The sequence below is a fragment of the Breoghania sp. JC706 genome (genome assembly GCF_037026715.1).
Taxonomy (GTDB): domain Bacteria; phylum Pseudomonadota; class Alphaproteobacteria; order Rhizobiales; family Stappiaceae; genus Breoghania.
Map to the genome: position 1 here is coordinate 230,687 of NZ_JBANCG010000003.1, position 114,313 is coordinate 344,999.

At 65.2% G+C, this 114,313-nt stretch carries 103 protein-coding genes, 1 tRNA gene and 1 other RNA gene (2 of these 105 cut by a window edge); 60 read left to right on the plus strand and 45 right to left on the minus strand.

Annotation, left to right across the window (positions count from 1 at the left end; genetic code table 11):
• From V2L18_RS06945 to V2L18_RS06980, 8 genes are all read left to right on the plus strand, one after another.
• Window positions 1-1,403 carry the 3' portion of an AMP-binding protein gene (locus tag V2L18_RS06945; protein WP_336177263.1) on the plus strand. Its footprint begins 646 nt before the window's first position, so 1,403 of the gene's 2,049 nt are visible here — the last part of the coding sequence; the start codon falls outside the window, past its left edge; its stop codon occupies window positions 1,401-1,403.
• A complete protein-coding gene (locus tag V2L18_RS06950; protein WP_336177265.1) occupies window positions 1,400-2,215 on the plus strand; it encodes an ABC transporter ATP-binding protein in 816 nt (271 codons plus the stop codon). Before V2L18_RS06945 ends, V2L18_RS06950 begins: the two co-directional genes overlap by 4 nt.
• Window positions 2,216-2,497: 282 nt before the next feature.
• Window positions 2,498-3,451 carry a branched-chain amino acid ABC transporter permease gene (locus V2L18_RS06955; RefSeq protein WP_336177266.1) on the plus strand — a complete coding sequence of 318 codons (954 nt, stop codon included), beginning with the start codon at window positions 2,498-2,500 and terminating at the stop codon, window positions 3,449-3,451.
• 3 nt (window positions 3,452-3,454) lie between these two features.
• The gene (locus V2L18_RS06960) at window positions 3,455-4,534 is read left to right on the plus strand and encodes a branched-chain amino acid ABC transporter permease (RefSeq protein WP_336177267.1); all 1,080 of its coding nucleotides are present in this window, start codon (window positions 3,455-3,457) and stop codon (window positions 4,532-4,534) included.
• Window positions 4,535-4,637: 103 nt separating this feature from the next.
• Entirely contained in the window at window positions 4,638-5,960 is a 1,323-nt protein-coding gene (locus V2L18_RS06965; RefSeq protein WP_336177268.1) for an ABC transporter substrate-binding protein, read from the plus strand.
• 233 nt (window positions 5,961-6,193) lie between these two features.
• Window positions 6,194-7,060: an ABC transporter ATP-binding protein gene (locus tag V2L18_RS06970; protein WP_336177269.1), complete on the plus strand. Its 867-nt coding sequence runs from the start codon at window positions 6,194-6,196 to the stop codon at window positions 7,058-7,060.
• Between the two features lie 283 nt (window positions 7,061-7,343).
• Window positions 7,344-8,351, plus strand: a complete 1,008-nt coding sequence (locus V2L18_RS06975) for a ribonuclease T2 (protein WP_336177270.1) — start codon at window positions 7,344-7,346, stop codon at window positions 8,349-8,351.
• A gap of 122 nt (window positions 8,352-8,473) precedes the next feature.
• Window positions 8,474-9,715, plus strand: a complete 1,242-nt coding sequence (locus V2L18_RS06980; RefSeq protein ID WP_336177271.1) for an AMP-binding protein — start codon at window positions 8,474-8,476, stop codon at window positions 9,713-9,715.
• Here the strand turns inward: V2L18_RS06980 and V2L18_RS06985 are convergent.
• Together V2L18_RS06985 and V2L18_RS06990 are read right to left on the minus strand one after the other, a co-directional pair.
• Window positions 9,706-11,688 (minus strand): PAS domain S-box protein, encoded by a 1,983-nt coding sequence (locus V2L18_RS06985; RefSeq protein WP_336177273.1) that lies wholly within the window; start codon window positions 11,686-11,688, stop codon window positions 9,706-9,708. The genes V2L18_RS06980 and V2L18_RS06985 overlap by 10 nt on opposite strands.
• 32 nt (window positions 11,689-11,720) lie before the next feature.
• Window positions 11,721-13,667, minus strand: coding sequence for an ATP-binding protein (locus V2L18_RS06990; RefSeq protein WP_336177275.1), 1,947 nt, complete (start codon window positions 13,665-13,667; stop codon window positions 11,721-11,723).
• Window positions 13,668-13,848: 181 nt separating this feature from the next.
• Between V2L18_RS06990 and V2L18_RS06995 the strand changes: the two genes are divergently transcribed.
• Entirely contained in the window at window positions 13,849-14,316 is a 468-nt protein-coding gene (locus tag V2L18_RS06995; RefSeq protein ID WP_336177277.1) for a response regulator, read from the plus strand.
• 54 nt (window positions 14,317-14,370) lie between these two features.
• Here V2L18_RS06995 and V2L18_RS07000 read toward each other — a convergent pair whose 3' ends face one another.
• Entirely contained in the window at window positions 14,371-14,886 is a 516-nt protein-coding gene (locus V2L18_RS07000; RefSeq protein WP_336177279.1) for a response regulator, read from the minus strand.
• Window positions 14,887-15,351: 465 nt separating this feature from the next.
• Here V2L18_RS07000 and hemH point away from each other — a divergent pair, with 465 nt between their 5' ends.
• From hemH to V2L18_RS07015, 3 genes are all read left to right on the plus strand, one after another.
• A complete protein-coding gene (gene hemH / locus V2L18_RS07005; protein ID WP_336177716.1) occupies window positions 15,352-16,338 on the plus strand; it encodes a ferrochelatase in 987 nt (328 codons plus the stop codon).
• Window positions 16,339-16,482: 144 nt separating this feature from the next.
• Window positions 16,483-17,466, plus strand: coding sequence for an SPFH domain-containing protein (locus tag V2L18_RS07010; protein ID WP_336177281.1), 984 nt, complete (start codon window positions 16,483-16,485; stop codon window positions 17,464-17,466).
• Window positions 17,467-17,471: 5 nt separating this feature from the next.
• On the plus strand, window positions 17,472-17,936 hold the full coding sequence (locus V2L18_RS07015) for an NfeD family protein (protein ID WP_336177282.1): 465 nt from the start codon (window positions 17,472-17,474) through the stop codon (window positions 17,934-17,936).
• Between the two features lie 27 nt (window positions 17,937-17,963).
• On the opposite strand, the gene V2L18_RS07020 is transcribed toward V2L18_RS07015, so the two are convergent.
• The 7 genes from V2L18_RS07020 to V2L18_RS07050 all read right to left on the minus strand — a co-directional run bounded on the left by V2L18_RS07020 (window position 17,964) and on the right by V2L18_RS07050 (window position 25,608).
• A complete protein-coding gene (locus V2L18_RS07020) occupies window positions 17,964-18,623 on the minus strand; it encodes a TetR family transcriptional regulator (protein ID WP_336177283.1) in 660 nt (219 codons plus the stop codon).
• A gap of 274 nt (window positions 18,624-18,897) precedes the next feature.
• On the minus strand, window positions 18,898-19,722 hold the full coding sequence (locus V2L18_RS07025; protein ID WP_336177284.1) for a 3-keto-5-aminohexanoate cleavage protein: 825 nt from the start codon (window positions 19,720-19,722) through the stop codon (window positions 18,898-18,900).
• 105 nt (window positions 19,723-19,827) lie between these two features.
• A complete protein-coding gene (locus V2L18_RS07030; RefSeq protein ID WP_336177286.1) occupies window positions 19,828-20,598 on the minus strand; it encodes a cyclase family protein in 771 nt (256 codons plus the stop codon).
• A 38-nt stretch (window positions 20,599-20,636) separates the two neighbouring features.
• A complete protein-coding gene (locus tag V2L18_RS07035) occupies window positions 20,637-21,890 on the minus strand; it encodes an MFS transporter (RefSeq protein ID WP_336177288.1) in 1,254 nt (417 codons plus the stop codon).
• Window positions 21,891-22,604: 714 nt separating this feature from the next.
• Window positions 22,605-23,456, minus strand: coding sequence for a flagellar motor protein MotB (locus tag V2L18_RS07040; RefSeq protein ID WP_336177289.1), 852 nt, complete (start codon window positions 23,454-23,456; stop codon window positions 22,605-22,607).
• 17 nt (window positions 23,457-23,473) lie between these two features.
• Window positions 23,474-24,241, minus strand: a complete 768-nt coding sequence (locus V2L18_RS07045; protein WP_336177291.1) for a MotA/TolQ/ExbB proton channel family protein — start codon at window positions 24,239-24,241, stop codon at window positions 23,474-23,476.
• A gap of 374 nt (window positions 24,242-24,615) precedes the next feature.
• Window positions 24,616-25,608, minus strand: coding sequence for a KpsF/GutQ family sugar-phosphate isomerase (locus tag V2L18_RS07050; RefSeq protein ID WP_336177717.1), 993 nt, complete (start codon window positions 25,606-25,608; stop codon window positions 24,616-24,618).
• Window positions 25,609-25,934: 326 nt separating this feature from the next.
• On the opposite strand from V2L18_RS07050, the gene V2L18_RS07055 reads away from it, so the two are divergent.
• From V2L18_RS07055 to V2L18_RS07070, 4 genes are all read left to right on the plus strand, one after another.
• Window positions 25,935-27,440, plus strand: coding sequence for an outer membrane beta-barrel protein (locus V2L18_RS07055; RefSeq protein WP_336177292.1), 1,506 nt, complete (start codon window positions 25,935-25,937; stop codon window positions 27,438-27,440).
• Between the two features lie 90 nt (window positions 27,441-27,530).
• Complete coding sequence (locus V2L18_RS07060; RefSeq protein ID WP_336177294.1) at window positions 27,531-28,850, plus strand: lytic murein transglycosylase; 1,320 nt, start codon at window positions 27,531-27,533, stop codon at window positions 28,848-28,850.
• A gap of 100 nt (window positions 28,851-28,950) precedes the next feature.
• Window positions 28,951-30,093 (plus strand): GDSL-type esterase/lipase family protein, encoded by a 1,143-nt coding sequence (locus V2L18_RS07065; RefSeq protein WP_336177296.1) that lies wholly within the window; start codon window positions 28,951-28,953, stop codon window positions 30,091-30,093.
• Between the two features lie 140 nt (window positions 30,094-30,233).
• Window positions 30,234-31,577, plus strand: coding sequence for a HAMP domain-containing methyl-accepting chemotaxis protein (locus tag V2L18_RS07070; protein WP_336177298.1), 1,344 nt, complete (start codon window positions 30,234-30,236; stop codon window positions 31,575-31,577).
• Between the two features lie 475 nt (window positions 31,578-32,052).
• Here the strand turns inward: V2L18_RS07070 and V2L18_RS07075 are convergent, their stop codons facing one another.
• Both V2L18_RS07075 and gltB read right to left on the minus strand, forming a co-directional pair.
• The gene (locus tag V2L18_RS07075; RefSeq protein WP_336177300.1) at window positions 32,053-33,483 is read right to left on the minus strand and encodes a glutamate synthase subunit beta; all 1,431 of its coding nucleotides are present in this window, start codon (window positions 33,481-33,483) and stop codon (window positions 32,053-32,055) included.
• A gap of 14 nt (window positions 33,484-33,497) precedes the next feature.
• On the minus strand, window positions 33,498-38,246 hold the full coding sequence (gene gltB / locus V2L18_RS07080; RefSeq protein WP_336177719.1) for a glutamate synthase large subunit: 4,749 nt from the start codon (window positions 38,244-38,246) through the stop codon (window positions 33,498-33,500).
• A gap of 864 nt (window positions 38,247-39,110) precedes the next feature.
• Here gltB and V2L18_RS07085 point away from each other — a divergent pair.
• The 5 genes from V2L18_RS07085 to modD all read left to right on the plus strand — a co-directional run bounded on the left by V2L18_RS07085 (window position 39,111) and on the right by modD (window position 44,595).
• Entirely contained in the window at window positions 39,111-39,686 is a 576-nt protein-coding gene (locus V2L18_RS07085) for a DoxX family protein (RefSeq protein WP_336177301.1), read from the plus strand.
• A gap of 62 nt (window positions 39,687-39,748) precedes the next feature.
• The gene (locus tag V2L18_RS07090) at window positions 39,749-40,798 is read left to right on the plus strand and encodes a low specificity L-threonine aldolase (RefSeq protein ID WP_336177303.1); all 1,050 of its coding nucleotides are present in this window, start codon (window positions 39,749-39,751) and stop codon (window positions 40,796-40,798) included.
• A gap of 515 nt (window positions 40,799-41,313) precedes the next feature.
• Window positions 41,314-42,087 (plus strand): molybdate ABC transporter substrate-binding protein, encoded by a 774-nt coding sequence (gene modA / locus V2L18_RS07095; RefSeq protein WP_336177305.1) that lies wholly within the window; start codon window positions 41,314-41,316, stop codon window positions 42,085-42,087.
• Between the two features lie 16 nt (window positions 42,088-42,103).
• The gene (locus tag V2L18_RS07100) at window positions 42,104-42,994 is read left to right on the plus strand and encodes an ABC transporter permease (protein WP_336177306.1); all 891 of its coding nucleotides are present in this window, start codon (window positions 42,104-42,106) and stop codon (window positions 42,992-42,994) included.
• The gene (gene modD, locus V2L18_RS07105) at window positions 42,991-44,595 is read left to right on the plus strand and encodes a ModD protein (protein ID WP_336177307.1); all 1,605 of its coding nucleotides are present in this window, start codon (window positions 42,991-42,993) and stop codon (window positions 44,593-44,595) included. Before V2L18_RS07100 ends, modD begins: the two co-directional genes overlap by 4 nt.
• A 90-nt stretch (window positions 44,596-44,685) precedes the next feature.
• Here modD and V2L18_RS07110 read toward each other — a convergent pair whose 3' ends face one another.
• Window positions 44,686-45,144 (minus strand): Hsp20 family protein, encoded by a 459-nt coding sequence (locus V2L18_RS07110; RefSeq protein ID WP_336177309.1) that lies wholly within the window; start codon window positions 45,142-45,144, stop codon window positions 44,686-44,688.
• 389 nt (window positions 45,145-45,533) lie between these two features.
• Here V2L18_RS07110 and V2L18_RS07115 point away from each other — a divergent pair, with 389 nt between their 5' ends.
• Window positions 45,534-46,010: a hypothetical protein gene (locus V2L18_RS07115; protein ID WP_336177310.1), complete on the plus strand. Its 477-nt coding sequence runs from the start codon at window positions 45,534-45,536 to the stop codon at window positions 46,008-46,010.
• 125 nt (window positions 46,011-46,135) lie between these two features.
• A complete protein-coding gene (locus V2L18_RS07120; protein WP_336177311.1) occupies window positions 46,136-47,188 on the plus strand; it encodes an alpha/beta hydrolase in 1,053 nt (350 codons plus the stop codon).
• Here the strand turns inward: V2L18_RS07120 and hisN are convergent.
• Both hisN and V2L18_RS07130 read right to left on the minus strand, forming a co-directional pair.
• Entirely contained in the window at window positions 47,185-48,000 is an 816-nt protein-coding gene (gene hisN / locus V2L18_RS07125) for a histidinol-phosphatase (RefSeq protein ID WP_336177720.1), read from the minus strand. The genes V2L18_RS07120 and hisN overlap by 4 nt on opposite strands.
• Before the next feature lie 395 nt (window positions 48,001-48,395).
• Window positions 48,396-49,244 (minus strand): N-formylglutamate amidohydrolase, encoded by an 849-nt coding sequence (locus V2L18_RS07130; protein WP_336177721.1) that lies wholly within the window; start codon window positions 49,242-49,244, stop codon window positions 48,396-48,398.
• A 409-nt stretch (window positions 49,245-49,653) separates the two neighbouring features.
• Between V2L18_RS07130 and V2L18_RS07135 the strand changes: the two genes are divergently transcribed.
• The 4 genes from V2L18_RS07135 to V2L18_RS07150 all read left to right on the plus strand — a co-directional run bounded on the left by V2L18_RS07135 (window position 49,654) and on the right by V2L18_RS07150 (window position 51,625).
• Window positions 49,654-50,013 (plus strand): response regulator, encoded by a 360-nt coding sequence (locus tag V2L18_RS07135; protein ID WP_107991001.1) that lies wholly within the window; start codon window positions 49,654-49,656, stop codon window positions 50,011-50,013.
• 258 nt (window positions 50,014-50,271) lie between these two features.
• Window positions 50,272-50,346, plus strand: a tRNA-Val gene (locus V2L18_RS07140).
• A 136-nt stretch (window positions 50,347-50,482) separates the two neighbouring features.
• Complete coding sequence (gene ykgO, locus V2L18_RS07145) at window positions 50,483-50,608, plus strand: type B 50S ribosomal protein L36 (RefSeq protein WP_107991002.1); 126 nt, start codon at window positions 50,483-50,485, stop codon at window positions 50,606-50,608.
• A gap of 213 nt (window positions 50,609-50,821) precedes the next feature.
• Window positions 50,822-51,625, plus strand: coding sequence for a tetratricopeptide repeat protein (locus tag V2L18_RS07150; protein ID WP_336177316.1), 804 nt, complete (start codon window positions 50,822-50,824; stop codon window positions 51,623-51,625).
• Between the two features lie 152 nt (window positions 51,626-51,777).
• Here V2L18_RS07150 and pyk read toward each other — a convergent pair whose 3' ends face one another.
• The 3 genes from pyk to V2L18_RS07165 form a co-directional block, all read right to left on the minus strand.
• The gene (gene pyk / locus V2L18_RS07155) at window positions 51,778-53,214 is read right to left on the minus strand and encodes a pyruvate kinase (RefSeq protein ID WP_336177318.1); all 1,437 of its coding nucleotides are present in this window, start codon (window positions 53,212-53,214) and stop codon (window positions 51,778-51,780) included.
• Window positions 53,211-53,699, minus strand: coding sequence for a DUF1036 domain-containing protein (locus tag V2L18_RS07160; RefSeq protein ID WP_336177319.1), 489 nt, complete (start codon window positions 53,697-53,699; stop codon window positions 53,211-53,213). Before V2L18_RS07160 ends, pyk begins: the two co-directional genes overlap by 4 nt.
• A gap of 317 nt (window positions 53,700-54,016) precedes the next feature.
• Complete coding sequence (locus V2L18_RS07165; RefSeq protein ID WP_336177320.1) at window positions 54,017-54,970, minus strand: DMT family transporter; 954 nt, start codon at window positions 54,968-54,970, stop codon at window positions 54,017-54,019.
• A 153-nt stretch (window positions 54,971-55,123) separates the two neighbouring features.
• On the opposite strand from V2L18_RS07165, the gene V2L18_RS07170 reads away from it, so the two are divergent.
• Window positions 55,124-55,966, plus strand: a complete 843-nt coding sequence (locus tag V2L18_RS07170; protein WP_336177321.1) for an N-formylglutamate amidohydrolase — start codon at window positions 55,124-55,126, stop codon at window positions 55,964-55,966.
• A 171-nt stretch (window positions 55,967-56,137) separates the two neighbouring features.
• A complete protein-coding gene (locus V2L18_RS07175; RefSeq protein WP_336177323.1) occupies window positions 56,138-56,407 on the plus strand; it encodes a DUF2312 domain-containing protein in 270 nt (89 codons plus the stop codon).
• 92 nt (window positions 56,408-56,499) lie between these two features.
• Here V2L18_RS07175 and V2L18_RS07180 read toward each other — a convergent pair whose 3' ends face one another.
• Both V2L18_RS07180 and V2L18_RS07185 read right to left on the minus strand, forming a co-directional pair.
• Complete coding sequence (locus V2L18_RS07180; RefSeq protein ID WP_336177325.1) at window positions 56,500-57,408, minus strand: DUF3445 domain-containing protein; 909 nt, start codon at window positions 57,406-57,408, stop codon at window positions 56,500-56,502.
• Between the two features lie 245 nt (window positions 57,409-57,653).
• Window positions 57,654-59,498: a M3 family oligoendopeptidase gene (locus V2L18_RS07185; RefSeq protein WP_336177326.1), complete on the minus strand. Its 1,845-nt coding sequence runs from the start codon at window positions 59,496-59,498 to the stop codon at window positions 57,654-57,656.
• A gap of 289 nt (window positions 59,499-59,787) precedes the next feature.
• On the opposite strand from V2L18_RS07185, the gene V2L18_RS07190 reads away from it, so the two are divergent.
• The 8 genes from V2L18_RS07190 (at window position 59,788) to V2L18_RS07225 (ending at window position 69,148) form a co-directional block, all read left to right on the plus strand.
• Window positions 59,788-61,365 (plus strand): sigma-54 dependent transcriptional regulator, encoded by a 1,578-nt coding sequence (locus tag V2L18_RS07190; protein ID WP_336177328.1) that lies wholly within the window; start codon window positions 59,788-59,790, stop codon window positions 61,363-61,365.
• 378 nt (window positions 61,366-61,743) lie between these two features.
• Window positions 61,744-63,477 (plus strand): DUF882 domain-containing protein, encoded by a 1,734-nt coding sequence (locus V2L18_RS07195; RefSeq protein ID WP_336177722.1) that lies wholly within the window; start codon window positions 61,744-61,746, stop codon window positions 63,475-63,477.
• A 104-nt stretch (window positions 63,478-63,581) separates the two neighbouring features.
• Entirely contained in the window at window positions 63,582-64,964 is a 1,383-nt protein-coding gene (locus tag V2L18_RS07200; protein WP_336177330.1) for an AarF/ABC1/UbiB kinase family protein, read from the plus strand.
• A 122-nt stretch (window positions 64,965-65,086) separates the two neighbouring features.
• A complete protein-coding gene (locus V2L18_RS07205; protein ID WP_336177331.1) occupies window positions 65,087-65,371 on the plus strand; it encodes an aa3-type cytochrome c oxidase subunit IV in 285 nt (94 codons plus the stop codon).
• Window positions 65,372-65,610: 239 nt separating this feature from the next.
• Window positions 65,611-66,753, plus strand: coding sequence for a Re/Si-specific NAD(P)(+) transhydrogenase subunit alpha (locus V2L18_RS07210; RefSeq protein WP_336177332.1), 1,143 nt, complete (start codon window positions 65,611-65,613; stop codon window positions 66,751-66,753).
• The gene (locus V2L18_RS07215; protein WP_107990591.1) at window positions 66,754-67,227 is read left to right on the plus strand and encodes a proton-translocating transhydrogenase family protein; all 474 of its coding nucleotides are present in this window, start codon (window positions 66,754-66,756) and stop codon (window positions 67,225-67,227) included. It abuts the gene before it with no gap.
• Between the two features lie 13 nt (window positions 67,228-67,240).
• Window positions 67,241-68,635, plus strand: coding sequence for an NAD(P)(+) transhydrogenase (Re/Si-specific) subunit beta (locus tag V2L18_RS07220; RefSeq protein ID WP_336177334.1), 1,395 nt, complete (start codon window positions 67,241-67,243; stop codon window positions 68,633-68,635).
• 126 nt (window positions 68,636-68,761) lie between these two features.
• Complete coding sequence (locus tag V2L18_RS07225; RefSeq protein ID WP_336177335.1) at window positions 68,762-69,148, plus strand: hypothetical protein; 387 nt, start codon at window positions 68,762-68,764, stop codon at window positions 69,146-69,148.
• Here the strand turns inward: V2L18_RS07225 and V2L18_RS07230 are convergent.
• Together V2L18_RS07230 and rpsU are read right to left on the minus strand one after the other, a co-directional pair.
• A complete protein-coding gene (locus V2L18_RS07230; protein WP_336177337.1) occupies window positions 69,145-69,732 on the minus strand; it encodes an NAD(P)H-dependent oxidoreductase in 588 nt (195 codons plus the stop codon). The two genes, V2L18_RS07225 and V2L18_RS07230, sit on opposite strands and share 4 nt — an antisense overlap.
• Window positions 69,733-69,971: 239 nt before the next feature.
• Entirely contained in the window at window positions 69,972-70,199 is a 228-nt protein-coding gene (gene rpsU, locus V2L18_RS07235; RefSeq protein WP_336177338.1) for a 30S ribosomal protein S21, read from the minus strand.
• A gap of 398 nt (window positions 70,200-70,597) precedes the next feature.
• Here rpsU and V2L18_RS07240 point away from each other — a divergent pair, with 398 nt between their 5' ends.
• Window positions 70,598-71,986: an MATE family efflux transporter gene (locus V2L18_RS07240; RefSeq protein WP_336177339.1), complete on the plus strand. Its 1,389-nt coding sequence runs from the start codon at window positions 70,598-70,600 to the stop codon at window positions 71,984-71,986.
• A gap of 59 nt (window positions 71,987-72,045) precedes the next feature.
• Here the strand turns inward: V2L18_RS07240 and rpmE are convergent, their stop codons facing one another.
• On the minus strand, window positions 72,046-72,270 hold the full coding sequence (gene rpmE, locus V2L18_RS07245; RefSeq protein ID WP_336177342.1) for a 50S ribosomal protein L31: 225 nt from the start codon (window positions 72,268-72,270) through the stop codon (window positions 72,046-72,048).
• A gap of 400 nt (window positions 72,271-72,670) precedes the next feature.
• Between rpmE and V2L18_RS07250 the strand changes: the two genes are divergently transcribed.
• Window positions 72,671-74,419, plus strand: a complete 1,749-nt coding sequence (locus V2L18_RS07250) for an ABC transporter transmembrane domain-containing protein (RefSeq protein ID WP_336177724.1) — start codon at window positions 72,671-72,673, stop codon at window positions 74,417-74,419.
• A 280-nt stretch (window positions 74,420-74,699) separates the two neighbouring features.
• On the opposite strand, the gene V2L18_RS07255 is transcribed toward V2L18_RS07250, so the two are convergent.
• Entirely contained in the window at window positions 74,700-75,488 is a 789-nt protein-coding gene (locus tag V2L18_RS07255; protein WP_336177344.1) for an SDR family oxidoreductase, read from the minus strand.
• A 138-nt stretch (window positions 75,489-75,626) separates the two neighbouring features.
• Window positions 75,627-77,540 (minus strand): propionyl-CoA synthetase, encoded by a 1,914-nt coding sequence (locus tag V2L18_RS07260; protein WP_336177346.1) that lies wholly within the window; start codon window positions 77,538-77,540, stop codon window positions 75,627-75,629.
• A gap of 398 nt (window positions 77,541-77,938) precedes the next feature.
• On the opposite strand from V2L18_RS07260, the gene V2L18_RS07265 reads away from it, so the two are divergent.
• The gene (locus V2L18_RS07265; RefSeq protein ID WP_336177348.1) at window positions 77,939-78,697 is read left to right on the plus strand and encodes a sulfite exporter TauE/SafE family protein; all 759 of its coding nucleotides are present in this window, start codon (window positions 77,939-77,941) and stop codon (window positions 78,695-78,697) included.
• Window positions 78,698-78,760: 63 nt separating this feature from the next.
• A complete protein-coding gene (locus V2L18_RS07270) occupies window positions 78,761-80,437 on the plus strand; it encodes an acyl-CoA synthetase (protein WP_336177350.1) in 1,677 nt (558 codons plus the stop codon).
• Window positions 80,438-80,479: 42 nt separating this feature from the next.
• Here V2L18_RS07270 and V2L18_RS07275 read toward each other — a convergent pair whose 3' ends face one another.
• Both V2L18_RS07275 and V2L18_RS07280 read right to left on the minus strand, forming a co-directional pair.
• The gene (locus V2L18_RS07275) at window positions 80,480-81,109 is read right to left on the minus strand and encodes a MarC family protein (RefSeq protein ID WP_336177351.1); all 630 of its coding nucleotides are present in this window, start codon (window positions 81,107-81,109) and stop codon (window positions 80,480-80,482) included.
• Between the two features lie 172 nt (window positions 81,110-81,281).
• Entirely contained in the window at window positions 81,282-81,458 is a 177-nt protein-coding gene (locus V2L18_RS07280; RefSeq protein WP_336177352.1) for a DUF465 domain-containing protein, read from the minus strand.
• A gap of 560 nt (window positions 81,459-82,018) precedes the next feature.
• Here V2L18_RS07280 and V2L18_RS07285 point away from each other — a divergent pair.
• Window positions 82,019-82,225: a DUF465 domain-containing protein gene (locus V2L18_RS07285; RefSeq protein ID WP_336177354.1), complete on the plus strand. Its 207-nt coding sequence runs from the start codon at window positions 82,019-82,021 to the stop codon at window positions 82,223-82,225.
• Between the two features lie 109 nt (window positions 82,226-82,334).
• On the opposite strand, the gene V2L18_RS07290 is transcribed toward V2L18_RS07285, so the two are convergent.
• Window positions 82,335-82,985 carry a GGDEF domain-containing protein gene (locus V2L18_RS07290; protein WP_336177356.1) on the minus strand — a complete coding sequence of 217 codons (651 nt, stop codon included), beginning with the start codon at window positions 82,983-82,985 and terminating at the stop codon, window positions 82,335-82,337.
• Between the two features lie 198 nt (window positions 82,986-83,183).
• Between V2L18_RS07290 and purE the strand changes: the two genes are divergently transcribed.
• On the plus strand, window positions 83,184-83,681 hold the full coding sequence (gene purE / locus V2L18_RS07295; RefSeq protein WP_336177358.1) for a 5-(carboxyamino)imidazole ribonucleotide mutase: 498 nt from the start codon (window positions 83,184-83,186) through the stop codon (window positions 83,679-83,681).
• A gap of 3 nt (window positions 83,682-83,684) precedes the next feature.
• Complete coding sequence (locus V2L18_RS07300) at window positions 83,685-84,764, plus strand: 5-(carboxyamino)imidazole ribonucleotide synthase (protein WP_336177360.1); 1,080 nt, start codon at window positions 83,685-83,687, stop codon at window positions 84,762-84,764.
• Window positions 84,765-84,839: 75 nt separating this feature from the next.
• Here the strand turns inward: V2L18_RS07300 and V2L18_RS07305 are convergent, their stop codons facing one another.
• On the minus strand, window positions 84,840-85,361 hold the full coding sequence (locus tag V2L18_RS07305) for a DUF1465 family protein (protein WP_336177362.1): 522 nt from the start codon (window positions 85,359-85,361) through the stop codon (window positions 84,840-84,842).
• Window positions 85,362-86,004: 643 nt separating this feature from the next.
• Entirely contained in the window at window positions 86,005-86,199 is a 195-nt protein-coding gene (locus V2L18_RS07310; protein WP_336177363.1) for a DUF1192 domain-containing protein, read from the minus strand.
• Between the two features lie 151 nt (window positions 86,200-86,350).
• Here V2L18_RS07310 and V2L18_RS07315 point away from each other — a divergent pair, with 151 nt between their 5' ends.
• Together V2L18_RS07315 and V2L18_RS07320 are read left to right on the plus strand one after the other, a co-directional pair.
• Window positions 86,351-87,349, plus strand: coding sequence for an NAD(P)H-quinone oxidoreductase (locus tag V2L18_RS07315; RefSeq protein ID WP_336177365.1), 999 nt, complete (start codon window positions 86,351-86,353; stop codon window positions 87,347-87,349).
• 148 nt (window positions 87,350-87,497) lie between these two features.
• Window positions 87,498-88,217: a cell cycle transcriptional regulator TrcR gene (locus V2L18_RS07320; RefSeq protein ID WP_336177366.1), complete on the plus strand. Its 720-nt coding sequence runs from the start codon at window positions 87,498-87,500 to the stop codon at window positions 88,215-88,217.
• A 297-nt stretch (window positions 88,218-88,514) separates the two neighbouring features.
• Here V2L18_RS07320 and V2L18_RS07325 read toward each other — a convergent pair whose 3' ends face one another.
• The 11 genes from V2L18_RS07325 to tkt form a co-directional block, all read right to left on the minus strand.
• Window positions 88,515-89,546, minus strand: coding sequence for a peptidoglycan -binding protein (locus V2L18_RS07325; protein WP_336177368.1), 1,032 nt, complete (start codon window positions 89,544-89,546; stop codon window positions 88,515-88,517).
• 1 nt (window position 89,547) lies between these two features.
• Window positions 89,548-90,558, minus strand: a complete 1,011-nt coding sequence (locus V2L18_RS07330; protein WP_336177369.1) for a flagellar motor protein MotA — start codon at window positions 90,556-90,558, stop codon at window positions 89,548-89,550.
• A gap of 158 nt (window positions 90,559-90,716) precedes the next feature.
• Entirely contained in the window at window positions 90,717-91,517 is an 801-nt protein-coding gene (locus V2L18_RS07335) for an inositol monophosphatase family protein (RefSeq protein WP_336177370.1), read from the minus strand.
• Window positions 91,518-91,622: 105 nt separating this feature from the next.
• Complete coding sequence (gene efp / locus V2L18_RS07340; protein WP_336177372.1) at window positions 91,623-92,186, minus strand: elongation factor P; 564 nt, start codon at window positions 92,184-92,186, stop codon at window positions 91,623-91,625.
• Window positions 92,187-92,332: 146 nt separating this feature from the next.
• Window positions 92,333-93,577 (minus strand): tetratricopeptide repeat protein, encoded by a 1,245-nt coding sequence (locus V2L18_RS07345; protein WP_336177374.1) that lies wholly within the window; start codon window positions 93,575-93,577, stop codon window positions 92,333-92,335.
• Window positions 93,574-94,233 (minus strand): thiamine phosphate synthase, encoded by a 660-nt coding sequence (locus V2L18_RS07350; protein ID WP_336177376.1) that lies wholly within the window; start codon window positions 94,231-94,233, stop codon window positions 93,574-93,576. Before V2L18_RS07350 ends, V2L18_RS07345 begins: the two co-directional genes overlap by 4 nt.
• 475 nt (window positions 94,234-94,708) lie before the next feature.
• On the minus strand, window positions 94,709-95,734 hold the full coding sequence (locus tag V2L18_RS07355; protein ID WP_336177378.1) for a class I fructose-bisphosphate aldolase: 1,026 nt from the start codon (window positions 95,732-95,734) through the stop codon (window positions 94,709-94,711).
• Window positions 95,735-95,783: 49 nt separating this feature from the next.
• Entirely contained in the window at window positions 95,784-96,980 is a 1,197-nt protein-coding gene (locus V2L18_RS07360; RefSeq protein WP_336177380.1) for a phosphoglycerate kinase, read from the minus strand.
• A 45-nt stretch (window positions 96,981-97,025) separates the two neighbouring features.
• Window positions 97,026-97,619: a GNAT family N-acetyltransferase gene (locus tag V2L18_RS07365; RefSeq protein WP_336177382.1), complete on the minus strand. Its 594-nt coding sequence runs from the start codon at window positions 97,617-97,619 to the stop codon at window positions 97,026-97,028.
• Window positions 97,620-97,868: 249 nt separating this feature from the next.
• The gene (gene gap, locus V2L18_RS07370; protein ID WP_336177383.1) at window positions 97,869-98,879 is read right to left on the minus strand and encodes a type I glyceraldehyde-3-phosphate dehydrogenase; all 1,011 of its coding nucleotides are present in this window, start codon (window positions 98,877-98,879) and stop codon (window positions 97,869-97,871) included.
• Between the two features lie 81 nt (window positions 98,880-98,960).
• Complete coding sequence (tkt, locus tag V2L18_RS07375) at window positions 98,961-100,970, minus strand: transketolase (RefSeq protein ID WP_336177385.1); 2,010 nt, start codon at window positions 100,968-100,970, stop codon at window positions 98,961-98,963.
• A gap of 606 nt (window positions 100,971-101,576) precedes the next feature.
• Between tkt and V2L18_RS07380 the strand changes: the two genes are divergently transcribed.
• The 8 genes from V2L18_RS07380 to V2L18_RS07415 all read left to right on the plus strand — a co-directional run bounded on the left by V2L18_RS07380 (window position 101,577) and on the right by V2L18_RS07415 (window position 105,952).
• Window positions 101,577-101,858, plus strand: a complete 282-nt coding sequence (locus V2L18_RS07380) for a DUF4164 domain-containing protein (RefSeq protein WP_107990622.1) — start codon at window positions 101,577-101,579, stop codon at window positions 101,856-101,858.
• A 4-nt stretch (window positions 101,859-101,862) separates the two neighbouring features.
• On the plus strand, window positions 101,863-102,240 hold the full coding sequence (zapA, locus tag V2L18_RS07385; RefSeq protein ID WP_336177387.1) for a cell division protein ZapA: 378 nt from the start codon (window positions 101,863-101,865) through the stop codon (window positions 102,238-102,240).
• An 82-nt stretch (window positions 102,241-102,322) separates the two neighbouring features.
• Window positions 102,323-103,009: a YafY family protein gene (locus tag V2L18_RS07390; RefSeq protein ID WP_336177389.1), complete on the plus strand. Its 687-nt coding sequence runs from the start codon at window positions 102,323-102,325 to the stop codon at window positions 103,007-103,009.
• A gap of 99 nt (window positions 103,010-103,108) precedes the next feature.
• Entirely contained in the window at window positions 103,109-103,492 is a 384-nt protein-coding gene (locus V2L18_RS07395; protein ID WP_336177390.1) for a VOC family protein, read from the plus strand.
• Window positions 103,493-103,619: 127 nt separating this feature from the next.
• Window positions 103,620-103,776, plus strand: a non-coding RNA gene (gene ssrS / locus V2L18_RS07400) — 6S RNA.
• A gap of 121 nt (window positions 103,777-103,897) precedes the next feature.
• Window positions 103,898-104,392 carry a hypothetical protein gene (locus V2L18_RS07405; protein ID WP_336177392.1) on the plus strand — a complete coding sequence of 165 codons (495 nt, stop codon included), beginning with the start codon at window positions 103,898-103,900 and terminating at the stop codon, window positions 104,390-104,392.
• A gap of 134 nt (window positions 104,393-104,526) precedes the next feature.
• Window positions 104,527-105,105: a 5-formyltetrahydrofolate cyclo-ligase gene (locus V2L18_RS07410; protein WP_336177394.1), complete on the plus strand. Its 579-nt coding sequence runs from the start codon at window positions 104,527-104,529 to the stop codon at window positions 105,103-105,105.
• Between the two features lie 28 nt (window positions 105,106-105,133).
• Complete coding sequence (locus V2L18_RS07415; protein WP_336177395.1) at window positions 105,134-105,952, plus strand: TIGR00282 family metallophosphoesterase; 819 nt, start codon at window positions 105,134-105,136, stop codon at window positions 105,950-105,952.
• A 49-nt stretch (window positions 105,953-106,001) separates the two neighbouring features.
• Here the strand turns inward: V2L18_RS07415 and V2L18_RS07420 are convergent, their stop codons facing one another.
• Window positions 106,002-107,504: an aldehyde dehydrogenase gene (locus V2L18_RS07420; protein ID WP_336177396.1), complete on the minus strand. Its 1,503-nt coding sequence runs from the start codon at window positions 107,502-107,504 to the stop codon at window positions 106,002-106,004.
• 264 nt (window positions 107,505-107,768) lie between these two features.
• On the opposite strand from V2L18_RS07420, the gene V2L18_RS07425 reads away from it, so the two are divergent.
• Complete coding sequence (locus tag V2L18_RS07425) at window positions 107,769-108,518, plus strand: YebC/PmpR family DNA-binding transcriptional regulator (RefSeq protein WP_336177397.1); 750 nt, start codon at window positions 107,769-107,771, stop codon at window positions 108,516-108,518.
• A gap of 101 nt (window positions 108,519-108,619) precedes the next feature.
• Here V2L18_RS07425 and V2L18_RS07430 read toward each other — a convergent pair whose 3' ends face one another.
• From V2L18_RS07430 to V2L18_RS07440, 3 genes are read right to left on the minus strand one after another with little or no spacing between them, the layout of a single operon-like run.
• Window positions 108,620-109,084 carry a hypothetical protein gene (locus V2L18_RS07430; protein ID WP_336177398.1) on the minus strand — a complete coding sequence of 155 codons (465 nt, stop codon included), beginning with the start codon at window positions 109,082-109,084 and terminating at the stop codon, window positions 108,620-108,622.
• Window positions 109,059-109,559: a GNAT family N-acetyltransferase gene (locus V2L18_RS07435; protein WP_336177399.1), complete on the minus strand. Its 501-nt coding sequence runs from the start codon at window positions 109,557-109,559 to the stop codon at window positions 109,059-109,061. The genes V2L18_RS07430 and V2L18_RS07435 overlap by 26 nt, the downstream gene beginning before the upstream one ends.
• A gap of 41 nt (window positions 109,560-109,600) precedes the next feature.
• Window positions 109,601-110,365, minus strand: coding sequence for a sulfite exporter TauE/SafE family protein (locus V2L18_RS07440; protein WP_336177401.1), 765 nt, complete (start codon window positions 110,363-110,365; stop codon window positions 109,601-109,603).
• A 386-nt stretch (window positions 110,366-110,751) separates the two neighbouring features.
• Between V2L18_RS07440 and ruvC the strand changes: the two genes are divergently transcribed.
• From ruvC to V2L18_RS07465, 5 genes are all read left to right on the plus strand, one after another.
• Window positions 110,752-111,273, plus strand: coding sequence for a crossover junction endodeoxyribonuclease RuvC (gene ruvC, locus V2L18_RS07445; protein WP_336177403.1), 522 nt, complete (start codon window positions 110,752-110,754; stop codon window positions 111,271-111,273).
• 13 nt (window positions 111,274-111,286) lie between these two features.
• Window positions 111,287-111,904: a Holliday junction branch migration protein RuvA gene (ruvA, locus tag V2L18_RS07450; protein WP_336177404.1), complete on the plus strand. Its 618-nt coding sequence runs from the start codon at window positions 111,287-111,289 to the stop codon at window positions 111,902-111,904.
• A gap of 397 nt (window positions 111,905-112,301) precedes the next feature.
• Complete coding sequence (ruvB, locus tag V2L18_RS07455) at window positions 112,302-113,339, plus strand: Holliday junction branch migration DNA helicase RuvB (RefSeq protein ID WP_336177405.1); 1,038 nt, start codon at window positions 112,302-112,304, stop codon at window positions 113,337-113,339.
• A gap of 113 nt (window positions 113,340-113,452) precedes the next feature.
• Window positions 113,453-113,611: a DUF3096 domain-containing protein gene (locus tag V2L18_RS07460; protein ID WP_336177407.1), complete on the plus strand. Its 159-nt coding sequence runs from the start codon at window positions 113,453-113,455 to the stop codon at window positions 113,609-113,611.
• A 148-nt stretch (window positions 113,612-113,759) separates the two neighbouring features.
• A protein-coding gene (locus tag V2L18_RS07465; protein WP_336177408.1) for a helix-turn-helix domain-containing protein crosses the window boundary here: on the plus strand, window positions 113,760-114,313 show its 5' portion. It continues 58 nt past the right edge of the window; 554 of the gene's 612 nt are visible here — the first part of the coding sequence; its start codon is at window positions 113,760-113,762; the stop codon falls past the right edge of the window.

Here is a 114,313-nt window from a genome sequence, read left to right on the forward strand (position 1 = left end):
TCATCCTCTACACCTCCGGCACGACCGGCCGGCCGAAGGGGGTGATGCTCTCCTACGACAACGTCATCGTGTCGTCGGAAAACGCCAATGCCTTCGACCGGCTGGATGAGCACGAGGAAACGCTCGCCTACCTGCCGATGGCGTGGATCGGCGACTACATCTTCTCCATCGCCCAGTCCTACACGGCCGGCTATTGCGTGAACTGTCCCGAAAGCCCGGAAACGGTGCTCGATGACCGGCGCGAGATCGGGCCGACCTACTTCTTCGCTCCGCCGCGCGTCTTCGAGGGCCTGCTGACGCTGATCATGGTCAGGATGGAGGACGCGGGCCGCGTCAAGAAGAAGATGTTCGATTTCTTCATGGAGGTCGCGCGGCGCTCCGGCGAGAAGATCCTGAACGGTGAGGCGGCTTCGCTCACGGACCGGCTGCTCTACCGGCTCGGCGAGATCCTGGTCTACGGGCCGATGAAGAACCGCATGGGCTTTTCGCGCCTCAAGGTCGGCTACACGGCCGGCGAGGCGATCGGGCCGGAGATCTTCCGCTTCTACCGTTCGCTCGGCGTGAACCTGAAGCAGCTCTACGGGCAGACCGAGGCGAGCGTCTACATCGCCATGCAGCCGGACGGCGAGATCTACGGCGACACCGTCGGCAAGCCGGCGCCCGACGTGGAGATCAAGATCGCCGACAACGGCGAGATCCTCTACCGCAGCCCCGGCACCTTCCTTGGCTACTTCAAGGACGACAAGGCCACCGCCGAGACCAAGACGGCGGACGGCTGGGTCAGGGCGGGCGATGCCGGCTTCTTCGCAGACAATGGTCACATCAAGATCATCGACCGCGCCAAGGATGTGGGACGCCTGTCGGACGGCGCGCTGTTTGCGCCGAAATATCTGGAGAACAAGCTGAAGTTCTTCCCCAACATCAAGGAAGTGGTGGCCTTCGGCGACGGCCGCGAGATGGCCTGCGCCTTCATCAACATCGACCTGACGGCGGTGGGCTCCTGGGCGGAGCGCAACAACGTCAACTATGCGAGCTACCAGGAGCTTGCCGCCCACCCGCACGTCTACGAGATGATCGAGGCGAACGTCGACCAGGTGAACCGGGATCTCGCCGGCGAGCCACTGATGGCGGGCGCCCAGATCCACCGCTTCCTGATCCTGCACAAGGAGCTTGATGCCGACGACGGCGAGCTGACCCGCACCCAGAAGGTGCGACGCTCCTTCATCGCGGAGCGCTACGCGCCGCTGATCGAGGCGCTTTACGATGGCACGGCGCGCAAGCACGTGGTGACCGAGGTCACCTTCGAGGACGGGCGCAAGGGCAAGATCGAGGCGGACGTGGAGATCCGCGACATGACGATCTACCCCGCCCGCGGCGAAGGCGTCAGGGAGGCGGCGGAATGAATGTTCATGTGACCCCTCAAGGGGCCGCGCCGGACCGCGTGCGCGACGAGGTGCTCCTGAAGATCGACAACGTCTCGCTCTATTTCGGCGGCGTGAAGGCGATCACCAACATCTCGTTCGATATCCTCAAGGGCGAGATCCGCGCGATCATCGGGCCGAACGGCGCGGGCAAGACGTCGATGCTCAACGTCATCAACGGCTTCTATCACCCGCAGGTCGGCACCATCACCTGGCGCGGCGAGGTCCGGCGCAAGATGAAGCCGTTCGAGGCGGCAAGCCAGGGCATCGCCCGCACCTTCCAGAACGTGGCGCTGTTCAAGGGCATGACCACGCTCGACAACATCATGTCGGGCCGCACGCTCGCCATGCGCCGGAACTTCTTCTGGCAGCTCATCCGCCATGGGCCCGCGCTTGAGGAAGAAATCGCCCACCGCCGCCGGGTGGAGGAGATCATCGATTTCCTGGAGATCGAGCACATCCGGAAAGTCCCCGTCGGCCGTCTGCCCTATGGGCTTCAAAAGCGGGTGGAGCTTGGCCGGGCGCTCGCCATGGAGCCGGAGCTGCTGCTGCTCGACGAACCGATGGCCGGCATGAATCTCGAAGAAAAAGAGGACATGAGCCGCTTCATCGTCGACGTGAACGAACAGTTCGGCACGACGATCGCGCTCATCGAGCACGACATGGGCGTGGTCATGGATCTCTCCGACCGCGTCGTGGTGCTCGACTACGGCAAGAAGATCGCCGACGGCCCGCCGGACGAGGTGAAGTCCAACCAGGACGTCATCGACGCCTATCTGGGCGTGGCGCATTGAAGGGCGGGGAGATGCACGACATCGTTCTGCCGATTGCTCAAGGTGCGGGCGACTTGCTCCTCTCTCCCCCCTTGTGGGGGAGATGCCCCGTAGGGGCAGAGGGGGGTGAGCGGCAGGCTCGGCATTTGCCGCTCGCCCCCCTCTGTCGCGCGGAGCGCGACATCTCCCCCGCCAGGGGGGAGAGGGGCGCCCTTGGCAGGCGCTCGCGCACTCGCCGGCCGGCCCAGATCCATCCCGCCGTCCTCGCCAATACATCCGCCCGTGCCAAAGGGACCGCCCCCTATGCTCTATGACATCTTCATCGATCCCTTCGCGCAGATGGCGGCCCAGCCGGACTTCTTCCTGCAGGTCTTATGGGAAGGCTTCGTCGCCGGCATCCTCTATGCGCTGATCGCGCTCGGCTTCGTGCTCATCTTCAAGGCCTCGGGCGTCTTCAATTTCGCGCAAGGCATCATGGTCGTGTTCGCGGCGCTCACCCTCGTCGGCCTGCACGAGAACGGCGTGCCCGCCTATCTGGCGCTGATCCTCGCCATCGCCGTCATGGGACTGCTCGCCTACACGGTGGAGCGGGTCGTCATGCGGCCGCTCGTCAACCAGCCGGAAATCATCCTGCTGATGGCGACCATCGGCATGACCTATTTCCTCGTCGGCTTCGGCGAGTTCGTCTTCGGCGGCGAGCCGAAATCGATGATCACCGAGGAACTGGGCCTGCCCACCGGCTCCACCGCCTTCCAGATCGGCGAGAACGGCCTCCTGATCCTCCAGCACATCGACATCGCCGCCGCCGTGATCGCGATTCTGATGGTCGCCGCACTTGGCATCTTCTTCAACAAGACCCGCATCGGCCGGGCGCTGAGAGCGGTCGCCGACGACCACCAGGCAGCGCTGTCGGTCGGCATCTCGCTCAACCAGATCTGGGCGATCGTGTGGTTCGCCGCCGGCATCGTGGCGCTTGCAACCGGCATCATGTGGGGCGCGCGATCGGATGTGTCCTTCGCGCTGGAGATCATCGCCTTCAAGGCGCTCCCCGTTCTCATCCTCGGCGGCTTCACCTCCATCCCCGGCGCCATCGTCGGCGGGCTCGTCATCGGCTTCGGCGAGAAGATCGGCGAGATCTACTGGGGTCCGCTGGTGGGCGGCGGCATCGAGAGCTGGCTCGCCTACATCATCGCGCTCATTTTCCTGCTGTTCCGCCCGCAGGGCATGTTCGGCGAACGCATCATCGAGAGGGTGTAGGCCATGCTCTACCGCGAAGCCGGCCAGTTCAAGACGTCCTACGAGGCCGATCAGGCGATCTTCCCGCTCCGGGAAGATCGCATCGGCATCGCCATCATCGCCGCGCTGGCCTTCGTCGTCGTGCCGCTGCTGGCGACCGACTTCTTCCTCACCTCCATCATGACGCCGTTCCTGATCTTCGCGCTGGCCGCCATCGGGCTCAACGTGCTGACGGGCTATGCCGGGCAATTGTCGCTCGGCACCGGCGCCTTCATGGGGGTGGGCGCCTATTCCGCCTACAAGCTCACCTCGATCTTTCCCGATGCCAACATCATCGTGGTGCTGCTCGCCTCCGGCCTCTTTTCCGCCGGCATCGGCATCGCTTTCGGCCTGCCTTCCTTGCGCATCAAGGGGCTCTATCTGGCGGTCACCACGCTTGCCGCCCAGTTCTTTCTGGAATGGTGCTTCATCCGCATTCCGTGGCTCTACAATTACAACGCGTCGGGCGCGATCGAGATCTCGCAGCGCGAAATGGCCGGCCTCGTCGTCACCGGGCCTGCGGCCGCGCCGCTGACGCAGTATTTCATCGTGCTCTGCGTCACCGTCGGGCTCACCTGGTTCGTCTCCAATCTCATCCGCGGGCGCATCGGCCGGCAGTGGATGATGATCCGCGACATGGACATCGCCGCCGAACTGATCGGCGTGCGCCCGCTCACCGCCAAGCTCTCGGCCTTTGCCGTCTCGTCCTATCTGTGCGGGGTTGCGGGCGCGATGATGGTGTTCTTCTGGCTGGGCGCGGCCGAGCCCTCGGCCTTCGCCATCTCGCTGTCCTTCCAGGTGCTGTTCATGACGATCCTGGGCGGGCTCGGTAGCCTGATCGGCTCCTACATGGGGGCGGCGTTCATCTGGATCCTGCCGGTGGCCTTGCGCATCGTTCTGCCCTCGCTGGGCTTCGACGTGGCGGCGGAGACGGTGGAACACCTGACCTTCATGATCGTCGGCGCGCTGATCATCTTCTTTCTCATCGCCGAGCCGCACGGCCTCGCCCGGCTGTGGCAGCTCACCAAGGAAAAGCTCAAGGTCTGGCCATTTCCCTATGGTTGAGGGCTGGCCTTTCGCGTGACATCGAACCCGGGCGCGGAGCCGGCCCGGGCGTCTGGCTGACAGGCTTCATTTCCGGAGCGATCCGGAGCAGAGGGAGGAAACAATGAAGACCACATTACTGGCCACGGGTCTTGCCGCCGCGGTCGTTGCCGGCAGCTTCGCCGTCGCCCCGGCGCAGGCCGAAGACAGCATCTACGTTCCGCTCTTCACCTACCGCACCGGCCCCTATGCCGGGTCCGGCATCCCGATCGCCAATGGCATGGAAGACTATTTCGCCATGCTGAACGAGCGCGACGGCGGCATCAACGGGGTGAAGATCGAGTACGACGAGTGCGAGACGGGCTACAACACGCAGAAGGGCGTGGAGTGCTACGAGACGGTGAAGGCCAAGAACCCGGTGGTGCTCACGCCGTACTCCACCGGCATCACGCTGCAGGTGATCCCGAAGGCGTCCGTTGATCGCATTCCGGTTCTCTCCATGGCCTACGGCCTGTCGGCCGCCGCCATCGGCAAGACCTTCCCGTGGATCTTCAACGCCCCCGACACCTACTGGGACGGCGCGTCGGCCATCATCAAGGACATCGCGCGGCGCGAGGGCGGTCTCGACAAGCTGAAGGGCAAGAAGATCGGCTACATCTTCCTCGATGCCGGCTACGGCCGCGAGCCGATCCCGCTTCTTGAGGATCTTGCCAAGCAGTACGGTTTCGAGATGACCCAGTACCCGGTCGCCGGCAAGGAGATGCAGAACCAGTCCTCGCAATGGCTGAACGTGCGCCGCGACCGGCCGGACTACATGATCATGTGGGGCTGGGGCGCGATGAACCCGACGGCTGTCAAGGAAGCGACCAAGATCCGCTATCCCATGGACAAGTTCTACGGCGTGTGGTGGGCCGGCGGCAACGATGACGCGGCAGCCGGCGGCATGGCCGCCAAAGGGTATCGCACGCTCAATTTCAACGGCGTGGGCAAGGACTTCCCGGTCATCCAGGACATCAAGAAATATGTCGTCGATGCCGGCAAGAGCCAGGTGGAGCCGGCGAAGTTCGCCGACAATCTCTACAACCGCGGCGTCTACAACGCGATGCTGATCGCCGAGGGCATCCGCTCCGCTCAAGAATATTCCGGCAAGAAGGTCGTCACGGCGGAAGACGTGCGCAACGGGCTTGAGGTTCTGAACCTCGACGAGAAGCGCATCGAGGAAATGGGCATGAAGGACTTCATGGCCCCGCTCAAGATGAGCTGCGAGGACCACAACGGCCACGGCCCGCTCTACATCGTGGAATGGGACGGCAAGGACTGGCAGAAGTCGGGCGAGTGGTTCGCGCCAATGACCGACGTCGTCCAGCCGCTGCTGGAGGCGGCCGCCAAGGAATACGTCGAAGCCAACGCCCCCTGGCCGGAGCGCGACGTTCCCTGCGCCAAGTAGGGCGTTTGTAGCCGAATGGTAACCGGGATCGCGGTGTTGGCACTGCCGTCCCGGTTTTCACGGGCTGTCATCCCCGCGGAGGCGGGGATCCAGTACCCACAGGATCAGGCGACGAGGTCTCTAGCAGGAGCCTCTGGAATGCTGGATCCCCGCCTTCGCGGGGATGACAGCATCACCCCAGATGGCCGTTTTCGCCCCCACTGCATGTCACGAGCCGATAGGACCGACGCAAGATGACCAGCCAGACGACAGAGACGCTCCGCGATGCCCAGGCAGGCGCTTCGGCCGGCACTTTGCCCGAAACCATCCTCGCGCTCAACAACATCGAGGTGATCTACGACCGGGTCATCCTCGTTCTGAAGGGCGTGTCGCTCACCGTGCCGAAGGGCGGCATCGTGGCGCTGCTGGGGGCGAACGGGGCCGGCAAGACGACCACGCTGAAGGCAATCTCCAATCTCCTTCGCGCCGAGCGCGGCGATGTCACCAAGGGCAACATCCGCTTTCACGGGCAGGAGGTGCAGGCGCTTTCGCCCAACGAGCTGGTGAAGCGCGGCTGCATTCAGGTGATGGAGGGCCGGCACTGCTTCGGCCATCTCACCATCGAGGAGAACCTGCTGACCGGCGCCTATACCCGAAAGGACGGGGCCGGCGCCATCCGCGCCGATCTCGACATGGTCTATTCGTACTTTCCGCGTCTGAAGGAACGGCGCGGGTCACAGGCGGGCTACACCTCGGGCGGCGAGCAGCAGATGTGTGCCATCGGCCGCGCGATGATGTCGCGCCCCGACATGATCCTGCTGGACGAGCCCTCCATGGGGCTGGCGCCGCAGCTTGTGGAAGAGATCTTCGAGATCGTCCGGCATCTGAATCAGGAACAGGGCGTGTCATTCCTACTGGCTGAACAGAACACCAACGTGGCGCTGAAATACGCCACCTACGGCTACATTCTGGAAGCCGGCCGCATCGTGCTCGACGGTGCGGCCTCCGCACTTCGCGAAAACGAGGACGTGAAGGAATTCTACCTCGGCGTCGGCGGCGAGGGACGGCGCTCGTTCAAGGCGGTCAAGCACTACAAGCGGCGCAAGCGCTGGCTGGCGTGAGGGAGGCGAAGGGAAACGGAGCGGCTTCGCCGCACACGGTCGCTGGATCCCGGGTCTGGCCATGCGGCTTTCGCCGCAGACCGCCCGGGATGAGGGCGCTTGTGGCAGGCTTGAAGCCCCCACATACGCCCTCATCCCGGACAAGCGAGGCAAAGCCGAGCGCCGATCCGGGATCCAGAAATCAGTGCGGCGAAGCCGCGCAATTCCTCTTCCTTCCCCGACATGCTCCTGCAACGCCGCATCCCGTAGTATGCTCCCGCCATTCCAGGGGGAGGGAATTTCCATGACGATCCGCATTTCCGCAGTTTTTGCCGCCGTGCTCGTGCTTTTGCCGTTCTCCGCCCGGGCCGAAATCCCGCTGGTCGGCTCCTTCATCGCCCGCAAGGCCTGTCCGGCGACGCAGAACATCAAGGCCGGCGACAATCCCGGCAAGGTCATGACCGAGGTTGGCCGCGCCTATCCGATCCTTGCCAAGAACCGCGAGAAGGCGACCCACTACTGGATCGTCACCAAGGGCCCGGAACCCGTCCGCCGCTGGGTCGCGGTCTCCTGCGGCGACCACATGGTGCTGGCCGATACAACTGCCGCCGGCAACGACAACGGGCCTGTCAATGCCGGTCCCGCCGCAGCGCCGCCCGACGACCAGCTCGAATTCTTGCTGGCGGCAAGCTGGGAACCTGCCTTCTGCCAGACCCACCAGCAAAAACCGGAATGCGTCAGCCAGAGCGAAGACCGCTTCGACGCCACCCACCTTTCGCTGCACGGGCTCTGGCCGCAGCCCTACGGCAACTTCTATTGCGGCGTTCCGGCCGGCCAGAAGGCGCTCGACGAGGCCAAGCGGTATGATGATCTGGCCGCGCTCGACCTGTCGCCCGAAACCCGCGCCGCGCTGGAGCGCGTCATGCCGGGCACGCAGTCCCAGTTGCAGCGCCACGAATGGACCAAGCACGGAAGCTGCTTCGCCAATTCCGATCAGGACGGCTATTTCAGGGCCTCGCTCGCCCTGATGGAGGCCCTGAACGCCTCGCAGGTGCGTGACCTGCTCGCCGCCAATATCGGCAAGCGGATTTCCGGCAAGGCGATCCGGGCCGCCTTCGACGAGGCTTTCGGCCAGGGGGCCGGCTCGCGGGTGGCGCTTGATTGTTCGGGAGAGCTCCTCGGCGAGTTGCGCATCGCGCTTCGCGGCGATGCCGGCAAGGAGACGCTCGCCGATCTCATCCACGCCGCCCATCCGGTGCCGCCCGAGGCGAGCGATTGCGATGGCGGGATCGTCGATCGGGCAGGCTTTTGAGGAAGAGGCCTCTGCGCTTTCGCACGGCATTCGCATTTGCGGGAAATTCGAACCGAATTCGAGGAAATTCGAGACAAATATTAATACATGCACAAAAGGGTGCGGAGGACCGGGACAACGCCATGACAGACATGTTCGACACGCGCGAGACACGCGATCCGGCGGAGCGCGAAGCCGACCTTTTCCGCCGGCTTCCCGGCCATCTGACCAAGGCGATCGCCGCCGCGCCGGGGCTTGCCGCCCATCTTGACGGCATCGATCCGGCCGCCGTCACCTCGCGCGCGGAACTGGCGAAGCTCCCCGTGCTGAGAAAGCCGGAACTGATGGCGGCACAGCAGGCCCATCCCCCCTTCGGCGGCTTTGCGGCGGCCGGTCGCGTGCCGGAACGGGTCTTCGTCTCGCCGGGCCCGGTCTTCGAGCCGCAGAGCCCCGGTGCCGACCCCTGGGGGGCGGCCCGCGCGCTGTTTGCCGCCGGTTTTCGGCCGGGCGACGTGGTCCACAATTCCTTCGCCTATCACATGACGCCGGGCGGCTTCATTCTGGATCTCGGCGCCCGCGCGCTCGGCTGCACGGTCTTTCCCGCCGGAACCGGCAACACCGAGATGCAGCTTGAAGCCATCGCCGGCCTTCGACCGCGCGGCTGGTGCGGCACGCCGGATTATCTCAAGGTGATCCTCGACAAGGGGGCTGAGGCCGGGATCGACTGTTCCTCCATCAAGGTTGCCCAGGTCTCCGGCGGCGCGCTGTTTCCCTCGCTCCGGGACGAATACGCGGCGCGCGGCGTTGCGGTCACGCAATGCTATGCGACCGCCGATCTCGGCGTCGTTGCCTATGAGACCGAAGCGCGCAAGGGGCTGGTTCTCAACGAAGATTTCATTCTGGAAATCGTCCGCCCGGGCACCGGAGATCCCGTCGCCGACGGCGAGGTCGGCGAGATCGTGGTCACCGTTCTCAATGCCGCCTATCCGCTGGTGCGCTTCGGCACCGGCGACTTGTCCAAGGTGCTCGACGAGCGCTCCCCGTGTGGGCGCACCAACACGCTGATCGCCGGCTGGATGGGCCGGGCCGACCAGCGCACCAAGGTCAAGGGCATGTTCGTCGATCCGCATCAGGTGGCTGCCATCGTGCGCCGTCACCCCGAGATCGGCCGCGCTCGCCTCGTCGTTGCCCGCGCCGGCGAGCAGGATGCGCTCAGCCTGAAAATCGAGGTGGATCAGCCAGATGCGGCGGTGTCGGGGCTCGCTGATGCTGTCGCCGGGACCTTGCGCGAGGTGACTAGGCTCGGCGGCCGTGTCGAGCCGGTTGCCCCTGGCAGCCTGCCCAATGACGGCAAGGTCATCGAGGACGCGCGCGATTACGCGTGATCGGGCAGGCTGCGGCGGATGATCTGGTGGGGCGGGATCTCGATGACGAAATCCGTGCCCTCGCCGTCCGGTGCGGCCTCGGCCCGCATCTCCCAGCCGTGCGCCTCGACGATGGACTTGGCGATGGCACGATTGAGACTGGTGTCCGTACCGTTGTCGTTGCGTCCGGGGCCGGAAAAGGCCTCGAAGATCCTGTCCGCCCGGTCCGTCGGCGGTTTGGTGCCGTTGTCGCGGATCGTCAGCCGTGCGCCGCCGTCGGCCTTGGCCTCGCCGAACATCAGGACGACCGCCGGCCGCTTCGGGCTGTGTTCGGCAATCGCATTGGCGAGCAGGTTGGTGAAGAGCTTGTCCAGCGCGGTCAGGTCGCCGGCCACCTGCGGCAGCGGATCGATGATTGTGATCCTGACGCTTTCCGGCGGAGCAAGGCGCTCCAGGACATCGCCGAGCAGTCGGTTCAGGTCGATCGGCACACGCTGGAAACTGCGCTGGGTCTCGCGCGTGTAGGTCTGCAGGTCGCTGACGAGCTTGGACAGCCGGTCGGAGGATCGCCGGATGACGGTCAGCGGTTCGCGGATCTCCGGGGCGTCGCTGTCGCCCAGCGTCTCCTCCAGCACATCGCTGAACAGTCTGATCTTGCGCAACGGCTCCTGCAGATCGTGCGCGGCTATGGCATTGAAACGTTTAAGCCCTTCGTTGGTCCGCCGCAGGCCCTCGTTGAGCCGGGCGAGCGAGCGCTGGGCGCGGTTTCGGTCCGTCACGTTGTTGAGGACGGTCAGAACCGAAAGCGGATTGGCATCGGGTTCGGAAAGCGTGGAGGCCTCCACCTCCACCACCGTTCCGTCCGCGCGCAGCATCGTGCGGGGTGCGTTGACGAGGGGCAGCGCGACGCGGCGCTCGATCACGGCGCGCATCTCCGTGCGGCTCGCCTCGCTGAAGAAGTCCAGAAGCGGCCTGCCGATCACGTCGTCGCGGTTGTAGCCCAGCGTTTCCAGCCAGGTCCGGTTGACGTTGGAGATCGTCAGGTCCTCGCTCACCGTGTGCATCATGATCGGCGAATTCTGGTAGATGAAACGGTATCGTTCCTCGCTGGCGCCGAGCTCTTCCATCTTGCTCCTGCGCAGCAGCGCATAGGACAGCCATTGCGCCAGAATGCGGATGAGCTGGACGTCCTCGTTGCTGAAGGGCTCCGTGCGCGCTTCCGGCGAGGCGAAGCTCAGTGCCCCGTAAAGCGCACCGTCCACATAGATCTCCGCGCTCAGGAAACTCCGCATATAGATGCGGCCGCGGAAGGGGGCGTCGGCATACTCGGTCTTGTCGAGGTCCTGAATGGCGACGATGTTGCCGCGCGAATGGGTGATCGAGGCGTAGGCAAGCTCGTGCGGAATCAGTTCGCCTTGCTTCACAAGGTCGTCCCTGATCCGGAACTCGGCATAGACGCCTTCTTCCGCATAGCGGGTGATCGTGCCCGCCGACATGGAAAAGTAGGCGTGGCCTATGGCCAGAATGCCCTCGATGACCTCCGTGGTGTCCAGCGAACGGTCGTTGGTGATACGGATCAGGTCCTCAAGCGTCTCGTTGTAGCGGTATTCCTCCGTCACGTCCCAGAACACGAGCAGCATCGTTTCCAGGCGGCCTTCCTCGTCGAAATGGCCGGTTCCCTGGAAAATCCGGCGCCTCTCGCGGCCATGCAGGTTCAGGAACTGTGCGGGCGAAGTCCAGTTCGGGCTCGAAAGCGTGAGTGCCGCGAAAGCCGCTCGAGTGCGTTCGACAAGGTCGGCGTCGAGGCGGTCGAAGATGGAGGTGCCGACGACCCTGTCGCGCTCGAAGCCGAACGCCGCGCAATAGAGGTCGTTCGCGTCGAGCAGGACGCCGTCGGCTGACATCAGCGCCCCGGGAAGGGGAAGCTCTTCCAGAGTCGCAATCCGGGATGGCTGCCTATCCGGAAGCGGCCTGTCCTCTTGTTGAACCAACACATGCTCCTCATGACGGGCCTCGCTCTCCGAGCTCAGCTCCCGGACGTTTTGCTCTTGTCCGTTCTGATGATGAAATCGGTGCCGCCGGGTTCCCGGCGACGGGCACGGATCGACCAGCCGTGTCCCTCCGCGATCGAGCGTACCAGCGCAAGGCCGATGCCCGATCCTGCGGTTTGAATGGTATGCAGCCGCACGAAAGGTTCGAAGATCTCCTCCTCCATTCCTTCCGGCAGACCGACGCCGTTGTCGCGGACCACGATCTCGGTCGCCCCGTCCACCGTCTGCCGGGAAAACACCTCAACGACCGGTGCCTCGCCCTGACGATGGTATTTCAGGGCATTGAGAATGAGGTTGTAGAAGAGCCGCTGGAGCGGGACCGCGTCGCCGGTGAGGCGCGGCATGTCGCGAACCGTGATCTGCGCGCCGCTTTCCTCGATCAGCAGCCCGAGGTCGCCGATCACTTCCGACAGGAGCGGCTTGAGGTCGAGTAGGTTGTGGGCGTAGCCTCTCTCGCTTTCGCGCGAAAAGGCGAGGAGGTCGCGAACAAGGCGCGACAGGCGTTCCGCCGCCTGCGTCACGACGTTGAGCGCATGGTGGGCATCGTCGTCCTGCGATCCGGGCAGGTGCTTGCCGAGCTGGTCGCCATAGAGGCGGATCTTGCGCAGCGGTTCCTGCAGGTCGTGGGCGGCGACCGTATTGAAGCGCTTGAGATCCTCGTTGGCGCGGCTGATGGCCCGGTTGGTCGCGTTCATCTCCTCGCGCAGGCGGTCGCGCTCGGTGACGTCGACCCAGACACACAGGATGGGCAGGTCTTCGGCCGCAACCCCGAGCGAGGCGAGCTGCGTGCTGAGCACCGCGCCCGATCGGGTCACGAAGTCCTGCGCCCGCATCGTGATCGGCTGCGGTTCGTCATCGCACGGCTCGAGGCGGGCGGTGGCGCGACTTTGCGGGGTGAGGAAATCGGCGAGGTCGCGTCCGATTACGCTGGCGGCGTCGTAACCCAGCCTGTCCAGCCAGGTCTGGTTGACGTCCAGCAGCTTTCCGTCGCAACCGACCACGGCCATCATGATAGGAGCGCGCTCATAAAAGTGGCGATACCGGTTCGCGCTCTTCTGCAGGCCGACATAGATCTCGATCTGCTCCAGCGTGTAGCCGAGCCATTGCGCGATCAGGCGGCAGAACTGGATCTGCTTCTCGCTGAACGCCTCGCTGCGCGGGGTCAGCGTGGCGAAATTGATGATCCCGTAGAAGCGGTTGCCGATATAGATCTCGGACGCCATGACGCTTTGCAGCGGCAGGTGGCTGTAAAAGGGGTACTTGATGAAATCGGTCTCGCGCATGTCGTGAATGGCCACGACCGGGCCGGCGCGCAGCACCAGATCTATGTAGGAGCGCTCGCGCGGGAAGGGCTGCTTTTCCCGAAGGTGGTCCAACTCGAAGTTCAGGACCATCGGGTTGGCGAGGTCGCCTTCCAGCCGGGTGATGCCGGCATATTCCGCATCGAAATATTTCACGCCGACGGAGAGGATCATCCGGGCGCGTTCCTCGTAGCTCTTTCCCGAATTGTTGGATATGCGCATCAGGTCTTCCAGCGCATTCCGGTATCGCAGCTCTTCGGAGATGATTCGCCCGATCGCGATCAGATCCAGCAGCGCGCCATCCGCGTCGAACCGCCCCTTGAGGGACCAGTGCGTCCATCTGTTGCGCCCGCGCCTGTCCGTGATCGGGAACTCGATGGTGGCCGACGGCGCCTTCGGCGCCATCGCGGAGATGGTGTTCAGGATCCGGTTGTGGCTGGGCGAGGGCACGAAATCCAGCAGGGGGCTGTCGGCCGCGATTTCCTCGCCTTCTCGAAAAGTGACGCAATAGTGCCGGTTGGCAAAGGCGATGCGGGTATCGGGCAACAACCGCAAGGCCGATGACGACAATAGATTCAGATCGAAGCAAAGAGCTTGTGGTCCCTGAAAAATCTCGGCCATTGGACGAATTTGCTTTGATTAATGCCTTTTGGGTGTCGTCCGCGTCTGGGAGCAGTCTATTGTGGAAGCTGCCCTCAAGACACTATAGTATTTCATCGGAGCGTGAAAAGCGGTCGATACGTGGAGCGGCGACAGCCTCTCCTGTTATTGTTGCGAAATTTAACGTTGGGGTTTCTTTGCGATGGGCTCTGCGTCCGACAAGAAAGAGAATTCCGATCCGCTTGTCGATGCGCGCGTATTGTTGGTGGAAGACGATCCGGATGACATTCTCGTCATCAGGCGGTCGCTCCGGGATGCGCCGATCCGTCTGGAACTGAAGGTCTGTGAGGACGGTCGCGAGGCGTTCGACTATCTGGAGCAGGGGGCGGCTGACGAGAACGCACCGCCCGATCTCATCATCCTCGATCTCAACATGCCGGTGGTGGACGGAGCGACGTTCCTGCACAAGCTGCGGGCCCACGGCCGGCTGCATTCGGTGCCGGTCTGCGTGCTGACCACGGCCACCGACGAGGAAACGATCCGGCGCGCCTACGAGAGCGGCGCCAATGCGGTGGTTTCCAAGGTCGACACGCTGGAGGGCATGAGCGCCATCCTGAACACGATCGTCGAGTTCTGGTTCTCCACCGCGCGCCGCTATTATCTTGATTGAGACGCTCCTGTCGTGAACCTGCGGCCGCCTCCGGCCCGCGCGCAGGTGCAGGGTTCAGCGCTGCGGGAACGGTATCGGTCGGGTGCAGGTCTGCTCCGTCCCGTCGGCCTCCAGAGTGCCGTAAGGCTTGCGCGGGCGCGGGCCCGAATTGACCTGTTGGTGCCAGATGCCGCGCGCATCTTCGATACGTTCGGCCAGGATGCGCGACGAGCACGGCGTGACGACGATGCCGTCGACACCCAGACGTCCGACAGCATCGACAAAGGCGCGATCGGCGGCATTTGTGCTGAGCAGGACGGTGATGGCGTGAAAGCGCGGATCGGCCGCCCGGCGCAGCGCGCGCAGCATCTGGCCGATGGACGACATGCCGAGCCGGCGATCGACGATCACCAGATCGGTGTTGGAGGAAACCAGCGCGGCGAGCGCCTCCGCGACGGTTGCCGCCGACAGCGCGCAGGTGCAGCCGAGTTGTCCGACGATGGTCTTCATGCGCCGGCAGCCGAAGTCCTGCGGATCCACGATCAGCACTTCGCCGAGGCCGCCCGCCTCGAACGGGTCGCTCAACGCCATGGAGTATTCCCTGTCATTGCCGCGGTGCATCCGCGAGCATTTGACCCGGAATTAAGGCTCCCAAGTCTGAAAAATGGCTGAAGACGGGGCTATCCACTAGCCCTTACGGCGTTGTTCGCATGGGCCTTCCGTGCCGGACGAAACGCGCCGTGCTGCAGTGCGGAAAAGGCCTTTTGCGCCAGCGTCGCGTTGCCGCGCGATCGCTCCGGCGGTAAGGAAGGTTGCGACTATTCCAAAGAAATGCGCGATGTCCCATATAGACGGAAAGCCGCCGGGGCGTTGGCAGCGCCCGCGATCCCGCCCTTGCCGCCGGTCTGCCGGCCCCGCCGAACAGGAGCGACTTGCCGAACGATGACAGACGCGATGAACCAGTCCACCGATCCCGTCGCCCGCCCGGGCTCCCGCCCCGTGGCCGCGCCGTCGGCCGCCACGCCGCACCTTCCCGCCGGACATCCGCCCGTCGCCATGGGCAAGATCGGGGTTCTGCTGGTCAACCTCGGTACGCCCGACGGCACCGATTACTGGCCGATGCGGCGGTATCTGCGCGAGTTCCTGTCGGACAAGCGCGTCATCGAATGGCCGCGCTGGCTCTGGTATCCGATCCTGCACGGCATCGTGCTGACCCGCCGTCCGAGCAAGTCCGGTGCGGCCTACGCCTCGATCTGGAACAAGGAGCGCGACGAGAGCCCGTTGCGCACGGTCACGCGGTCGCAGGGCGAGAAGCTCGCCGCCGCCTTTGCGGGCGAGCCGCAGGTGGTGGTGGACTGGGCGATGCGCTACGGCAATCCCTCGATCGCGGAGCGCATGGAGGCGCTGGTCGCGGCCGGCTGCGAGCGGATACTGGCCTTTCCGCTCTATCCGCAATATTCGGCCTCCACGACCGCGACGGTGAACGACAAGGTGTTCGAGGCGCTGCAGAAGATGCGCTGGCAGCCGGCGGTGCGCACCGTGCCGCCCTATCACGACGAGCCGGTCTACATCGAGGCGCTGGCCCATTCCATCGAGACGCACCTCTCCTCGCTCGATTTCGAGCCGGAAGTGGTGCTGACTTCGTTCCACGGCATTCCGCAGTCCTATTTCAAGAAGGGCGACCCCTATCACTGCCACTGCCAGAAGACGACGCGTCTGCTGCGCGAGCGCCTGGGCTGGGACGAGAAGCGGCTGAGGATCACCTTCCAGTCGCGCTTCGGACCGGAGGAATGGCTGCAGCCCTATACGGACAAGACGGTGGAGGCGCTGGCGAAGGAGGGCGTCAAGCGGATCGCCATCATCAATCCGGGCTTCGTGACCGATTGCCTGGAGACGCTGGAGGAGATCGCCGGCGAGAATGCCGAGATCTTCCACGAACACGGCGGCGAGAAGTTCTCGCACATCCCCTGCCTCAACGACAGCGAGGACGGGATGGCCGTGATCGAGGCCGTGGTCCGGCGCGAGCTTTCGGGCTGGATATAGTCGCGGACCCGCGTTGCGGCGTGCATCCCGTGTCGGAAGGCCCCGGTGCTGGCGAGCGCGGACAAAGCGGGGCATAGTCGCGCCGCTGGGGAAGATCGATTCGCGGCGCGTCTGCGCCAAACTTCATGAGTGCGGAGACAGGCCATGGAATTCGTCACCGGCTTCGACATAGCCATCATCGTTCTGCTGCTGCTGGTCATTCTGGTCTTTGTCGCCGGCGTGAAGACCGTGAGCCAAGGCTACAACTACACGATCGAGCGTTTCGGCAAATACACGCGCACGCTGTCGCCGGGCCTCAACCTGATCGTGCCGTTCATCGACCGCATCGGCACCAAGATGAACATGATGGAGCAGGTGCTCGACGTTCCCTCGCAGGAGGTCATCACCCGCGACAACGCCACCGTCGAGGTGGACGGCGTGACCTTCTACCAGATCATCAACGCCGCGCGTGCGGCCTACGAGGTGCTGGGGCTGGAAAACGCCATCCTGAACCTCACCATGACCAACATCCGCACGGTCATGGGCTCGATGGATCTCGACCAGCTTCTGTCAAACCGCGACGAGATCAATGCGCAGCTGCTGCGCGTCGTCGATGCGGCGGCGGAGCCCTGGGGCATCAAGATCACCCGCATCGAGATCAAGGACATCAACCCGCCGCGCGATCTTGTCGAGGCGATGGGCCGGCAGATGAAGGCGGAGCGCGAAAAGCGTGCCGCGATCCTTGAAGCGGAAGGCAAGCGGCAGTCGGAGATCCTGAAGGCGGAAGGCCAGAAGCAGTCGCAGATCCTTGAGGCCGAGGGCCGCCGCGAGGCCGCCTTCCGCGACGCGGAAGCGCGCGAACGCGGGGCGGAGGCCGAAGCCAAGGCGACGCAGATGGTCAGCGAGGCGATCGCCGCCGGCGACGTGCAGGCGATCAACTACTTCGTCGCCAACCGCTATGTCGAGGCGCTGGAAGCCATGGCCAAGTCGCCCAACCAGAAGACCCTTATGCTGCCCATCGAGGCGACGTCCATTCTCGGCGCGCTCGGCGGCATCGGCGAGATCGCGCGCGAGACCTTCCATGGCGAGGCGCCTGTCGGCAGGCGTCCGGGCGGCCGGGTGCCTACCACCCGCGGCAACGAGGACTGACGGCCGTGGGCCTCTTTGGCACGATCATCCGCGAGCTCGGTCCCTGGAGCTGGCACGTTCTGGGGCTATTGCTGCTCGGCCTGGAGATCCTGGCGCCGGGCACGTTCTTCCTGTGGTTCGGCATCTCCGCTCTGATCGTGGGAACTGCGGCGCTGTTCTTTGACATGAGCTGGCAGACCGAGCTGATCATCTTTCTGGTGATCGCCTTCGCCAGCCTGATCGCCGGCCGCCGGCTGATGAACCGCAAGAGCGCCGGACAGGAAGGGGAGGGCGACACCCTCAACCGTCGCGGATCGCGCTACGTGGGGCGCGAATTCGTGCTCGGCGAGCCGATCGCGCAAGGCACCGGACGGCTGAACGTCGACGACAGCGTGTGGCGGGTGACGGGCCCCGATCTGCCGGCGGGCGCCAAGGTGAGGGTCGTCGAGGTCGACGGCTCCGTGCTGAAGGTGACGGCCGCGGGAGAGTGAGGCGCGGGCGCGATTTTCCCCGCCCGCTCAGATGCCCTGCAGGCCGCCGCAGATGAAGCGGATGAGGAATTCGTTCTTTTCGCTCTCGTGCACTGCGCCCGGATCGCTGTGCGACAGGCGTTGCATGCGCGCGTCGAAATGGCTCATCACCAGTGCGCTGACCGAGAACAGGTAGCCCCAGGTCAGGCCGTTGACGGTCTTGTCGGGCAGGGCCTGCTTCAGCGCCTCGATGAAGCGGGCTGCCATCGGATCGTAGTAGTCGCGGATAATGCCGCGCGATTCCTCTTCCGGATCGGAGGCTTCGCGCAGGATGAGCTGCGAATAGATGCGGCCTTCTTCCGTCGCCTTGGCGTTCAGGACCGGCATGACGAAGGCTTCGACGATGTGGCGCAGCGCATCGGGAGCCGACAGGTGCTCGATCCGGTCCAGCCGTTCCAGCCGCTCCTCGAAGATCGTGTGGAAATGGTCGAACACCGAGCGGTAGAGATTTTCCTTGGTCTGGAAATGATAGACGATCAAGGAGAGCTGGACATCGGCCGCCGTGGCGATCTCGCGCATCGAAACGCCGTGGTATCCCTTGCGGGAAAACAGGCGACCGGCTTCCAGCACGATGCGGTGCCTGCGCGTCGGCGCGCCGTTTCCGTCGGCGGCGTCGCCGCTATTTTCGGTTTTTCTGGATCTGGCCATCAGTCGCCAATGAATAGCGGTTCCCGAGCCCGTCCAGGAACCATAAGCGCCCGAAATAGCAGCCGGCTTCTCGCGATGTCAATCAACGCGGCAGGCTGCGGTCCGTGCGTGGCGAAGGGCGGCCGGCCTCAAGGGTCATTTCCGAAGGCTCGTTCCGCGAGCCGCACGCCGACCATCTCTTGGGCAGCAGGAGGTCGACATGCGGCGTCGCGGCCCTGACGGGCGCGGCCGTCTTGCGCGCGGCCGCGCGAAGCGATCGATGGGGCGCTACACGTCAGGGATGGCGCAAGCCCAGGATTTCGCGGGCATCGTCGGGCGAGGCATGTTCCCTGTCGGCCTCGTGGACGAGGCGAACCGCGCGCTCGACCATCTCGGCATTCGACTTCGCAAGCCGGCCCTTGGCGTAATAGACGTTGTCCTCGAGCCCGACCCGAACGTTGCCGCCGAGTGCGATGGTGGCGAAGAGGATCGGCAGATGACGCGCGCCGATGCCGAGTGCCGACCAGTTGGCCTCGGCGGGCAGCAGGCTCTTCAGGAAGACGAGATTTTCCACCGTCGCCGCCATGCCGCCGGCCGCCCCCAGCACGAGCTGGTAGTAGCCTGGCGCCTTCAGGACGCCCTGCTTGATGTAGTGCAGCGCGTTGTAGATCATCCCGCCGTCGAAGATCTCGATCTCGGGCAGAATGTCGAGTTCGGTCATGGTGCGGCCGAGCCGCTCCAGAAACGCTGGATGATTGAGGAAGATCGTCTGGTGCATCCAGTTCATGGTGCCGGCATCGTAGGAGGCAAGCTCCGGGCGCAGGCGGACGAGGTGCTCGATGCGGGTGTCGTCGGTGGCGTTGAGGTCGCCCGAGGTCGTCAGGTTCAGCGCGATGTCGCATTTCTCGCGGATGAGGCCGACGGTTTCGGCGAAAAGGTCGGCGCTCATCGTGCCCTTGCCTTCGGCGTCGCGCATGTGCAGGTGCGCGATCGCGGCACCCGCCTGCCAGCACTCATAAACGTCCTCGGCGATTTCCTTCGGGGTCAGCGGAATGGCCGGGTTGTTTTCCTTTGTCGGCCAGGCGCCGGTGGTGGCGACGGTTACGATCGTTTTTGCCATGGGTCTCGATCCATCTGTCTCAGGCAGTGCCCGGGTTCAGGGCTGAGCCTGCTTTCGGGGCCGGCCGCGGGGAGGCCGCGGCCGGGATAGGTTGCGAAGGTGGCGTCAGGGAAGAATGGCGACGGCGCGGGTCCAGCCGGCGGAGCCACCCTTCACCTTGCAGGGGAAGCAGGCCACCTCGAAGCCGTCGGCGGGCAGCTGCTCGAGATTGTGCAGTTTCTCGATGTGGCAGTAGCCGATGTCGCGGCCGGCCTTGTGCCCTTCCCAGATGAGCGAGGCGTCGCCCGTTTCCGCGTAGTGCTTTGCGGTGTGGACGAAGGGTGCGTCCCAGCTCCAGGCATCAGTGCCGGTCACCCGCACCCCGCGCTCCAGCAGGTACAGCGTCGCTTCGCGGCCCATGCCGCAGCCGGCGGCGACGTAGCCTTCCTTGCCGTAGGCCTCGCCGGCGCGGGTGTTGACGACGACGATCTCCAGCGGCTGCAGCTCGTGGCCGATGCGCTTCAGTTCCGTCTCCACATCGGCGGCGGTGGCGACGTAGCCGTCGTCGAAATGGCGGAAGTCGAGCTTCACGCCGGGCTGGTAGCACCAGTCCAGCGGCACCTCGTCGATGGTCCAGGCCCGCTCGCCGTTGTTCATGGTCGAGTGGAAATGATAGGGCGCATCGAGATGGGTGCCGTTATGGGTGGTGATCTCCACCCACTCGATCGCCCAGGCCTCGCCGTCGGGAAGATCTTCCTTCTTCAGCCCCGGGAAGAACGGCAACAGTTCATCCGCCGTTTCCTTGTGGTTGCGGTAGTGGATCTTGGGTTCGTAGGCAGGGGGATCCGCCAGGGTGCCGTTTTCGAAGAAGATCGACAGATCGATTATCTTGCGCATGGTTTTTGGTCTTTCTCTTTAGCGAACAGCTGGCGCGGTCAACGCCGGGGCGTTCCATCGGGCATCGCCTGGGGGGCGGCTGTCGCGCGATCCTCCCGCAAGGTCTCGGTGCGTGGCAGCAGCAGTGCCAGCAGACCGGCGGCCAGGAAGGGGATGGAGCAGAGCAGAATCAGGGTCTGGAGCGAGAAGGTCGTTGCGAGGCCGCCAAGGACCAGCGGCGCGAAGGCGGAGACGCCGCGTCCGACGTTGAAGCAGAAACCGGACCCGGTGGTGCGCACGCGCACGGGGTAGAGCTCGCCGTAGTAGGAGCCCATCAGGCCGACGAAGGCCATGAAGAAGGCGTAGGCCGGGCCCATCCACATCAGCATGGTGGGGTTCTCGGTCATGGCGTAGATCGCCAGCATGACCGCGGAGCCGACCAGCGAGAGCGCCAGCGCGTTGCGTTTGCCGATGATGTCGGCGAGCCAGCCGAACAGGTTGTAGCCGAAGAACATGCCCACCGAGAGGATGGTCATGAACATTCCCATGTCGGCGACCGAGAGGCCGCGCTCCTTGACCAGATAGGTCGGCAGCCAGGAGGTCGTGCCCCAGTAGGCGAAGAGCGCCAGAGCCGAAATGGCGGTCGCGATGATGGTGTTGCGGGCCATGCCGTCGGCGAAGATCTCACCCACGGAGACTTTTTCCGGCGCGGTGTGGGTGCCGGTTCTGCGGGCCTCGCGCTGCTCCTTCCAGACCTCCGATTCCTTCACGCACAGGAAGACGTAGGCCGCGACGATGAGGGCGGCACCGGCGGTCAGGAACAGGGCGCGCCAGCCGAAGGCGGGGATGATCTTGCCCGCAAGGAACGATGCGAGGCCGACGCCAACGGGAAACGAACTCATGACGAAGGCGGCCGCGCGGCCGCGCTGCTTGGGCGGGAAGGTCTCCGCGATATAGGCGGCGATGACGCCCCACAGGCCGCCGAGACCGAGACCTGCCAGGAAGCGCAGGATGAGGATCTGGGTCCAGGTCTGGGCCACGGCGATCAGCATGGTGAGAAGGCTGAAGGAGATCAGCGACCACAGCATCGCCTTGCGACGGCCGAAATTGTCGGAATACCAGCCCATGAGAACGCTGGAGAAGCCGACGCCGACCAGTGTCGCGGTGGCCAGCATGCCGGCTTCGGAGCGGGTGAGGCTGAGGTCGTTCATGATCGGCTGGAACGCCATTGCCAGCAGAAGCAGGTCAAAGGCGTCGAAGGTGTAGGCAGCAAAACTGCCTCCGAGTACGCGGTATTTTTGGGAATTCGCCACGTTGTCCTCCATAGCTGTGGCTCTGCCCGGCGAAGCTGCTCGTTGCGGGCAGAGCCGCAATGCTCGGACTGATTGTACGTACGTACAGTCGTTGCATTGACTGTACATACAGTCAAGATCCGGATTTGCCTTGATCTATCTCAAGACGGAGGAAACGCCGGTTGCCACGGCGGGACCGGAAGGGTGGCGCGGAGCGGGGGGAGGAGAGGCCGGGCTGGCGAGGGGCAGCGGGCAAGGCGGGGGCCGGGAGGCTGGACAGGAAAAGGGAGCGAGGGTACGCAAAAGGGGCACGTGGGAGACGCGCAAGAAGGAAAGCGAATAGGGAAGGAAGGAGAAATGGCGGGTTAGGAGCCTGCATGTTTTGACGGAAATGGCCGTATTCGCCCCCTCTCCCTCCAACTGGAAAAATGGGGGAGAGGTATTCTCTCGCGCATTTCCGTCAAATCATGAAACGCTCTAGGAGCGGGCGGCGTTATCCGCCTCTGTTCCGCCAAGAGCGGGATCTCTCCCCCGCACGGGGGAGAGCGGAACAGGGGGGTTCTTCGCGACCTCAATCCTGTCTTGCCAGAGGCAGGACCCGTCGGGCAGGGGCGGCGCACGCAAACGGAGGGGGAAGCGGCTGTTTCGCAGCAGGCGGGGGCGTCCGGCTTGCCTCCGGCTCCCTCATGCCGCGTGTGCAACGATCCGGCACCGAAGTGTGCGTGTGCGCGCGGCTTACGGCTTGTAGTCGACCGGCAGCGGCGGGCTTTCGTTCATCAGGAGGATGGATATGCGCCGGTTCGCCGCCAGATAGGGATCGTGCGGAAAAAGCGGATCGGTGTCCGCCTTGCCGACCACGGCGAAGAAGCGGTCGTCCTTCACGCCGTATTCCGACAGGATCTGGCGCGCGGCGTTGGCGCGGTCGGCGGACAGTTCCCAATTGGTGTAGCCGGCGCCCTTGCTGCCGCTGCCGGACATGGTGTGGCCGGTGATCTTGATGCGGTTGGGCATCTCCATCAGCACCGGCGCCATCTTGGCGAGAAGCTTGCGGGTCGTCTCGTAAGGGTACTTGGAGCCTTCGGGGAACATCGAGCGGCCGTCCTGGTCGACCAGCATGATGTTCAGCCCCTCCTCGTTCTCCTCGATGATCAGGTTCGACTGGAATTCCGTGATCTCCGGCATTTCCTGCCAGGCCTGACGGATGGAGGCGGCGGCGGTGGCGAACTGGCGGGGGCGCTCGATATTGGCCTTCTCCACGTCGTGCGTGTTGGCCTCAGGCCCCTGCTTGGAGCGCTCTTCGTGCCGTTCTGTCGCGAAATCGGAATCGTTCTCGGTCGGGCGTTGCGAAACGTCCTTCATGTAGTCGCGGATCGGCAGCCCCTGGACCTCGATGATGCCGTTCCTGCGCGAGTTCTCCTTCACGCCGAAGGCATCCTTCATCGATCCGGCCACGACCTGGAGTTTTTCCTTGTCCTGAATGGAGAAGGAGATGATGAGCACGAAAAAGCAGACCAGCAGCGACATCAGGTCGGCAAAGGTCACCAGCCATTCCGGTGCGCCGCCCGCCGCTTGCTTTTTCTTCGCCATCGTTCAGCTCCCCCGGATCAGGCTGCGTCCTGGAAGTCGGCGCGGCTCTTTTCGGGCAGATAGGCGATCAGCATCTCGCGGATGATCGCCGGGCTCTTGGACTCGCGGATCTGCATGATGCCGTCGATGATCAGGGTCTGGTTCAGCTCTTCCGTGTCGAACTTGCTGTCGAGCTTGTCGACCAGCGGCAGACATGCGGCGTTGGAGATCAGCGCGCCGTAGAGCGTCGTCAGCAGCGCCACCGCCATCGACGGGCCGATGGTGGAGGGGTCGTCCATGTTGGCCAGCATCTGCACCAGGCCGACGAGCGTGCCGATCATGCCGAAGGCGGGCGCGCTGTCGCCCAGCGCCTTGAAGACGCGCTTTCCTTCCGACAGGCGTTCCAGGAACAGGTCGCGCTCGCGCTCCATCGAACCGCGGATGAAGTCGCCGTCATAGCCGTCGGCGATGTACTGCACGCCGCGCGCAAGGGTCGGTTCCTCGATCTCCACGTTCTCCAGGCCCAGCGGGCCGGACTTGCGGCAGATGTCGGCAAGCTCGGTGATCTTCTCGACGAGATCGCGCGGTTCCACCTTCTTGTGCGAGAAGGCGACCTTCGAGCCCAGCACCATGGCGCCGCCGATCCCGGCCAGCGGAAAACGGATGAGGGTCGCGGCGAAACCGCCGCCTATGACGATCAGGATGGAGGGAACGTCGACAAACTGGCTGAAACTGCCGCCCACAAAGATCGCCGCGAGGACAACCCCCAAGGCGCCAACCACACCGATGATACTCGCCAGATCCATTGCCGAATGCCGCTCTCCAGGTGTCCACATGCACACCGTACAGGTATGCGGGGAAACCTCGTTTACGTTAATGATCAAAGGCTTGGAGGCAGCAGGAAGCTCTGCCCTTGCCGGCCCGATCCCGTCTCAGCCCCGTTTCGCCGCTCACCCTAGCCGCAGTGTCGCTAAGCAATTGCTAATTGCGCGCGGGAATGGAGCTACGGACCACTTCGCCATGGTTATGGTTTACAAAGGGAAAACAGCGAGCTTGTCGGGTGGTCTTGCGGCAAACGGGCAGGGTGGCCGGCTGTGGTCGCCGGCCAAGGCGATACCTGTGAAATGCACGGTATTGTGCCGTTTGCACCGTGGAGACGGGCTGCGGTCCGGGTGCGCCGTCAGGCCGCGCCCACGCGCAGCAGGTCGTGCAGATGCACGATGCCGACCGGCCGGGCATCCTCGACCACGAACAGCGCCGTAATGGAGGACGTGTTGAGCTGCTCCAGGGCGGAGGCGACCAGAAGGTCAGGGGCAACCACCTTGGGCCCCAGCGTCATGATGTCCTCGACGTTGCGGTCGAGGAAATTGCTGTCGATGTGGCGACGCAGGTCGCCGTCGGTGATGATGCCGGTGAGCTTGTGCAACTCGTCGACGATGCCGAGACAGCCGAAGCCCTTTTGCGTCATCAGCACGATCGCCTTGCGCATGGGCGTGCCGATCGGGGCGACCGGCAGGGCATCGCCGGTGTGCATGATCTCGCGCACGAGCCGCAGGCTGGCGCCGAGGCGCCCGCCGGGGTGGAAGATGGAGAAGTCGCGGGCGGTAAAGCCGCGCGATTCCAGAAGCGCGATCGCCAGCGCATCGCCGATCGCCATCTGGATGATGGTGGAGGAGGTCGGCGCAAGGCCGAGCGGGCAGGCCTCGTCTACCCGGGGCAGGGCCAGGACGATGTCGGCGGCGCGCCCCAGCGCGCTGTCCTTGCGCGAGGTGATGGCGATGAGCGGCACGTTGAAGCGCCGGGTGTAGGCGATGGTGGGGGCCAATTCCTGGGTTTCGCCCGACCACGAGATCGCGACCACCGCGTCGCGCTCGGTGATCATGCCGAGATCGCCGTGGCTCGCCTCGCTGGCATGGACGAAAAAGGCGGGGGTTCCGGTTGAGGCGAAGGTAGCGGCCATCTTGGTGCCGATGTGACCGCTCTTGCCGACGCCGGTGACGATGAGCCTGCCCTCGGTGAGCTTGCCGATCAGGTCCACCGCCTTGGTGAAGGTCGCCGAAAGTCCGTTGCCGAGCGCGGCCCGCAGCGCCTGGATCGCCGCGATCTCCGTGTCGAGCGTGTGCTCGGCCGACGCGATCCATCCAAGAACGCGATCATCGGCGGCGGCATTCACGTCCGCGCCGGGCTGATTTTCCGGATTTAACACTGACTTCCCCATATGCCGCGGTGTGCCAAGGCGCTGCGGCCCATTCGCTTCTCCGGCCGGTTCAGGCCGGATCCTGTTTGGCATCCTTTGCACTCAACATCAAATGTTTGCGGCAATACCGAGACAACGTGTCCGGATGCGGGCGTTTGACGCGGTCCGGACCTTTGACGGCGCGAGGCGTGCCGCTCGCGATCAAGCATCACAAGATAAAATTAACCAAAGTTTTTCACACTTCGAAAAGCATGACCGCGCGACAGACCCGCGTGTCGGATTGAACCGGGCCGATAAGGCAGATGATACGCACCGCCCTTGTCCTGTGTGCGATGGCCGCCGCCACGGCCGCCACCGCCCAAACGAGCGATTCGAACCTGCTGCGCGGCTCGTTCGGCGCGGGCATGAGTGCGCGTGATCGCGGGTCGCAGGATGTTCTTTCGGACGGTTCAGGGCAGGACGACGGCCTGGCTGGCGATGACTTCGCATCCGGCGATTCGGGCGACGCAAACGGGTCAGGCGCAAACGGGTCCGGCGCCGTCGGCGCGCTGCCCAGGGGGCGCCCGGCCGATACCGCCGGTGTGGCGGAGCAGGCCACCGTCCGGCGCGTTCGCGCGGTTCGTCCGGTCCAGCCGGTTGCGCCCCTCACGACGGGATCGACGCCGCGTCCGCGCAACGAGGGCACCACCCTTGCCGGAGATACGGAACGCGACGCGCCGCGCGGCGTGCGCGCGGGGACGTTCCTGCTCTATCCGGAACTGACAGTGCGCGGCGGAGCGACGACGAACGTCAGCGGCGCCGTCGGCGGCGAGAGCGGGGCGCTCGTTCGTCTGGCGCCGTCACTCCGGGTCGTCAGCGACTGGGACCGGCATGCGCTGGAGATGAACCTGCGCGGCAGCTTCACCGGCTATCCCGATGCGCCCTCCGGATCGGACGGTCACGACATGTCCGGCGCGGCCTCGGCCGCGCTGCGCCTCGATGCCGGCGAGGTGACCACCGTGGACGCCACGGCCGGTTATACGGTCAGCCCGGAATCGCGCTCCAATGCGGAGAACTCCGGCGGCTCGAAGCGGACCTACCAGCACGGGCTCTCCGGTTCGCTGGGGGTTACGCGGGATGCCGGGCTCATTGCCGTCACCTTGCGCGGCGGGCTTGACGGAACGATCTATACCGGCGGTGACGACGCGGGCGACCGAGACAACATGGTGGCCTCGGGCACGCTACGCCTGGCCTACAACCTGCGTGCCACCGTGTCGCCCTTTGCCGAGGCGACCGTTCTCGGCCGGTTCTACCAGGACGGGACGGAGCGCAACGCCAAGGGCTATGCGCTACGCACGGGCTTCGTGTTCAACGGTGGGCCCAAGCTTGCGGGCGAGATCGGCGTCGGCTGGCGCAGCGAGGATCTCGACGGCGCGCAATACAAGAATCTGCAAGGCCTGCTCGTCGATGGCGACCTGACATGGTCGCCGAGCCGGCTGACTTCGGTGCGTCTGAGCGCATCGACGGCCTTCGAGGCCTCATCCCTGACCGGTGCGTCCGGTTCGCTCATCCACAGCGGCGAGCTGACCGTGGCGCATTCGCTGACACATGACGTCGCCGTGGAAGTGTCGGGAGGAGCGGCCTATCGCTCCTACCAGGGCATCGACCTGAACGAGCTGACCTACACCGGCAGCGCGACGGCGACCTACGCGATTTCCAATACGGCAGCCGTGCAGGCGGAATACAGCTACGAGCGGGTCGACAGCTCGCGGTCCGGTCAGGACTACGACAGCCACACGATCGAGGCAGGTTTCAGGTTCCGGCGCTGACGCAAGGGGTGATACCCTGGCTCCATGTGTGCCGGAAACGCTGAATTCGATCGGACTTTCAACATCGAGATTCGGATACCGGAGCTGAAGATGTCCTTCATCACGATTTCCGCCCTCAGATCCATCCTCGGCGCGCGGGCCGGCAGGCGGGCGAGCCGGACAGAAGGCCAAAGGGCAGGGAAGACCGCGGGCCGGACGACCGGTCTGCGCGCGGGCGGCCTTGCGGCCGCGGTGCTCGTCTCGTTGGCGCTGCTGACGCCGGCCGCCGCGCAGGGCGGTTTCGACAGCTGGAAGCGCAGCTTCTGGCGCGAGGCCCATGCCGCCGGCATCTCCCGCAGAACCTACGACCAGGCCATGCGCGGGGTGACGCTCGACCGCGAGGTCATCGCCAAGACGGACAACCAGGCCGAATTCGTGCGGCCCGTGTGGGACTATCTGGAAAGGGTTGTCTCCGAAAGCCGGATCGAAAACGGCCGGGAGAAGCTGCGCGAATACGCGCCGGTGCTGCATCAGATCGAGAGGTCTTTCGGCGTCGACCGGGAGGTGGTCGTGGCGATCTGGGGCATGGAATCGGCTTACGGCGCGGTGCTCGACAATCACAAGATCATGAAGCCGGTGGTGCGCTCGCTCGCCTCGCTCGCCTATGACGGGGGGCGTTACAAGAGCTTCGGCCGCAAGCAGCTCATCGCGGCGATGAAGATCCTGCAGACCGGCGACGTCGATGCGCGCCACATGATGGGCTCCTGGGCGGGCGCGATGGGCCACACCCAGTTCATTCCCACCACCTACAACGCCTATGCGGTGGATTTCGACGGCGACGGCAAGCGCAACATCTGGACCTCGATCCCGGATGCGCTGGCCTCCACGGCGGCCTATCTCAATTCCTCGGGCTGGGAAGCCGGCAAGACCTGGGGCTACGAGGTGAAGCTGCCGAGGGGCTTCGACTATTCGCTCGGCGACACGCGCCGCAAGCGCACGCTGGCCCAGTGGTCGAAGCTCGGCGTGACGCGCACCGAGGGGCGCGACTTCCCCAGGCCCTCCGACGAGGCATTCCTGTTCGCGCCCGCCGGCGCCAAGGGGCCGGCCTTCCTGATGCTGAAGAACTTCGAGGTCATCAAGCGCTACAACAACGCCGATTCCTATGCGCTGGCGGTGGGCCACCTTGCCGACCGGCTGCGCGGCGGCGATGCGTTCGCGCGCGACTGGCCCGAGGGGGATCGGCCGCTCAACGACGACGAGAGGAAGAGCCTGCAGGCGCTGCTGAACCGGCTTGGCCACGAGGCGGGCGCGGTGGACGGCAAGATCGGCAATCAGACGCGGGCTGCCATCCGAGAATACCAGCGCAATTCCGGCATGGCGCCGGACGGCGTCGCCAGCCTCAGTTTGCTGGAGATGCTGCAAGGCGGCTGAACGGCTCCGCCGTGCGCAAGGCCCGCGCATCCCGCTTGCACGCGGGACGCGCGCGTATATGGTGCGGCGAAACGGTGCGCGGCACGGGATGCGGAACGAGATGCGGCTGACGGATCTTCGGATATTCGGTTTTGCAGCGACGATGCTGGTCGCCGCCACGCTGGCGGTGCCGTCTTTCGCTGCGCCGGGTGTCGCAGGCGCCGCCTCCGCCGTTCCCGACAGCCCCGGCGGCGCGCCGGTCGTGCTGGCTCAGGACGGCGGCGGCTGGCATCCGCTGTCGCCGCTGTTGCGGCTCTTTCGCGGAGGTCGCCGGGCGGCGCCGCCGCGCAAGCTGCAGGAGCCGGAAAAGCCGCAGCGCACGATCCGCCGGGTCGCGCCCGCGCCGCCGAAGATCCAGGCCGAGCCCAAGAGCGCGGATGCCCGTACCGTTCTCGTCGTCGGCGATGCCATGGCTGATGGTCTGGCGCGCGGGCTTGAGGCGGCTTATGCGCAGACGCCGACCATCAAGGTGGAAAGCGAGATTTCCCGCTCGCTCGGGCTCATCCGCAAGGCCGATCCGGACTGGCCGACCCGCATCGCGCAGAGGCTCAAGCAGGGCGATGTCAATGTCGTCGTCGTCATGCTGGGCACCGACGACCGCCGCCAGGTGACGCTCGACGGCCAGCGCGCCGGCTTCCGGGATCCGGCGTGGGAAGAGGTCTACCGCGTGCTGGTGCAACGCACGGTCGCCGCCGTTCGCGATTCGCGAAAGCCGCTGGTGTGGGTCGGCCTGCCGCCGGTCAGCGGCCCCGACAGGCGCTCCGATTTCAGCTACCTCAACGATTTCTACAAGGAGAAGGTGGAAACCGCCGACGGCATCTTCGTCGATCTGTGGGAGGCATTCCTGTCGGAAGAGGGCAAGTACACCTCGTATGGCGCGGATGTGGACGGCAAGCGCCAGCGGTTGCGCACCGAAGACGGGCTCTATTTCACGTGGCCTGGTTACCGCAAGGTGGCCTTCTTCGTGCAGCAGAGGATCGCGCGCATTCTCGGCGAGGGGCCGGCATTGGAGCTTGCCTTCCCCGGTGGAGATGCAAACATGATCCTGTTGAGCGGCGGTGCTTCGCGTGAAGAGACGCTGGCGGGCGAAGAGATTGCGCCGGCCATACCTTCCGAAGGGTCACTGCAGCACCGCCTCATTGTTGAGGGGCGGCCGCTACCGCAGGTAGAAGGGCGTGTCGACGACTACCGAATAACACGGTAAACCGCTCATTATTCTTGAATAAGCTACGATATTTTTACCGCTCCCAACGACCATGCCTCTCCGAGACGCGTTCGTTGGGGAGGCAATGTGTCCAGCTGCACACGCCTCCGGCCGGACGGTCCTGAACGGCTGAGGTAACAATGTCTTCGGGTTATCCCTCCCTTTTCCGGCTCACCATCCTGGGCCGCTTCATGTTGCTTGTCGGCAGCGCCGCCCTCATCATGCTTGGCGGCACGGCCTATTCCTTCTTTGTTTTCCGGGAAGCCCTGACCTCCGCCCTTGGGACCCCGGATCTTGCCAAGGCCTTCATCGACCAAGGCGTCGGAGCCAGCGTGGACGGGCTGATCCTCGACCAGTTGGTCAAGATCGCGTTCGTCTGCATGCCGGTCGGCGCACTCTTTCTCGGCATGGCCGTGGTGCTGGCGCTCGGCGTCGCGAAGCCCCTGACGCGTCTGCAGAACGGCCTGGACCATATGTCGCAGGGCGACTTTGACGTGCATATCGACGGCGAGACGCGGACCGACGAGATCGGCGCGATCGCCCGCTCCGTGATCGGGTTCCGGACCAAGCTCGCCGAGCGCGCGCGGATGGAGGCGGAACGCCAGACAGAGAGCCAGCGCAGGGCCGACGAGGAACGCCACCAACTGATGATGGACGTGGCCGAGGACTTCGAGCGCTCGGTGATCAGCGTCGTGGAGGCGCTCACGAGTGCGGCGGGCAAGGTCGGCTCCAACACCGATCATCTGCGCGAGGCGGTGGATGCCTCCAGCGAGGCGGTCACGGATGTTTCCGGCGCTTTCGGCGATGCCAGCCAGGCGGTGGATGCGGTTGCCGTTTCCGCGGAGCGGCTGTCGGAAGCGATCAGCGGCATCGGCCGCGACATGAACCAGGCGGCGTCCATCGCCGACGAGGCAGTGGACGAGGCGCGCAAGACGGACGTGATCGTCGGCCGGCTGGCGGAAAGCGGCCGGGCGATCGGCGAGGTGGTGGAACTCATCAGCCAGATCGCCGACCAGACCAACTTGCTGGCATTGAATGCCACCATCGAGGCGGCGCGAGCGGGCGAGGCCGGTCGGGGCTTTGCCGTCGTCGCCAACGAGGTGAAGGCGCTCGCCGGGCAGACGTCGAAGGCGACGGAAGAGATTTCGGCGCAAGTGGTGTCGGTGCAGACGGTGGCGGATCAGGCGGTCCACGCGATCCGCTCCATCGCCGACACGATCACGCGGATCAGCGAGATTTCAGGGCTGATCCTCGGTGCCGTCAACGAGCAGACGAGCGCGACGGAGGAAATCACCCGCTCGGTGCGTCACGCCAACGGCAGCGCGGAACGGGTGGGCTCGAACGTCGAGCGGCTCACGGAGGCGACGACGACCAGCAAGGAAGCCTCGGCCGAAATGCGCGAGGCGGCGGGCGAACTCAACGGGCTTTCGGGCAAGCTGCAGGCGCAGGTCAGCCAGTTCCTGACGAGCATTCGGGCCGCCTGAGAGGCTGGGCCCGCGCGCGTGGAGAGTGTGCCTTGTGGCAGGCGTGGAGTGTGCGGACCATCCTTCGAGACGGCGCTGACGCGCCTCCTCAGGATGACGTTGTGGGTGTTGATCGTTTTCCGCACTCTCCCCGTCATTGCCGGCTCCGACCGGCAATCCATTCCGTAATCCATCGGCATGGAGTGAAGGTGGGGCCGTCACTCAATCTTGAATATTGGCCGGGTGGAGACATCACGGCATGGATTGCCGGTCGGAGCCGGCAATGACGGGGAGAGTTGTGGGGCAATCAACACGCTCAGCGTCATCCTGAGGAGGCCTGAAAGGCCGTCTCGAAGGATGGGCGGCTTGTTCGAAGCCCTGACGACGGCTCGTGGCAAAAGCGGCCATCTTCTCGGGACATCCCCGAAAGCGCGCACAAAAAAGGGTGCGGCCCGAAGACCGCACCCTGTTCGTCAGATCATTCGACCCGCCCGCCTCAGCGCGGCAGTTCGGTCACGCCCATCAGGTCCAGATCGATGGAGCGGGCGGCCTGGCGGCCTTCGCGGATCGCCCACACCACCAGCGACTGGCCGCGACGCACGTCGCCGCAGGCGTAGACGCCCGAAACGGTGGTGCGGTAGTCGTCCGTGTTGGCCTTGATGTTGGTGCGCTTGTCGAGCTTAAGTTCGTCGCCCATTTCCTTGATGTAGGTGTTGAGCTCCGGCCCCGAAAAGCCGATCGCGGCAAGTACCAGACCGGCGCGAAGGATGAACTCGGTGCCCTCGATTGGCACGCGACGCTCGTCCACGCGGGCGCATTTCACGCCGGTCACGTGGCCGTCCTCGCCGACGATCTCCAGCGTTGCCGCCGAGAACTCGCGCTCCGCGCCTTCGGCCTGGGAGGAGGATGTGCGGAACTTGGTCGGCCAGTAGGGCCAGACCGCCAGCTTGTCCTCTTTCAGGGGCGGGATCGGGCGGATGTCGAGCTGGGTGACGGAAACCGCGCCCTGGCGGAACGAGGTTCCCACGCAGTCCGACGCCGTGTCGCCGCCGCCGATGACGACGACGTGCTTGCCGCCGGCCCACAGCGGTTCCTCGTGGGAGACGTCCTCGCCGTTGATGCGGCGGTTCTGCTGGACGAGGAAGGGCATGGCCCAGTGGCAGCCGGCGAGATCCATGCCCGGCACGCCCGGATCGCGCGGACGCTCGGCGCCGGTGGCGAACAGCAGCGCGTCGTGGCGGCCGCGAAGCTCGGCCACGGTGACGTTGACGCCGACATTGACGCCGTGTTCGAAGACCACGCCTTCCGCTTCCATCTGCTGGACGCGGCGCTGGATGTGGTGCTTCTCCATCTTGAAGTCTGGGATGCCATAGCGCAGCAGGCCACCGGCGAACGGCTCGCGCTCGTAGACCACGACGTCATGGCCGGCGCGCGCAAGCTGCTGGGCGGCGGCGAGACCGGCGGGCCCCGAACCCACGACGCCGACGCTCTTGCCGGTCTTCTTTTCCGGCGGTTCCGGCGTGATCCAGCCGTTCGCCCACGCCTTGTCGGCGATCGACTGCTCGACCGTCTTGATGTTGACCGGGATGTCCTCGAGATTCAGCGTGCACGCCTCCTCGCACGGGGCGGGGCAGACGCGGCCGGTGAACTCGGGGAAGTTGTTGGTGGAATGGAGGTTGCGGGTCGCTTCCTCCCAATCCTCTTCGTAGACCAGGTTGTTCCAGTCGGGGATCTGGTTGTCCACCGGACAACCGTTCGGCCCGTGACAGAACGGAATGCCGCAATCCATGCAGCGCGCGGCCTGGCGCACCACTTCCGGCTCGGAGAGCGGAAGCGTGAACTCGCGGAAGTGGCGGATACGATCGGAGGCAGGCTGATACTTCTGGTCCTGCCGGTCGATCTCGAGAAAGCCGGTTACCTTACCCATAACTGTTGCGTCTCCTACTCGGCGGCTGCCTGCGCGCCGAGGCGCCGCTCTTCCATTTCGCGCAGGGCGCGGGAGTATTCGACCGGCATCACCTTGACGAATTTCGGTCTGAACTCGTGCCAGTTGTCCAGGATCTCCTGGGCCCAGGCAGATCCGGTGTGGTGGATATGCTTGGCCAGGATCTGGCGCAGGCGCTCGTCGTCGTGGCGGTTGAGATCCGCCCCCAGATCGACGCGGCCCTTGTGCTCGATGTCGCCGCCGTGGTGGTGCAGCTTCTCGAGAAGGTCATCCTCCTCGGCAACCGGTTCGAGATCCACCATCGCGAGGTTGCAGCGCTGGCGGAAGGAACCGTCCTCGTCGAGCACGTAGGCGACACCGCCGGACATGCCGGCCGCGAAGTTGCGGCCCGTCCAGCCGAGCACCACGACGACACCGCCGGTCATGTACTCGCAACCGTGGTCGCCGATGCCTTCGACGACGGCGAGAGCGCCGGAGTTGCGGACCGCGAAGCGCTCGCCCGCGATGCCGCGGATGTAGCACTCGCCCTCGGTCGCGCCGTAAAGCACGGTGTTGCCGGCGATAATCGAATGATCGGGATCGGCCGCGCTCTTGGGATCGGGCCGGATGACGATCTTGCCGCCCGAAAGGCCCTTGCCGACATAGTCGTTGGCGTCGCCCACCAGATCGAAGGTCACGCCGCGCGCGAGGAAGGCGCCGAACGCCTGGCCGGCGGTGCCCGTCAGCGACACGGTGATGGTGTCGTGCGGCAGGCCCTTGTGGCCGTAGCGCTTGGCGACCTCGCCCGACAGCATCGCGCCGGCGGAGCGGTCGACGTTGTTGATGCGCGTCTCGATCCGGACGGCTTCCTTGTTGTCCAGCGCAGGGGCCGCCTCGGCGATCAGCTTGCGGTCGAGAATGTCGTCGATCGGGTGCTGCTGCAGCTCTGTGTGGCGGCAGGCTTCGGCCGGCGCGTCGGGCTTGAAGAACAGGCCGGTGAAGTCGAGCCCCTTGCCCTTCCAGTGCTCGATCATCGGCTGCTTGTCGAGGATGTCGGAGCGGCCGATCATCTCGTCGATCGTGCGGAAGCCGAGTGCGGCCATCATCTCGCGCAGTTCTTCCGCGACATAGAAGAAGTAGTTGATGACGTGCTCGGGCGTGCCCTTGAAGCGCTTGCGCAGCACCGGGTCCTGCGTGGCAATGCCCACGGGGCAGGTGTTGAGGTGGCACTTGCGCATCATCAGGCAGCCGGCCGCGATCAGCGGCGCGGTGGAGAAGCCGAACTCGTCGGCGCCCAGCAGCGCGCCGATCAGCACGTCACGGCCGGTCCTGAGACCGCCATCGACCTGCAATGCGATGCGCGAGCGCAGCTTGTTCAAGACCAGCGTCTGGTGCGTCTCGGCGAGGCCGATCTCCCAGGGGCTGCCGGCATGCTTCAGCGAGGTCAGCGGCGAGGCGCCGGTGCCGCCGTCGTAGCCGGAGATGGTGATGTGGTCGGCCCGCGCCTTGGCGACGCCGGCCGCAACCGTTCCCACGCCCACTTCCGACACCAGCTTGACGGAGATGTCGGCCGCCGGATTGACGTTCTTCAGGTCGTAGATGAGCTGCGCCAGATCCTCGATCGAGTAGATGTCGTGGTGCGGCGGGGGCGAGATCAGGCCGACGCCCGGCGTCGAATGCCGGGTCTTGGCGATGACCGCGTCGACCTTGTGGCCGGGCAGCTGTCCGCCTTCGCCGGGCTTGGCGCCCTGCGCGACCTTGATCTGGATCATGTCGGAGTTGACGAGGTATTCCGTCGTCACGCCGAAGCGGCCAGACGCCACCTGCTTGATCGCGGAGCGTTCCGGGTTGGCCGTGCCGTCCGGCAGCGGAGTGAAGCGCTCGGGCTCCTCGCCGCCTTCGCCGGTGTTCGACTTGCCGCCGATCCGGTTCATGGCAACGGCCAGCGTCGTGTGCGCCTCGCGGGAGATCGAGCCGAAGGACATGGCGCCGGTGGAGAAGCGCTTGACGATTTCCGAGGCCGTTTCGACCTCATCAAGCGGCACGGGCTTGTTGCCGATCTCGTCGGCGTTGCGGATGCGGAAATGACCGCGGATTGTAAAGCGGCCGTTGTCCTCGTTCATCACGCGGGAGAATTCGCGATACTGATCGGGGAGCTGGTTGCGCACGGCATGCTGCAGGCTGGCGATCGCGTCCGGCGTCCACATATGGTTTTCGCCGCGGGTACGGAAGGCATATTCGCCGCCGACGTCGAGCGAATTGCGCAGGACCGGCATGGCGGAGAAGGCGGCGGCATGACGGCGCACGGTCTCCTCGGCGACCTCGGCCAGACCGATGCCCTCAATCTTGGTCGCCGTGCCGAAGAAGAACTTGTCGACGAAGGCGGAGGAGAGCCCCACCGCATCGAAGATCTGGGCGCCGCAATAGGACTGGTAGGTCGAGATGCCCATCTTGGACATGACCTTCAAGATGCCCTTGTCGATCGACTTGATGTAGCGCTTGACGACCTCATAGGCGTCCACTTCCTCGGGGAAATCGAGCCGCTCGTGCATCTGCATCAGGGTCTCGAAGGCGAGGTAGGGATTGATCGCCTCCGCGCCGTAGCCGGCCAGCACGCAGAAATGGTGCACTTCGCGCGGCTCGCCCGATTCCACCACCAGGCCGACGGATGTGCGCAGTCCCTTGCGGATCAGGTGATGGTGCACGGCGGCAGTCGCCAGCAGCGCGGGGATCGCGATACGGGTGCGCGAGATCAGACGGTCGGACAGGATGATGATGTTGTACCCGTTGTGAACGGCCTTTTCGGCGCGCTCGCACAGGGCTTTCAGGGCATCGGCCATGCCGTCCGCGCCCTTTTCCACCGTGTAGGTGGTGTCGAGCGTGGTGGTGTGGAACTGGTTGTCGGCGATGTCCCCGATGCCGCGGATCTTCTCCAGGTCCGCGTTGGTCAGGATCGGCTGACGCACTTCCAAGCGCTTGGAGGTCGACAGACCTTCAAGGTCGAACAGGTTCGGGCGCGGGCCGATGAAGGAGACGAGGCTCATCACCAGCTCTTCGCGGATCGGATCGATCGGCGGGTTGGTAACCTGGGCGAAGTTCTGCTTGAAGTAGGTGTAGAGCAGCTTCGCCTTGTCGGAGAGCGCGGAAATCGGCGTGTCCGTGCCCATCGAGCCGATGGCTTCCTGGCCGACGGTCGCCATGGGCGACATCAAGAGCTTGATGTCTTCCTGGGTGTAGCCGAAGGCCTGCTGGAGATCGAGCAGGGTTTCCGAAGACACCGGCGTGCGGCCGGAGACCGGTTCCATGTCCTCAAGCACGATCTGGCTGCGTTCCAGCCATTCGCCGTAGGGGTTGGCGGAGGCGAGCTGGTGCTTCACCTCCTCGTCGGCGATGATGCGGCCTTCCTCAAGGTCGATCAGCAGCATGAGCCCGGGCTGGAGACGCCACTTCTTGACGATCTTCTCCTCCGGCACCGGCAGCACGCCGACTTCCGACGACATGATGACGATGTCGTCGTCGGTGACGATGTAGCGGGCCGGACGCAGGCCGTTGCGGTCGAGCGTCGCGCCGATCTGGCGGCCGTCTGTGAACGCCACGGCGGCCGGTCCGTCCCACGGCTCCATCAGCGCCGCATGGTATTCGTAGAAGGCGGCGCGCTCCTCGCTCATCAGCGGGTTTCCGGCCCAGGCTTCCGGGATCAGCATCATCGCGGCGTGCGCCATCGAATAGCCGCCCATCACGAGGAATTCGAGCGCGTTGTCGAAGCAGGCCGTATCCGACTGGCCCTCATAGGAGATCGGCCAGAGCTTGGAGATGTTGTCGCCGAAGAGAGGCGAGGCGACGGAGGCCTGACGGGCCGCCATCCAGTTGACGTTGCCGCGAAGCGTGTTGATCTCGCCGTTATGCGCGACCATCCGGTAGGGGTGGGCGAGCTTCCAGGAGGGGAAGGTGTTGGTGGAGAAACGCTGGTGGACGAGGGCCAGCGCGGTCTCGAAGTCAGGATCGACCAGGTCCTTGTAATAGGCGCCGACCTGCTCGGCTAGGAACATGCCCTTGTAGACGATGGTCCGGCTCGACATGGAGACGATATAGAAGCCGTTGTCGCCGCCTTCCGTCATGTCGAAGATGGCGTTGGAGATGATCTTGCGCACCAGATAGAGCTTGCGCTCGTAAGCGTCGTCGTCGAGCCCCTCGGGCCGGGCGAAGAAGATCTGCCGGTGAACGGGCTCGGTGGCCGCGATCTCCGGGTCCTTCGACAGCGAGGAATTGTCCGTCGGCACCGTGCGCCAGCCGAGAACCGGCAGGCCGTTTTCTTCCGCCGCACGAGCGACGATCTTCTCGCACTCATCGCGAACATCGTCCTCGCGCGGCATGAAGATCTGGCCGACAGCATAATGACCGGCTTCCGGCAGCGCAAAGCCGAGGTTCGAAGCCTCACGGCGGAAGAGCTTGTCGGGGATCTGCAGCAGAAGCCCCGCACCGTCGCCCATCAGCGGATCGGCGCCCACCGCGCCGCGGTGGGTAAGGTTGACCAGCATGCGCAGGCCGTCCTTGACGGTCTGGTGCGACTTCTCGCCCTTCATGTGGGCGATGAAGCCGACGCCGCAGGCATCGCGCTCGTTGCGCGGATCGTAAAGGCCACGGGCGGAGGGCAGGCCGTATGCAGTCGTTTGTCGCGACGTGGGACGTTTGGCGGCCGTTTTGGCGGCAGCCGTCGTGCGGCCCTCCACCTCAACGGAAATACCCTGCCGTTCCCAGTTCGCGATATTCAATCTGCTCATCCTGTTCCTTGCCCCGTTAGTCGGCCGGGTCGCGTTGCGATGCGGGTCGGCCGTTCTCCCTTTCATGCTGTCCGGTTCGCGAGGGAGCGTACCGGAAAGTCAGGCATTACGCCTTGCGCGCGTCTGCCGCACATCGGGTCAGCCTTCCTCTCTCGGGTCATACCACATCCGGGTACGGCTCGAGCGACGAGACCGGCCAATGCCGCGGCTCTGTCGAGTGTGAACGGCCTTCCACGTGCAGGCCGTTCCGTGTTGAACGGGGGCGAGCCCCCTTTGTCAAACGCGACGGTAGCGCCGTCCTGGCGGACAAGGTCGTTTCCGAGGTTACCACGGAACCGTCCGTCCGCACTCGCCGCGCGATCGGCCATGCGTCGCGCGCAGGCGATCGTCGCGTCCGGGCCGTTTCCGCGAAATCACGGTGGCCCGTCGACCTTCTCTGCGAACCCACCCTCGTTTGCACCGGGCATCCCGGAGGCGGGTTCATCGTGGCGAGCGAATAATTGGACAGCACTCCTGTCCTAATTCGGAGGCGCAACATGCCAGATTTCTCAGCGCTCGGCAAGCAGCTTTGCGGACCGCGACATTATGTTTGTTTCCCGCTTGGGTGCGCAATCGTCAGCAAACAATAACTTTGGCCTCTGTAGAGTAACTTTGTTGCTCAGGCGTCTTTTCAGCGTGGGGCATGCGACCCCCGATCGGCCCTTTCGTCACTTTACCGCCTTCGTTTCCGGCTGCGGCGTATCGGGAATGCGCGCTGTATCCTGAGCGCGCGTATCGCGATGCGAATCGCCCATGCCGCTGCCAAGAGGCCGGGCGACGAAGACTGGCCGGGTAACACGAGGGAACGTCATGATCCTGGGTTTATTCAAGCTGCATCTGCTGTTCTTCGCGCGGTTGCAGGCGCTGCTCGGGAGCTGGCTGCCGGGCCTTGCGGCGCGCGCGATCTTCGCGAGCGTGTTGCTGGTCTATTTCCTGAAATCGGCGATGGCGAAGTTCGGGCCCGGGATCGAGGGGCTGATCCATCCCGCCGCCGGCGCCTACGCGCAGATATTGCCGGGGATGATGGCGCAGGTCGGCTACGATCCCGCGCGCATCGACTTCCTTCCCTACGGGCTGATGGTCGTTGTCGCCATGTGGGCGGAATTCCTGCTGCCGATCCTGATCGTCATCGGGCTCTTCACCCGTCTGGCGAGCCTCGGCATGATCGTCTTCATCGCGGCCATGACCTATGTCGACATCGCCGGTCATCATTTGGCCCGGACGACGATCGGCGGCTTTTTCGATCGCGCGCCCGATGCGGCGATCGCCGACCAGCGGCTTTTGTGGATCTTCCCGCTTCTCTACCTGACGATCTACGGTGCGGGGTCGTTTGCGCTCGACCGGGTGCTCGCGCGCCGCTGCTGGGAGCGGATGCAGCCCTGGTAGGGGTGCCGCAGCGCACAAATAGTCTCTTGCGCGCCGCCCGGCTCCGGCTTACGCCTCTTTCCATGTTTTTCGCCAGTGACAACTGGGCGGGCGCGTCGGACCGGGTGATGGCCGCGCTTTCCTCCGCCAACGATGGATTCGCGCCGGCCTACGGCGACGACGACATCTCGCGCCGGGTGGAAGCCCGGTTCTGTGACATCTTCGAGCGCGAGGTTGCGGTGTTTTTCGTCGCCACGGGCTCCGCCGCCAACAGTCTGGCGCTGGCGCATTCCGCGCTGCCAGGCGGTGCGATCTTCTGTCACGACGAGGCGCATGTGGCGGTGGACGAATGCGGCTGCCCGGAATTCATGACTGGCGGCTCCAAGCTCGTGCGCATCAAGGGGCCCGGCGGCAAGATCCCGCCGGAGGGACTGGCCCGCGCGCTTGCCGGCTTTCAGGACGGTTTCGTCCATCACGGCCGGCCGCAGGCCGTTACCATCACCCAGTCGAGCGAGATCGGCACGGTCTATACCTGCGAGGAGATCGCCGCGATCCGCAAGGTCGCTGACACGCGCGCGATCCCGCTGCACATGGACGGCGCGCGCTTTGCCAACGCGCTCGTCTCGCTGGGCGTGACCCCGGCGGAGATGACCTGGAAGGCGGGCGTGGACCTTCTCTCCTTTGGCGGCACCAAGAACGGCTGCTGGTGCGCTGAAGCCGTCGTCGTCTTCGACAAGGACAAGGCGGAAGAGCTTTCCTGGCTGCGCAAGCGGGCGGGCCAGCTCTTTTCCAAGAGCCGGTTCGTGGCGGCCCAGTTCGAAGGCTATCTCGCCGACGATCACTGGCTCGATCTCGCCCGGCATTCCAACGCGATGGCGCAGAAGCTCGCCGATGCGGTGGAGGCGAGCGACAACGCCCGTCTGCCCGCGCGGCCGCAAGCCAACGAGACCTTCGTCGTCGTCAGGAAGGACCGCATCGAGGCGATGCGCGCGGCCGGCGCCGCCTTCTACGAATGGCCGGCCGACGGGCTCGCCGCCGACCAGGCCCTCAAGCCTGACGAGGAGCTGATCCGGCTGGTGACGAGCTTCCGCACCCGCGAACAGGACATCGACAGCTTCGTGGCGCTGCTTTAGCGGGCGCTCTGGTTGGAGGGAACAAGCCGCCGATCCTTCGAGACGGCCTTGTCAGGCCTCATCAGGATGACGTGTTCGTATTGTTGGCTTCGCTGAAATAGCAACGCACGACGTCATCCTGAGCGCCTGGACCGAAAATGGTATCCGGCTGTGCGCTTTCGGCTATTCCCCTCATACCCCTTCGCCGGGTGATGACGATGGAGGGGTATGAAAGCGCTTAGACTTCGACGCGAAGAACCGGTTACCATTTCCGCGCCAGGCTCTGAGGAGCCCGCGTCAGCGGGCGTCTCGAAGAATGGGCCGCAAGCTGAAAGACCCGCGATCCGCGTCAGCCAGGCCGTGAAGCGATCCGGCAAGCTGGCGATCCTCTCCCTCCCGTCTTCACGTCACAACATGCGACCTTTCGTGGCGCCGCTTTGGTTTCGGGCCGGTGCCCGATTGCGGATTCACAGGGACTGTCGATATGTTCGATGATACATATCGACCACGGACCTGCCGTGAACTGGAGAATGAAAATGATGCTGTCGCGCCTTCTGGCCTCTGGCGAGGTCAAATTCGGGGCCCTGCTCGGTCTTGTTGCCGTTATTGCGACGCCGGTCGCCGCCGCCGACCTGCATGCCTATGTGGGCGCCGGCCTGCGCCAGCCGGTCACGGCGATCGCGGATGCGTTCGAAAAGGAGACCGGCAACAAGGTGGAGCTGGAATTCGGCGGATCCGGCCAGCTGCTTGCCCGCTTCGACGAAGCGGGAACCGGCGATATCTTCATTCCCGGTTCTCTGTTTTATGCCGACAAGCTGGAGAAGCAGAAGCAGGTCCTTTCCCGCCAGGTGGTGGTCCGGCACACGCCCGTGCTGGCAGTGGCCAAGAACAAGGCCGGCGAGATCAAGTCCTTCGCGGATCTGGCCAGGCCTGGCGTGAGGATCGGCATTGGCGATCCCAAGGCGATGGCGTTGGGCCGCAGCGCCGAGGACATCCTCAAGGCATCGGGTCTGCAGGAAAAAATCGAGCCGAACATCGTGGTGCGCGCGGCGACCATCAAGCAGCTCGAGCTCTACCTTTTCGACGGCAATGTCGATGCGGCGATCGTCTCGGCGAGCGGCGTCGCGATGAACATGGACAAGGTTTCGCTCATCCAGATCCCCGACGACTGGTACGAGGCGGAGCTGGTGCCGGTCGTGGTGCTCGCGACGACGAAGGATCGGAAGGTAGCGGAAGCCTTCGTCCGCCGGCTCTCCTCGCCGGAAGGTCTTGAGACCTGGAAACGGTTCGGCTTCCAGCCCGCCGACTGAGGGAGCTGCCGGAACGATGACGGATCTGGCGCGCGACCTGACAGGCGAACAGGCAAAGGTCCGGGAACGGGAACGCGCCCAGGAACAGGCAAAGGCCGGGCAAGGGCGCCACGCCGCGCTGTCGCTCGATCTTGTCCTTGCGGTGCCGCTGGCCGTCATCGTGCTTGCCATCGCCGCCGTGCTCGTCGGGCTCGGCGCCCGGCTGACGCTTGGCGAACTCATGGCGTCGCTCGGCTCGGCCGAGACGCTCTTCGCCCTTCGCCTGTCGCTGACCACGTCGCTCGTCTCCCTGGCGATCGCGGTCCTGCTCGGCGTGCCGGCAGCCTATCTGCTGGCACGCCGGCGTGTGCCGGGCATGGCGCTTATCGACACGCTGCTGGACCTGCCGCTGGTCATGCCGCCGCTGGTTGCGGGGCTCGGGCTCCTGTTCGTCATCGGCCGGCAATCGCCGGTTCCGCCGCTCGCAAGGCTCGGGGCGGAGCTTCTGTTCTCGCAAGCGGGCATCGTGCTTGCACAGAGCTTTGTTGCCACAACAATCGTGCTGCGCGCGGCCAAGGCGGCCTTTTCCGCCGTCGATCCCGGCTATCGCGCAGTTGCCGGCACGCTGGGGCTGTCTCCCGCGCGGGTGCTGTGGTCGATCGACCTGCCGCTCGCGGGCGGAGGCATCGCGGCCGGCGTCGTGCTGGCCTGGGCACGCGCGCTCGGCGAATTCGGTGCGACGCTGATGGTGGCCGGCGCCACCCGCATGCACACCGAAACCCTGCCGATGGCGATCTTTCTCAATATCGCGACCGGGGAGACCGGGGTTGCCGTGGCCTGCGCCCTCGTTCTGCTCTCCACGGCCTTCGTGTTGCTGCTGATCATCCGGGCGCTCGGCGGGCCCGCATCGCAACGGGGGCATTCATGACCGCTTGCGGGGGCAGATCCGGCACAGGGCGGCTTTCCTGCCTTCGGCTCGGCGGGATCGGGGCGGGCATCCTGAAGGATGTCGAACTGGAGGTGGCGCCGGGCGGTCTGCTTGCGATCATCGGCCCCTCGGGCGCGGGCAAGAGCACGCTTCTCAAGGTGATTGCCGGGCTGATGCCGCATCGCGGCTTCATCGAATGCGGCGGGCCGGGTTTCGAGCGGCTGCCACCCTATCTGCGCAACATCGGCTACGTTCCGCAGGATCTATGCCTCTTTCCTCACAAGACGGTTGCCGGCAACCTTCGGCTCGCCCTCGGGCGCAGCCGGTTTGCGAAGGCGGACTGGCCGGGGCGGATCATGGCCTGTCTCGACATGCTGCGAATAGCGCACTTGGCGGACCGGCTGCCCGGCCGTATCAGCGGTGGGGAGCGTCAGCGCGCAGCGCTTGCCCGCGCGCTCGTTGGCGAACCGTCGCTGATGCTGCTCGACGAACCTTTCTCAAGCCTCGATCCGGAAACCGCGGAGCGCCTGAGAGGAGAACTCAGGACGATCCACGATCGGCTCGGGCTGACCACGCTGATGGTTACGCACAACATGGACGAAGCCTTCGGGCTGGCCGACCGGGTGCTGCGGATGGAGGACGGACGTCTGCGCCCGGCCGAGCGGCGGCTATGCGGCACGTTTCGTCGCGAATCGATTTCTCGTCCCGAGGCGCCGGATGCGGTGCGGGACCGTTCGACATGTCAGGAACAAACGACCATGATCACCCTTTCCGACGCAGAGCTCGACGCGCTGGTGGCCCAGGACGTGCCCATGGGCGACCTGACGACGGACATCCTCGGTATCGGCGCCGAGCCAGCGCGCATGACATTCACTGCGCGCGACGAGACGGTGCTTTGCGGCTCGGAGGAGGCGGCACGGATGATCGAGCTTGCCGATGGCCGTGTTCTTTCATTCGCCGCAAGCGGAACACGGGTGGCGCCGGGCACGGTGTTTCTGGAGGCGGAAGGGAGTGCCGCCTCCCTGCACCGGACCTGGAAAGTCGCCATGACGCTTGTCGAATACGCGTCGGGAATCGCGACGCGGGCGGGCCGACTGGTGGCTGCCGCGCGCAGTGCCAACCCCGATATCGGCGTTGCGTGCACCCGCAAGAACTTTCCCGGCACCAAGGCGATCAGCGTCAAGGCGGTGATGGCCGGGGGCGCGAGTATTCACCGGCTGGGCCTTTCGGAGACTGTTCTGGTGTTTCCCAACCACACGGCGTTCCTGTCCGCACCGCTTGAAGCGTGGGTGGCGCGCGCGAAAGCGCAAGCTGCCGAGAAGAAGCTGATGGTGGAGGCCGACGAGGTGGAGGAGGCGGAGGCGCTGGCGCGTGCCGGCGTCGACGTGCTTCAGCTCGACAAGATGCCGGTGGCCGCCGTGGCGGAGGTGGTGGCACGGGTGAAGCGGCTGGGGCTTTCCACCGTCGTCACCGCAACTGGCGGCATCAACGAGGAAAACGCCGCAGCCTATGCGGCCACGGGATGCGCGCTGCTGGTGACATCGTCGTGCTATTTCGGACGTCCGGCCGACGTGAAGGCGACGATCCTGCCGAAAGAGTAGGGCGCGCCGCAAAAAAGACGCCCCGGAGAACCGGGGCGTCTGCAGAAGGGGCCGGTCCGGGGAAACCGGCCCTCGATCGGGGCGGCGCGATTACGCGGCCGAGGCCTCGATCTGTTTTTCCGCACCGTTGCCGTTGCGGATCTCGATCTTCCGGGGCTTCATGGCCTCCGGAATCTCGCGTACGAGGTCGATGTGCAGCAGCCCGTTCTTCAGGCTCGCGCCGCGCACTTCCACGTGGTCGGCAAGCTGGAAGCGGCGCTCGAAGGCGCGCGCGGCGATGCCGCGGTGAAGAATGCGGGCCTCTTCGCCTTCCTCTTCGGTCTTCTCGCCCTTCACGACCAGGATCGATTCCTTGGACTCGATGGACAGATCCTCCTCCGAGAAGCCCGCCACCGCCATGGTGATACGGTAAGCGTTTTCACCGGTGAGCTCGATGTTGTAGGGCGGATAGCCGGCATTCGCCTCGTTGCCGACATTGTCGAGCAGCGAGAAAAGACGGTCGAAGCCCACGGTGGTGCGATAGAGGGGGGAAAGATCGAAATGACGCATTGGATAGTCCTCCTTTGAGCGACTGATCGGTTGAAACGCCGTTCTCCATCGAGCGCCCGATCATCGGGCCGGATCCGTTGAAGAACGAGCCGGTACTCCTTTTCGTCCGCCGTCATTGGCCGGACGGAAACACCGTTCAGCGGGCCCCTTCGGGCACCCGCAGGGAATAGATGGGAACGGATTTTCGGGGTTTCAAGACCTCCGGAACCTGGCGGGTTTCGCCGTTTCGAACGCGTTGGCAGGGCATGAACCGTGCCTGAACGCCGGCTTGAAATCCGGTTCAGGGACGATCGGCGAAGCTGACCTTCCTGACCGCAGAGCCGCCGCTGAAAGCACCGATAAAAAGGCGGCTCGCGAAATCGGATCGAAAACCGGAAAGGAGAGCCACCATGACCCGCCTTCACCGAAAGCCTCTTGTCCGCCGTATGCGCGGCGCCCGCGCCATCCTCGCCGCGACCGCCCTGGCCGTTGCAGCCGGCCTCGCGCAGCCGGCATCGGCCGCATCTGCCGACAGCCCGCGTTACACGCCCGCGGCCCAGCGTCTCGACAATGGTCGGGACAGCGATGCACGGCTGAAGGCCCTGCACGAGAGACGTCTTGAGGAACGACGCAAGGCGCAGCGCGAACGCCGGGACTGGAAACGCCACGAGCGCCCGGTGCGCACTCTCGACCGGCATGACGTTGCGAAGGTCCTCCATCGTCGCGGATACCGCAAGGTTCATGACGTGCGCCGCGTCGGCCGCGTCTATCGCGCCAGAGCCATCGGCCGCCACGGTCGTCCCGTTGGCGTCATCGTCAACGCCAGGACCGGCCGCATCATGGGCGTGGAGCGCCTCCATTGGCCGCGCCCGGTCTATCGCTGGTAGTTTGCGAGGGTCTGGGGCCTTTAAGGCCAGGGAGAGACCGAGAGAGCCTGAGCCGGGGCCATCGACGGTCCCCGGCTGGGGCCATCGAATGCCTGTCCGCATGTGCGCGGGCCGGGGTTCCGGTTGTGGGAGCGCTGCAGCTTCGCTATGACATTCGCAGCATCTCGCTGTGCCGCCTGATCCCGATGGGCGGGCGGCGCAGCCGGCACCGTTTTCCGGACCCCGCCATGGACCTCGTCGCGCATCCCGACAATCCGATACCCGCCGGCGCGAAGGCCGGTTTCGTCACGACCGAGGACGGCCGGAGGATCCGCTATGCGCGCTTTCCCGCCACCGGATCACCGCTCAAGGGAACGGTGACCCTCCTGCAGGGGCGTGCGGACTTTATCGAGAAGTATTTCGAGACGGTGGAGGATCTGCGCAAGCGCGGCTTCGCCGTCGTCGCTTTCGACTGGCGCGGCCAGGGCGGGTCGGAGCGACTTCTCGCCAATCACCGGCGCGGCTATGTCGACAGTCTGCACGAATATGTCCGCGATGCGATCGCCGTGGTCGAACAGGTCAGCATGCCGGATTGCCCGGGGCCGCATTTCGCGCTGTGTCATTCCACCGGCGGGCTGGTCGCGTTGCTCGGGCATGCGCGGTTGCGCACCATGTTCGAACGCATGGTGCTGGTCTCGCCGCTGATCGGTCTTGGCCGTTATGGCCCGCCGCAGGGCGTCATCGCGCCGCTAGCCGCGGTGCTGACCGCGGTGGGGCTGGCGGAGATGCCACTGTCGATCACCGACACGCAAGGAGACAACAGCCGGTTCGCCGACAATCCGCTGACCCACGACGAGGAACGCTTTGCGCGGTCGCTGGCGATCCTTGCGCAGGCGCCTGAACTGGATACGGGGCCGGCGACGATCGGCTGGCTCAATGCGGTCTGCCGTGCGATGCGGCGGGTGCGCGCCTATGATTTTGCGCCCGAGGTCTCGTTGCCGCTGCTGATCGTGGCCGCCGGGGCCGACCGGGTCGTCTCCAGCCCCGCGGCGGAGGAGCTCTGCTCGCGCATGCGCGCGGCCGGCTATGTCGAGATCCCCGGCGCGCGGCACGAACTGATGATGGAGGCCGACCGCTTTCGCGAACAGTTTTGGGCGGCCTTCGACGCCTTCGTTCCCGGAAGTTCCGATACGGCTTAAGCCTGGCAGATCGCCAGTTCGCGCAGGACCTGTTCGTGCAGGGCAGGGTCGCCGCTGGCCACGATCCGGCCGCCATCCGTCGGCGCACCGCCGGTCCAGGTGGTCACGACGCCGCCCGCGCCTTCCACGATCGGCACGAGTGCGACGATGTCATAGGATTGCAGCCCGGCCTCGATGACGAGATCGGCCTGACCGGCGGCCAGCATGCAGTAGCCGTAGCAGTCGGTGCCGTAGCGGGCGAGTCGAACCTTGCGTTCCACAGCGTCGTAGGCCGGGCGTTCGTCGCGATCGAAAAGGGCCGGGGTGGTGGTGAAGAGGATTGCGTCGGCGAGATCGGCACAACGCCGCGTCTTCAGCGTGCCTTCGCCGTGCGGACCACGATAGCCGGCGCTCTCGCCGTCGCCGAAGAACCGCTCCCCGATGTAGGGCTGGGCCATCATGCCGAGCGCCGGGCGGCCGTTGTGCATCAGGCCGATCAGGGTGCCCCACAGCGGCACGCCGGCGATGAAGGAGCGGGTACCGTCGATCGGGTCCAGAACCCAGACGTGTTCCGCGTCCTGCTGGTGCCTGCCATACTCCTCGCCGACGATGCCGTGATCGGGAAACGTCTCCTCGATCAGCGCGCGCATCGCCCGTTCCGCACCGCGATCGGCTTCCGTCACCGGGTCGTAGCGGCGCACATCGTCGGGGGCTGCACCGGCAAGGCCCTTGTCGTCCACGTGTATGGATGTACGGAAACCGGCGAGCGCGGCGGCGCCGGCGGCGTCCGCGAGGCGATGGATGAAGGGTACGTAGTCCTGTTCTTTTTGCATGTCTGCCATGTGTCTCGTGCAGGTCTTTCGAATTCGCGTGTCTGTCCGGAGCGCCTGGGAAAGCGACGGTGCGGCAATTTTGCCGGTTCTGGCCGCTTAAACAGCGTTGTACTGATTTACGTGGGGTTCTGCTCCCGATGCATCGTGGCCCTGCGCCAGGATCGATACAGAATCGAATCTGGAACTTGTATGGGTTGACTTTTGTGCGGTGCGGGGGCAGATTGTGCAGTGCGATATGGCTTCATATCGCAGCCCTTCTTGGGCGTTTCCTCCCTAGACTTCAGGCCGCCTCGTCAGAGCGCGGCCTTTTTTTTGTCCGCATCGCGGTTCCTGTACGTCGCCCGCCAGCGATCTCTCGGGCATGTGGCCGTGATGAGGACCTGCCCGTCGCCCGATCATTCGGCGGCAAGGGGCTGCGCGGGCAGGTCCTGGTCGGGGATGGATGTCAGGTGATGGGTGAAGGCGGCCATGTCCGCAACCACCCGCTGGAATCCCTCGTGCAGGCGATGGTTGCGCTCGTCCATGTAGAGGGCCCGGTTGATTTCCAGTTGCAGTGCATGGAGCCCCTTGGCCGGGCGCCCGTAGTGTTCAGTGATAAAGCCGCCGGCATAAGGCCGGTTGTGCGCCACCCGGTATCCCATGCCGGTGAGGATCTCGGTCGCGGCGTCGCTGAGATCGGCGGAACAGCTCGTGCCGTACCGGTCGCCGATGATGAAGTCGGGGCGCGCATGGCCGTCGTGACCGCGCACGGACGAGGGCATCGAATGGCAGTCGATGAGAACGGCGAAGCCGAAGGCGACATGGGTTTCGGCCAGTAGCCGGCGCAAGGCCCGGTGATAGGGTTTGTAGATGGTCTCGATGCGCTCGAGCCCTTCGGAGACCTCCAGCGGGCCTGAATAGATGTCCTGGCGCTCGCCCACCACGCGGGCGATCGTGCCCAGCCCGCCGGCAACCCGCACGGAGCGGATGTTTGCGAAGGGCGGCAGGCGCCCGCGAAACATCTTCGGGTCCAGTTCGTAGGGCTCGCGATTCACGTCCAGATAGGCACGCGGGAAATGGGCGCGCAGGAGCGGCGAGCCGAGGTCGACCACGCTCACGAAAAGCTCGTCCACGAAGGCGTCCTCGGAGCGGCGGATCTGCAGGGTGTCCAGCCGGGAGGCCTTGAGAAAGTCGCGCGGATAGGTGCGGCCGCTATGGGGCGAGTTGAAGACGAAGGGCAGCCGCTGCTGTGCCGGGTGGAGGATCTCCAGACAGTTCTCCTCCGTGAACGCGTCAACGAGGCGCAGGCTCGCGTCAGCCGGATATCTGTCCAAGCGCTCGTGCACGCCTTGCTCCTCGTCTCTCAATTCCCTCGCATGCCGCCATTTCCCGGCATGTGTTCGCTCTTCCCGGCACAGCCCCCGGCACGCTAGCTGGGGGGCGCCGGGATCGGACGTATCCCTCAATGCTTAACCGGACCGGGCCACCGGTAAGATAGGTGTCCACAAAGCGGTGGGCGAGTCCAGTCCGGCGGCGGCCGGGTGCAAAGCCTATCGCAGGCGGGGTGCGTGCCCCATTCCGGTTTCACCGGATGTTTACATAAATCGATCGTTATGGGATGAAAATGAGTCGAATGGCCCGCAGTGGCCGGATTTCCAAAAACGGTTGTATCAAATGTCGCGGATTCTTCTCGCGGAAGACGATAATGACATGCGGCGTTTCCTCGCCAAGGCGCTGGAGAACGCAGGTTATGACGTCGTGTCCTTCGACAACGGCATGAGCGCTTACGAGCGGATCCGCGAGGAGCCGTTCACGCTGCTGCTCACCGATATCGTCATGCCCGAGATGGACGGAATAGAGCTTGCCCGCCGCGCGACGCAGCTCGATCCCGATCTGAAGGTCATGTTCATCACGGGCTTTGCCGCAGTCGCGCTCAATCCCGATTCGAACGCACCCAAGGATGCCAAGGTGCTCTCTAAGCCTTTCCATCTGCGCGATCTGGTGAGCGAAGTGGAGCGCATGCTGGCGGCCTGAGACAGCAAGGCCTGTGCGGCGAGGACGGTATGGGCGTGCGCGGACGCAGCCCTGCCGGCATTTCCGGCGATCGGCCGACGAAGGTTTCCACAGGAGGGTACGGCGGAGGCAACCGTCTTTGAAAAAGGCGATATCCGGCCTTGCACCATGGATCGGTTCCCGCTATATCGCTCTCCACCGCGGCGGTCACGCCGCAAACCCGCCGACCGGCCGCGCTCCTTCGGGACGATGCGGCGCCGGTCGCCACCGACGAGTTTCGGGCGTGTAGCTCAGCGGGAGAGCACTACGTTGACATCGTAGGGGTCACTGGTTCAATCCCAGTCACGCCCACCATTCTACCGGCCTTTTCGCTCCCGTTCAGGGGCGGGGTTATGCCGGAAGGCAACGGGGTTCCGTTGCCCGGACGACAACATCAGGTCCTGCCGTCCGGCAGGATGGCGATAGCAATCCCGAGACGGGAACGAGTACGATGAAGATCAAGAATTCGCTCAAGGCGCTGATGGGCCGTCACCGGGAGAACCGCATGGTTCGCCGTCGTGGCCGCGTGTACATCATCAACAAGCGGAACCCGCGCTTCAAGGCCCGCCAGGGCTGAGGCCGCGCGGCCGGTCGTTCCGGCCGGCTCGTTTGACTCTCTTGCTCGACAGTTTGCAGGGCGCGCGTTTATCGCGCGCCTTTTCGCGTGGGCACGTCGCATTTGGCGCCCGCGCCTTCGGGTGTTTGTACATCACGCGCCTTTGATGGTCGTGACGAGGCTACGCAGCCTTGCGGTTTTGACCGGATGACATGGCCGGGGCATACTTTGCCCATGCGAACGACGGCCTTTCTCCTTTGCAGCTTCATTGCCGCCCCCCTGGTGGTGTCGGCCGCGGGCGTTGCGCCTGCGGCAGCCGACGAGGGCGTGCGCCTTTCCGGGTTCATTCGGGTGCAGACGGAGCTGCCGGAGGCGATGCCCTCCCAGCCGATGCCGCCGGAAATCCGGCCGGACAATCCGGACATGGATGAGACGGAGCCGCCGGTCTTCGAGGACACGCCGCTCGATCCCGGCGAGGTGCCGCTTCCCGACGATGTTCCCCAGGCCGATATTCCCGATACGGGCAAGGGCGACGCGAAGACGGCGGAAAAGCCCAGGGAGCCGGACATCGACACACTGTTTTCCATGCTTGAGACCGAAGACAGCCCTGAGGCGCGGGCGCGCACGGCGCATCGCATCCAGATGCGCTGGATCCGCTCGGGCTCCGCGACGGTCGATCTCTTGATGGCGCGCGCGGCCGCGGCGATCGAGGCGAAGAAGCCGGAACTGGCACTCGATCTGCTTGATGCAGTGGTGCGTTTCCGCCCCGACTATGCGGCGGGCTGGAACCGCCGTGCGGCCGCACATTTCATGGCGGGCGATCTCGGCAAGGCGGTGGTCGACATCGAGCGCACGCTCGCCCTGGAGCCGCGCCACTGGGGCGCGCTTGCCGGTCTGGCCGCGATCCAGAAGGCGACCGACGATGACGGCGCAGCCCTTCTCACCTACGAGCGCATCCTCGAGATCTATCCGCACGAGGAAAAGGCGGAGAAGGCGGTCGAGGAACTGCGCAAGTCCACCGGTGGAGTGGCGCTTTAGGTCCGCTCAGATAGCGAGAGCCTTCCCTTTCGTCCGATTGGCCGTCGAGCAATCTCCCAGCCTGCATATCTGCGATTCTGGCCGGATGCTGGATCATCCGGACTTCGCCGGGCAATGACGATGGGGAGGTCCGGGGGGGCGGTACGTTGGCTTCAGATGCCGCCGAGACCGTCTGAGCCGACGAAGGCGATGCGCAGCATGTTGGTGGCGCCCGGGGTTCCGAAGGGAACGCCGGCGGTGATGATGATGCGCTGGCCGGGGCGGGCGAAATTGTCCTTGAAGGCCAGCCGGCAGGCGCGGTCGACCATCTCGTTCTCGTCGCTTGCATCCTCGCTCACGACGCAATGCGTGCCCCACACCAGTGCCAGGCGGCGCGCCGTGGCAACGACGGGCGAGAGCGCGATGATCGGCGTCGCGGGGCGTTCGCGCGCCGCGCGAAGGCCGGTGGCGCCCGACGAGGTATAGCAGACGATCGCGGCCAGGTTCAGCGTCTCGGCGATCTGGCGCGCGGCGGCCGAAATCGTGTCCGCCCCGGTCGCTTCCGGTTCGGTGCGCTGGGCATGCATGATGTTGGCGTAGTTCGGGTCGCGCTCGACCTCCTCCGCCACCCGGTTCATCGTCGAAACCGCCTCGACCGGGAATTCGCCGGCCGCCGATTCCGCCGACAGCATGATCGCGTCGGCGCCCTCGAAGACGGCGTTGGCGACGTCCGACACCTCTGCGCGGGTGGGGACGGGCGATGTGATCATCGATTCCAGCATCTGGGTGGCGACCACCACCGGCTTGCCGGCGCGCCGCGCTGCCCGCGTGATCTGCTTCTGGATGCCGGGAACCTTCTCCAGCGGCATCTCCACACCAAGATCGCCGCGCGCCACCATCAGCGCATCGGAGAGTTCGATGATCTCGTTGATGCGCTCCACCGCCTGGGGCTTCTCGATCTTGGCGAGAATGCCGGCACGGCCGCGCGTGACCTTGCGCGCCTCGGCCAGATCCTCGGGGCGCTGGATGAAGGAAAGCGCGACCCAGTCCACATGCGCGTTGAGCGCGGCGTCCAGATCCTTGCGATCCTTTTCCGTCAGCGCGCCCACGGCGATGGTGGTGTCGGGAACCGAAACGCCCTTGCGGTCGGAGAGCTTGCCGCCGACCTCGACGCGGGTCGTGGCGCTGGTCGCGTCGCATTCGGTCACGACGAGCTTGATCTTGCCGTCGTCGAGCAGGAGCCGGTGGCCGGGTTCCAGCTCGGACAGGATTTCCGGGTGGGGAAGGCGCACGCGCTTGTCCGTGCCGGGCTCATCCTTGCCGTCGAGCGTGAAGGTGGCGCCCTCCTTGAGGACGACCGACTTGTCCGCGAAGGTACCGACGCGCAGCTTGGGCCCCTGTAGGTCGGCCAGAATGCCGATCGGTCGTTCGACCGCGGCCTCGACGGCGCGGATCCGCTCCACCAGCGTCTTCAGCAACGCATGGTCGGTGTGGCTCATGTTGATACGAAAGACGTCGGCACCGGCCTTGAAGAGCTTCTCGATCATCGCTTGATCGGAAGAAGACGGGCCCAGTGTAGCTAGAATTTTGACCCGTCGATTACGCTTCATCGTCCGCCAGTTCCCTGTTGAACGGGCTCGGTCAACTGAACCGTCCAGCTTCGCTGTTCGCCCGTATCGATCTCGAAAAAACCTGTCCGTTCATAACCGCGTGCAATGCAGTCCGCAATGCCGCGGATCGTGAATTCCTTTTCTCGCGTACACATGAAGGCGCGTCCGCCCCACTCTCCGCCCTGATCGTAATCGATTGCGTATACGTAATAATAACGGGAGGAGAGGTGTCCGGGGATAAGTGTCTCGCAGGTCTTGGCAGGAAGGTTCCACCAGCCCTCCGTCGCCCAGTCGGACTTGTCGCGATAGCCGATGGCGACCCCCACCTGGCTTTCCGTCTTGTTGCACAGACGCAGGTCGGCGAGGGCCGGGGATGCGCTGGAAAACGTGAGCAACAGACCGGTGGCGATGACCGGAAGGGCCCAGGCCAACGCCTCGCGAAAACGGCGCGGCGGAACCTTGTGTTTGAGGTCGAACGGTCTCATTGGCGATCGTTGTGTCCGCAGCGAAATGCTTTGTTCTTATTGCGAATGTTCCGCCCGCTTGTCAATGACGGGGCGTTGGTGGCGCCTGCACGCGACAAGCCCCGCAAGGGAGCCACGCCTTCAGCGGGCAAACATGCGCAACGTTTGTGTCCAAAGTCCGATCGATGAGGTTTCGCCCGAGAAATGAGGCGGCATCAAGGCCGTACGCAGTCGCCCTTGCATGCCGAGGGAGGCCGCGCGGCCTATTGCCCGCCTTATTCCCGGCCGGCTTTCAGCGCGGGAGGCGCGCGTGTGCGCAAACGGTCGCCTGCGAAGCGTCAATCGGCGTCGGTCGGGAGCGGGGCGGGCGCCGGGCTCGCGGCGGGGGCGGTCGCGCCGTGACGCGGTCGGGCGACCCAAATGCCGGCGAGAATCGCGCCGCCTCCAGCGAATTGCAGCGGCGTGAGCGCCTCGGCGAAGATCAGCCAGCCGAAGAAGCCGGCGGCCACCGCCTCCAGAAAGATGACCAGCGAGGAGAAGGCGGCCGACAGGTGGCCGAGCGCGAAGGCGAGCAGGCCCTGGCCGCCGGTGTGGCTGATGACGGCAAGCGCGACGAGGGCGCTGACACCGGCCCACGTGCCGGGCAGGAAGGTGTCTTCCATGATGAGGGCGGCAATGAACAGGGCGGAGGCGGTCACCAGCGTCGAGCGGTAGAGGATGAGGCCGGGGCGGGATCGGCGCCGGGCAACCCGCACGGCCAGGAAATAGCAACCGAAGAAGACCGACGTGATAATGCCGAACATGTCGCCGGTCAGGCGTTCCGGCTCCACGCGGATGGAGGAGCCGACGAGCGCGGCGGCTCCCAGCAGGCACAGACCGAGGCCCGCGACCATCGGCTTCGTCACCTTCTCGCCGATGAAGAGGCCGGAGCCCAGCAGCACCCAGACCGGCGCCATGGTGGCGAGGAAGGTGGCGTTGGCCATGGTCGTGTTGACGACGGCGAGGTGCCAGAAGATCAGGTCGCCGGCAAAGAAAAGGCCGGCGAGCAGGGTTGCGCGATCCCAGCGCGCGGGCGCGCGGCCGCCGGCCTCCAGATGCGCCCAGAGTGCCAGCAGCGGCAGCGACAGGAAAACGCGATAGAAGGCCGACGTGAACGGGCCGACCTCGGCATAGCGGACGAAGATGGGAGACGCCCCCATGGCCAACGCCCCCAGAAGCAGCGCGGCAAAGGCCGTGGCCATCGTGCCGGCCTCGGGCATCCGGATCATCGTGTTTTCGGAAGGGGGTGACATCTGCAACGGCTCCGGCTGGTGGCTGCGCCGTCCGGCGCGACAGTCGGCCGGTCTGGGAACGACTTCCGGTCTGTCGCCGTGCCGCTTGCGGGCTGGACGGCCGCCTATTCCTATGGCAAGCGATAGGCAACGTCATCCCAATTCGGACCCGATATGCAAAGCCTTTCCGGCGACGGTGCGTCGACCTCGGTTTCCGCGCGCCCTGACGAGACATTCGACCCGGTGGAGACCATTGCCGGAGACGAGGCGGGCGGCCTGCTGCTCCTTTGCGATCACGCGCGCAACGCGCTGCCGGCGGAATACGGCACCCTGGGGCTGCCGCATGCGGAACTGGAGCGCCATATCGGCTACGATATCGGCGTTGCACCGCTTACGCGCCTTCTCGCCGAGCGTCTCGGCGTCCCGGCGGTTATGACGACCTTCTCGCGCCTGCTGATCGACCCGAACCGTGGCGAGGACGACCCCACCATCGTCATGCGCATATCGGACGGCGCGCTCATTCCCGACAACGCCTATATCGGAGAGGAGGAACGCCAGCGGCGGATCGATCGCTATTACCGGCCCTATCACGAGACGGTGGCGGCGACGCTCGACCGCATGCTCGCGACGGGGCGCGTGCCGGCGATCTTTTCCATCCACTCGTTTACGCCGGTGTGGCGCGGCTGGCCGCGGCCCTGGCACGTGGGCGTCTTGTGGGACAAGGATCCGCGCATGCCGGAACCACTGCTGGCCGCGCTCGGGCGCGACCCAGCGCTTATCGTCGGCGACAACGAGCCCTATGTGGGCGCGCTCAAGAACGATACGATGTACAAGCACGGAACCTCGCGCGGGCTCGCCCATGCGCTGATCGAGGTGCGGCAGGACCTGATCGGCGACGAGGCGGGTGTTGCGGAATGGGCCGGGCGGCTGGCGCCGATCCTCGCCGAACTCAACGCTCTGGAGGCGTTGCACGAAGTCAGGCACTTCGGCTCCCGGACGGACAAGCCCGGCCGATAACCGGTTTTGGCGAAGAGCGGGGAAGGTCCCCTGGGGCAGGTGCCAGGAGACGGCGTCCTGGCTGCATTCGCGCCTTGACCGGCCACATTGTTTCTGGCACGCAAGCGGCCCGATTTTCCGGTGCGGGATAGACCGCGCCGATTCCATCAACCTTACAAGGACCCTCTCACCATGGCTGATACGGGTGGAGTTGCCGCCGACCAGCTGCGCGCCTTCGTGGAGCGTATCGAACGGCTCGAGGAAGAAAAGAAGGCGATCTCCGACGACATCAAGGACGTCTACGGAGAGGCCAAGGCGATGGGCTTTGACGTGAAGATCCTGCGCCAGGTCGTGCGCCTAAGGAAGCAGGAGCCGCACGAGCGCGAGGAGCAGGAAGCCATCCTCGATCTCTACATGCATGCGCTTGGCATGGCGCCACAGGTGGGCGGCGACGAGGAATAGGCCTCTTTGAGGCCACAACGATGCGATGAGCGGCCCCGCAAGGGGCCGTTTGCGTTTGTGGGGCCGCAACACACTCGTTCAGACGATTCCGTTCAAGCCGTCTCACCCGCAAGCTCCTGAAGCGCTGCGGCGATGCGGTCGCGTTCGTGCGTCAGACCCTTGTAAGCAAGCTGGGCGTCATCCAGCGCCAGGAGCTGAGCGCGCAGGCCTGCGGCAAGGCGTGGCCCGTCGGGGTGCCTGGCGAAGGCGGCGAACGGATCAACATGGATGCGGATGGTGAAGAGCACGTCGCCCGATTGCGGCAGGCGGCGCAGCGTCTGGCGTTCCACACGCACGAACAGGGCGTGCGTGCCGTCCTCGACCTGCGCCTCAAGCGACTTGGCGAAGGGATGGTGTAGTTCGTCGTCGCCGTAGATCGACCAGTTCAGGCGCCACACGGGCGAGGCTGGCGATATGTTGTCGAAGATGCGCGCGACGATCGCGCCCATGCGGCCGTCGTTGAAGCCGGGCACGTTGTCGTGGATCGCCGGCATCGCCTGGCCGAATTTCTCCCGCAACGACCACGACGAGGGAAAGCACAGCGCGCCGGCGACAAGCCGGTAGCCACCGGGCCCCTTGCGCATGATCACCAGATCCTCCTGCACGAGGAGCGCGGCGAGTTTCAGCGGGGCATCGGCGAAATCGTTGATCCGGTATGTCTCGCCCGTCGCCGCGATGCGGATCGCGCCGTCTTCCAGCCGGTAGAGATCGGGAAAGTGGCGGGGCAGGTGGTCGATGAGGAGCGCAAGCACTTCGGCCTGCGCCGCCAGCGTGTCGGGTTCGGCGCCGAAGACCGCCGTCTCGTCGGTGGCGAACAGGCGTGCCTTCTCGGCGAGATAGAGCGCGAGCGTGGCGTCGATCTCGATCCAGTCGTCAAGATCGAGAGGGGCGAGGCCGACCGAGAACGGCTGCTTGGAGCCGTCGAAGGGCGTGTGGGGGAAGGAGGTGCGATCAGGCGTCATGGCCCATTTTAAGGGGGCATTCGCATCGCTGCGCAAGGACCAGATGATGTTGGGGATGGAGCCAGGGGAGGACGCGGGCAGGAGGGAGAGGCCCGTAGGGCGCCACGCCTGCGCCGTCATCACCCGGCGAAGTCCGGGTGATCCATGGGCATTGCCGCTTGCGGTGCGGTGGATTGCCCGGACTTCGCCGGGCAATGACGGTGGGGAGAGCAGGCGGAACTTTCCCCGCCTCGTCCGGTGGCCGCCTAGTCCATCGCGTCCAGTTCGTCGATCATCCGCTCGATCATCGACAGGCCCTTGTTCCAGAAGGCGGGGTCGGTCGCGTCCAGTCCGAACGGGGCGAGAAGCTCGGAGTGGTGCTTGGTGCCGCCGGCCTTCAGAAGATCGAAATACTTGTCCTGGAAACCCGTCTCCGCCTCCTCGTAGACCGCGTAGAGCGAGTTCACGAGGCAGTCGCCGAAGGCATACGCGTAGACGTAGAAAGGCGAGTGGATGAAGTGCGGGATGTAGGTCCAGAAGGTCTCGTAGCCCTCAGTGAAAGTGAAAACGGGCCCGAGGCTCTCCTTCTGGACGTCGAGCCAGATCTCGCCGAGGCGTTCGGACGTCAGTTCGCCCTCGCGGCGCTCCAGATGGACGCGGCGCTCGAAGGTGTAGAAGGCGATCTGGCGCACCACCGTGTTGATCATGTCCTCCACCTTGGAGGCGAGCATGATCTTGCGGGCGTGGTCGTCCTTCGCGCCCTTCAGCAGCGAGCGGAAGGTCAGCATCTCGCCGAAGACCGAAGCCGTCTCGGCAAGGGTGAGCGGGGTGGGGGCCATGAGCGCGCCGTTCGGGCCGGCCAGCACCTGGTGGACGCCGTGGCCAAGCTCATGGGCGAGCGTCATCACGTCCCGCGTCTTGCCCTGGTAGTTGACGAGCACGTAGGGGTGGGCGGAGGGGACCGTCGGATGGGCAAACGCGCCCGGCGCCTTGCCGGCGCGCACGGGCGCATCGATCCAGCCATTGTCGAAGAAGCGCTTGGCGATGCCGGCCATGTCCGGCGAGAAGCCGGCATAGGCGTCGAGCACCGTCGCCTTCGCCTCGTCCCAGGAAATCTTGCGATCGTCCGCCTTGGGCAGCGGGGCGTTGCGGTCGTAGTGCATCAGGGTGTCGAGGCCGAGCCACTTCGCCTTCATGGTGTAGTAGCGGTGCGAAAGCCGCGGATAGGCCTCGTGCACGGCGGCGACCAGCGCATCGACCACCTCGCGCTCCACCCGGTTGGCCAGATGGCGGCTGTCGGCGACATCGGTGAAGCCGCGCCAGCGGTCGGAGATTTCCTTGTCCTTGGCCAGCGTGTTGGTAATCAGCGTAAAGGTGGAGAGGTTTTCGCCAAAGACCTTCGCCAGCGCTGACCCCGCCTCCTTGCGCTTTTCGCGGTCGGGATCCTGCAGGAAGTTGAGCGTCGCCTCCACGCCGAGTGTCTTGCCGCCGACCTCGAACTTCAGGCCGGAGATCGTCTCGTCGAAAAGCCGGTTCCAGGCCGAGCGCCCGGTCGCGGACTTCTCGTGGAAGAGCTGTTCCACCCGGTCTTCCAGCTGATAGGGGCGTTCCTTGCGGATGTCGGTGAACCAGGGCGCGTAGTGGGCAAGCTCGGCGTTCGCCAAGGCGCCGTCCAGCACCGCGTCCTCGATCCGGTTCAGCTCCAGTTCGAAGAACAGCAGGTTGGTGCCGGCAGTCGTCAGCCTGTCCTGCACATCGCCGTAGAACTTCTGGCGTTTGGGGTCGGTGGTCTGGCCGGAATAGACGAGGCCGGCAAAGGAGATCAGGCGGCCGAGCAGTTCCTGCAGCGCCTCGTAGTCCTTCACGGCCTGCGCCAGTTCCGCCGCGTTCTCGCGCGCCAGCGCCTCCAGCCTGCCCTTGTAGGTTTCCTCGAAGGCGCGCGCATCCGCGGCCGCCTTATCAAGATCCGCCTTCACGGCAGGGGCGTCCATGGCCGGGTAGAGATCGGCGAGGTTCCATTCCGGCAGAGTGCCGAGGTCGTTGGCGATGGCGCTTGCGGAGGCCGGCGCGAACGTGGGCGCGGAAGAAAGGGCGGGATCGGTCAAAGGCATGGTTGCTCCGAAAAGGACGGTCCAGGCAAGCAGCTCCGCTGTCGCCGGGGCGCTTGCAAGCGATTGGGTCGATCATGAACATAATGCCATCGGCGCCAGTTCCAACAGCAGACTGTTCGGCATGGGGCGTCAGGGCCCGTTTGCGGGAGGCGCGGCGGCAAGGTCTCCGAGCGATTTGGATATTTGTTAACCGGCGGCGATCACAATGGTTCGAAATGATACAGCTGCGGCGCGTCGATTCGAGAACGTGCTCCATCGGCGCGGCGTTGCATGGGAGATGTCTGATCGCATGAATGGACGCATTCTGATCGTCGACGATGATCCGGTCCAGCGCCGGCTTCTGGAAGAGGCGGTCACCCGCTTCGGCTATTCTGCCCGGGTGGCGGAAAACGGGGTCGAGGCGCTCAACGTGCTGCGCGCGCCGGAAGGCAGCGACATCGATCTGGTGATCCTCGATCTGGTGATGCCGGAACTCGACGGGTATGCCGTTCTGGAAAAGATGCGCGGCGAGGGCAATTCCACACCCGTCATCGTGCAGACCGCGCAGGCCGGCATCGATACGGTGGTGGGCGCCATGCGCGCCGGTGCGCAGGACTTCGTCGTCAAGCCGATCGGGCCGGAGCGGCTGGAGGTCTCCATCCGCAACGTGCTGAAGGTCTCCGCGCTGGAAGACGAGATTGTCCGCTTCCGCAAATCGGCCGCCGGCACGCTCACCTTCTCCGACATCGTCACCCGTTCGGCCTCGATGGAGCGCGTGATCCGGCTCGGCGAACGCGCCGCCTCCTCGCACATTCCGATCCTGATCGAGGGTGAATCGGGTGTGGGCAAGGAAGTGATCGCCCGCGCCATCCAGGGCCAGAGCGACCGGGCGGCCAAGCCCTTCGTCACGGTCAATTGCGGAGCGATCCCGGAAAACCTCGTGGAATCGATCCTGTTCGGTCACGAGAAGGGGGCCTTTACCGGCGCCGTCGACAAGCATGTCGGCAAGTTTCAGGAAGCCCACGGCGGCACGCTGTTTCTCGACGAGGTCGGCGAGTTGCCGCCCGACGTGCAGGTCAAGCTGCTGAGGGCCCTGCAGGAGGGCGAGATCGATCCGGTGGGCGCGCGGCGCCCGCAGAAGATCGACTTCCGGCTGATCTCGGCCACCAACCGGCGGCTGATGGATCTCGTCAAGGAAGGCCGGTTCCGCGAGGATCTCTACTATCGGCTTAACGTCTTTCCGATCTGGATCCCGCCGTTGCGCGACCGGCTGGAGGACATTCCGGAACTGACGCGCCATTTCCTGGCGCGCTTTGCCGCGGAAGAGCACAAGACGAAAGTCTCCACCGTGGCGCCGGAAACGGTGGCGCTGCTGCAGTCCTACGATTGGCCGGGCAACATCCGCCAGTTGGAGAATGCCGTCTTCCGCGCCGTCGTGCTGTGCGACGACACGTGTCTGCGGCCCGACGATTTCCCCCAGGTCCAGGCGCATTGCGCCGCACGAGGCGCGGGCGAGATGGGCAGGCGGGAGATGGGGCCGGGCGAGACGCCCGGATCCGAGCCGCGCGTCGAGGCGCCGATGATCGCGGGCGAAGCCGTGATGCCGGCCGGCGAGCGCGGCGGGGCGGGACTGTGGTCGGCTCAAGGGGGCTTTGCCGGTTTTACCGACGGTTCGGTGCCCTTCGGTTTCCTGCGCGCACTGGACAAGAACGGTCACGTCCAGACGCTGGAAAGCGTGGAACGCGACATGATCGTCACCGCGATAGACCACTATGGCGGGCGCATGGCCGAGGTTGCGCGCAGGCTCGGCATTGGACGATCGACACTCTATCGCAAGCTGAAGGACTATGGCCTGGAGGCCTCCAACGGTCAGGACGCAGCGGAATAGCAGGGGTGCGACAGGATTGCCTTCGGGTTTTCTGCCGCAAAATTGCCCGCTTGGCGTGTTGATTGGGCCGATGTCGGAGCGTGAGGCCGTCTCTCCAGCGTCAGCGGTCCATTCACCGCATCGGTTTTTCCCGCCCGATCAGGTTAGTATCGATGGAACACACGCGCGTCGCCCGCCGACAGGCGACGATTTCGTGCGCGTTCGAAATACGGTAAAAACTCGTTAACCGAGTTCGTCGTATTTTAGGGATACTCGGGGGGTGTTGGGGTGCCGGGTCCGAATGGTGGGCGATATGAAGTCGCCGCCTCGCGGCAGAACGCGAGAAAGACATTGAGCGAGTATCTGCTCCGTTTCCCGCTAAGTGCCGCGGTGCGCGCCATGTTCGTTGGCGTCGCCGTGATGCTCGTCTCCCTCGTCGGGTTCGCGTCCGCGGCCGATGCGGAGACCCGTTCCCTCAAGCTCTACAACAATCACACCGGCGAGCGCGCGACCATCGTCTTCAAGCGCAACGGTCGCTTCGTGCAGTCGGGGCTGCGCGAACTCAACCAGTTCCTGCGCGACTGGCGACGCAACGAAGCCACCAAGATGGATCCCAAGCTGTTCGATCTGATCTGGGAGGTCTATCAGAAGTCCGGGGCCAGCGATTACATCCACGTCGTTTCCGGTTATCGCTCACCGGCCACCAACAACATGCTGCGCGGCCGCTCCCGCGGTGTCGCCAAGAAAAGCCAGCACATGCGCGGCAAGGCGATGGATTTCTTCATCCCCGATGCCAATCTCGCCAAATTGCGCGCCATCGGCCTGCGCATGCAGGTGGGCGGTGTCGGTTTCTATCCCACGTCGGGATCGCCGTTCGTGCACATGGATACGGGCAACGTGCGCCACTGGCCGCGCATGACGCGCCAGCAGCTCGCCCGGGTGTTTCCGGACGGCAAGACCATCCACATTCCCACCGACGGCAAGCCGATGCCGGGATACCGGCAGGCGCTGGCGGAACTCAAGGCGCGCGGCAGCGGCACGCGCCAGGTGGTGCTGGCCTCCAATGACGACGATGACGACGATGATGCGCGGTCCTCGCGCGCCGTCGGCAACACGCGTGGCCAGTCGCTGACCAACGTCACGTCCAATCCGTCCATCCGCCCCACGCCTGTCGGCGCGAATGCTGGCGGCGGCAATACCAGCGGCAGGTCGCTGATCGCCTCGCTGTTCGGACGGGGCGGGCCTAAGCCGCCGGCCGATGTCGGCGCCGGGACGACGGCAAATGCGCCGGCCGCGCCGCAGCCCTCGCGTATCGCGCGCCAGCAGGAAAACGCGCTTCCCGGCTTGGCCGTCGCCGAGGTGACGCCGCCGGCCAAGCCGGGTGAGGCGCCCGCAGGCAGCCAAAGTGCGCCTGCGGTCGAAGTCGCCTCGCAAGAGACCGGGCCCGCGCCGGAGACGGCAACCCCGATCGTGGTGGCGGCACTGCCCCAGTCCAAACCGCAGATCCAGCGCGCCGCGCCGGTGGACGCCATCGACGCCATCGACGCGGTGGTCGATCCGGGCCGGGCGAGCGCGCCGGGTACGGTTCCCAACGCGACGCTCGCCGCCTACGCTGCCGGATCCGAGCCGGTGCCGCTGCTGAGGCCGCGACCGGCGGTTGCGCCAAACCAGCTTTCCGGCGACAGATCGATGCGCTCCGCCTCTGCGCCGCGCGCGCGCCCGTCGGCGGATGGGACCGCAGCGGCCCGCGCGAAACTGGCCCGCGCCGCCGCCTCCGGGGATAGCGCGGCCGTAGCCGCCCGCGTCGAGGCCGCCCTTTCGGAAGCGCGCGACAAGGCGCGCGAGCCGGTGCTTTCAGGTCGCATTCCGGCGGCGGCCGATACCGATCCCTTCGCGCGTCTTGCCTCTCTTCCCGCGCCCAACGACGCGCGGATGATTTCCGGCGATCACAGCACCCGCACCAGTGCGTTCGCGGATCTTCGCCATCCCGATCAGCGCAAGCTCAGCGCGCTGTTCGGCCGTCCCGCCCGGCTCTTCAACGCCGGCTTCGAACGCCAGATCTACGGGACGCTCAGGACTGATCGCTTCGACGGGCCGGCCGTGGTGGCGCTGTCGCTGGTGGTTGCGGACTGAGAGCCGTTTCCCTTGCGCGGCGCCTCTGGCTTTGGCGCTGATGTAGCCTATCTTGCATGCATCCGGGCGTTGTCCGGTCAGTCACGCACGCGAGAGGCCTTTCCATGGTATCTGACGATCGTCGCCCGCCCGACCGCGAGGCCAATCGGCTTTCCGCACGGGTGGGACGCTATGCGCGGGTGGGCACGCAGGTCGGCGGTTTCGCCGCGCGGATGGCCGGTGCGCGGATCGTCGGCGGCGGGCGCGATCACGATCGCAACGCGGCCGAACTGAAGGACATGCTCGGCGGGCTGAAGGGCCCACTGATGAAGGTCGCCCAGCTTCTCTCCACCATTCCCGATGCCGTTCCGCCGGAATACGCGGCAGAACTCGCGACGCTGCAATCGTCCGCCCCGCCGATGGGGCGAGCCTTCGTCAAGCGGCGCATGGCGGCGGAACTGGGGCGCGACTGGCGTTCGAAGTTCGCCGAATTCGACGAGACGCCGGCAGCCGCCGCCTCGCTCGGCCAGGTGCACGAGGCGCGCGCGCTCGACGGGCGCCGGCTTGCGGTCAAGCTGCAATATCCGGACATGGCCTCCGCGGTGGAGGCGGATCTCAACCAGCTCGGGCTGATCCTGTCGATCCACCGGCGCATGCGCCCGGCGATCGACACGCGCGAGATCGCGGTGGAGCTCGGCGAGCGGGTGCGCGAGGAGCTGGACTACATCCGCGAGGCCCGCCACATGGCGGCCTACCGCCAGGTTTTCGCGCAGGAGATGGCTATCCGCGTGCCGGAGGTGGTGGAGGAGCTCAGCACCGGGCGGCTGCTCGCCATGGGCTGGCTCGATGGCCGGCCGCTTCTGGACTATCGCGACCATCCGCTGGAAACGCGCAACGTCATTGCCGGCGCCATGTTCCGGGCGTGGTGGTATCCGTTCGCCCATGTCGGCCTTATCCACGGCGATCCGCATCTCGGCAACTACACGGTGTTCGAGCAGGACGGCGCTCCGGCGGGCATCAACCTGCTCGACTACGGCTGCATCCGCATCTTCCCGAGCCGCTTCGTGGCCGGCGTGGTCGATCTCTACCGCGGGCTTCTGGAAGGCGACGAGGCGCGAATCGTTCATGCCTACGAAAGCTGGGGCTTCAAGGGGCTGTCGCGGGAGCTGATCGATACGCTGAACATCTGGGCACGGTTCATCTACGGACCGCTGCTGGAGGACCGCACCCGCGCCATCGCCGACGGGGTGAGCCCGGCCGAATACGGGCGGCGGGAGGCCTTCCGGGTGCATCAGGCTCTCAAGGAGCACGGACCGGTGACGGTGCCGCGGGAATTCGTCTTCATGGATCGTGCGGCGATCGGTCTCGGCGGCGTCTTTTTGCACCTGCGCGCGGAGATGAATTTCTTCCGGCTCTTCAACGAGCAGATAGAAGACTTCGAACAGGGCAATGTAGCGCGGCGCCAGCGCGAACTGTTGCTGGGCGTGGGGCTGGAGCCGGCCGAGTAGTACCAAAAGAGAATTCCGATTGACGCTGCGGAGGGCTTGCGTTTCATATCATCGCAGTGTCTATCCTTTAGGTTCGCTCGATTGGCGGAGCGGGCCTCAAGGCATCCACGGAGGGAGGGAGAATGACTGAAAATAACGCAACGGCAATGGACTATGCCGAGCACGAAAAGACCTATGCCGGTTTTGTCGCCTTCACCAAAGTCGGCGTGATTGCCTGCATCAATGTGGTGCTGTGTCTATTGATCTTCGGCCTCGGCAGCGGCTATTCCAATCTTGCCGGCACGGTTGCCTTGCTGGCGACGATCATTGCCGCAGTCGTCGGTCTGTTCGCCGGGCACAGGGGGTGGATCCCCTCCGCCGTGGTGTTCGTGATCTCGGGTCTTCTGGCGATCCTGACCGTCGCCTGACGCGCATCCGATGCATGCCGTCTTGTGCTTGCGCGCGGTTCGGCCGCGCCGCGGCGCAATTCGACCGGAAGCGAAGGACATTCGAAGACGCGTGGCGGCGTTCCATCCGCCACCGTCAGGACACGGGCGGTCCGGATATCGATCTGGATGCGGGCCGCTTTCATATCTGACCGGGCACGGTCGGCGTGCGGCGTATGGGCCCGCGCGTGGAATACCGTGCTCCCCAAAGGGGGATGCATATGAAGATCGGGGTGCCGCTCGAACGCGACGCCGTTGAAACCCGGGTCGCCGCGACGCCGGACACGGTGAAGAAATACATTGCGCTCGGGTTCGAGGTGCTGGTGGAAAAAGGGGCCGGCAAGGCCTCGCGAATTCCGGATGCGGAGTTCAAGGACGCCGGCGCGAAAATCGTGGCCGACGCCGCCGGCGCGCTCAAGGACGCGGACGTGGTGCTGAAGGTGCGTCGTCCGACGGCGGAGGAACTCGCCGCGATGAAACCCGGCGCCCTCGTCATCGGCACGATGGATCCTTACGGTCACGAGAAGGATGTGGAGGCGATGGCCAAGGCCAATGTCGCCGCCATTGCCATGGAATTCATGCCGCGCATCACGCGCGCGCAGTCGATGGACGTGCTGTCGAGCCAGGCCAACCTGGCCGGCTACCAGGCCGTGATCGATGCGGCCTACGAATATGACCGCGCGCTGCCGATGATGATGACGGCGGCAGGCACGGTCGCCGCCGCGCGTGTTTTCGTGATGGGCGCGGGCGTTGCCGGCCTGCAGGCGATCGCCACGGCGCGTCGTCTGGGTGCGGCCGTCACCGCCACGGACGTGCGCCCCGCCGCCAAGGAGCAGGTCGAATCGCTTGGCGCCAAGTTCGTCGCGGTCGAGGACGAGGAATTCAAACAGGCGGAGACTGCCGGCGGATACGCCAAGCAGATGTCTGAAGAGTACCAGAAGAAGCAGGCCGAGCTCGTCGCCTCGCACATCGCCAAGCAGGACATCGTCATCACCACGGCGCTGATCCCGGGTCGGCCGGCGCCGCGCCTCGTTTCGAAGGAAATGGTGGCCTCGATGAAGCCGGGATCCGTGATCGTCGATCTGGCGGTGGAGCGTGGCGGCAACGTGGAAGGCGCAAAGCCCGGCAAGGTGGCGACAGTCTCCGACGTGAAGATCGTCGGTCATCTCAACGTGCCGGGCCGCATTGCGGCATCCGCCTCCGCGCTTTACGCGAAGAATCTGCTGACCTTCGTCACGACGCTGGTCGACAAGGAAACCTCCTCCTTGAAGGTCGACTGGGAAGATGAACTGGTGGCGGCGACGGTGCTGACGCGCGACGGCGCGGTGGTGCATCCGGCATTCGCGCCGAAAGGGGACGAATAAATGGCGAGCGAAATGGCACTTGAGAAGGCGCGCGCCGCCGCAGATGCGGCGGAGGCGGCTGCGGAGGCTGCCCGCGCCGCGGCGGATGCCGCGCAGACTTACGCCGATCAGGCGGCATCGGGGGCGGCGGACGCCGCAGGTGCCATCGCCCACGCGGCTTCCGGCGGGGCGATCGATCCGTTCGTCTTCCGTCTGGCGGTCTTCGTGCTGGCGATCTTCGTCGGCTACTATGTGGTGTGGTCGGTGACCCCGGCGCTTCACACGCCGCTCATGTCGGTGACCAACGCGATTTCCTCCGTGATCGTGGTCGGCGCGCTGCTCGCCGTCGGCGTCGATGCGGTGGCGGGCCAGGAGGCGAACACCGCCTGGGCCCACGGCTTCGGCTTCGTCGCGCTCATCCTCGCATCGGTGAACATATTCGGCGGGTTCCTGGTAACCAGCCGCATGCTCGCCATGTACAAGAAGAAGTCGTGAGGGGCCCGGATCAATGACAGCGAATATCGCGGCCTTTCTCTACCTGATCTCCGGCGTCCTGTTCATTCTGGCGCTGCGCGGTCTGTCCCATCCCACGACCTCGCGTCAGGGCAACTTCTTCGGCATGATCGGCATGGCGATCGCCATCCTGACCACGCTCGGTCTCGCCGTACCGTCTGGCACGGGCTGGGTGCTGATCGTGCTGGGGCTGGCCATCGGCGGCGGCATCGGCGCCTATATCGCCCGCTCCATCCCGATGACCGCCATGCCGCAGCTGGTCGCCGCCTTCCACTCGCTGGTGGGTCTGGCGGCGGTGCTGGTGGCTGCCGGCGCGCTCTATGCGCCCGAGGCCTTCGGCATCGGCGAGGTCGGCTCCATCCACGCCCAGGCGCTGATTGAAAGCTCCATCGGCGTGGCCATCGGTGCCATCACCTTCACCGGTTCCGTCATCGCCTTCCTGAAGCTCAACGGCAACATGTCGGGCAAGCCGATCCTGCTGCCGGGCCGGCACGTCATCAACATCGCGCTTGCAGCGGCGATCGTGATCCTCGTCATCGTGCTCGCGACGACAGAGAGCCATACTGTCTTCTGGCTGATCGTGATCCTGTCGCTGGTCTTCGGCGGCCTCTTGATCGTGCCCATCGGCGGCGCGGACATGCCGGTTGTGATCTCCATGCTCAACTCCTATTCGGGGTGGGCGGCGGCCGGCATCGGCTTCACGCTCGGCAACATGGCACTGATCATCACCGGCGCGCTGGTGGGTTCCTCGGGCGCGATCCTCTCCTACATCATGTGCAAGGGCATGAACCGCTCGTTCGTCTCCGTCATTCTTGGCGGCTTCGGCGGCGAGACGGCGGCTGCCGGCGGTGCGGATGCGGAAGAGCGCCCGGTCAAGCAGGGGGCGGCGGAAGACGCGGCTTACCTCATGAAGAACGCGTCCAAGGTCATCATCGTGCCGGGCTACGGCATGGCGGTCGCCCAGGCGCAGCACGCGCTTCGCGAAATGGCCGACAAGCTCAAGGCCGAGGGCGTGGAGGTGAAATACGCCATCCACCCCGTCGCCGGCCGCATGCCGGGCCACATGAACGTGCTGCTGGCGGAAGCCAACGTGCCTTATGACGAGGTGTTCGAACTCGAGGATATCAACTCCGAGTTCGCGCAGGCCGACGTCGCCTATGTCATTGGCGCCAACGACGTGACGAACCCGGCGGCGCGCGACGACCCGACCTCGCCGATCTTCGGCATGCCGATCCTTGATGTCGACAAGGCCAAGACGGTGCTGTTCGTCAAGCGCGGCATGGGCTCGGGCTATGCCGGCATCCAGAACGAGCTGTTCTTCCTCGACCAGACGATGATGCTGTTCGGCGATGCGAAGAAGATGACGGAGGAAATCGTCAAGGCGATGTGAGCCGAGGCGACTTTTCCGGAAAGACAGAAGGCCGCGTCCTGTGGGCGCGGCCTTTTTCGTTTGAAGCAATGCTTGGGATGTTCGAGTATTCGTGAAATTAATGTGACTTAAGGGATTTTGGGAAAAATGGAGTTGCCTCAAGATTCATACCGGGAATTTTCTCAAGAATATGCGAAAGGCGGAATTCGTGCCGTAATTTTCGTCAATGGGGGCGCTGCGGTGGCGACTTTGAGCCAATTGACCGCATTGTCTAATTTATTCCCGAAGTCGGCTATTGGTATAGCTCTGATTAGCTTTATTATTGGTATTTTATTCGGAGTTTTGACTTGGGTGGCTGGATTTATTTCTAATAGACATGTAGATCGAAAATTGCGAAATCAAGAAAAGACTTATCTGTCAGCAGATATCTGGATGTATATCGGGATTTTCTTGTCATTGCTGAGTATTTCCGCATTCGCCTTCGGATGCCTGAGATTGGCGGTTGCCTTCATGATTGACAATCCGGCTTGCTAATAGACCTCCCGTCCAAGCTCTCGCATCTTCTCCAGCCACTTCGCGCGGGTGGTATCATCGACCGAGGTGGCTCCGCCGAAGAGCGTCTTTCGCACCGGCGCGATTCCTGCGAGGTTCAGGGCGTTGCGCTCGAACCATTTCAGGCCGTGGGCGCGATACCAGAAGCGGTAGAGAAGCGACGGCATGCTCATCGTCGTCACCAGCCGCGCGGATCGGCCGCCGAGGCGCGCGCGGGGAAAGCCATGCGGGCCGGCCGCGTCCTCGAAGGCGATGTGGCGATGAAGGATCTGTTCGAAGAACGCCTTCGTCAGCGCCGGCAGGGTGCCGAGCCACAGCGGAAAGACAATGACGATGTGATCGGCCGTCTGGATCGCCTCTAAGGCCTGTTGCAAGCCTTCGGGAACGGGGCCGGAATACTCCGTCTCGTTGCGCAGGATGGGAAAAGCGAGGAAGGCGACCGCGATTTCCGTGATCTCGTGGCCGGCCTCCCGCGCACCTTCGGCGTAGGCCCGCCCAAGGGCATGGCAGAGGTGGCCGGGGTCCGGGTCGGGATGCCCCTGAATGAGAACGATGCGGTGTGTCATGGCCGTCGTGTCATGGCCGTCACGTCATGGGAAGCCGGCCATCGCGCGGCCCTGCGCAAGGCGGCTGCCGCAACCTTCGCACATTCGCGTTTGTGACGCATCAGGTCTCGCGTTCAGAACCCACTCGCCGGAATCAAGACGCGAAAAAACGGGCCGCGCGAAATATCGCGCAGTCCGTTTGAAACCTTAAGCCTTGAAAAGCCGTTGCCGGTCCGCCTGAATCGCGGACCTTCGCGCCTTTAGCGGCGGGCCGAACGGCCGGACAGCAGGCCTTCGCGCTGGGCGCGCTTGCGGGCCAGCTTGCGGGCGCGGCGGATGGCTTCCGCCTTTTCCCGGGCGCGCTTCTCGGACGGCTTCTCAAAGTGGCCGCGGAGCTTCATTTCCCGGAAGATGCCTTCGCGCTGCATCTTTTTCTTCAGCGCCTTGAGCGCCTGATCAACGTTGTTGTCGCGAACGAGAACTTGCACGCGTTATATCCCGTGTTGCCGAACTGGTCAGGTTGTCGGATGTTTTCCGAAGCGCCTATCGCGGTCGGCCACCGGCCAGTCGTGATCGGGAAATGCTCCGGCTGCGCCGCACGAGGCGTCGCGAAAGTGGGCCGTTCCTTAGCAGATGCGCGGATGCTTGTCCACTGTGGGGCGGTCAAGAAAGCGGGAAATGCCGCATATCTCTGAGCCGTCCGTTGCGCGGGGGCGCCTTGCTGGCCCTTTGCGTGTGGTTCCGGCGGGGTGGACGGGCGCGCACTGTGCGGCTAGTGTCTGGCCGTTGCGCCGGGTTAAAGCGCATGCGGTTTCCCCGGCCGCGCGCCCGCATGTCATTCGCCTTCGACCCCGGACCGCGGCGAATCAGATTTCGGAGCAGCCTCATGGCTTCGCTGGCGAGTGATGGCGCCGCGCAGAACGGCGCCGCTGTCTGGATTCGCGAAATTCGGGCCACATTGGCCCTGGGGCTGCCGGTTGCCGGCGCCCAGCTCGCGCAAACCGCGATCAACACGACCGACGTGCTGATGATCGGGCAACTGGGTACCGAGCCGCTGGCGGCGGCCGTGCTCACGTTCAATATCTATATCGTGATCTTCCTGTTCGGAGCGGGGCTGGTGCAGGCGGTGATGCCGCTTGCCGCCCGGGCGCGCGGCGAGCGGCGCATGCGCGATGTTCGCCGTTCCGTGCGCATGGGGCTGTGGGTGGTGATCGCCTATTCGGTGCCGGCCATGATCGTCATGTGGCACACGGAATCTCTTCTGCTCGCCTTCGGGCAGGACCCGGAGCTTTCGCAAAGCGCCGGTAGCTACATGCGCTACCTGCAATGGACATTGCCGCCGGCTCTGGCAACGATGGGCCTGCGCAATTTCGTCGCCGTCATGGAAATGACGCAGGTCGTCCTGTGGGCCACGGTTGCGGGCGCGCTCGTCAATGCGCTGCTCGATTACGTCCTGATTTTCGGCGCGTTCGGCGCACCGCGACTTGAATTGGTGGGAGCGGGCATTGCTTCGATGGGAACCGCGACGGCGACCTTCCTGTTGCTGCTCGCCTACACGTTGCGGCAACGCAAGTTGCGCCGTTTCGCCATTCTCGGCCGCTTCTGGCGCAGCGACTGGACCGTCTTCTTCCAGATTCTAAAGCTGGGCTGGCCGATCGGGCTGACGATCCTGGCCGAGGTCGGTCTGTTCGTGGCCTCCGCGCTGATGATGGGCTGGATCGGAACGGTGCCGCTGGCCGCCCATGGCATCGCCACGCAATGCGCCTCGCTCACCTTCATGATACCGCTGGGCCTCGGCATGGCGGGAACCATCCGCGTCGGGCTCGCTCACGGGCGCGGCGACCGCATCGGCGTGGGGCGGGCCGGCTGGACCACCTTCGGCCTGTCGATCGGTGTGATGTTCTGTGCCGCACTCGTCTTCTGGAGCGTGCCGGATCTACTGATCGGCGCGTTCACCAAGGAGGGCAATCCCGATACGCCGAAGGTGCTGGTCGCGGGAACGGCGTTTCTTGCCGTCGCCGCGGTCTTTCAGATCTTCGACGGCGCTCAAGTGGCCGGGGCCAGCATCCTGCGCGGGCTTTCCGACACGCGCGTGCCGATGATCATCGCCGTGGTGGGTTATTGGGGCATCGGCATGACGCTCGCCTACGGGTTGGCCTTCGGGGCTGGCTGGGGCGGCGTCGGCCTGTGGTGGGGGCTGGCGAGCGGTCTCGCCTTCGTCGCGATCATCGCGATGTGGCGTTTCGCCTGGCGCGAGCGGCTCGGGCTCGTGTGAGATCAACAAAAAAGCCCCGGCCAAGGCCGGGGCTTTTTCATGTTCCGTGGCGGGTCGGCTTAGTTGCCGAGAATGCCGTGGTACTTGTTCTTGAAGCGGGACAGACGGCCGCCGCGGTCGACCAGCGTCTGCTGACCGCCGGTCCACGCCGGGTGCGTGGTGGGGTCGATGTCGAGACGCAGCTCCGCGCCCTCGTCGCCGTAGGTCGAGCGGGTCGTGAACTCGGTGCCGTTGGTCATGACCACCTTGATCATGTGGTAGTCGGGATGTGTATCGCTCTTCATAGCCGGATCCTCTCGCCACGTTGTCCGGGCCGATGCGACCAGCAGGATGCAACGCTTCGCTCAATCAAGATCGGCCGCACGCAGCCTGCGGCGGCCGGAAACAGTCGGGCGACGCTATAACCCACTCCGTCGCCGCTTTCAAGGCATTCGCAGCCTTGAGATGGGCTGATGCTGGAGGCATTGTGGAATGGACGGCTCTTAGATCCCCTCCACGCCTTCCGGCCGGCCGGATTCCTCCGTTCTGTCACCGCATTTGCGGATTGACCGCATATCTGCAAGATGCAACAGCGTGCATCACCCAATAATCGTTCCAGTCTGGAGTTGACCCTTGGCGCGGCGAAACAAGAACGAAACAAGCTCCGCAACGCATACAGCCAGAAAATCGAAGTCGCTCAAGCCGCTGGGGATGCTGGCGCCCTATCTCGGGCGCTACCGTGTCCAGGTGGCCGCGGCGCTCGCAGCGCTCATCGCCGCGACGCTGGCGACGCTCGCCGTTCCGCTGGCGGTCAGGCGGATGATCGATTTCGGTTTCGGCGGTGGTGATCCGGCCTTCATCGACAAATATTTCGCCATGCTGGTTGTGGTGGTCGCAGCGCTCGCCTGCGCATCGGCCGCGCGCTACTATTTCGTCACCTGGCTGGGTGAGCGCATCGTCTCCGATCTGCGCGTCGCCGTCTTCGCCCACATCACCCGGCTTTCGGCGTCGTTCTTCGATACGGCGCGCTCCGGCGAGGTCGTCTCGCGGCTGACTGCCGACACGACGCAGGTGAAGGCTGCCGTCGGCGCGTCCGTGTCCGTGGCGCTGCGCAATCTGGCGCTCTTCATCGGCGCGGCGACGATGATGGTGATCACCAGCCCGCGTCTTTCCGGCCTGGTGCTTCTCGCCATTCCCTTCGTGGTGATTCCCCTCATCGTCTTCGGCCGCATGGTGCGCCGCCGCTCAAGGCTCGCCCAGGACACGCTCGCCGACGCCTCCGCCTATGCGGTGGAGGCCATCGGCGCCATCCGCACGCTTCAGGCCTTCACCAACGAGCGCTTCGCCTCCAGCCGCTTCGCCGTCCAGGTGGAGCGCGCCTTCAATGCCGCGAAATCTTCCTTCACGGCGCGCGCGATGTTGACCGCCTTCGGCATGTTCGTGGTCTTCGCCTCCGTCGTTGCCGTCATGTGGATGGGCTCCAAGGACGTGCTGGCCGGGCGGATCTCCGGCGGCGCGCTCGGCCAGTTCGTGCTCTATTCGGTCTTCGCGGCCGGTGCGCTCGGCCAGCTCTCGGAAGTCTGGGGCGAACTTTCCCAGGCCGCTGGCGCCGCCGAGCGGTTGGCCGAGCTCTTCCAGATCGAGCCGGAAATCCGCGCTCCGGCAAACCCGAAGGCGCTTCCGGAGCCCGGCGCGGGCGCCGTGCGTTTCGATCACGTGAGCTTCTCCTATCCTTCCACCACCGACGAGCGCGTGGTCGACGGCATCGACATCGACATCGCGGCCGGAGAGACGGTGGCCGTGGTCGGACCGTCCGGGGCGGGCAAGTCCACGCTCTTCCATCTGCTCATGCGATTCTACGATCCCAAGGCGGGACACGTGTCGCTCGATGGCATCGATCTGCGCGAAGCGGACCCGGAGGAGGTTCGTCGCCGCATCGCGCTCGTGCCGCAGGATACGGTGATCTTCGGCGCCACGGTGAAGGAGAACCTGCTCTACGGCCGCCCGGACGCCAGCGACGAGGATATCCGCGCCGCCGCTGTCGCCGCCCATGCTGACACCTTCATCTCGGCCATGGCGAAGGGCTACGACACCATGATCGGCGAACGTGGCGTCACGCTTTCGGGCGGCGAACGCCAGCGGCTGGCCATCGCGCGCGCGCTCCTGAAGGACGCGCCGGTCCTGCTGCTCGACGAAGCGACCTCGGCGCTGGATGCGGAAAGCGAAACGCTGGTGCAGACCGCGCTCGACCGGCTGATGGCTGAGCGAACCACGCTCGTCATCGCGCACCGTCTCGCCACCGTGCTGAAGGCCGACCGTATTCTGGTGATGGAGAAAGGGCGGATCGTCGAACAGGGCACGCACGAGGCCCTGATCGGCCAGGGCGGTCTTTATGAGCGGCTCGCCCGCCTGCAGTTCGAGCGCGGCGCGCAGGGGCTTGAGGTGGCGAAGTAGGGACCGCGTTGCCGCTCTGCGGAAAGGGCAAGTCGACAGGCTCGTTGCATGAGCCGCTTGCTCCCCTCTCCCCCCTTGCGGGGGAGAGGTCACGCGATCCGCGTGACAGAGGGGGGTAAGCCGCTTGCTCGGAATCTGCCGCTTCACCCCCCTCTGTCGGCCAGGGCCGACATCTCCCCCACAAGGGGGGAGAGGGGAGCAAGCGGCAGGCATCCTCCAGACGAAAAAAGGCGGCCCCAATCGAGCCGCCTTTCCAAATTCCGTCAGTATCGAATCCGCCTCATTCCTCCGGAACGTCGACCGTGTAGTTGAGCGGCAGGCGGCCGCCGTCGGCGTAGATGGTCTGGCCGGTGACGTAGCTCGCGTCCTCGTCGGCCAGGAAAGCGGCGATGGAGGCGATTTCGCGCGGCTCGCCGATGCGGGCCATCGGCGTGCGCGACAGGATGCGGGCACGCGCAGCCGGATCGTCGTTCACCGAGGCCAGCATGTCGGTCATGATCGAGCCCGGCCCGATCGCGTTGACGCGGATGCCATGCGGGGCGAGCGCCACGGCCATCGCCTTGGTGAGCTGGTTCACGCCGCCCTTGGAGACGGTGTAGGGCAACTGGCTGTGCAGGCCGAAGACGGCGTTGACCGAGGACATGTTGACGATGGCGCCCGCAGGGCCGCCGTTCTGCACCCGGTCCACCATGTGTCGGGCCACCGCCTGGCCGCACAGGAACGAGCCCTTCAGGTTGATGTTGAGAACCCGGTCGAACTCGGCCTCGTCGATGGTGAGGATATCGCCGGGGCTGACGATACCGGCATTGTTGATCAGCACGTCGATGTCGCCGTAGGTGTCGATTGCGGCGGCCACCAGATTGCGTACGTCGAGCCGCTCCGACACGTCGCAATGGACGTAGGTCACGTCTCCGAGACCCTTCAGGTCGGCTTCCGCCGCCTCGCCGGCTTCGTCGTTGACGTCGGACATGACGACCTTTGCGCCGTCTTCCAGGAAGCGGCGGGCAATGGCCAGCCCGATGCCGCGTGCGGCTCCGGTGACGATGGTTACCTTGTTGGTGAGGGCCAAGGGAGTTCTCCTTTGTTCGCCGAACGGCTAATGCGTCTTTATAGCGTCTGATGAAGCCGCGAACAGGCCCCCGCCGGCGGGCGGAGGCCATTTTTCCCCGCGAGATGGCCCCAGATCGTGGTGTCGCCCCGCGCCGCCTCAACCTCCGCGCGTGATGCCCCGCGCGCGAATGGCTTCGGCGATCTCGTCGAGCACGCCGGGGTCGTCGATGGTCGCCGGCATGCGGAATTCCTCGCCATCGGCGATCTGGCGCATGGTCGCGCGCAGGATCTTGCCGGAGCGGGTCTTGGGCAGCCGGTCGACGGAAACGGCGATCTTGAACGCGGCCACCGGACCGATCTCCTGGCGCACGCGCGCGACCAGTTCGCGCTCCACCTCGCCCGGATCACGTTCCACGCCGGCCTTCAGCACGACGAAGCCGCATGGCAACTGGCCCTTCAGCTCGTCGGCGATGCCCACGACCGCGCATTCGGCGACATCGGGGTGGCCCGCCAGAACTTCCTCCATCGCGCCGGTGGAAAGCCGGTGTCCGGCGACGTTGATGATGTCGTCGGTGCGCGCCATGATGAAGAGGTAACCGTCATCGTCCCGGTAACCGGCGTCGGCGGTCTTGTAGTAGCCGGGGAACTCCGCGAGATAGGCATCGCGGAAGCGCTTGTCGTTGCCCCACAGTGTCGGCAGGCAGCCCGGCGGCAGCGGCAGCTTGACGACGATGTTGCCAAGCGTGCCATCCGCGACCTCGTGGCCTGCATCGTCGAGAATGCGGATGTCGTAGCCGGGCATGGCGACCGTGGGCGAGCCGTATTTCACGGGCAACTGGCCGAGCCCCACCGGGTTGCCGGCGATGCACCAGCCGGTTTCCGTCTGCCACCAATGGTCGATGACGGGAACGGAGAGATTTTCCTCCGCCCACTTGATCGTCTCCGGATCGGCGCGCTCGCCGGCGAGGAACAGCGTGCGGAAGCCGGCGAGATCGTAGTCCGCCAGGAGCTTTGCCTCCGGGTCCTCCTTGCGGATCGCGCGGAAGGCGGTCGGTGCGGTGAACAGGGCGGAGACGCCGTGCTCAGAAATCACCCGCCAGTAGGTGCCTGCATCCGGGGTGCCGACCGGCTTTCCCTCAAACACCATCGTCGTGCAGCCGTGCAGGAGCGGTGCATAGACGATGTAGGAATGGCCCACGACCCAGCCGACATCCGAAGCCGCCCAGAACACCTCGCCCGGGTCGATGCCGTAAAGGTTCGACATCGACCACTTGAGCGCGACCATGTGGCCGCCATTGTCGCGCACCACCCCCTTGGGCTGGCCGGTCGTGCCGGATGTGTAGAGGATATAGAGCGGATCGGTGGCGGCGACGGGCACGCAGGGCACCTGGCGCCCCTTTTCCAGTTCCGCCTGCATCGCAGCGCCGAGATCGACATCGCGGCCCTCCACCAGATCGGCGGCAAGCTCCTCGCGCTGGAAGACGAGGCAGCAGTCGGGCTTGTGGGTCGCCTGGTCGATGGCACCGCCGATGAGCGGCATGTAGGCGATGGTGCGGTTCGGCTCGATGCCGCAGGAGGCGGCGATGATCGCCTTGGGAGTGGCATCGTCGATGCGGGTGGCGAGCTCGTGCGCGGCAAAGCCGCCGAAGACGACCGAATGGATCGCGCCGATGCGTGCGCATGCCAGCATCGCCATCACCGCTTCCGGGATCATCGGCATGTAGATGATGACCCGGTCGCCCTTGGAAACGCCCTGGTCGACCAGGACGCCGGCCATCGCGTTCACACGGTCCAACGTCTGGGCATAGGTGTAGGTGAGCTTCTTGCCGGTGACGGGGCTGTCATAGATGATTGCCGGCTGGCCGGGCCGGTCGCGCTCCACATGCCGGTCGAGGCAATTGTAGCAGGTGTTGCACTCCGCGCCTGCGAACCAGCGCCCGAAGGCGCCGTGGTCGGGGTCGAAGACCTTGTCCCACGGCTTGATCCAGTCGATCTCGGCCGCGGCCTCGGCCCAGAATGCTTCCGGGTTTTCCCGCCAGGCCCGATAGACCTCGTGATAACGGCTCGCCATGGTGTTTTCCTCCCACATCGCAGGCGTATCCTTGCCGGCGACTTTGTCGCAAAGCGCAGGATGAAAGCAAGCCGGGCCGTTTTCGACTTTGGACTGGATCAAATTGCGCGAATTGTCGCAGGGGGAGGCGGGAGGGCGCCCACGTCCGCTCCTGTTTGTCTCCCCACGCTCCGCTCCACCCGCCGTCATCACCCGGCGAAGTCCGGGTGATCCATCGCCCTTTCCGCGCCTGTCGCTGCCCGCAGTGGATTGCCCGGACGAAGCCGGGCAATGACGGAGGAGAGATCGAATTTCGCCGAGCGCCCTCCGTCCCGCCACATCGACTCGCTTCTCCCCGTTCCCCAGCGTTACGAACGCCTGTAGGCTGAACCCTCACGCCCCAGCACGAGCTTCCCGCCTTGTCCCTCATCACCGATCCCTGGTTCTATGCCGTGGCCGTGCCCGCTGTCCTGATCGTCGGGCTTGCCAAGGGTGGGTTCGGGGCGGGGCTTGCCATGCTGGGCGTGCCGCTGATGAGCCTCGTCATCTCGCCTGTCCATGCCGCCGGCATCATGCTGCCGATCCTGTGCGCGATGGATCTGGTCGCCGTCGTTTCCTATCGCGGGGTCGCGCACCGGAAGAGCCTGATGATCCTGCTGCCCGGCGGTCTCATCGGTATCGCGCTTGGATATGCCACCGCCGCCTGGGTGGACGAGGCCTATGTCCGTCTCATTGTCGGTCTCGTCACCGCGCTTTTCGTTCTGGATTACTGGACCGGCGGCGCGGCCCGGCCCGCCAAAAGGCCGAGCGCGCCGAAGGGCGTCTTCTGGGGCGCGGTTGCCGGCTTCACCAGTTTCGTCTCCCATGCCGGCGGGCCGCCCGCACAGATGTATCTGTTGCCGCAGAAGCTCGATCGCGTGCTGTTTTCAGGCACGATGGTGCTGATGTTTGCGGTCATGAACGCGGTCAAGCTCGTGCCGTATGCGCTTCTCGGCCAGTTCGACCGGGCGAACCTCATGACATCGGCGGCGCTGCTGCCGCTTGCGCCCCTGGCGACCTATGTCGGCGTCCGGCTGGTGCGTGTCGTCTCGCAGGAGCTCTTCTACAGAATCACTTATGTCGGCGTTTTCCTGGTGGCGCTGAAACTGATCTGGGACGGGGCGAGGGGCGTTTTCTAGACCGCACCCGGCATTCCGCCCTTGCGTCACATATACTTGCCGACGGACGCGGGTTGGGGTCTTATGCGGCCACGTCGCCGAACGATCATCGGTTCAAGACACCCGGGAGGAAACGTGTCCAGTCCCTATTCCGTCGATCTCGACAAGAATCCCGCCAACTACCAGCCGCTCTCGCCGCTGTCCTTCCTGGCCCGGGCGGCCGCGGTCTTTCCCGATCATCTCGCCATTGTCCACGGCGGCGCACGCACCACGTATCGCGATTTCTACGCCCGTTCGCGCCGCCTTGCCTCGGCTCTTTCCAAGGCCGGCATCGGCAAGGGCGACACCGTGTCTGTGATGCTGCCGAACGTGCCGGCGATGCTGGAGGCCCATTACGGCGTGCCGATGCTCGGCGCGGTACTGCATTCCATGAACACCAGGCTCGATGCGGCCATCATCGCCTTCCAGCTCGATCATGCGGAGGCGAAGCTCGTCATCACCGATCGCGAATTCTCCAAGGTGATGCGGGAGGCGCTGGCGCTCGCCAAGGTGAAGCCGATCGTCATCGATTACGATGACCCGGAATTCCCCCAGGACGGCGAGCGGCTCGGCTCGCTCGACTATGAGGCTTTCGTCCAGAGCGGCGATCCGGAATTCGAATGGTCGCTGCCGGCTGACGAATGGGACGCGATCAGTCTCAACTACACGTCCGGCACCACCGGCAATCCCAAGGGCGTCGTCTATCACCATCGCGGCGCGGCGCTGCTGGCGCAGGGCAACGTCATCACCGGCGGTATGGCCAAGCATGCGGTCTATTTGTGGACGCTGCCCATGTTTCACTGCAACGGCTGGTGCTTCCCGTGGACGATGTCGGTCATCGCCGGCACCCACGTGTGCCTGCGCTGGGTACGCCAGAAGCCGATCTGGGATGCGCTCGCCGATCATGGCGTGACCCACCTGTGCGGGGCGCCCATCGTGATGTCGACGATCCTGTCGACGCCGGACAAGGACAAGCGCGCCTTCGACCAGAAGGTGGAATTCTTCACCGCCGCCGCCCCGCCGCCGGAGAGCGTTCTCGCCGCGATGAAGGAGGAGGGCTTCAACGTCACCCACCTCTACGGTCTGACCGAAACCTACGGCCCTGCCGTCGTCAACGACTGGAAGGCGGAATGGGATGCGCTCCCGCCGGCGGAACAGGCGGTGAAGAAGGCCCGCCAGGGCGTGCGCTATGCTGCGCTCGAAGCCCTTTCGGTGCGCGATCCCGATACCATGGAGCCCGTGCCCGCGGACGGCGAGACCATCGGCGAGGTGATGTTCCGCGGCAACGTCGTCATGAAGGGGTATCTCAAGAACCGCGAGGCGTCCGACAAGGCGTTCGCAGGCGGCTGGTTCCATTCCGGTGACCTCGGCGTCCTGCATCCCGACGGCTACATCCAGCTCAAGGACCGTTCCAAGGACATCATCATTTCCGGCGGCGAGAACATCTCCTCCATCGAGGTGGAGGACACGCTCTACAAGCATCCGGCGGTCGCCGCTGTCGCGGTGGTGGCGCGGCCGGACGAGAAATGGGGCGAGACGCCGTGCGCCTTCGTGGAGCTGAAGCCGGGCGCCAGCGCTACCGCCGAAGAGCTGATCGGCTGGTGCCGCGAGCACCTCGCCCACTTCAAGTGCCCGCGTCATATCGTGTTCGAGGAAATCCCGAAGACATCGACCGGCAAGATGCAGAAGTTCAAGCTGCGCGAGATGGCAAAGGCTGTCTGAGGGCTTATTGCCCTCGCGCACCTGTGCCGTCCATCGCCCGCTTCACAGGCCGAAGCGGGCGATGAGCGCGTTGATGACGTTGTCGACCGCGACGGCCGCCAGGATCAGGCCCATGACGCGGCTGATGATCGAGGCGCCCGCCTTGCCGATCAGCCGCTGGACGGGCAGGGCCAGGAGCATCAGCGCCAGGGTGATCGCCAGAACGACAAGCGTGATCGCGGCGGTCACGAGCTGAGCGGCGATGGGATAGACGTTGTTGTCCGTCAGCACCACCACCGCGAGCATGGCGCCGGGCGATGCGATGGAGGGGATGGCCAGCGGATAGACCGCCCATTCCGCATCGTTCATGGAGATTTGCGACACCTCCTTTTCCGGCTTCGAGGGGCCGAAGATCATCGTCAGGGCGAACAGGAACAGCACGATCCCGCCGGCGATCTGGAAAGAGGTCAAGTTCACGTCGATGGCGTTGAGCACGGGCTGGCCGGCGACGAGGAAGCCGATCAGCACGACGGCTGCGAAGAAGGCCGCGCGGAACGCCACCGCGCGACGTCGCTCGTGCGCGATGAAGGCCGTCACGGCGATGAAGACGGGGACTGTGCCGACCGGGTCGACGACGGCAAAGATGGTGGCAAACTGATGCAGGACCTGGGCTAGGGGCACGTCCAGGAACATTCGGCGGGAACCTCGTCGGGAAATGGGGCTTCAATGCGGATTGCGGGCTGCAGTTCACGCAAGGCATTACCGCATGAATGAGACAACAAAAAGCCGCGATCCCGCATCGGGACCGCGGCCGCGGTATAACCAAAGGCGGAAACGAGAGCTTCCGCAGGCCATAACCGAAATACTAGTGAAGGGTCTCCTTGCGAAGGCGCGTTATCTGGTCCTTGATGTGCAGTTTGCGGCGCTTGAGATTGGCGATTGCGAGGTTGTCCGTGCTCGGACTTACCATCGCTTTTTCAATCTCGCGTTCGAGGTCGGCGTGACGCCGTTCGAGCTCCAAGAGATGCGACTGCAAGGACATTGGGCAAAGCCTCCTGTGTAATTCGGCTAGGACAACAGAAGTGTGACACAGGCCGCGAGCGCTGTCGAACGCCGCAGGCCGTGTGAGTGAACGATTTGACTACCGGGAACGGTCCAATTCGGGGCCGATTTTCGATAATTCAATGACGTGCACGCGTTACCGCATACGCCCGTGTTGCCGTAAGGAGCTGGAAATACAGGGCATATTTTTTCGTCTGGCGGAGGCCCGCTGACTCCACCCGCGCCAAATGCCGCAGCGGCACGAGATGCGGGTCGAGCAAACCCGGACTGCCCGAAATGACAGGATTTCGAACCGGACGCTACGGCATTTTGCCGCACCCGCGCGACGGCCGCGTGCCGCGAACGCGGTCCGGCCCGGAACAAGTCATGCGCCGGAGCCTGCGCGATATGCACTTCGAACGAGAGATGTCTTCCGGTATGCTGTGCGGTGGGGTATGCCTAGATCCTCTTCTTGTCGATCAGACCGGTCCGGCCTGATCGCCGAGCGCTTCAGGCCAGACGCGTTCGACGGAACGACGGCAGCGCGTGCGGAACCGATTGATGACGGAAGACATGGAACAGGCGCTGCGCGCCGAACTCGCGCAGTTGCGTCAGGAACACCGGGATCTCGACGCGGCGATCGCCGCGATGACGGAGACCGGCAAATCCGACGCCATTCAGTTGCAAAGACTGAAAAAGAAGAAGCTCTGCCTGAAGGATCGCATCTCCGCGATCGAGGACAAGCTTCTGCCCGATATCATCGCCTGATCGGCCAACGCCCGGTTGATGTGCCGGCCGGTTGGTGCATCATCGCGGCCAATGGCCCGGGGCAGGGCGGGTCCGCGCCCTGCCGCGAAATCCGATTGCCAGCAGCCCCCTAACGGGTCTTCAGCCGGTACATGTCGCGGTCGGCGCGTTCCAGCACGCTTGTGGCATTGTCCGCCCGCCGGAGCGTGGCGACGCCGATTGATGCGGACAGCGGCACCGGCTGCGCCTGGTGCGTGAACGGAATGTCCGCCAGCGCTGCGGAGACCTTGCGGGCCACCTGTCGCGCAGCGGCTTCGTCCGACTTCCACAACAGGGCGACGAATTCGTCGCCGCCGATCCGGCCCACGACATCGCAACGGCGCAACGCGTTCCCCAACACGACCGCGACATGCTTCAGCGCTATGTCGCCGGCGGAATGGCCGAGCGTGTCGTTGATCGTCTTGAAGTTGTCGAGGTCGGCGTAGAGAAGGGCAACATCGGATCGGTAGCGCGAGACGAAGGCGATGGAGCGCTCCAGAACCCGTTCAAAGCCCCGCCGGTTCAACAGTCCGGTCAGGGGGTCCCGCACGGCATCTCGCCGAAGACGGCGGATTTCCTGACGCTGTGCGCTCACCACGTCCGTCAGTCTGGCGACCTCGTCGCGCAGATCCTCCAACACATACAGTGCGTCTTCCGGTGTCTTCAGCCCCGATCGGCACATCGCCGTCGAGATTTCGTCTTGCCGGGCGACGCCGGTCGTTTCATAACCCGCCAGCCTCATGGTCAGACCCCGCTCGATTGCGGCTTACAGCCTATTCCATTCGGCGACGTCGCGTGAGGGTTTTGCCGGATCTTGTCCAAAGACAAAATCATTCGTGGTTAACGGCTTGCCTGCCCGCCGATGGCTTCTATAATCCGCGCCTTTCCCGCAAAAAGAAGCCAATATTCGCAGCTCGCTTCGGTAGCCTAGGGACGACAGATGGTTAATACGCAGCACCCGGTCGCGATCATCATGGGCAGCCAGTCCGATTGGCCGACCATGAAGGGGGCAGCCGAAACGCTCGATGCGTTGGGCATCCCCTTCGATGCGCGCATCGTTTCGGCCCACCGCACGCCGGACCGGCTCGTCGCCTTCGCCAAGGGTGCGCGCGATGCGGGCACGAAGGTGGTGATCGCGGGCGCCGGCGGCGCCGCCCATCTGCCCGGCATGGTCGCCTCCATGACGCCGTTGCCGGTTTTTGGCGTGCCGATCGAGTCCAAGGCGATGAAGGGCATCGACAGTCTCTATTCCATCGTCCAGATGCCCGCCGGCGTTCCGGTGGGAACGCTCGCCATCGGCCGTTCCGGCGCCGTCAACGCGGCGCTGATGGCGGCAAGCGTGCTCGCGCTATCCGACGATGCCCTGGCCGGACGGCTCGACGACTGGCGGGCCCGCCAGAGCGCGGCGGTCGCCGAGCGTCCCGTCGACGAGGTCTGAGCGATGACCGGTTGCACCCTGGCGCCCGGCGCCACCATCGGCATCCTGGGCGGCGGCCAGCTCGGTCGCATGCTGGCTCTCGCCGCCAGCCCGCTCGGCCTCAGGTGTCACATCTATTGCCCCGATGCCGACAGCCCCGCCTTCCAGGTGAGCGATGCCTTCACGGTTGCCGCCTATGACGACGAGGCGGCACTTGGCGCCTTCGCCGATGCCGTCGACGTGGTGACCTACGAATTCGAGAATGTACCCGAGGCCACCGCACGCTTTCTGGAAAGCCGCACCGTGTTGCGCCCAGGCGCCCGGCCGCTCGGCGTCGCCCAGGACCGGCTGTCGGAAAAGGAGTTCCTCGCCTCCATCGGCATTCCGCTCGCGCCCTTTGCACCTGTCGATGGTCCCGATGACATCGCCGCCGCCGCGCAGGTCGCCGGCCTTCCCGCGATCCTCAAGACGCGCCGCATGGGCTACGACGGCAAGGGCCAGACGCGCATCGAGAGCCTTGATGACGTGCACGCCGCCTGGGAACGCATCGGCAAGGCGCCGGCCGTGCTCGAAGGCGTCGTCGATTTCGCGCTGGAATGCTCCGTCATCGCCGCGCGCGGCGCGGATGGTGCGACGGCGGCCTACGACATCGCCGAGAACGAGCATCGCGACCATATCCTGAAGTGGACCCATGTGCCGGCCTCGCTGTCGGGCGAGACTCAGGCGGCCGCCCGCGCGCTCGGGATCAGGGTCGCCGAGGCGCTCGACTATGTGGGCGTGCTTGCCGTGGAGCTTTTCGTGGTGCGCGAAGGCGGGAGTGAGAGGCTCGTCGCCAACGAGATCGCGCCCCGGGTCCATAATTCCGGCCACTGGACGCAGGACGGCTGTCTCGTTTCGCAGTTCGAGCAGCACGTGCGTGCGGTCGCCGGCTGGCCGCTCGGCGCGCCGGAGCGGCGCTGCGATGTGGTGATGGAGAACCTGATCGGCCAGGACGCGGAAAACTGGGCGGAAATTCTCGCCGATCCCGCCGCCCGGCTGCATCTTTACGGCAAGCGTGAGATCCGCCCGGGCCGCAAGATGGGCCACGTGAACCGGGTGAAGTAGCGGCCGCAGTGCGATGCGGCGCATACGCAAACCGGGGGCGTGTGGCCCCCGGGCGGATGCCGGCGGGATCTAGCCTCAGGCGCCGAAGGCGGCGGCGAGACGGTCGAGCTGCTGGCTCACCGGATTGGCGTTGGCGGGGCGGGGCATGGCGTCGGGCGACATGGCCTTGTCGAGCTGCTGAACGCGCTTTTGCAGGTGAACGGACCGTCCGATCAGGTCCTTCAGCTCCACCGGCAGCTCATCCCAGCCCGGGCCGTTGGTGGCAGAGCTCAGCGCCGAGAGATTGACCTTGTTCTTTTCCTGGCCCGCCTGGGACGGGCTCATTTCGCCCTCGTTGACCGCGCGCTGCAGCAAAAGCCAGGAGGCGAGCTGCATGAGTCGCGTCGTCAGGCGCATCGATTCGGTTGCGTAGACGAGTGATCCGGCACGGCCGAGCGTGCGGGAGGCGTCGCGGCCCGGGCCGTCGAGGTAGCTCGCCGTCTCCTCCACCAGTCCCATTCCGGTGCGAAACAGGTCATTGAAGGACTCTGACCCGATCAGCCGGTTCGCGAACGAGATCGGGGCGTCGCCGGTATAGGTGTCGAAATGGTCCGTCATCGCACTCTGTACTCTCTGCCGTTTCGATCGGATCGGTGTCTGTGCCGGGAACGGGCAGTGGCCCGCATGCGCGCCGTCTGCCGTTCTGCTTGCCCCTCGCTTTCGGACCAAGCCGGGGTCCGGGGAGGGGGATTTCGTTCCAGTGCAGATCTGTCCCAATACGATCCAGGTTGCGTTTTCCGAACCTGTACAGCGCAAAGGGTGTGCCAGATATCATCCGGGCGTCCGCATCCCCGAAATTCCGGCTCTTCACAGGCTTCTGCCGAAGCCTCGAACCAGCACAGCATAACGTAAACGGACGGCAAAAAAAAAGAGCCGCAAGGCTGCGGCTCTTGAGAAGTTAACAGGGAGGCGTCAAACAGAGTGGACAGGAGCCACTCAAGGTCCAGAAATTCTGGATGTTTTTGTTAATAATCCAGAATGCTTAATGCCTGGTAAACGGAACGCACCAAAACCGGCCATAAGCGCTGAAACGAGGTAAATGTGGTCAGAATCGGTCAGCTGACGCTTCGTCAGGCGAGACGCGAACGGTGCGGGGGCGGCATTGTCCGCTCCGGGCGGGGGGGGCGTCCCGGGCCGAGGAAGATGTGTCTCCTGCAATCTCGATCCGGGACGGGGGTGTTGAAGACGCCGGGTCTACGCCCTAGCGGCTGAACAGGGCGTCTGCGGCCGAGCGTGTGGCGGCCTTGTGTTTCAGTGCAGTCTCAAGCCGCTCGATTTCGGCGTGTAGCAAGGCGATGCGTTCCTGCAGTTCCTCCACCGAAAGGGCGCCGAGGTCCTGTCCCACCACATGCGCGGCCGGGGAAATGAGCGGTGTCTCGTCGTCGGCAAAAGCCATCTGGTTTCTCCCGAAACGGTGCGAAGAGCGCATTCTACCAGAGCGGCAGGGTGGTTGTCAGTCTCGCTCGCCGGGGCTACATCCCACTCACACCTGCAAGCTGCAAGACCGCTGCGTCAGCTTCGCCGCAACAATCGAGGAGCCGCCCGCCATGACGAACCTTCCCGAAACGATGACCGCGATCGCCATCCCTGAGCCCGGCGGGCCGGAGGCGCTGGTGCCCGAAACCCGGCCGCTCCCCGAAATCTCAGGCTCGGAGATCCTGATCCGGGTGAAGGCTGCGGGCGTGAATCGGCCTGACGTGTTCCAGCGCCAGGGCGCCTATCCGCCGCCGCCGGAGGCTTCCGACCTGCCGGGGCTGGAAGTTGCCGGCGAAGTCGCCGCCGTCGGCCCCGACGCGTCCCGCTTCAAGGTGGGCGATGCGGTCACGGCGCTGACGCCGGGCGGCGGCTACGCCGAATTCTGCAAGGTGGAGGAGACGAACGCCCTGCCGAAGCCCGAAGCCCTGAGCTTCACGGAGGCAGCCGCCGTGCCGGAGACCTTTTTCACGGTGTGGTCGAACGTGTTTGACCGGGGCGGATTGAGAGCGGGCGAGCGTTTCCTCGTCCATGGCGGCACGTCGGGCATCGGAACGACGGCGATTCAGCTCGCCAAGGCCTTCGGCGCGACCGTCTTCACGACGGCGGGCGGTGCGGAGAAATGCGCCTTCTGCGAAAAGCTCGGCGCCGATCTCGCCATCGATTACCGCAGCCAGGATTTCGTGGAGGCGGTCCGCAACGCGACCGACAAGGCCGGCGTCGACCTGATCCTCGACATGGTGGGCGGCGACTATGTTGCCCGCAACTGGAAGGCGGCGGCGGTCGGCGGGCGCATCGTGCAGATCGCGACGCTGCACGGGGCGACGGAGACCATCGATTTCCGCGTGCTGATGGCCAAGCGCCTGACCCATACCGGCTCCACCCTGCGCCCGCGCAACACCGCCTTCAAGGCGTCGATCGCGGCAGCACTTGAGGAAAAGGTGTGGCCGCTGATCGAGGCAGGCAAAGTGAAGCCGGTGATGGATTCCACCTTCGCGCTCACCGATGCCGCAAAGGCGCATGCGCGGATGGAAAGTTCCGGTCACATCGGCAAGATCGTGCTGACCGTCTAGGCGGGTCCACTTTCGCTGCACCGTGTGAATTGGAGGTTTGCGTCGAAGCGGGCGAGCGCTTATATTCGGCGTAATTTCCCGTCAATTCGACGATTTGCGGCTTTCCCGGGAGGCACCCCGGGGGAGCGGACGAGAGGAGCTTATCAAAATGGCGAACACGCCGCTGATGCCCAAGGCGACCGCGGTCTGGCTGGTCGACAACACGTCGCTGTCCTTCGACCAGATCGCCGTCTTCTGCAAGCTTCATCCGCTTGAGGTGAAGGCGATTGCCGACGGCGAAGCCGCGCAGGGCATCAAGGGTCTCGATCCGATCCAGACGGGGCAGTTGACCCGCGAGGAGATCGAGCGCGCGCAGAAGAGCCCTTCGGCCACGCTGAAGCTGTCCACGCCGAAGACGCGCGTGCCGGAAGCCAAGCGCAAGGGACCGCGCTACACGCCGGTGTCGCGTCGCCAGGACCGGCCGAACGCGATCATGTGGCTGGTGCGCAACCATCCGGAGCTGAAGGACGCGCAGATCATGCGTCTCGTCGGCACCACCAAGCCGACGATCGAATCGATCCGCGAGCGCACCCACTGGAACGCGGCGAACCTGACGCCGTCGGACCCGGTGACGCTGGGCCTGTGTTCGCAGCTGGAGCTTGATCTGGAAGTGGAGAAGGCCGCGCGCCTCGCACCGCCGCCGGTGGAGCAGCCGGAAGAGGCCGCGACGCTTCTGCCGGTGGAGGACACCACGTCGGAGGATGCCATGGCCGCGGCGTTTGCACGCCCCGCGCCCAAGCAGCCGGCCGAACAGGAATACGATGCGGCCGCGGTGTTCGCGAAGCTGACCTCGCTGAAAAAGAACCACGACGAGGACGACGAGGAATAGGGTTCCTCCTCTTCGATGGATCGAAAAGGGCGCCTCGGGCGCCCTTTTTTGTGCGGTGTTCGATGCCGGTGGAGGAAGGGAGTGGAGCGCGCTTTCGCGCGCGCCTGTTGCGCTGGATCCCGGATCAGCGTTCGGCTTCGCCTCACTTGTCCGGGATGAGGGAGGTTATGAATAGTCTCAAGCCTCCCACAGCCGCCCTCATTCCGGGCGGTCTGCGCCGCAGGCGCCCCAAATCCACTTGGGCCAGACCCGGAAACCAGCGCAAGATGTGCGCGCGAAAGCGCGCTCCGCCTTTTCCTATCGCGTTGTGAGCTTCAGCTCGATGCGGCGGTTCTTGGCGTAGGCCTCGTCGGTGGTACCGTCATCCAGCGGCTGATTGGAGCCGAAGCCTGCGGCGACCAGCCGTTTCGGGTCCACGCCCTTGTCGATCAGGTAGCGCACCACGGAAATGGCGCGCGCGGCCGACAACTCCCAGTTGGAGCGGAAGCGGCTGGTGGGGGAGACGGGGCGGGCATCGGTATGGCCGTCGACGCGCAGAACCCAGTTGATCTCGTCGGGGATTTCGGCAGCCAGCTCGTTCACCGCCTCCGCCAGTTTGTCGAGTTCTTCCCGGCCGGCCACGTTGATCTCGTCGGAGCCGGAGGAGAACAGAACCTCGGACTGGAAGACGAAGCGGTCGCCGACGACGCGGATGTCGGAGCGCTGGGACAGGATCTCGCGCAACCTGCCGAAGAAGTCGGAGCGATAGCGCGACAGCTCCTGCACGCGCTGGGCGAGCGCCACGTTCAGCCGGCGGCCGAGATCCGCGATCTTGGTTTGGCTCTCGCGGTCGCGGCTCTCGGATGCCTCCAGCGCGTCTTCCAGCGCCGCGATCTGGCGGCGCAGCGCGGAGATCTGCTGGTTGAGAAGCTCCACCTGCGACAACGCACGGGCGGATAACCGCTTTTCCTCCGAAAGCTGGTTTTCCAGCGTGGCGATGCGACCGCCGGCCTGCGAGGCCGCGCCCGTGCGGCTGTCGACGAGGCCCTGCAGCCGGCTTTTCTCGTCCTCGGTGGAGGAAAGGCTCGCCTGCAGAGAGGCGATCTGATCCTGCAGGTCGCGGTTGTTGCCGCGCTCCAGCGCGAGCAGTTGCGTCAGTTCGCTGATCTGCGAGTTCAGCCGGTTCAGCACCGTGTCGCGGCCGGAAATCTCCTGGGACAGGAAGAACTGCGACAGCATGAAGACGACGAGCAGGAAGATGATGACGAGCAGCAGCGTCGCCATGGCGTCGACGAAGCCCGGCCAGTAGTTGGTGCTTCGGTCACGACCGCGGCCGCGCGACATCGCCATCTCAGCCCCTCGGGTTCTTGAGGGCGTCGGAAAGCATTTCCAGAAGCCTCTCGATGCGTACCTGCTGTTCGGACTGGCTGTCGGCCCATTCGCGCATCATGCGCTGTTCGGTGCGCACGTGCTGGACGAGGCCCTGGATACCTTCCGCCAGGTTGGCCATCGCCTGTGAGGTCGCCCGGCTGCCGCTGGAGGCGCCGTTTTCCTGTACCGTGCGGCGGAGCTGGTCGATCGCGACGCGAAGTTCGGAATAGGTGTTGGTCTGCTCGACCGGGTAGGGCGTGCCCTCGTCGTCGAGCTCGATCTCGGTGACGGTGGACAGCCAGTCTTCCAGCTCGTTGTAGAAGCGGGTCTGGGCCTGGGTCGCCTGCAGTTCGAGAAAGCCCAGCAGCAGCGAGCCGGTGAGACCGAAGAGCGAGGAGGAGAAGGCCGTGCCCATGCCGCCGAGCGGGGCTTCCAGACCGGTCTTCAGGTCCTCGAAGATGACGTTGGCATCGCCGGAGCCGACATTGAGCGACTGGATGACGTCGCCGACCGCACTCACCGTCTGTAGAAGGCCCCAGAAGGTGCCGAGCAGGCCGAGGAAGACGAGCAGGCCCGTGAGGTAGCGCCCGAGTTCGCGCGCCTCATCAAGGCGGGTGCCGATCGAATCCATGATCGAGCGCATGACCTGCGGCGTGATCGCCATCTCGCCGATGCGGTTGCCGAGCAACACCGACATGGGTGCCAGCAGCACAGGCGGACGGCGGACTTCGAGCCCCGGATCGCCAAGGCGGAAGCCGTTGACCCAGTTCACCTCGCGAAAGAGCCGAACCACCTGGATGAAGGAGAGCACGATGCCGAGCACGCCGACCAGAATGATGATGCCGTTCAGGAACGGATTGGAGGCAAAGGCGGTGGCGATCGGCCGATAGAGGATGATCGGGATGAAGCTCACCAGCGCGAGGAAGATCAGCATCCGCCAGAGATAGATCTGGGGACTGGAGAGCTTATAGGGATCGAGATCGCGCGCCATCGGGTCCGCCGGCCAAGCTTGTTAACCTGTTGGCAGTGATAGCGTGAATTCCGCGCCCAATGAAACCGGAAATCCGCGCACGGCACGCCGATACCGCAAGATCGCGCACCGCTCGCGCGGTTCGCGGCCTTGCCGACAGCGGGCGCGGTGCTCGGAAATCAGGCAGGCTTGCGGGCCTTTTTGAGAAGATCGAGCAGGCCGTGATGGATGAATTCGTTGCCGGCCACGACGGAGCCCGTCTCGAATATCTTCTCGCCGCCGGTGGCATCGGAGATGTAGCCGCCGGCTTCGCGAATCATCAAAAGCCCCGCCGCCATGTCCCAGGATTTCAGGTCGTGTTCCCAGAAACCGTCGAGGCGGCCGGAGGCGACCCAGGCGAGATCGATCGATGCGGCGCCCGCACGTCGGATGCCGGAAACCTCGCCCATGACGTGGCGCAGTTCCATCAGAGCGCGACCGTGATCGCCACGGCCCAGATGGGGAATGCCGGTGCCGATCACGCAGTCAGTCATGGTGGCGCGGCCGGCCACGCGCAGGCGGCGGTTGTTGAGGAACGCGCCGTTGCCTTTTTCTGCGGTGTAGAGCTCGTCCATGATCGGATTGTAGATCACGCCGGCGACGATCTGGCCCTGACGCTCCAGCGCGATGGAAATGCCGAAGATCGGAATGCCGTGCAGGAAATTCGTCGTGCCGTCGAGCGGATCGACGATGAAACGGTGCTGCGGGTCGGTGCCCTCGATGGTACCCGATTCCTCCATCACCAGCGAATAGCCCGGCCGCGCGCGCTGAAGCTCCTCGCGCAGGATCTTTTCGGCGCGGTGGTCGGCGGCGGTGACGAAGTCGCCGGGCCCCTTGCGGGAGACCTGGAGGTTTTCCACCTCGCCGAAATCGCGGGTAAGAGCGCGGCCGGCCTTCGTGGCGGCGGCGACCATGACGTTGAGAATAGCGGAACGGGCCATCTTGCCCCTCCTTGGGGGCTCAGTCTTTTCCAGCCGGCAATGCACCGGCCGGAGAAATCGAATGTTGTGAATTGCCGGAAGGCGGCCAGGCGCCTTGACGGCGGCCTAGTCTGCGCGCTTCACGTAGGCGACTTCGTTGGTGTCGACCACGATGCGCTCGCCAGCCGTGATGAACGGCGGTACGAGGACGCGCACGCCGTTTTCAAGAACCGCCGGCTTGTAGGACGAGGACTGCGTCTGTCCCTTCACCACGGCGTCGGCCTCGGTGATCTGAAGCGTGACGAACTGCGGCAGGTTGATGCCGATGGGCTTGCCGTCGTGCATGTCGAGCGTCACCGTCATGCCGTCCTGCAGGAAGGCGGCGCGGTCGCCGACGAAATCGCTCTGCAGCTCGATCTGCTCGTAGGTGTCTGAGTCCATGAACACCAGCATGTCGTCCTGGGCATAGAGGAACTGGAAGTCCTTCTGCTCCAGACGAACGCGCTCGACCTTGTCTTCCGAGCGGAAGCGCTCGTTGAGCTTGCGGCCGTCGAGGAGGTTTTTCATCTCCACCTGGGCGAAGGCGCCGCCCTTGCCGGGCTTGACGTGCTGGACCTTGACCACGGCCCACAGGGTATCCTGGTGCTGCAAGACGTTGCCGGGCTTGATTTCGTTGCCGTTGATCTTCATGGATCTCGTTCGCGTCGTTAGGGAAGGGCCGGGCCTTGATGCCGCGGGCGCGGCGTAAGCCGTTGCGCGGCAGTCTCCACCATATTTCCGTGTCGTTTTCAAGGTAAAACGGCTTTGCCGGCCGTGCGCAGGGGGCAAGCGCGCCCTCAATCCCCCGTTCGCGGAGCGGGCTCGGGCTCGGGAATGTCGCCCGCGGCAGGCTCCGCGGTGTCGCTGCCCTCGGTCGGCACGCGCGGAACCGAGGCCGCGCCGGGTGTCTGACCTTCCGTCCAGTTGGCGGCTTCGCGGCGCGCCTTTTCCAGCGTTTCGGCATCGAGGGAGGCGAGGAAACCGTCGAGCCACAGGTCGGAGAGCCCGGCCTTGCGCGCAATCAGGTGCCATGTGGCCGCCTTCAACGGATCGACCTCCACGCCGCGGCCTGTCGCATAGAGGCGCGCGAGCCGGTTCATGGCGACCGCGTTGCCGGACCGGGCGGCGCGTTCGAACCACATTGCGGCTTCCGCCTCATTGGGCTCCACGCCTTCGCCCTTGAAGCGCAGGATGCCGTAGCGCACCTCGGCCGCGACAGAGCCGTTTCGCGCCGCGCGTCCCATCCAGAAGGCGCCATGGCGCGGGTCGCGGTCCGGAGCGTCCGGATCGAGATAGGCGTCGGCCAGCGCATATTGCGCGTCGACATCGCCGTTCTCGGCCGCCTTCTTGATCAGGGCGAGCCCCTTGGTGCGGTCGAGCGGGCGTCCTTCGCCCTGCAGGTACAGAACACCCAGATTGTAGGAGGCGTTGTCGAGGCCGGCCTTGTCGGCCTGTTCGAAGAGATCGCCGGCCTTGGCCTTGTCAGCCGGCACGCCGGTGCCCAGCAGATAGTAGAGGCCGAGCCGATAGGCGGCTTGCGGGTCGCCGTCGTTCGCCGCGATCCGATACCAGCTCGCCGACGTCTTCACATCCTGGCTAACCCCGTAACCGCGCTCGTAAAGCACGCCCAAGAGCGTCTGGGCGGCGCGGTCGCCGTCCTGGGCGTTGCGGGTGGCCACGGCCACGGCGGTCAGGTAGTAGCCGCGCTGGAAGGCGCCATAAGCGTAGTCGCGGGTGTCGTCGCGCGGGACCGGACCGGTGGCGACCTGCGGCGGCTCCTCGATGGCGAGCTTGAGGCTGGGGACTTTCGGGCCGGGCAGGTTCGCGGTGCCGATCAGAGGCGGCGCCGGCAGGTTGGGCCGCAAGTTCGGCACCAGTCCGGGAGCGGTCGTGATCGCCTCCGCGCCGCCCTCCGGTGCCGGCTGGGGCACAGGCGTCGCGGCTTGGGCGGAGATCGTCAGGACGAGCATCGCCGCAAGGGCGAGCGCGCCACCCCTTTGGTTGAAGGCCGGAACTGGGAGCTGCCTCCAGGCCTGCCTCATCCGGCGGCCTCCTCGGCGGCCGCGATTTCGGCTGCCACGGCGTCGAGGATGGCGTTCGCTTCCTCGACGGCGGCCTTCGGCCCCTTCGGGTGCTGCCACACGCCGGCGCGAAGCGCGACGAATTCCGCCTTGGTCTCGGCGACGGGGCGCACGGAGGCGATGTCGCGTCCGGCGAGCGCCACGCACGGGATCTCGAACACCTCAGCCCACCATCCGGCGAAATCGATCGTCTTGCGGTGCGCCTCGTCGTGCTCTTCCAGATCCCGCATGCCGAAGAAGACGTAGTCGGTGTCGAGTTCTGCAAGCTCCATTGCCTGATGGCGGTCCTTGATGTGGCCGACGCCGACGATGCGGTTGGGCTGGAAGGTTTCCTGAGCGAGCTTCAGATCCTCAAGTCCGCTGTCGATCTGCACGCCGTCGGCACGGCTGCGTCCGGCAATGCGCGTGTCGTTGAGGATCAGCGCAGCGACGCCGGCCTCCTGTGCAATTGGCACGATCTTTTCCGCCATACGCTGGGCCGTGTCCTCGTCGCCTTCGGGCAGCGTGATCAGCAGGCAGGCCACGTCGCCGCCGGCAAGCGCCTCGCCGAGCGGGGCGGCGAAGGCCTCCGCGTCGAAGTCGGGCGGCGTGATGAGAAACAGGCGGGAACGGAACACGATTGGAACTCCTGCGGGCATCAGGTGGCGATGTGGCATCCAATAACGGCAAAATCGCGCAAACGGCAAATGGTAGGCGCGTGCGGTCAAGAAAATGTTGCGGCAAGAGCAGGGGAGAGGAAAGGGGGCCGTTAGGGCGGTACTTCTCTCTCCGTTGTCATCCGCGCGCCGGCGGGGATCCCGCAATCCCGGAGGGCTGCTTTGACATTCCGCCTTTGAACCCTGTGGTTGCTGGATTCCCGCCTGCGCGGAAATGACATCGTGTGCGGGGTCGATCCACCGGGATAATTCGGCCTCTTTTACCTTGACCCAGGCCCCCGCCATCCCGGATCTGCGAAGCGGCATTTCGCGCCGCATCGCGTCCGGGATGACACCGGAGGAGCCTTCCCAAAGCGTTTGAAAGCCCGCCCCCAAAAACGAATCGACGGGCGCGATGGCCCGTCGATCCAGTCCGATGCGGTCGGCGTGTCGCGCCTTACGCGGTCTCCAGGTCCTTCGACCAGGTGCCGGTCGACGCCATGCCGTTCATGCGGGCGCGGTGGGCGAAGGCGGCCTGGGCGGCGGCCCAGTTCTCGTCCTTGCCGGACCACGCCTTCAGCGCCGCCTGCTGCAGGGCACGGCCGTAGGAGAAGGTCAGCGTCCAGGGCAGGTTGCCCATGGCGTTCATCAGCGACAGGTTTTCGGTCGCCTGCACGTCGCTCTGGCCGCCCGACAGGAAGGCGATGCCGCCGACAGCCGCCGGAATGGTCGACTTCAGGCAGCGCACGGTCATTTCCGCGACCTCTTCGGCCGAGGCCTGGTCCGGGCACTTCTGGCCGGCGATCACCATGTTCGGCTTCAGGATCATGCCCTCAAGCAGGATGCCCGCCTGGTAGAGTTCGCCGAAGACGGTGTTGAGCGTCCATTCGGTGACCTCGTAGCAGGTCTCGATGTCGTGGCTGGAGAAGGCGCCGTCCATCAGCACTTCCGGCTCGACGATCGGCACGATGCCGGCTTCCTGGCAGAGCGCCGCGTAGCGCGCCAGCGCATTGGCGTTGGAGGAGATGCAGTTCGACGACGGCATCGCCTCGCCGATGGTGATGACCGCGCGCCACTTGGCGAAACGGGCGCCGAGGTCGTAATACTCGGCCAGACGCTCGCGCAGGCCGTCGAGGCCCTCGGTGATCTTCTCGTCGTCGAAACCGGCGAGCGGCTTGGCGCCCTTGTCGACCTTGATGCCGGGAACTGCGCCCGCCGCCTTGATGAGATCGACCAGCGGCGTGCCGTCCTTGGCCTTCTGGCGGATGGTCTCGTCGTAGAGGATGACGCCGGAGATGCGCTCGTTCATCGCGTCTTCGGCGCGGAACAGCATCTCGCGGTAGTCGCGACGGTTGTCCTCGGTGTTCTCCACGCCGATCTGGTCGAAGCGCTTCTTGATGGTGCCCGTGCTCTCGTCGGCGGCCAGAATGCCCTGACCCGTCGCCATCATGGCCGCAGCAATGTCTTCCAGATTCTCGCTCATGTGATGCCCTTCAACTCCCGGTTATGATGATCTTGATGAGGGGGTCGCTCTACTTCGCGGTTTCCAGCGCCGCGACGCCGGGAAGGACCTTGCCTTCCAGCCATTCCAGAAAGGCGCCGCCGGCGGTGGAGACGTAGCTGAAATCCTGCGCCACGCCGGCATGGTTCAGCGCCGCCACCGTGTCGCCGCCGCCTGCGACCGACAGCAGGTCGCCCGCCTTCGTGCGCGCGGCCGCATGGCGTGCCGCTGCAACCGTCGCCGCATCGAACGGCTCGATCTCGAACGCGCCGAGCGGGCCGTTCCACACCAGGGTCGCAGCTGCGTCGATCTTCGCCTTCACGGTCTCGATGGATTTTGCGCCCACGTCGAGGATCATCGCGTCGGCGGGCACGGCATCGAGCGCGACGGTCTCGCAGGCCGCGTTTGCCTTGAATTCCTTTGCGACCACCGCGTCGGCCGGCAGCACGATCTCGCAACCGGCGCTCTTCGCCTTTTCCATGATGCGGCGCGCGGTGTCGGCGAGATCATGCTCGCACAGCGACTTGCCGACGTCCGTGCCCTTGGCCGCAAGGAACGTGTTGGCCATGCCGCCGCCGATCACCAGCATGTCGACCCTGGCCACCAGATTTTCCAGAAGGTCGATCTTGGAAGACACCTTCGCCCCGCCGACGACCGCGAGCACTGGGCGCTTGGGGGAACCGAGTGCGGCACCCAGCGCATCAAGCTCCGCCTGCATGGTGCGCCCGGCGCAGGCCGGCAGCAGGTGGGCGAGACCTTCGGTGGAGGCATGCGCGCGGTGGGCTGCGGAAAAGGCGTCGTTCACGTAGACATCGCCGTTCTCCGCCAGTGCCTTGGCGAAGTCGGGATCGTTCTTTTCTTCACCCTTGTGATAGCGGGTGTTTTCCAGCAGCAGGATGCCGCCCGGCACCATCTTCTCAACCGCGGCCTTTGCCTCCGGTCCGACGCAATCGTCGGCGAAATCGACAGAGAGGCCAAGCAGCTCGGAAAGCGGGCGCACGACGGGCTTCAGCGACATGGAGGCCACGCGCTCGCCCTTGGGCCGGCCGAAATGGGCCAGCAAGATGACCTTGCCGTTCTTCGCCGCGATGTCGCGAATAGTCGGCAGCACCCGTTCGATGCGCGTCGTGTCGGTGACCTTGCCGTCTTCCATCGGGACGTTCAGATCGACGCGCACCAGAACGCGCTTGTCCGCGAAATCCATGTCGTCGAGAGAGCGGTAACCCATCCCCGTCCGTGCCTCCATCCGTCTGTTGTTCTCCGCCGTGCCTTCTCAAGCGTCTCCGGCCCGGTCAAGTTCCTTGATCATCAGGATCCACCGCTTCGTTGCGGTTTTCCAGCCGTCGCATACCACATCCCGTGCGGCAATTTCGCGATAACCGGTGCGCTCGTAAAGCCTGCGCCCGCCGTCGTTGTCGTCGGCGACGATGATCGACATGCGCGAAAGTCCCTCGTCGCGCGCAATCTCTTCGGCGATGCCCAGAAGGCGGGTGCCGTGACCTTTGCCGCGATGATCGGGATAGGTGGCGAGAACGTTCACGTAGCAGCTCTCGGGGGCGAGGTTCTCAAGCTCCTGCAGCGGCACGAACATCGCAGGCATGTCATCGGTGGGGACCGGATCGGTTCCAATGCCGTAGCCCATGAGCACGGCAATGGCGCCGCCGCCCTCGTCCACGACCACGATCTGCCCGTCCTCCGCCTTTTCCGCCTGCCGGGCGCGGCCGATCGCCCACGGATCCTGTCCGTTCTCGGCCATGCAGGCCCACAGGTGAAGCGGCAGTCCATCGCCGGCGAAATTGACGAGATCGGCAAGCGCCGCCGCATCCGACGGCGTTGCGACGCGCAAAGGAGGAAGGAGAGGTATCACTGGTCGCGCACTCCGTATCCGTGGCCCAGAGCCTATTCCCATCAGATCTTTCCGATCTGATGGGAATAGGCTCTGCTCAAGAGATTGATCTGGAGCGATTTTCCATCGACCAGGCGATTCCGTCTGGAAGGATAAGCGCTCTGGAACCGAAACGCGGTACGCTTCTCCGAAATGCCGGAAAGTGCAGGCAGGCGGAGAACGCCAGATAGAAAAAGGGCGCGGCCGTTGTCGCCCGCGCCCTTCGTCAGATCAGATGTGCTTGGCCATCGCCACGGCGGTGTCGGCCATGCGGTTGGAGAAGCCCCATTCGTTGTCGTACCAGGACATGACGCGCACGAAGGTGCCGTCCATCACCTTGGTCTGGTCCATGTGGAACGTCGAGGAGTGCGGGTCATGGTTGAAGTCCATGGATACCAGCTTCTCGTCGGTGAAGCCGAGGATGCCCTTGAGTTTGCCGTCGGCGGCCTTGCGGATCGCCTCGTTGATCTCCTCGACGCTCGTCTCGCGCTTGGCGATGAACTTGAAGTCGATGACGGAGACGTTCGGCGTCGGCACGCGGATGGCAACGCCATCGAGCTTGCCGTTGAGTTCGGGCAGCACCAGGCCGACGGCCTTGGCCGCACCCGTGGAGGTCGGGATCATCGACATGGCCGCGGCGCGCGCCCGGTAGAGATCCTTGTGCATGGTGTCCAGCGTCGGCTGGTCGCCGGTGTAGGAGTGGATCGTCGTCATGAAGCCCGTCTCGATGCCGACGGTCTCGTTGAGGACGTAGGCGACGGGCGCCAGGCAGTTGGTGGTGCACGAGGCGTTGGAGACGACGAGATCGTCCTTCGTCAGCGCATCGGTGTTGACACCGAAGACGATGGTCTTGTCGGCACCCGCGGCCGGCGCGGAGACGAGGACGCGCTTGGCACCGGCCTCAAGATGCATCGAGGCCTTCTCCTTGGCGGTGAAGATGCCGGTGCATTCCATGGCGATGTCGACGCCGAGCTCGCCCCAGGGGAGTTCCTTCGGGTCGCGGATGGCCGTCACCTTGATCGGCTTGCCGCCGTCGATGACGATGGCGTCGCCGGCGACCTCGACCTTGGCGGGGAAATGGCCGTGCACGGAATCATGGCGCAGCAGGTGGGCGTTGGTTTCCACCGGGCCCAGGTCGTTGATGGCCACGACCTCGATGTCGGTGCGGCCAGATTCCACGATTGCGCGCAGAACGTTGCGCCCGATTCGACCGAAACCGTTGATTGCGACCTTCACCGCCATTTCGTCATACTCCTGTCTGCGCGCCGTCCGGCGCCGTCCGTCCGTTTCAGGATGCAAAAGCCCCGGCGAACATGCCGGAACTCACTCCTCCGTCGTCTTTTCCAGGGCCTCCAGGCGGGCCTTGGCCTTCGATACGGCTACCTCGGCGGTAATGCCGAAATGCTCGTAGAGTTCCTTGTAGGGGCCGCTGGCGCCGAAGCTGTCCATACCGACGAAAAGCCCGTCGTCGCCAATGAAGCGCGACCAGCCCATCTCGATGCCGGCCTCAACCGCGATCTTCACCGGCGCGGTGCCGATGATCGAGCTGCGGTAGTCGTCCGACTGCTTCTTGAACAGCTCGAACGACGGCACGGAAACGACGCGGGTCGGGATGCCGTCCTCGGTCAGCTGGGCGTGGGCGGCCATCGCGATCTCGACTTCCGAGCCGGTGGCGAACAGTGTCACCTTCGCCTCATCGTCGCAGGAACAGACCTCGTAGGCGCCGTTGGCGCAAAGGTTCTTCGCCTCGAGCGTAGTGCGGAAGGCGGCGAGATTCTGGCGCGTCAGCGCGAGCACGCTCGGCCCGTTGCGGTTCTCCAGAGCGATCTGCCAGCATTCCGCCGTCTCCGTCGCGTCCGCCGGACGCAGCACGAGGAGGTTGGGAATGGCGCGCAACGCCGCCAGATGCTCCACAGGCTGGTGGGTCGGACCGTCTTCGCCAAGACCGATGGAATCGTGCGTCATCACGTAGATCACGCGGATGCCCATCAGCGCCGAAAGCCGGATGGCGGGGCGGCAATAGTCGGTGAAGACGAGGAACGTCCCGGAATAGGGGATGACGCCGCCGTGCAGCGCCATGCCGTTCATCGCGGCGGCCATGCCGTGCTCGCGGATGCCCCAGTGAACGAAGCGGCCGGAGAAGTCGTCCGGCGTGATCGCCTTCATGTCCTTGGTGCGGGTGTTGTTGGAGCCGGTGAGGTCGGCTGAACCGCCGATCGTCTCCGGCACCGCCGCGTTGATCGCCTCCAGAGCGACTTCCGAGGCCTTGCGGGTGGCGAGCGAGGGCTTCTCCTCGGCAAGCTTCGTCTTCAGTGCGCGAATCGCGTCGCCGAGCGCGGAGGGCAGATCGCCGCGCTGGCGGCGTTCGAACTCGGCCCGGGTGACGGCGTCGGCGGCCTCGAAGCGCTTGGCCCACTCGGTGTTGGCCTGGGCGGCGCGCAGGCCGGCGATGCGCCATGCGTCGCGGATGTCGGCCGGGATCTCGAAGGGTTCATCCGTCCAGCCGAGCGCCTCGCGGGTGATCTTGATCTCGTCGGTGCCGAGCGGCGAGCCGTGGGCGGAATTCTTGCCGGCCTTGTTGGGTGAGCCGTAGCCGATGGTCGTCTTGCAGGCGATCAGGGTCGGGCGGTCGGATTTGCGCGCGGCCTCGATCGCGGAAGCGATCTGCGTTGGATTGTGGCCGTCGATGCTGACCGTCTCCCAGCCGCAGGCCTTGAAGCGCGCGAGCTGGTCGGTCGAATCGGACAGCGAGATCGAACCGTCGATGGAGATGCCGTTGTCGTCCCACAGCACGATCAGCTTGTTGAGCTTCAGGTGCCCGGCGAGCGAGATCGCTTCCTGGGAGATGCCTTCCATCAGGCAGCCGTCGCCGACCAGGGCGTAGGTATGGTGGTTGACCAGATCCTTGCCGAATTCGGCCTGAAGCATGCGTTCGGTCATCGCCATGCCGACGGCGTTGGCGAGGCCCTGGCCGAGCGGGCCGGTGGTCGTCTCGATGCCGCCGCCGTGGCCGTATTCGGGATGACCGGCGGTCCTGGCGCCGAGCTGACGGAAGTTCTTCAGCTCCTCCAGCGTGAAGTCCTCGTAGCCGGTCAGGTGCAGCAGCGAATAGAGCAGCATCGAACCGTGGCCGGCCGACAGCACGAAGCGGTCCCGGTCGGCCCACTTGGGCTCTGTGGGATCGAAGCGCAGGAAGCGGGTGAAGAGGACGGTGGCAATGTCGGCCGCCCCCATCGGCAGGCCGGGATGGCCGGAATTGGCCTTCTGCACGGCGTCGATGGAGAGGAAGCGGACCGCGTTTGCCATCCGGTTGTGTTTGTCGAGATCGGTCATCTGATACCTGTGGCCCGAGCGGCCGGAGCGGTTGCCGCGATCGTCCGAGGTTCTGGTTTAATAAATAAGGAGGCGATGCTTGGAGAGCAGTCGCCGACACCCCGGCCCTGCGAGGCGGCACGACAAATAGCAGGAACGTTCCTTGAGTCAATGCAAGCGCTTGGGCAAGGGGGCGGGCCGGTCGTCCTCCCGATTACGTTGGGGGATCGGGCCCGCTGGGGGCGTCCGCCAACTCCTCGAGCTGTGACTTTTGTACATGTCATTTCGCAAGATCGCCGTCCAAGCACCGGCGATTGTTGACGGACTGGCGAATGAATGCCTAAGCTTCTGCGAAGCCGGATCCTGCCCGGCCGCGCGACGGAGCGGCCGGTGGGAGCGACATATCGACCGCGATCGTTCTCCGGAAAACATCGGCAAAATTGTCGGCCTCGGTGCAATCGTCTCTCGGGTTCGACGCACACCTTCCGGGAAACGGCCGCGTCCTGCACCGCAGTCCGGCAAGCACATCCGGCGATCGGGCCCGCTCAACGGCGGCCAATGCCGGGAATGGGGACCGAGTTTACGGCCGGAACGTTCCGTGCCAGGCGGTTTTCGCACGGGAAAAGTATGAGCCAGGCCAGCAAACTCGATGCGGCTTTTCAGCGACTTTCGGCATCGATCGGGCAGCTTGAAGCGGCCGTGAACCGCCGTATTGCCAGTGAAAAGACCGTCGGCGCCCTGCAGGACGAGCTGCAGCGGCTGAACGAGGACCGCGCCCGGCTGGCGGAAACGCTGGACGGCGCGGAATCGCGCTCCGACCGGCTGGAAAAGGCGAACAAGGAAGTCTCGCGCCGCCTCGTCTCGGCGATGGAATCGATCCGGACAGTTCTGGAAAGCCACGGAGGCTGATGGCATGGCTCAGGTCAGCGTGACGATCAACGGCCGCGCCTATCGCATGGCCTGCGACGACGGCGAGGAGGAGCGGCTGATGGGGCTTGCCCGCCGTTTCGACGAGACGATCGGCGAATTGCGCGGAAGTTTCGGCGAGATCGGCGATCAGCGGCTCACCGTCATGGCGGGCGTGATGATGACGGACCTGCTTTCCGAGGCGGAACGGCGGGTGCAGACGCTCGAAACGGAACTGTCGGCGCTGCGCGAATCGCGCGAGGCTGCGCTCAGCCGGACAGCGGAAAGCGAGACGCAGCTCGCCGTCCGCGTCAGCGAAGCCGCGGGCCGGATCGAGGCGTTGGCGGCCGAACTCAACAAGTCGGTGCGCGAAGAGCAGGGGTGAGGCGGTTGCTGCCGTTTTCTGGCAGGATGGTCGGCTAGAGCGGGGCGCCTGCCCGGGCCCTCTAACCTGAGACCATGCTCGCATGTCGCGTTCCGAACGTCTGTTCGATCTTCTCCAGCTCTTGCGCGGTTACCGCAGGCCGGTGAGCGGGGCGACGCTTGCCGCCGCGCTGGATGTGAGCCTGCGCACGCTTTATCGCGACATCGCCAGCCTGCAGGCGCAAGGCGCGGAAATCGAGGGCGAGCCCGGCGTCGGCTATGTGTTGAAGCCGGGCTTTCTGCTGCCGCCGCTGATGTTTTCTGAAGACGAGATCGAGGCTCTGGTGCTCGGCATGCGCTATGCGGCCGGACGTGGAGATGCGCGTCTCGGCGCGGCCGCCTCCAGCGCGCTCGCAAAGGTCGGTTCGGTGTTGCCGAAGGATCTGCGCGAGACCCTAGACACCTCCACGCTTTTCGTCGTTTCCAACGAGCGCCAGCCCGATGAACCGATCGATCCGGCCCGTCTGCGCGATGCGATCCGCCGCGAGCGGGAGCTGGAAATCGAGTATCGCACGGGCGAGGGCGTTGCCAGCCGGCGCATCATCTGGCCCTTTCTGCTCGGCTTCTTCGATCACGCGCGTGTCACGGTCGCCTGGTGTGCCTTGCGTCAGGACTTCCGCGCCTTTCGCACCGACCGGATCCTGTCCATGGCCGAAACCGGGAGGCGTTATCCGCGTCGCCGTCAGGAAATGCTGGCACGGTGGCGCGAGAAGGAGGGCATTCAGACCTGATGCAGGGCTCTTCCGGTGGATGCGGAGAACAATGCTGACAGGAATTGGCAGCATCGGCGTCTAGGGTCATTCCCGTGATTAACCAACGGGAGTTCCCCCATGTCCACAGGCGACTACACCCTTCTCTATGTCGACGACATTTCCGCAAGCCGTGCCTTCTATGCCGGCATGCTCAAGCGCGAGCCGGTGGAGGACAGCGCCACCTTCGTTCTTTTCATCCTCGATTCCGGCGCCAAGTTCGGCCTGTGGAAGCGCGATGAGGTGCAGCCGCCGGCCGGCCCGCGGGGCGGCTATGCCGGCGAATGCTGCTTCTCCGTCGCGGACGAGGCCACCCTCGATCGGATCTTTGCCGAGGCGAGCACACGCGGCCTGCCGATTGCCCAGGCGCCGGCCCGGATGGATTTCGGCTACACTTTCGTCTTGCTCGACCCGGATGGAAACCGGCTGCGCGTCTTCGCACCGGCCATGGCACCGGCTGCTTGATCCAGGCACCCGCGGACCAAGCGTCGGGCCACTTTGCCCGGCGCTTTTCCCCGATCTTCTCGGAGAATCTGACATAGGGTATACGGCCTCTGGCGCCGGCGCCCCGCTAGCCCTATATCTGTCACCGGCGTTGCTGCGCTGCGCGTTAGAAGACTGAATCCCCGGGGCCTTAATGATCCCTAAGGGAGCTGTACCTGACCGGGCCCGTGGGCTCGGGCAAACGGCGCCCACCTACGTTGTAGGTTTCCCGGGATCACACTCTCGACGGCTGCCGTGGCTTCGCCAGTCCATCTTCCCGAAATCGCCTTCCCCAGCGTTCTCGCCGATCCGCGCTCGCGGCTTGGTTTTGCCCAATTCATGCTGCGTTTTCTGCGCGGTGCAACAGTGGCATCGAAAGGACGCGGCATGCCCGAACCGACATTCACTCCCTTCAACGAAACGGCCGCCGGCGACGCGTCTTCCGGCGCTGACGTGCCCGAGTTCTTCGACATCACCGCCGCGGCCACCGGACAGGCCGCTGCAGAGCAGGCCGGCGGGGGGCGGAACATGCCGGAGCGACTGCCCAGCGACGGGTTCGTTACCGGCGATCCGGAAGACGCGATTCGTCGTGCGGCGGCCACGGCCGTATGCGATGCGGCGGCCTATCTCCAGAAATCGCAGAAGGTTGGGGAAGCGGCGCTCGCGCTTGCCTTGGCACGGCTCGAAGAGGGGCGGGATGCCGCCGGCGCGCGCGAGTTCGCCGCCGCCGGGCAGGAGGCCGTCGGCGCGGCGGTGGAGAACCTCGCAAAGGTGAGTGAGGCTGCGGAGGCGCTGCTGAGCGGTCTTGCGCGCGGGACCGGCGAGCCGAGCTTCATGGACGTCGTCTCAGACGCGGAACTCGATATTCAGGCGGACCGCTGAGCGGGACTTTGCGACGCGGCTGAATTGCGCCTCGCCTCTTTTCTTGCGTGAAAATGAGGGATACGAACGGCATTCGATGCGCCTGCGCGCCGTATGGCGGTGCAGGAGAACAGCCTTCTCGTCAGGAATGCCAGGTGGACGACCGATTGTTCGATGCGACCAAGGAGGGCTTGCGCGCCGCAGCCCTTGCCCGGCGCGGTGCGCTGGAACCGTCCGCGCGTATCGAGGCGGCGCTTGCGGTCGCGGAGCGGGCCGGCGAACTGGATCTTCCCACAGGCGCGATGGTGTCCGGCTTCTGGCCGATCCGCGACGAGATCGATCCTCGCCCGCTGATGAGCGCCCTGCGCGAGCGCGGACACGGGCTGTGCCTGCCGGTGGTGGCCGAGCCGCATCTGATCTTTCGCGAACTCCTGCGCGGGGCGGAGCTCGTTGCCGCCGGCTTCGGCACCGTCGCGCCCGGTCCGCAGGCGGCCGAGGTCGTGCCGGACGTCATGCTGGTGCCGATGGCGGCCTTCGACCGTGTCGGCCATCGCATAGGCTACGGCAAGGGCCATTACGACCGCGCCATCGAAGCCATTTCAGCCCGCCGCACGTTGCGCTTGATCGGCGTTGCCTATTCGGTGCAGGAAATCGAAACCGTTCCGTTCGAGGATCATGACCGGCCGCTCGACACGATCGTGACCGAGGCGGAACTCATCCGGTGCCGGACATGACCAGAACCAACAGACACGGGGATGCCGCATGAGGCTCTTGTTCCTGGGCGACCTTGTAGGGCGCAGCGGCCGCAACGTCGTGATCGACCGTCTGCCGGGGCTGGTGGAGCGCTGGCGGCTCGATTTCGTTGCGGTCAACGGCGAGAACGCCGCCGGCGGCTTCGGCATCACCGAGGAAATCTGCCAGGACGTGATCGATGCGGGCGCGGATGCCGTGACGCTCGGCAACCATTCCTGGGACCAGCGCGAGGCGCTCGTCTTCATCACCCGCCAGGACCGGCTTCTCAGGCCGGTGAATTATCCCAGGGGCACGCCCGGGCGCGGCGCGCATCTCTACACTGCGCGCAACGGCGCCAACGTTCTCGTCATGAACGTCATGGGCCGCATCTACATGGACGCGCTCGACGATCCCTTCGCCGCCGTCGGGCGCGAGCTCGATGCCTGTCCGCTCGGCCAGGTGGCGGACGCGATCATCATCGACATGCATGCCGAGGCCACCAGCGAGAAGCAGGCGATGGGCCATTTCGCCGACGGTCGCGCCAGCCTCGTCGTCGGCACCCATACCCACGTGCCGACCGCCGACCACCAGATCCTGGAGGGCGGCACGGCCTACATGTCCGATGCCGGCATGTGCGGCGACTACGACGGCGTGCTCGGCATGGAAAAGGAAGAGCCGCTTCGCCGGTTCACGACCAAGATCCCGTCCGGCCGTTTCACCGCCTCTCTCGGCGAGGCGACGCTGTGCGGCGTGGCTGTGGAGACGGACGATGCGACCGGGCTCGCGATCAACGTCGCGCCGGTACGCATCGGAGGCCGGCTCAGCCAGGCCTTGCCGGATTTCTGGTGAGTGCAGGCTGAGGCGCGAAAACGCGCCCTTACTCCTTTTCCGCCGTCCGTCAGAAGAACCGTACCATCCGCCTGAGCACCCAAAGCGGCGTCTTGTAGGGCGGGTAGATCATCCCGCCTTCCGGCTTGAGCGCCCGGCGCACGATCGCGCGCTGGTGGGAGAAGGCGTCGAAGCCGGCCTTGCCGTGATAGGCGCCCATGCCGCTCTCCCCGATGCCGCCGAAGGGCAGGCGGGTGTTGACGACCTGCGACAGCGTGTCGTTGATCGCGGCACCGCCGGACGGCAGATGGGCGAGGATGCGTTCCTGCGTCGCGCGGTCGCCGGAAAACACATAGAGCGCCAGCGGCTTCGGCCGGTTCTTCAGGATGATCAACTCGGTGTCGAGATCCTCGTATGCCATGATCGGCAGGACGGGCCCGAAGATCTCGCCAGCCATCAGCGGATGGGACCAGTCGATGCCGGTGACGAGCGTCGGGGCGATGTAGCGCTCCGCCCGGTCGCTCTCGCCGCCAGCCACGATCTCGGCGCCCTCCATCAGCGCTGTCAGCCTGTCGAAGTGGCGCTCGTTGACGATGCGTCCGAAATCCGGGCTCGCCTTCGGCACGTCGCCGTAGAATTTCGCGATGGTCTCGATCAGCTTTTCCTGCAGCGCGTCCTTGATGGAGGCGTCGGCGAGGACGAAGTCGGGCGCGATGCAGGTCTGTCCGGCATTGACGAACTTGCCCCAGGCGATGCGCCGGGCCGCGATGTCGAGATCGGCGTCCGCGGTGACGAAGCAGGGGTTCTTGCCGCCAAGCTCCAGAATGACGGGCGTCAGATGCCGCGCGGCGGCAGCCATGACGGTGCGGCCGACCGCGGTGCCGCCGGTGTAGAAGATCAGATCGAAGCGTTGGTCGAGCAGCGTTCTTGAGACGTCCGCCTCGCCTTCGAAGACCGCCACATGATGGGGCTTGAAGGTCTCGCGGATGATCCGGGCGATCACGGCGGCGCTTTCGGGTGCCGATTCCGAGGGCTTGACCACCGCGCAGTTGCCGGCGGCGATCGCGGGGATGAGGGGCCCGAGCGCAAGCTGGAAGGGATAGTTCCAGGGTGCGATGATCAGCGCGGAGCCGTAGGGCTCGGCCTCGATGCGGCTGGCGGAGCGCAGCGACACGAGTGGCGAGCGCACGCGCCGGGGTTTCGACCAGCCGCGCAGCTTCTTCAGCGTAACGTCGATTTCGTGCAGCAGCAGCGCGATCTCGCTCGTGTAGGCTTCGGTCTTCGGGCGGCCGAGATCAGCGTGCATCGCGGCGAGGATGTCCTTTTCGGCCGTCACGATGGCCTTGCGCAGTGCCTTCAGGCTTTGTCGGCGGAATGCGAGATCACGGGTGAAGCCGGTGCGGAAGGCGGCGCGCTGGTAGGCGGCGATGGTCGACAGTCCGGTATCGAAGATGTTCGGCGACGGGGAGGGACGGGCGGGAGAGGGGTCTGACTCTTCTGCGGGTTCGACCTGTTCTTCAGGCTCGCTTTCAGCGGTCAGGGCCGCTTCTTGCTGTTTCATCGTGTCGGCCATGTCGCTTGTCCTTGCTCGTGCGATCGTGTGAAATGACCCTGCCCTGTCTCATGGTTGCAAAGGTGGGGCGGCCGAGGCGTTCACTCAATGCCGCAAGATCTGCGTTGTTGCCGCACCCCCGCTGGATTTCTGCGGCGTTGCGAATTATAAGCGCCCCTTGAAGCCATTTCCGCGGAGCGTCGTGTGCGCTGGCGGGCCTTTCGCACGAAGGCCCCGCGCGCCCTCTCCGGCGGCGAAATCCCGAAACGAGATGCCAGGTAGCTCATGGCCGGACATTCACAGTTCAAGAACATCATGCACCGCAAGGGCCGTCAGGACGCGGTGCGCTCGAAGCTGTTTTCCAAGCTGTCGAAGGAAATCACGGTCGCCGCGAAGGTCGGCGGGCCGGATATCGACGGCAACCCGCGCCTGCGCCTCGCCGTGCAGAACGCGCGCGCCCAGTCGATGCCCAAGGACAACATCCAGCGGGCGATCAACAAGTCGCAGGCCGGCGATGCCGACACCTACGAGGAGATCCGCTACGAGGGATATGGTCCCGGCGGCGTCGCGGTGATCGTCGAGGTGCTGACCGACAACCGCAACCGCTCCGCCTCCAACGTGCGCTCCTATTTCACCAAGACCGGCGGCGCCATGGGCGAAACGGGCTCGGTCGCCTTCATGTTCGACCGGGTCGGCGAGATTGTCTTCAAGCCGGATGTCGGCGATGCGGACACGGTTCTTGAAAAGGCCATCGAGGCGGGCGCCGACGACGTGCAGTCGGATGAGGATGGTCACACGATCTACTGCGCGTTCGAGGATCTGGGCGATGTGTCCAAGTCGCTCGAAGCCGATCTCGGCGAAGCGGAATCGATCAAGCTGATCTGGAAGCCGCAAAACAACACCGAAGTCGACGAGGAAAAGGCCGGCACGCTGATGAAGCTGATCGGCATGCTCGACGACGACGACGACGTGCAGAACGTCTACACGAACTTCGAGGTTTCCGACGAGGTCATGGCGAAGCTCACCGCCGCCTGAGGCCCCCGGGATCTCCTGAAATGACGAAAGACGGAAGTCGCGGCTTCCGCCTTTTTTCTTGGCCGATTGCCGGGCCTCAGGCGAGGGATCTGCCGGCGCGTTCAGTTAACCGGATTCAGACAAGCCGTTGCGCCGGATAGAAGGGAAATGATGCCATTGCGTATGTCGTCGCGATGGTCCAGTGGCATTTCCGTCCAGACTTCGCGGTCCTCGTCGCGAACTTTGATGAGAAAATCGTGCTCACCATTCGAGAAAGCCGACAGCGATCCGGACGCGGAGTATCCGAGCCTCGTCTCTTTCTTGAAATCACTCGAGCTGAACGTGACGCTCCATATGTAGTCGCCGTGTTCATTAGCTTCGATTTTTAGCTCGAGCGGCATACCATTGTATTTTTCGCTGTTCAAAGTTCCCTCCAGATCTTGAGAAAAAGGTCTTGCTGAATTCGATTGAGCGTATGTGCGCACAGTGACATCCGGGCTGAAGCCAACCGGGGTCATGCTCAGAAAGTTTGTTTCGGGCGGTTCGCGCCTTTTCGCTGTTTCAAGCCCAGATGATCTGCCGTTCATAGATATCCGCTGGAAGGCCGCTGTCGCCGCCGCAATCGCTCGTCTCGCCGACCTTTTCGAAGCCGTGCGCCTGATAGAAACCGACGGCCTTCGCATTGGCGGGGGCGACTTCCAGCCTCAGGATCGTTGCGTCGGGAAAGGCGCCGTTGACCTCTTCCAGCAGGGCCGTGCCGATGCCCTTGCCCTGGCAATCGGGGCTCACGTAGAGCTGATACAGCATCACCCGCTTCTCATGCTCCGTCGAGCGCGCGGCATAGGCCATCCCGCCCAGACGCGTGCCATCATCCGCAACGACGAATTCCGAATGCGGCCGGTTCAGGCGGGCTTCCAGCGCTGTCACCGAATGCCACGCCGCGACGATCTCGTCGACCTTCTCCGCACCGTATAGGCGGTCATAGGTGTCGTGCCAGGTTTCGGCAAGCAGCCTGGCAATGGCTGGCAGATCGGGCCTTCCGGCCGTGCGGACAAAGAACACGCAATGCTCCGGGGTTGGTCTTGTGAGGGGCAGTCTGCGCCTTACCTGAGCACGCCGTCCAGTGCCGGCAGCGAGCCGAGGGCGGCGAGGGCGACGAGGGTGTAGGCAACGCGCCGGAACGTCTTTTCCGAGGCGAAGGTGAAGAGCCGCGTGCCGATGAAGAGCGCCACCGCATTCGCTGGCATCAGCACCACCAGAAGGCGGGCCACTTCCATCGTGAAGAAGCCGTTCCACCAGAAGGCGGCAAAGGCGCCGAGGCTGGAAATGGCGAAATAGACGATGAGATTGGCGCGGATGACCGGGGCGGCCGATGGCCCCGACATCCAGAACGCGATGACCGGCGGCCCGGAAATCTGCGATACGCCCGACAGGAACCCGGAGGTCATGCCGACGCCGCAGGAAATCGGCAGGGTGGGGCGGCCCTTGTAGCGCCAGCCGGACACGAGCAGGGCCAGCAGCGCCAGAACCAGCAGCGATATCCCCCAGCGCAGCAGCCTCGGGTCGCTGTGGGCGAGAACCGCTGCCCCCAGCGGCACCGTCAGCATGGCGGCGGCGACGGCCGGCAGGATGGTGCGCCAGTCGCAGATCCTCACCGCCCTGACCGCCATCGGCAGGGCGAGGATGTCGTCCATGACCAGGAATGCGGCAGCCGCGAGACGCGGATCGATCACCGCGCTCGCCACCGGCATGAAGATCATCGCGCCGCCGAAACCGGCAAAACCGCGCACCGCCCCGCCGACGGCCGCGGCCAGGCAGACGAGGAGAACGGTCGGGTCCGAAAAGGACGGAAGGAATTCGCTGAGCATGGAAGGGCTTTCGGCGGCAGGCGCGAATCGGCGGGTGACCTTGCGGAGTGTAGGGGCAGGCGCGCGAAGCGTCGCGGAAATTGGCGAGGCTGTCGGCAGGAGGTGCAGGTATCCTGCGGCTTGCTCCCCTCTCCCCCCTTGCGGGGGAGATGTCACGCCTTCGCGTGACAGAGGGGGGTAAGGCCGCTTGCGCCGAGCCCGCCGCCTCACCCCCCCTCTGTCGGCTACGCCGACATCTCCCCCGCAAGGGGGGAGAGGGGTGCAAGCGGTCAGGGCTTGGCTGAGGCTCAGCCCGCGCCAGTTTCCCTCGGAAAACCGTCCCCACTTGCACCTCTTTTCCCGCGCCGTCTGGTGCCCGCCGTCATTCGGCGTTACCTGTTTGTTCTATGAACCCGACGATTCGCATACTCGGTATCGACCCCGGTCTCAGGAACACAGGCTGGGGGGTGATCGACGTGACCGGCACGAACCTGAAATTCGTGGCCTCCGGCACCGTGCAATCGACCCAGGCGCTGGCGCTGGCGCAACGGTTGGTGGAGCTGCATGACGGGCTGACGCGGGTGATCGAGGAATTCGTGCCCAACGAGGCGGCGGTGGAGCAGACCTTCGTCAACAAGGATGCGGGCGCGACGCTGAAGCTCGGTCAGGCCCGCGGCATCGCGCTGCTGGTGCCGGGACTTAAAGGTCTGCCGATCGGCGAATACCTGCCGAACCTCATCAAGAAGACGGTGATCGGCGCGGGCCACGGCGACAAGAAGCAGATCCGCATGATGGTCCGCGTTTTGATGCCGAAGGCGACGTTCAATTCCGACGATGCGGCCGATGCGCTGGCGATCGCGGTGTGTCACGCCCATCATCGCGGAGCGGCGGCGGCCGCTGCCCGGGTGGCGGCGCGGATCGGGCAATGAGGAGACGGTAGGCGTGATCGGCAAGCTCAAGGGCGTGATCGACAGTTATGGCGACGACTACGTGATCCTCGACGTCCATGGCGTCGGCTATCACGTGCAATGTCCCTCCCGCGTGCTGCAGGGCCTGCCGTCGGCGGGCGAGGCGGCGACACTTTCCATCGAGACCTACGTGCGCGAGGACCAGATCCGGCTGTTCGGCTTCGCCTCGGATCTGGAGCGCGAATGGTTCCGCATGCTGATGACGGTGCAGGGCGTCGGCGCCAAGGTGGCGCTTGGTGTCCTCGGCATCCTGAAGCCTACGGAGATAGCCAATGCCATCGCGCTCGGCGACAAGGCGACGATCGCGCGTGCCCCCGGCGTCGGCAAGCGCGTGGCGGAACGCATCGTGGCGGAACTGAAATCCAAGGCTCCGGCCTTCTCCGATGCCGACATGGGCACCATCCAGGCCAACGACGCTATCGAGGCGAAGTCGGCGCCGCGCCCCGTCGCCGATGCTGTTTCGGCGCTCGTCAATCTCGGCTACGGCCAACCGCAGGCCGCGGCGGCTGTGGCCGCCGCTCAGCGTGCAGCGGGCGAGGATGCGGATACGGGTAAGCTCATCCGGCTGGGGCTGAAGGAGCTTTCGCAGTGAGAGCGGCGTTGGACGCGATCCGCGCTCGCTCGGTTGGGCACCCCTCTCCCCCCTTGCGGGGGAGATGTCGGCGTAGCCGACAGAGGGGGGCAAGCCATACGGCTCGCAACCTGCCGCTCACCCCCCTCTGTCACGCGATGCGTGACATCTCCCCCGCAAGGGGGGAGACGGGTGATCGTTGTACTTGCACGGGCAATCGATTGATATTGGTGTGCGGCCCAGCCTTCGAGACGGCAGCTTCGCGTTCTCCTCAGGATGACGTTACCGTGTTGTCGGTTTCCTCAATTCACCACCAAACACAACGTCATCCTGAGGAGGGGCGTCAGGCCCGTCTCGAAGGATGGGCCAAACGCCCTGATCCTCGCCACCCGCTTTCCCACCCCGTCGAGGCCCGCCCATGAGCGATGACCGGATCGTCTCCCCATCCGAGCGCGGCGACGAGGCGGATACCTCCATCCGTCCTCTGGCGCTTGACGAGTTCGTCGGCCAGCAGCAGGCGCGTTCCAATCTTTCCGTTTTCATCGAGGCGGCGAAGGCGCGCTCCGAGGCGCTCGATCATGTGCTGTTCGTCGGGCCACCGGGCCTCGGCAAGACGACGCTCGCCCAGATCATGGCGCGCGAGCTTGGCGTCAATTTCCGCGCGACCTCCGGTCCCGTGATCGCCAAGGCCGGCGATCTCGCCGCGCTCCTGACGAACCTTGAGGAGCGCGATGTCCTCTTCATCGACGAGATCCACCGCCTGTCGCCAGCGGTTGAAGAAATCCTCTATCCGGCGATGGAGGACTTCCAGCTTGATCTGATCATCGGCGAAGGCCCGGCCGCGCGCTCGGTCAAGATCGACCTGTCGAAGTTCACGCTGGTCGCCGCCACCACCCGGCTCGGCCTGCTCACCACCCCGTTGCGCGACCGCTTCGGCATCCCGATCCGGCTGAATTTCTATACGGTGGAGGAACTGGAACACATCGTGCGGCGCGGGGCCCGCGTCTTCGGCATCGGCATGACGGACGACGGCGCCAACGAGATCGCGCGACGCTCGCGCGGCACGCCCCGCATCGCCGGACGGCTCCTGCGCCGCGTGCGCGATTTCGCGGTCGTTGCCGGCATGGACGCGGTCGATGCGGCGATCGCCGACAAGGCGCTGTCGCAGCTGGAGGTCGACAAGGCCGGGCTCGACGCGTTGGACCGGCGCTATCTCTCCATGATCGCGGAGCATTTCGGCGGCGGACCGGTGGGCATCGAAACCATCGCCGCAGGTTTGTCGGAGCCGCGCGACGCCATCGAGGACATCGTCGAGCCCTATCTCATCCAGCAGGGCTTCATCCAGCGCACGCCGCGCGGGCGCCTGCTGATGCCCAAGAGCTTCGCCCATCTCGGTCTCGCCGTGCCGCAGGGCGCGAGTGCGGCACAGATGGGGTTGTTCTCGGAAGGGGAATAGGCCCGGAGCGCAGGGTCGGCGCAAGCCTCGCTGACGATTGTCACGCATACGTGTCGGGAACCCGATACCGTCTGGCACGTTAGCCGTGCACACTTGAAACCCGGGAGACCCCGATGCTCATCACCACCGCCCATATCGGACCCATCGTCGCGCTGATCGCCGGCATCCTGATCCTGCTCATGCCGCGGCTGCTCGCCTATATCGTCGCGATTTACCTGATCCTCACCGGCCTGATCGGCCTCGGCGTGATCGCCAACGTGCTTGGGGGATAGCGCCTTCTTGCCGGCGCATACGTCCTCTCCGTCGGCGTTCCCCGACATCGTCCGGGGGATGCCGCGCCCTTTTCGCGTATGATGGTGGAGGGTGTGTTTTTGTCCCGCCTTCTTGTATTTCGGAACGAGCGGTCCATATTGATGTGCCATGGACATGACCGCCGCCGATACGAGCACCCGTCGCTCGCCCGAAAACCGCTCCCATGGGCCGGGCCGCCCGCGTGAATACGACACGCAGGCAGTGCTGGATGCGGCGCTCAGGCTTTTCTGGGAACGGGGTTACGAGGCGACATCCGTCGATGCGCTGACGGCGGCGATGGGACTTTCCAAGTCGAGCTTCTATGCCGCCTTCGGCTCCAAGCAGGGTGTGCTTCTGGCCGCGTTGCAATGCTATTCCGACGAGGTGAATGCAGGCTGGGCTGCTCTGGCCGCGCAAGCCGACGCAGACGCTGCCATGGCGCTCGTCACTGCGCTTGCCCGGCCCGAATGCGGCTCGCGCGGCTGCCTTTTCGCCAATATGGTCTCCGAACGGGGGCCGCACGATGCCGAGGTTGCCGATCTCGGCCGCAGGCACTTCGCCCGTATCGAAACCCTCCTTGCCCGCTGCCTCGATCCGCAGGACTCTCACGAGGCCCATGACAAGGCCCGTGCGCTGATGGCGCTGGCCTTCGGCGCCATGATCCTGCGCAAGTCCGGGGTGGC

Coding starts and splice junctions, on each gene's coding strand:
- V2L18_RS06950 (WP_336177265.1), top strand. CDS start 1,400: ATGAATGTTCATGTGACCCCTCAAGGGGCCGCGCCGGACCGCGTGCGC.
- V2L18_RS06955 (WP_336177266.1), top strand. CDS start 2,498: ATGCTCTATGACATCTTCATCGATCCCTTCGCGCAGATGGCGGCCCAG.
- V2L18_RS06960 (WP_336177267.1), top strand. CDS start 3,455: ATGCTCTACCGCGAAGCCGGCCAGTTCAAGACGTCCTACGAGGCCGAT.
- V2L18_RS06965 (WP_336177268.1), top strand. CDS start 4,638: ATGAAGACCACATTACTGGCCACGGGTCTTGCCGCCGCGGTCGTTGCC.
- V2L18_RS06970 (WP_336177269.1), top strand. CDS start 6,194: ATGACCAGCCAGACGACAGAGACGCTCCGCGATGCCCAGGCAGGCGCT.
- V2L18_RS06975 (WP_336177270.1), top strand. CDS start 7,344: ATGACGATCCGCATTTCCGCAGTTTTTGCCGCCGTGCTCGTGCTTTTG.
- V2L18_RS06980 (WP_336177271.1), top strand. CDS start 8,474: ATGACAGACATGTTCGACACGCGCGAGACACGCGATCCGGCGGAGCGC.
- V2L18_RS06990 (WP_336177275.1), bottom strand. CDS start 13,667: ATGGCCGAGATTTTTCAGGGACCACAAGCTCTTTGCTTCGATCTGAAT.
- V2L18_RS06995 (WP_336177277.1), top strand. CDS start 13,849: ATGGGCTCTGCGTCCGACAAGAAAGAGAATTCCGATCCGCTTGTCGAT.
- V2L18_RS07000 (WP_336177279.1), bottom strand. CDS start 14,886: ATGGCGTTGAGCGACCCGTTCGAGGCGGGCGGCCTCGGCGAAGTGCTG.
- hemH (WP_336177716.1), top strand. CDS start 15,352: ATGGGCAAGATCGGGGTTCTGCTGGTCAACCTCGGTACGCCCGACGGC.
- V2L18_RS07010 (WP_336177281.1), top strand. CDS start 16,483: ATGGAATTCGTCACCGGCTTCGACATAGCCATCATCGTTCTGCTGCTG.
- V2L18_RS07020 (WP_336177283.1), bottom strand. CDS start 18,623: ATGGCCAGATCCAGAAAAACCGAAAATAGCGGCGACGCCGCCGACGGA.
- V2L18_RS07025 (WP_336177284.1), bottom strand. CDS start 19,722: ATGGCAAAAACGATCGTAACCGTCGCCACCACCGGCGCCTGGCCGACA.
- V2L18_RS07030 (WP_336177286.1), bottom strand. CDS start 20,598: ATGCGCAAGATAATCGATCTGTCGATCTTCTTCGAAAACGGCACCCTG.
- V2L18_RS07040 (WP_336177289.1), bottom strand. CDS start 23,456: ATGGCGAAGAAAAAGCAAGCGGCGGGCGGCGCACCGGAATGGCTGGTG.
- V2L18_RS07045 (WP_336177291.1), bottom strand. CDS start 24,241: ATGGATCTGGCGAGTATCATCGGTGTGGTTGGCGCCTTGGGGGTTGTC.
- V2L18_RS07055 (WP_336177292.1), top strand. CDS start 25,935: ATGATACGCACCGCCCTTGTCCTGTGTGCGATGGCCGCCGCCACGGCC.
- V2L18_RS07060 (WP_336177294.1), top strand. CDS start 27,531: ATGTCCTTCATCACGATTTCCGCCCTCAGATCCATCCTCGGCGCGCGG.
- V2L18_RS07065 (WP_336177296.1), top strand. CDS start 28,951: ATGCGGCTGACGGATCTTCGGATATTCGGTTTTGCAGCGACGATGCTG.
- V2L18_RS07070 (WP_336177298.1), top strand. CDS start 30,234: ATGTCTTCGGGTTATCCCTCCCTTTTCCGGCTCACCATCCTGGGCCGC.
- V2L18_RS07075 (WP_336177300.1), bottom strand. CDS start 33,483: ATGGGTAAGGTAACCGGCTTTCTCGAGATCGACCGGCAGGACCAGAAG.
- V2L18_RS07085 (WP_336177301.1), top strand. CDS start 39,111: ATGATCCTGGGTTTATTCAAGCTGCATCTGCTGTTCTTCGCGCGGTTG.
- V2L18_RS07090 (WP_336177303.1), top strand. CDS start 39,749: ATGTTTTTCGCCAGTGACAACTGGGCGGGCGCGTCGGACCGGGTGATG.
- modA (WP_336177305.1), top strand. CDS start 41,314: ATGATGCTGTCGCGCCTTCTGGCCTCTGGCGAGGTCAAATTCGGGGCC.
- V2L18_RS07100 (WP_336177306.1), top strand. CDS start 42,104: ATGACGGATCTGGCGCGCGACCTGACAGGCGAACAGGCAAAGGTCCGG.
- modD (WP_336177307.1), top strand. CDS start 42,991: ATGACCGCTTGCGGGGGCAGATCCGGCACAGGGCGGCTTTCCTGCCTT.
- V2L18_RS07110 (WP_336177309.1), bottom strand. CDS start 45,144: ATGCGTCATTTCGATCTTTCCCCCCTCTATCGCACCACCGTGGGCTTC.
- V2L18_RS07115 (WP_336177310.1), top strand. CDS start 45,534: ATGACCCGCCTTCACCGAAAGCCTCTTGTCCGCCGTATGCGCGGCGCC.
- hisN (WP_336177720.1), bottom strand. CDS start 48,000: ATGCAAAAAGAACAGGACTACGTACCCTTCATCCATCGCCTCGCGGAC.
- V2L18_RS07135 (WP_107991001.1), top strand. CDS start 49,654: ATGTCGCGGATTCTTCTCGCGGAAGACGATAATGACATGCGGCGTTTC.
- ykgO (WP_107991002.1), top strand. CDS start 50,483: ATGAAGATCAAGAATTCGCTCAAGGCGCTGATGGGCCGTCACCGGGAG.
- V2L18_RS07150 (WP_336177316.1), top strand. CDS start 50,822: ATGCGAACGACGGCCTTTCTCCTTTGCAGCTTCATTGCCGCCCCCCTG.
- pyk (WP_336177318.1), bottom strand. CDS start 53,214: ATGAAGCGTAATCGACGGGTCAAAATTCTAGCTACACTGGGCCCGTCT.
- V2L18_RS07160 (WP_336177319.1), bottom strand. CDS start 53,699: ATGAGACCGTTCGACCTCAAACACAAGGTTCCGCCGCGCCGTTTTCGC.
- V2L18_RS07165 (WP_336177320.1), bottom strand. CDS start 54,970: ATGTCACCCCCTTCCGAAAACACGATGATCCGGATGCCCGAGGCCGGC.
- V2L18_RS07170 (WP_336177321.1), top strand. CDS start 55,124: ATGCAAAGCCTTTCCGGCGACGGTGCGTCGACCTCGGTTTCCGCGCGC.
- V2L18_RS07175 (WP_336177323.1), top strand. CDS start 56,138: ATGGCTGATACGGGTGGAGTTGCCGCCGACCAGCTGCGCGCCTTCGTG.
- V2L18_RS07180 (WP_336177325.1), bottom strand. CDS start 57,408: ATGACGCCTGATCGCACCTCCTTCCCCCACACGCCCTTCGACGGCTCC.
- V2L18_RS07185 (WP_336177326.1), bottom strand. CDS start 59,498: ATGCCTTTGACCGATCCCGCCCTTTCTTCCGCGCCCACGTTCGCGCCG.
- V2L18_RS07190 (WP_336177328.1), top strand. CDS start 59,788: ATGAATGGACGCATTCTGATCGTCGACGATGATCCGGTCCAGCGCCGG.
- V2L18_RS07195 (WP_336177722.1), top strand. CDS start 61,744: ATGTTCGTTGGCGTCGCCGTGATGCTCGTCTCCCTCGTCGGGTTCGCG.
- V2L18_RS07200 (WP_336177330.1), top strand. CDS start 63,582: ATGGTATCTGACGATCGTCGCCCGCCCGACCGCGAGGCCAATCGGCTT.
- V2L18_RS07205 (WP_336177331.1), top strand. CDS start 65,087: ATGACTGAAAATAACGCAACGGCAATGGACTATGCCGAGCACGAAAAG.
- V2L18_RS07210 (WP_336177332.1), top strand. CDS start 65,611: ATGAAGATCGGGGTGCCGCTCGAACGCGACGCCGTTGAAACCCGGGTC.
- V2L18_RS07215 (WP_107990591.1), top strand. CDS start 66,754: ATGGCGAGCGAAATGGCACTTGAGAAGGCGCGCGCCGCCGCAGATGCG.
- V2L18_RS07220 (WP_336177334.1), top strand. CDS start 67,241: ATGACAGCGAATATCGCGGCCTTTCTCTACCTGATCTCCGGCGTCCTG.
- V2L18_RS07225 (WP_336177335.1), top strand. CDS start 68,762: ATGGAGTTGCCTCAAGATTCATACCGGGAATTTTCTCAAGAATATGCG.
- V2L18_RS07230 (WP_336177337.1), bottom strand. CDS start 69,732: ATGACACACCGCATCGTTCTCATTCAGGGGCATCCCGACCCGGACCCC.
- V2L18_RS07240 (WP_336177339.1), top strand. CDS start 70,598: ATGGCTTCGCTGGCGAGTGATGGCGCCGCGCAGAACGGCGCCGCTGTC.
- rpmE (WP_336177342.1), bottom strand. CDS start 72,270: ATGAAGAGCGATACACATCCCGACTACCACATGATCAAGGTGGTCATG.
- V2L18_RS07260 (WP_336177346.1), bottom strand. CDS start 77,540: ATGGCGAGCCGTTATCACGAGGTCTATCGGGCCTGGCGGGAAAACCCG.
- V2L18_RS07270 (WP_336177350.1), top strand. CDS start 78,761: ATGCGGCCACGTCGCCGAACGATCATCGGTTCAAGACACCCGGGAGGA.
- V2L18_RS07275 (WP_336177351.1), bottom strand. CDS start 81,109: ATGTTCCTGGACGTGCCCCTAGCCCAGGTCCTGCATCAGTTTGCCACC.
- V2L18_RS07280 (WP_336177352.1), bottom strand. CDS start 81,458: ATGTCCTTGCAGTCGCATCTCTTGGAGCTCGAACGGCGTCACGCCGAC.
- V2L18_RS07285 (WP_336177354.1), top strand. CDS start 82,019: ATGACGGAAGACATGGAACAGGCGCTGCGCGCCGAACTCGCGCAGTTG.
- V2L18_RS07290 (WP_336177356.1), bottom strand. CDS start 82,985: ATGAGGCTGGCGGGTTATGAAACGACCGGCGTCGCCCGGCAAGACGAA.
- purE (WP_336177358.1), top strand. CDS start 83,184: ATGGTTAATACGCAGCACCCGGTCGCGATCATCATGGGCAGCCAGTCC.
- V2L18_RS07300 (WP_336177360.1), top strand. CDS start 83,685: ATGACCGGTTGCACCCTGGCGCCCGGCGCCACCATCGGCATCCTGGGC.
- V2L18_RS07305 (WP_336177362.1), bottom strand. CDS start 85,361: ATGACGGACCATTTCGACACCTATACCGGCGACGCCCCGATCTCGTTC.
- V2L18_RS07310 (WP_336177363.1), bottom strand. CDS start 86,199: ATGGCTTTTGCCGACGACGAGACACCGCTCATTTCCCCGGCCGCGCAT.
- V2L18_RS07315 (WP_336177365.1), top strand. CDS start 86,351: ATGACGAACCTTCCCGAAACGATGACCGCGATCGCCATCCCTGAGCCC.
- V2L18_RS07320 (WP_336177366.1), top strand. CDS start 87,498: ATGGCGAACACGCCGCTGATGCCCAAGGCGACCGCGGTCTGGCTGGTC.
- V2L18_RS07325 (WP_336177368.1), bottom strand. CDS start 89,546: ATGGCGATGTCGCGCGGCCGCGGTCGTGACCGAAGCACCAACTACTGG.
- V2L18_RS07330 (WP_336177369.1), bottom strand. CDS start 90,558: ATGGCGCGCGATCTCGATCCCTATAAGCTCTCCAGTCCCCAGATCTAT.
- V2L18_RS07335 (WP_336177370.1), bottom strand. CDS start 91,517: ATGGCCCGTTCCGCTATTCTCAACGTCATGGTCGCCGCCGCCACGAAG.
- efp (WP_336177372.1), bottom strand. CDS start 92,186: ATGAAGATCAACGGCAACGAAATCAAGCCCGGCAACGTCTTGCAGCAC.
- V2L18_RS07345 (WP_336177374.1), bottom strand. CDS start 93,577: ATGAGGCAGGCCTGGAGGCAGCTCCCAGTTCCGGCCTTCAACCAAAGG.
- V2L18_RS07355 (WP_336177378.1), bottom strand. CDS start 95,734: ATGAGCGAGAATCTGGAAGACATTGCTGCGGCCATGATGGCGACGGGT.
- V2L18_RS07360 (WP_336177380.1), bottom strand. CDS start 96,980: ATGGGTTACCGCTCTCTCGACGACATGGATTTCGCGGACAAGCGCGTT.
- gap (WP_336177383.1), bottom strand. CDS start 98,879: ATGGCGGTGAAGGTCGCAATCAACGGTTTCGGTCGAATCGGGCGCAAC.
- tkt (WP_336177385.1), bottom strand. CDS start 100,970: ATGACCGATCTCGACAAACACAACCGGATGGCAAACGCGGTCCGCTTC.
- V2L18_RS07380 (WP_107990622.1), top strand. CDS start 101,577: ATGAGCCAGGCCAGCAAACTCGATGCGGCTTTTCAGCGACTTTCGGCA.
- zapA (WP_336177387.1), top strand. CDS start 101,863: ATGGCTCAGGTCAGCGTGACGATCAACGGCCGCGCCTATCGCATGGCC.
- V2L18_RS07390 (WP_336177389.1), top strand. CDS start 102,323: ATGTCGCGTTCCGAACGTCTGTTCGATCTTCTCCAGCTCTTGCGCGGT.
- V2L18_RS07395 (WP_336177390.1), top strand. CDS start 103,109: ATGTCCACAGGCGACTACACCCTTCTCTATGTCGACGACATTTCCGCA.
- V2L18_RS07405 (WP_336177392.1), top strand. CDS start 103,898: ATGCCCGAACCGACATTCACTCCCTTCAACGAAACGGCCGCCGGCGAC.
- V2L18_RS07415 (WP_336177395.1), top strand. CDS start 105,134: ATGAGGCTCTTGTTCCTGGGCGACCTTGTAGGGCGCAGCGGCCGCAAC.
- V2L18_RS07420 (WP_336177396.1), bottom strand. CDS start 107,504: ATGGCCGACACGATGAAACAGCAAGAAGCGGCCCTGACCGCTGAAAGC.
- V2L18_RS07425 (WP_336177397.1), top strand. CDS start 107,769: ATGGCCGGACATTCACAGTTCAAGAACATCATGCACCGCAAGGGCCGT.
- V2L18_RS07430 (WP_336177398.1), bottom strand. CDS start 109,084: ATGAACGGCAGATCATCTGGGCTTGAAACAGCGAAAAGGCGCGAACCG.
- V2L18_RS07440 (WP_336177401.1), bottom strand. CDS start 110,365: ATGCTCAGCGAATTCCTTCCGTCCTTTTCGGACCCGACCGTTCTCCTC.
- ruvC (WP_336177403.1), top strand. CDS start 110,752: ATGAACCCGACGATTCGCATACTCGGTATCGACCCCGGTCTCAGGAAC.
- ruvB (WP_336177405.1), top strand. CDS start 112,302: ATGAGCGATGACCGGATCGTCTCCCCATCCGAGCGCGGCGACGAGGCG.
- V2L18_RS07460 (WP_336177407.1), top strand. CDS start 113,453: ATGCTCATCACCACCGCCCATATCGGACCCATCGTCGCGCTGATCGCC.